The 115,343-nt window shown below is 33.9% G+C and carries 93 protein-coding genes (2 of these 93 cut by a window edge); 54 read left to right on the top strand and 39 right to left on the bottom strand.

Annotated features, from left to right (window positions below; all coding sequences use genetic code 11):
* A protein-coding gene (locus AC1RRN_RS17320) for a SusC/RagA family TonB-linked outer membrane protein (RefSeq protein WP_492968497.1) crosses the window boundary here: on the bottom strand, positions 1–1,295 show its 5' end (the start). Its footprint begins 1,849 nt before the window's first position; 1,295 of the gene's 3,144 nt are visible here — the first part of the coding sequence; the start codon lies at positions 1,293–1,295; the stop codon falls past the left edge of the window.
* Between the two features lie 559 nt (positions 1,296–1,854).
* Here AC1RRN_RS17320 and AC1RRN_RS17325 point away from each other — a divergent pair.
* The 5 genes from AC1RRN_RS17325 to AC1RRN_RS17345 all read left to right on the top strand — a co-directional run bounded on the left by AC1RRN_RS17325 (position 1,855) and on the right by AC1RRN_RS17345 (position 11,903).
* Positions 1,855–2,910 (top strand): GntR family transcriptional regulator, encoded by a 1,056-nt coding sequence (locus AC1RRN_RS17325; protein WP_492968498.1) that lies wholly within the window; start codon positions 1,855–1,857, stop codon positions 2,908–2,910.
* A gap of 292 nt (positions 2,911–3,202) precedes the next feature.
* Positions 3,203–6,004, top strand: coding sequence for a glycosyl hydrolase (locus AC1RRN_RS17330; protein ID WP_492968499.1), 2,802 nt, complete (start codon positions 3,203–3,205; stop codon positions 6,002–6,004).
* A gap of 22 nt (positions 6,005–6,026) precedes the next feature.
* A complete protein-coding gene (locus tag AC1RRN_RS17335; RefSeq protein ID WP_492968500.1) occupies positions 6,027–7,145 on the top strand; it encodes a glycoside hydrolase family 88/105 protein in 1,119 nt (372 codons plus the stop codon).
* Positions 7,145–10,111, top strand: coding sequence for a glycosyl hydrolase 2 galactose-binding domain-containing protein (locus AC1RRN_RS17340; RefSeq protein WP_492968501.1), 2,967 nt, complete (start codon positions 7,145–7,147; stop codon positions 10,109–10,111). The genes AC1RRN_RS17335 and AC1RRN_RS17340 overlap by 1 nt, the downstream gene beginning before the upstream one ends.
* A complete protein-coding gene (locus AC1RRN_RS17345; protein WP_492968502.1) occupies positions 10,095–11,903 on the top strand; it encodes a prolyl oligopeptidase family serine peptidase in 1,809 nt (602 codons plus the stop codon). The genes AC1RRN_RS17340 and AC1RRN_RS17345 overlap by 17 nt, the downstream gene beginning before the upstream one ends.
* Positions 11,904–12,012: 109 nt before the next feature.
* On the opposite strand, the gene AC1RRN_RS17350 is transcribed toward AC1RRN_RS17345, so the two are convergent.
* From AC1RRN_RS17350 to AC1RRN_RS17395, 10 genes are all read right to left on the bottom strand, one after another.
* A complete protein-coding gene (locus AC1RRN_RS17350; protein ID WP_492968503.1) occupies positions 12,013–12,411 on the bottom strand; it encodes a hypothetical protein in 399 nt (132 codons plus the stop codon).
* 655 nt (positions 12,412–13,066) lie between these two features.
* Complete coding sequence (locus AC1RRN_RS17355) at positions 13,067–13,810, bottom strand: rhamnogalacturonan acetylesterase (protein WP_492968504.1); 744 nt, start codon at positions 13,808–13,810, stop codon at positions 13,067–13,069.
* A 168-nt stretch (positions 13,811–13,978) separates the two neighbouring features.
* The gene (locus tag AC1RRN_RS17360) at positions 13,979–15,328 is read right to left on the bottom strand and encodes a glycoside hydrolase family 28 protein (protein ID WP_492968505.1); all 1,350 of its coding nucleotides are present in this window, start codon (positions 15,326–15,328) and stop codon (positions 13,979–13,981) included.
* 24 nt (positions 15,329–15,352) lie between these two features.
* Positions 15,353–17,365, bottom strand: a complete 2,013-nt coding sequence (pelA, locus tag AC1RRN_RS17365; RefSeq protein ID WP_492968506.1) for a pectate lyase — start codon at positions 17,363–17,365, stop codon at positions 15,353–15,355.
* Between the two features lie 7 nt (positions 17,366–17,372).
* Positions 17,373–18,971, bottom strand: a complete 1,599-nt coding sequence (locus tag AC1RRN_RS17370) for a glycoside hydrolase family 43 protein (RefSeq protein WP_492968507.1) — start codon at positions 18,969–18,971, stop codon at positions 17,373–17,375.
* A 96-nt stretch (positions 18,972–19,067) separates the two neighbouring features.
* Complete coding sequence (locus AC1RRN_RS17375; RefSeq protein WP_492968508.1) at positions 19,068–20,291, bottom strand: glycoside hydrolase family 88/105 protein; 1,224 nt, start codon at positions 20,289–20,291, stop codon at positions 19,068–19,070.
* A 102-nt stretch (positions 20,292–20,393) separates the two neighbouring features.
* A complete protein-coding gene (locus tag AC1RRN_RS17380; RefSeq protein ID WP_492968509.1) occupies positions 20,394–21,605 on the bottom strand; it encodes a glycoside hydrolase family 88/105 protein in 1,212 nt (403 codons plus the stop codon).
* 4 nt (positions 21,606–21,609) lie between these two features.
* On the bottom strand, positions 21,610–22,575 hold the full coding sequence (locus AC1RRN_RS17385) for a DUF4861 family protein (RefSeq protein WP_492968510.1): 966 nt from the start codon (positions 22,573–22,575) through the stop codon (positions 21,610–21,612).
* 12 nt (positions 22,576–22,587) lie between these two features.
* On the bottom strand, positions 22,588–23,523 hold the full coding sequence (locus tag AC1RRN_RS17390; protein ID WP_492968511.1) for an alpha/beta hydrolase fold domain-containing protein: 936 nt from the start codon (positions 23,521–23,523) through the stop codon (positions 22,588–22,590).
* A 200-nt stretch (positions 23,524–23,723) separates the two neighbouring features.
* Positions 23,724–25,163, bottom strand: a complete 1,440-nt coding sequence (locus AC1RRN_RS17395) for a glycoside hydrolase family 28 protein (protein WP_492968512.1) — start codon at positions 25,161–25,163, stop codon at positions 23,724–23,726.
* Between the two features lie 285 nt (positions 25,164–25,448).
* On the opposite strand from AC1RRN_RS17395, the gene AC1RRN_RS17400 reads away from it, so the two are divergent.
* Positions 25,449–26,477, top strand: a complete 1,029-nt coding sequence (locus tag AC1RRN_RS17400) for a LacI family DNA-binding transcriptional regulator (RefSeq protein WP_492968513.1) — start codon at positions 25,449–25,451, stop codon at positions 26,475–26,477.
* A 127-nt stretch (positions 26,478–26,604) separates the two neighbouring features.
* On the opposite strand, the gene AC1RRN_RS17405 is transcribed toward AC1RRN_RS17400, so the two are convergent.
* The 9 genes from AC1RRN_RS17405 to AC1RRN_RS17445 form a co-directional block, all read right to left on the bottom strand.
* Positions 26,605–28,221: a UxaA family hydrolase gene (locus AC1RRN_RS17405; RefSeq protein ID WP_492968514.1), complete on the bottom strand. Its 1,617-nt coding sequence runs from the start codon at positions 28,219–28,221 to the stop codon at positions 26,605–26,607.
* A 31-nt stretch (positions 28,222–28,252) separates the two neighbouring features.
* Positions 28,253–29,695 carry a tagaturonate reductase gene (locus tag AC1RRN_RS17410; protein ID WP_492968515.1) on the bottom strand — a complete coding sequence of 481 codons (1,443 nt, stop codon included), beginning with the start codon at positions 29,693–29,695 and terminating at the stop codon, positions 28,253–28,255.
* A 223-nt stretch (positions 29,696–29,918) separates the two neighbouring features.
* Entirely contained in the window at positions 29,919–30,587 is a 669-nt protein-coding gene (locus tag AC1RRN_RS17415) for a bifunctional 4-hydroxy-2-oxoglutarate aldolase/2-dehydro-3-deoxy-phosphogluconate aldolase (RefSeq protein WP_492968516.1), read from the bottom strand.
* Between the two features lie 11 nt (positions 30,588–30,598).
* Complete coding sequence (locus AC1RRN_RS17420; RefSeq protein WP_492968517.1) at positions 30,599–31,621, bottom strand: PfkB family carbohydrate kinase; 1,023 nt, start codon at positions 31,619–31,621, stop codon at positions 30,599–30,601.
* A gap of 153 nt (positions 31,622–31,774) precedes the next feature.
* Positions 31,775–33,181 (bottom strand): glucuronate isomerase, encoded by a 1,407-nt coding sequence (gene uxaC, locus AC1RRN_RS17425; protein ID WP_492968518.1) that lies wholly within the window; start codon positions 33,179–33,181, stop codon positions 31,775–31,777.
* An 18-nt stretch (positions 33,182–33,199) separates the two neighbouring features.
* Positions 33,200–33,991: a gluconate 5-dehydrogenase gene (locus tag AC1RRN_RS17430; protein WP_492968519.1), complete on the bottom strand. Its 792-nt coding sequence runs from the start codon at positions 33,989–33,991 to the stop codon at positions 33,200–33,202.
* Between the two features lie 4 nt (positions 33,992–33,995).
* The gene (gene kduI, locus AC1RRN_RS17435) at positions 33,996–34,832 is read right to left on the bottom strand and encodes a 5-dehydro-4-deoxy-D-glucuronate isomerase (protein ID WP_492968520.1); all 837 of its coding nucleotides are present in this window, start codon (positions 34,830–34,832) and stop codon (positions 33,996–33,998) included.
* 88 nt (positions 34,833–34,920) lie between these two features.
* Positions 34,921–36,237 carry an MFS transporter gene (locus AC1RRN_RS17440; RefSeq protein ID WP_492968521.1) on the bottom strand — a complete coding sequence of 439 codons (1,317 nt, stop codon included), beginning with the start codon at positions 36,235–36,237 and terminating at the stop codon, positions 34,921–34,923.
* Positions 36,238–36,283: 46 nt separating this feature from the next.
* On the bottom strand, positions 36,284–37,753 hold the full coding sequence (locus AC1RRN_RS17445; RefSeq protein WP_492968522.1) for an MFS transporter: 1,470 nt from the start codon (positions 37,751–37,753) through the stop codon (positions 36,284–36,286).
* Between the two features lie 438 nt (positions 37,754–38,191).
* On the opposite strand from AC1RRN_RS17445, the gene AC1RRN_RS17450 reads away from it, so the two are divergent.
* From AC1RRN_RS17450 to AC1RRN_RS17490, 9 genes are all read left to right on the top strand, one after another.
* Complete coding sequence (locus tag AC1RRN_RS17450; protein ID WP_492968523.1) at positions 38,192–39,136, top strand: alpha/beta hydrolase; 945 nt, start codon at positions 38,192–38,194, stop codon at positions 39,134–39,136.
* Positions 39,137–40,309: 1,173 nt separating this feature from the next.
* Positions 40,310–40,624, top strand: coding sequence for a hypothetical protein (locus tag AC1RRN_RS17455; protein ID WP_492968524.1), 315 nt, complete (start codon positions 40,310–40,312; stop codon positions 40,622–40,624).
* Between the two features lie 220 nt (positions 40,625–40,844).
* Positions 40,845–41,534: an isochorismatase family protein gene (locus AC1RRN_RS17460; protein ID WP_492968525.1), complete on the top strand. Its 690-nt coding sequence runs from the start codon at positions 40,845–40,847 to the stop codon at positions 41,532–41,534.
* Positions 41,535–41,627: 93 nt separating this feature from the next.
* On the top strand, positions 41,628–43,412 hold the full coding sequence (locus AC1RRN_RS17465) for an amidohydrolase (protein ID WP_492968526.1): 1,785 nt from the start codon (positions 41,628–41,630) through the stop codon (positions 43,410–43,412).
* A gap of 3 nt (positions 43,413–43,415) precedes the next feature.
* Positions 43,416–44,783 (top strand): alginate export family protein, encoded by a 1,368-nt coding sequence (locus AC1RRN_RS17470; protein WP_492968527.1) that lies wholly within the window; start codon positions 43,416–43,418, stop codon positions 44,781–44,783.
* Between the two features lie 24 nt (positions 44,784–44,807).
* Entirely contained in the window at positions 44,808–45,371 is a 564-nt protein-coding gene (locus AC1RRN_RS17475; RefSeq protein ID WP_492968528.1) for a 2'-5' RNA ligase family protein, read from the top strand.
* A gap of 229 nt (positions 45,372–45,600) precedes the next feature.
* The gene (locus AC1RRN_RS17480; protein ID WP_492968529.1) at positions 45,601–46,524 is read left to right on the top strand and encodes a helix-turn-helix domain-containing protein; all 924 of its coding nucleotides are present in this window, start codon (positions 45,601–45,603) and stop codon (positions 46,522–46,524) included.
* 170 nt (positions 46,525–46,694) lie between these two features.
* A complete protein-coding gene (locus AC1RRN_RS17485) occupies positions 46,695–47,420 on the top strand; it encodes an SDR family oxidoreductase (RefSeq protein ID WP_492968530.1) in 726 nt (241 codons plus the stop codon).
* 222 nt (positions 47,421–47,642) lie between these two features.
* Positions 47,643–48,407, top strand: a complete 765-nt coding sequence (locus tag AC1RRN_RS17490) for an SDR family oxidoreductase (protein WP_492968531.1) — start codon at positions 47,643–47,645, stop codon at positions 48,405–48,407.
* Between the two features lie 150 nt (positions 48,408–48,557).
* Here the strand turns inward: AC1RRN_RS17490 and AC1RRN_RS17495 are convergent, their stop codons facing one another.
* Positions 48,558–49,031: a PepSY-like domain-containing protein gene (locus tag AC1RRN_RS17495; RefSeq protein ID WP_492968532.1), complete on the bottom strand. Its 474-nt coding sequence runs from the start codon at positions 49,029–49,031 to the stop codon at positions 48,558–48,560.
* A gap of 197 nt (positions 49,032–49,228) precedes the next feature.
* Here AC1RRN_RS17495 and AC1RRN_RS17500 point away from each other — a divergent pair, with 197 nt between their 5' ends.
* Positions 49,229–49,957 (top strand): DUF4386 domain-containing protein, encoded by a 729-nt coding sequence (locus tag AC1RRN_RS17500; RefSeq protein ID WP_492968533.1) that lies wholly within the window; start codon positions 49,229–49,231, stop codon positions 49,955–49,957.
* Positions 49,958–50,165: 208 nt separating this feature from the next.
* Here AC1RRN_RS17500 and AC1RRN_RS17505 read toward each other — a convergent pair whose 3' ends face one another.
* Positions 50,166–50,864, bottom strand: coding sequence for a LytR/AlgR family response regulator transcription factor (locus AC1RRN_RS17505; RefSeq protein WP_492968534.1), 699 nt, complete (start codon positions 50,862–50,864; stop codon positions 50,166–50,168).
* Positions 50,864–51,901 (bottom strand): sensor histidine kinase, encoded by a 1,038-nt coding sequence (locus AC1RRN_RS17510; protein ID WP_492968535.1) that lies wholly within the window; start codon positions 51,899–51,901, stop codon positions 50,864–50,866. The genes AC1RRN_RS17505 and AC1RRN_RS17510 overlap by 1 nt, the downstream gene beginning before the upstream one ends.
* 163 nt (positions 51,902–52,064) lie before the next feature.
* Between AC1RRN_RS17510 and AC1RRN_RS17515 the strand changes: the two genes are divergently transcribed.
* From AC1RRN_RS17515 to AC1RRN_RS17540, 6 genes are all read left to right on the top strand, one after another.
* On the top strand, positions 52,065–53,450 hold the full coding sequence (locus AC1RRN_RS17515; RefSeq protein ID WP_492968536.1) for a TolC family protein: 1,386 nt from the start codon (positions 52,065–52,067) through the stop codon (positions 53,448–53,450).
* Between the two features lie 10 nt (positions 53,451–53,460).
* Positions 53,461–56,742 carry an efflux RND transporter permease subunit gene (locus AC1RRN_RS17520; protein WP_492968537.1) on the top strand — a complete coding sequence of 1,094 codons (3,282 nt, stop codon included), beginning with the start codon at positions 53,461–53,463 and terminating at the stop codon, positions 56,740–56,742.
* A gap of 230 nt (positions 56,743–56,972) precedes the next feature.
* Positions 56,973–58,061, top strand: coding sequence for an efflux RND transporter periplasmic adaptor subunit (locus AC1RRN_RS17525; RefSeq protein ID WP_492968538.1), 1,089 nt, complete (start codon positions 56,973–56,975; stop codon positions 58,059–58,061).
* A gap of 803 nt (positions 58,062–58,864) precedes the next feature.
* On the top strand, positions 58,865–59,386 hold the full coding sequence (locus tag AC1RRN_RS17530) for a KwaA family protein (protein WP_492968539.1): 522 nt from the start codon (positions 58,865–58,867) through the stop codon (positions 59,384–59,386).
* Positions 59,387–59,398: 12 nt separating this feature from the next.
* Positions 59,399–60,211, top strand: coding sequence for a hypothetical protein (locus tag AC1RRN_RS17535; protein ID WP_492968540.1), 813 nt, complete (start codon positions 59,399–59,401; stop codon positions 60,209–60,211).
* 90 nt (positions 60,212–60,301) lie between these two features.
* Positions 60,302–61,279: a hypothetical protein gene (locus AC1RRN_RS17540; protein WP_492968541.1), complete on the top strand. Its 978-nt coding sequence runs from the start codon at positions 60,302–60,304 to the stop codon at positions 61,277–61,279.
* A 695-nt stretch (positions 61,280–61,974) separates the two neighbouring features.
* On the opposite strand, the gene AC1RRN_RS17545 is transcribed toward AC1RRN_RS17540, so the two are convergent.
* Positions 61,975–62,523 carry a type 1 glutamine amidotransferase domain-containing protein gene (locus AC1RRN_RS17545; RefSeq protein WP_492968542.1) on the bottom strand — a complete coding sequence of 183 codons (549 nt, stop codon included), beginning with the start codon at positions 62,521–62,523 and terminating at the stop codon, positions 61,975–61,977.
* 413 nt (positions 62,524–62,936) lie between these two features.
* Here AC1RRN_RS17545 and AC1RRN_RS17550 point away from each other — a divergent pair, with 413 nt between their 5' ends.
* Positions 62,937–63,299 (top strand): hypothetical protein, encoded by a 363-nt coding sequence (locus AC1RRN_RS17550; RefSeq protein WP_492968543.1) that lies wholly within the window; start codon positions 62,937–62,939, stop codon positions 63,297–63,299.
* 239 nt (positions 63,300–63,538) lie between these two features.
* Positions 63,539–64,036, top strand: coding sequence for a hypothetical protein (locus tag AC1RRN_RS17555; RefSeq protein WP_492968544.1), 498 nt, complete (start codon positions 63,539–63,541; stop codon positions 64,034–64,036).
* A gap of 147 nt (positions 64,037–64,183) precedes the next feature.
* On the opposite strand, the gene AC1RRN_RS17560 is transcribed toward AC1RRN_RS17555, so the two are convergent.
* Positions 64,184–64,393, bottom strand: a complete 210-nt coding sequence (locus tag AC1RRN_RS17560; protein WP_492968545.1) for a hypothetical protein — start codon at positions 64,391–64,393, stop codon at positions 64,184–64,186.
* Positions 64,394–64,758: 365 nt separating this feature from the next.
* Between AC1RRN_RS17560 and AC1RRN_RS17565 the strand changes: the two genes are divergently transcribed.
* Positions 64,759–65,184, top strand: a complete 426-nt coding sequence (locus AC1RRN_RS17565) for a response regulator (protein ID WP_492968546.1) — start codon at positions 64,759–64,761, stop codon at positions 65,182–65,184.
* A 98-nt stretch (positions 65,185–65,282) separates the two neighbouring features.
* Here AC1RRN_RS17565 and AC1RRN_RS17570 read toward each other — a convergent pair whose 3' ends face one another.
* A complete protein-coding gene (locus tag AC1RRN_RS17570; protein WP_492968547.1) occupies positions 65,283–66,257 on the bottom strand; it encodes a 3-keto-disaccharide hydrolase in 975 nt (324 codons plus the stop codon).
* A 400-nt stretch (positions 66,258–66,657) separates the two neighbouring features.
* On the opposite strand from AC1RRN_RS17570, the gene AC1RRN_RS17575 reads away from it, so the two are divergent.
* From AC1RRN_RS17575 to AC1RRN_RS17590, 4 genes are all read left to right on the top strand, one after another.
* Entirely contained in the window at positions 66,658–66,978 is a 321-nt protein-coding gene (locus tag AC1RRN_RS17575; protein ID WP_492968548.1) for an ArsR/SmtB family transcription factor, read from the top strand.
* A complete protein-coding gene (locus tag AC1RRN_RS17580; RefSeq protein WP_492968549.1) occupies positions 66,975–67,475 on the top strand; it encodes an SRPBCC family protein in 501 nt (166 codons plus the stop codon). The genes AC1RRN_RS17575 and AC1RRN_RS17580 overlap by 4 nt, the downstream gene beginning before the upstream one ends.
* A 5-nt stretch (positions 67,476–67,480) precedes the next feature.
* Positions 67,481–67,921, top strand: coding sequence for a VOC family protein (locus AC1RRN_RS17585; protein WP_492968551.1), 441 nt, complete (start codon positions 67,481–67,483; stop codon positions 67,919–67,921).
* 108 nt (positions 67,922–68,029) lie between these two features.
* Positions 68,030–68,887 (top strand): hypothetical protein, encoded by an 858-nt coding sequence (locus AC1RRN_RS17590; RefSeq protein WP_492968552.1) that lies wholly within the window; start codon positions 68,030–68,032, stop codon positions 68,885–68,887.
* Between the two features lie 70 nt (positions 68,888–68,957).
* Here AC1RRN_RS17590 and AC1RRN_RS17595 read toward each other — a convergent pair whose 3' ends face one another.
* The 3 genes from AC1RRN_RS17595 to AC1RRN_RS17605 form a co-directional block, all read right to left on the bottom strand.
* Positions 68,958–70,376 carry a gluconokinase gene (locus AC1RRN_RS17595; protein ID WP_492968553.1) on the bottom strand — a complete coding sequence of 473 codons (1,419 nt, stop codon included), beginning with the start codon at positions 70,374–70,376 and terminating at the stop codon, positions 68,958–68,960.
* 105 nt (positions 70,377–70,481) lie between these two features.
* Positions 70,482–70,925, bottom strand: coding sequence for a cupin domain-containing protein (locus AC1RRN_RS17600; protein WP_492968554.1), 444 nt, complete (start codon positions 70,923–70,925; stop codon positions 70,482–70,484).
* Between the two features lie 96 nt (positions 70,926–71,021).
* Positions 71,022–72,035: a zinc-binding alcohol dehydrogenase family protein gene (locus AC1RRN_RS17605; protein WP_492968556.1), complete on the bottom strand. Its 1,014-nt coding sequence runs from the start codon at positions 72,033–72,035 to the stop codon at positions 71,022–71,024.
* A gap of 224 nt (positions 72,036–72,259) precedes the next feature.
* Between AC1RRN_RS17605 and AC1RRN_RS17610 the strand changes: the two genes are divergently transcribed.
* The 21 genes from AC1RRN_RS17610 (at position 72,260) to AC1RRN_RS17710 (ending at position 95,759) form a co-directional block, all read left to right on the top strand.
* Complete coding sequence (locus tag AC1RRN_RS17610) at positions 72,260–72,487, top strand: DUF2683 family protein (protein ID WP_492968557.1); 228 nt, start codon at positions 72,260–72,262, stop codon at positions 72,485–72,487.
* The gene (locus tag AC1RRN_RS17615) at positions 72,477–72,776 is read left to right on the top strand and encodes a type II toxin-antitoxin system RelE/ParE family toxin (protein ID WP_492968558.1); all 300 of its coding nucleotides are present in this window, start codon (positions 72,477–72,479) and stop codon (positions 72,774–72,776) included. Before AC1RRN_RS17610 ends, AC1RRN_RS17615 begins: the two co-directional genes overlap by 11 nt.
* A 232-nt stretch (positions 72,777–73,008) precedes the next feature.
* Complete coding sequence (locus tag AC1RRN_RS17620) at positions 73,009–73,929, top strand: SMP-30/gluconolactonase/LRE family protein (RefSeq protein WP_492968559.1); 921 nt, start codon at positions 73,009–73,011, stop codon at positions 73,927–73,929.
* A 90-nt stretch (positions 73,930–74,019) separates the two neighbouring features.
* Positions 74,020–74,940, top strand: coding sequence for a GNAT family N-acetyltransferase (locus AC1RRN_RS17625; RefSeq protein WP_492968560.1), 921 nt, complete (start codon positions 74,020–74,022; stop codon positions 74,938–74,940).
* A gap of 155 nt (positions 74,941–75,095) precedes the next feature.
* Positions 75,096–75,689, top strand: a complete 594-nt coding sequence (locus AC1RRN_RS17630; protein ID WP_192188072.1) for a TetR/AcrR family transcriptional regulator — start codon at positions 75,096–75,098, stop codon at positions 75,687–75,689.
* A 188-nt stretch (positions 75,690–75,877) separates the two neighbouring features.
* Positions 75,878–77,095, top strand: a complete 1,218-nt coding sequence (locus AC1RRN_RS17635; RefSeq protein ID WP_492968561.1) for an efflux RND transporter periplasmic adaptor subunit — start codon at positions 75,878–75,880, stop codon at positions 77,093–77,095.
* Positions 77,096–77,106: 11 nt separating this feature from the next.
* Positions 77,107–80,274 (top strand): efflux RND transporter permease subunit, encoded by a 3,168-nt coding sequence (locus tag AC1RRN_RS17640; protein ID WP_492968562.1) that lies wholly within the window; start codon positions 77,107–77,109, stop codon positions 80,272–80,274.
* A 130-nt stretch (positions 80,275–80,404) separates the two neighbouring features.
* Positions 80,405–81,823 (top strand): TolC family protein, encoded by a 1,419-nt coding sequence (locus tag AC1RRN_RS17645; protein WP_492968563.1) that lies wholly within the window; start codon positions 80,405–80,407, stop codon positions 81,821–81,823.
* A gap of 620 nt (positions 81,824–82,443) precedes the next feature.
* Positions 82,444–82,824 carry a DoxX family protein gene (locus AC1RRN_RS17650; protein WP_492968564.1) on the top strand — a complete coding sequence of 127 codons (381 nt, stop codon included), beginning with the start codon at positions 82,444–82,446 and terminating at the stop codon, positions 82,822–82,824.
* A 12-nt stretch (positions 82,825–82,836) separates the two neighbouring features.
* The gene (locus AC1RRN_RS17655; protein WP_192188068.1) at positions 82,837–83,046 is read left to right on the top strand and encodes a hypothetical protein; all 210 of its coding nucleotides are present in this window, start codon (positions 82,837–82,839) and stop codon (positions 83,044–83,046) included.
* A gap of 276 nt (positions 83,047–83,322) precedes the next feature.
* Positions 83,323–83,709, top strand: coding sequence for a VOC family protein (locus AC1RRN_RS17660; RefSeq protein ID WP_492968565.1), 387 nt, complete (start codon positions 83,323–83,325; stop codon positions 83,707–83,709).
* A 9-nt stretch (positions 83,710–83,718) separates the two neighbouring features.
* On the top strand, positions 83,719–84,228 hold the full coding sequence (locus AC1RRN_RS17665; RefSeq protein ID WP_492968566.1) for a DinB family protein: 510 nt from the start codon (positions 83,719–83,721) through the stop codon (positions 84,226–84,228).
* Between the two features lie 41 nt (positions 84,229–84,269).
* Positions 84,270–84,737 carry a DUF1440 domain-containing protein gene (locus AC1RRN_RS17670; RefSeq protein WP_492968567.1) on the top strand — a complete coding sequence of 156 codons (468 nt, stop codon included), beginning with the start codon at positions 84,270–84,272 and terminating at the stop codon, positions 84,735–84,737.
* 315 nt (positions 84,738–85,052) lie between these two features.
* Positions 85,053–86,132, top strand: a complete 1,080-nt coding sequence (locus tag AC1RRN_RS17675) for a glycoside hydrolase family 130 protein (RefSeq protein ID WP_492968568.1) — start codon at positions 85,053–85,055, stop codon at positions 86,130–86,132.
* Positions 86,113–88,383, top strand: coding sequence for a glycosyltransferase (locus AC1RRN_RS17680; RefSeq protein ID WP_492968569.1), 2,271 nt, complete (start codon positions 86,113–86,115; stop codon positions 88,381–88,383). Before AC1RRN_RS17675 ends, AC1RRN_RS17680 begins: the two co-directional genes overlap by 20 nt.
* Before the next feature lie 271 nt (positions 88,384–88,654).
* Positions 88,655–89,419 (top strand): MlaE family ABC transporter permease, encoded by a 765-nt coding sequence (locus tag AC1RRN_RS17685; RefSeq protein ID WP_492968570.1) that lies wholly within the window; start codon positions 88,655–88,657, stop codon positions 89,417–89,419.
* On the top strand, positions 89,416–90,195 hold the full coding sequence (locus tag AC1RRN_RS17690; RefSeq protein WP_492968571.1) for an ABC transporter ATP-binding protein: 780 nt from the start codon (positions 89,416–89,418) through the stop codon (positions 90,193–90,195). The genes AC1RRN_RS17685 and AC1RRN_RS17690 overlap by 4 nt, the downstream gene beginning before the upstream one ends.
* 25 nt (positions 90,196–90,220) lie before the next feature.
* Positions 90,221–91,078 (top strand): MlaD family protein, encoded by an 858-nt coding sequence (locus tag AC1RRN_RS17695; protein ID WP_492968572.1) that lies wholly within the window; start codon positions 90,221–90,223, stop codon positions 91,076–91,078.
* Positions 91,079–91,197: 119 nt separating this feature from the next.
* Positions 91,198–94,014, top strand: a complete 2,817-nt coding sequence (locus AC1RRN_RS17700; RefSeq protein ID WP_492968573.1) for an AsmA family protein — start codon at positions 91,198–91,200, stop codon at positions 94,012–94,014.
* An 18-nt stretch (positions 94,015–94,032) separates the two neighbouring features.
* A complete protein-coding gene (locus AC1RRN_RS17705) occupies positions 94,033–94,563 on the top strand; it encodes a low affinity iron permease family protein (protein WP_492968574.1) in 531 nt (176 codons plus the stop codon).
* Positions 94,560–95,759 (top strand): NAD(P)/FAD-dependent oxidoreductase, encoded by a 1,200-nt coding sequence (locus AC1RRN_RS17710; protein ID WP_492968575.1) that lies wholly within the window; start codon positions 94,560–94,562, stop codon positions 95,757–95,759. The genes AC1RRN_RS17705 and AC1RRN_RS17710 overlap by 4 nt, the downstream gene beginning before the upstream one ends.
* Before the next feature lie 212 nt (positions 95,760–95,971).
* Here the strand turns inward: AC1RRN_RS17710 and AC1RRN_RS17715 are convergent, their stop codons facing one another.
* Positions 95,972–97,006: a helix-turn-helix domain-containing protein gene (locus AC1RRN_RS17715; RefSeq protein ID WP_492968576.1), complete on the bottom strand. Its 1,035-nt coding sequence runs from the start codon at positions 97,004–97,006 to the stop codon at positions 95,972–95,974.
* 209 nt (positions 97,007–97,215) lie between these two features.
* Between AC1RRN_RS17715 and AC1RRN_RS17720 the strand changes: the two genes are divergently transcribed.
* Positions 97,216–97,704 carry a DNA-deoxyinosine glycosylase gene (locus AC1RRN_RS17720; RefSeq protein ID WP_492968577.1) on the top strand — a complete coding sequence of 163 codons (489 nt, stop codon included), beginning with the start codon at positions 97,216–97,218 and terminating at the stop codon, positions 97,702–97,704.
* 382 nt (positions 97,705–98,086) lie between these two features.
* Positions 98,087–98,521 (top strand): DUF6526 family protein, encoded by a 435-nt coding sequence (locus AC1RRN_RS17725; RefSeq protein ID WP_492968578.1) that lies wholly within the window; start codon positions 98,087–98,089, stop codon positions 98,519–98,521.
* A gap of 463 nt (positions 98,522–98,984) precedes the next feature.
* Here AC1RRN_RS17725 and AC1RRN_RS17730 read toward each other — a convergent pair whose 3' ends face one another.
* Both AC1RRN_RS17730 and AC1RRN_RS17735 read right to left on the bottom strand, forming a co-directional pair.
* Positions 98,985–100,406 (bottom strand): MATE family efflux transporter, encoded by a 1,422-nt coding sequence (locus tag AC1RRN_RS17730; RefSeq protein WP_492968579.1) that lies wholly within the window; start codon positions 100,404–100,406, stop codon positions 98,985–98,987.
* A gap of 152 nt (positions 100,407–100,558) precedes the next feature.
* A complete protein-coding gene (locus AC1RRN_RS17735) occupies positions 100,559–101,035 on the bottom strand; it encodes a MarR family winged helix-turn-helix transcriptional regulator (RefSeq protein WP_492968580.1) in 477 nt (158 codons plus the stop codon).
* Between the two features lie 172 nt (positions 101,036–101,207).
* Here AC1RRN_RS17735 and AC1RRN_RS17740 point away from each other — a divergent pair, with 172 nt between their 5' ends.
* A complete protein-coding gene (locus tag AC1RRN_RS17740) occupies positions 101,208–102,119 on the top strand; it encodes a hypothetical protein (RefSeq protein WP_492968581.1) in 912 nt (303 codons plus the stop codon).
* 309 nt (positions 102,120–102,428) lie between these two features.
* Here AC1RRN_RS17740 and AC1RRN_RS17745 read toward each other — a convergent pair whose 3' ends face one another.
* The 6 genes from AC1RRN_RS17745 to AC1RRN_RS17770 all read right to left on the bottom strand — a co-directional run bounded on the left by AC1RRN_RS17745 (position 102,429) and on the right by AC1RRN_RS17770 (position 112,276).
* Complete coding sequence (locus AC1RRN_RS17745) at positions 102,429–104,453, bottom strand: glycoside hydrolase family 97 protein (protein ID WP_492968582.1); 2,025 nt, start codon at positions 104,451–104,453, stop codon at positions 102,429–102,431.
* Positions 104,454–104,478: 25 nt separating this feature from the next.
* On the bottom strand, positions 104,479–105,723 hold the full coding sequence (locus AC1RRN_RS17750) for a glycoside hydrolase family 99 protein (RefSeq protein ID WP_492968583.1): 1,245 nt from the start codon (positions 105,721–105,723) through the stop codon (positions 104,479–104,481).
* 280 nt (positions 105,724–106,003) lie between these two features.
* Complete coding sequence (locus AC1RRN_RS17755) at positions 106,004–107,506, bottom strand: RagB/SusD family nutrient uptake outer membrane protein (protein WP_492968584.1); 1,503 nt, start codon at positions 107,504–107,506, stop codon at positions 106,004–106,006.
* Positions 107,507–107,530: 24 nt separating this feature from the next.
* Positions 107,531–110,551 (bottom strand): SusC/RagA family TonB-linked outer membrane protein, encoded by a 3,021-nt coding sequence (locus tag AC1RRN_RS17760; RefSeq protein ID WP_492968585.1) that lies wholly within the window; start codon positions 110,549–110,551, stop codon positions 107,531–107,533.
* Between the two features lie 29 nt (positions 110,552–110,580).
* Positions 110,581–111,663 (bottom strand): hypothetical protein, encoded by a 1,083-nt coding sequence (locus tag AC1RRN_RS17765; RefSeq protein ID WP_492968586.1) that lies wholly within the window; start codon positions 111,661–111,663, stop codon positions 110,581–110,583.
* 91 nt (positions 111,664–111,754) lie between these two features.
* Positions 111,755–112,276, bottom strand: a complete 522-nt coding sequence (locus AC1RRN_RS17770) for a DUF5004 domain-containing protein (RefSeq protein WP_492968587.1) — start codon at positions 112,274–112,276, stop codon at positions 111,755–111,757.
* A gap of 483 nt (positions 112,277–112,759) precedes the next feature.
* Here AC1RRN_RS17770 and susR point away from each other — a divergent pair, with 483 nt between their 5' ends.
* Positions 112,760–114,358, top strand: a complete 1,599-nt coding sequence (gene susR / locus AC1RRN_RS17775; protein ID WP_492968588.1) for a SusR family glycan utilization regulator — start codon at positions 112,760–112,762, stop codon at positions 114,356–114,358.
* A gap of 142 nt (positions 114,359–114,500) precedes the next feature.
* Here the strand turns inward: susR and AC1RRN_RS17780 are convergent, their stop codons facing one another.
* Positions 114,501–115,343, bottom strand: the 3' portion of a protein-coding gene (locus AC1RRN_RS17780) for a sterol desaturase family protein (RefSeq protein WP_492968589.1). Its footprint extends 381 nt past the window's final position; only the last 843 of its 1,224 coding nucleotides appear in the window; its start codon lies off the right edge, out of view; the stop codon is at positions 114,501–114,503.

The raw sequence follows: 115,343 nt of genomic DNA on the forward strand, positions 1-115,343 counted from the left end.
AAGAGTGTATTGTCTTTTCCTTCAACTCCCGGATCGTTTTTAATAGAATAAGATGGCGCTAAATTGATTCCCATCTTAAAGCTGTCTGAGAGTTTAACATCAATATTTGCTCTTCCCGAAAAAAGAGTATAATCAGTACCTACAATATATCCGGTATTTTTTTGATAGTTTGCCGAAACATAATAATTCACAGCATCAGTAGCCCCAGAAGCAGTTAACTGATAATTACTAAACTCTCCGGTTCTGAAAACTTTATCCTGCCAATCAATATAATCCAGTCCTGGGTGTCCCGGAATATCCCATCTGTCATCATACAAATACGTATAATATCTGCTATTGCTAGGAATAAGAGGTGCTGTTGGATTTTTTAAATTATAAGCCGCAATTCTTTCCGCATTAGTCTGACTAGCAGACGCTCCCGCAATTCCAGATCCAAGCCATTGCCCGTCAATCATTGTTTTGGCGCGGTCTATCCATCCCTGAGCAGAAAGCATATCAACTCTGTTAGCTTCTTTATTAACTCCTCCATAGGTATTAAAAGTAAATTGTGTTTTTCCTTTTTTACCTTTTTTTGTTGTAATTATAACCACACCATTAGAGGCGCGCGAACCATAAATTGCAGCAGCGGCAGCATCCTTTAAAACTTCAATAGAAGCCACATCATTGGGATTCATATTGTCCAGTGGACTTCCGTTTGAAAATCCTCCATTAGAATTTGATCCTTCTGTATAAATAGGAAATCCATCTACTACATATAATGGCTCATTTCCGGCAGTAATAGATCCCGACCCTCTGATTTCGATACTAAAAGGCTGTCCTGGTAAGCCTGTTGTTTGTTTAACACGAACCCCGGCTACTTGTCCAATCAGACCCTGATCTATTCTTGAAATCGGTCTTTCTGTAAAATTCTCTGTTTTAATTCCTGATATGGCACCACTTGTTAATTTTTTCTTTTGGGTTCCATAACCAATAATAACAACTTCATTCAAATTTGAACTTTCAGCATCTAAAGAAATATTATAACTGTTTGAAGCTCCAATTACTTGTTCTTTTTTAATAAATCCCACAAACGAAAAAACTAAAGTTTCTCCCGGAGCTACAGAAATACTGTATTTTCCATCAATATTGGTACTCGCTCCCCGACCTGTTCCTTTAACAATTACGTTAACTCCCGGAATAGAGAGTTTGGACGGATCCGTAACTGTTCCTGTAACTGTTTTATTTTGCGCATAACCTGATGTATGCAGCAACGCAAACAAGGCTATAATCAGCAAAAGATTAAATTTGTTTTTCATAAAGGTTAAATTTGGTTAATTAATTAGTTTAACCAAATCTATTTAGAAGAGTCTTTCGCTGCATCCTGTAGTATCCTGTTAACTTTCAATGTTTTATGTATACTTTTTAAGTTTTTTTTATAAAAAAAAACATAGAACTATTTGATTTTCAATATAAACAAACAAAAAAAGCAACAGATATTAATATCAAAACAAAAGCGTATTTTTTTTTCACATATCGCATTTATGTTCAAAAAAAATTATGAAATATAAAAATATCAAAAAAATATTTTTATATTATTTCATTGATTTTCAGTGCATTTACACATTATGGCTATGCTTGGTTAAACATTTCTTAATTTTAGTCAAAATTTTAGCATACAGTACGGGATAGTATATAAAAAATTATACAATAAATTGCCGCAAAATAATGAGATTGTTTTAAGATTTTTAATACCACTATGTTATAAAATTAACTAGTTCACAATATTAAACGCAATCATAATTGCAAATGTATTGTAGTATTATAATCCGTTTTAAGTCTTATTGTTATTGTCCAATTTTATATTTATTATTCGGTATGATCCCAGAGACAGAACATATTATAGTCAATGTCAAAGAACATTCAAGCGTTCCTAAATTTATTCAGGTAGCAAACAGCATAGCCGCTGATATCGAATCCGGAATAATAAAAAAAGGACAAAGGCTCCCGTCAATTAATGAACTAAGTGAGAAGAACTCCATGGCAAGGGATACCGCCGAGAAAGCATATAAGGTTTTACGTGATCGTTATCTGGTTTTCTCTGTAAAGGGAGTTGGCAATTTTGTGAGTGATATAAATTCAGATATTAAAACAGATGTTTTCTTTCTCATCAACAAACCCAGCTCTTATAAAATGGAAGTTTACAATGCTTTTGTTGACACGATAGGCCTAAAAGGACGTGTAAATATGTATATTTATTATTGTGATGAACATCTTTTTATTAATTCCCTGAAAAAAAACATTAATAATTACAATTACTTTGTGATTATGCCTCACTTTATAGGCAAAGGAAAAAGTCATGTCAATTACACACCAAAAGTGATTAAAGCTATTGAAGCAATTCCAAAAGAAAAATTAGTCATACTCGATAATTCTTATTCTGAAATATCGGGAAATTTTACCGCGATCTATCAGGATTATAAAAAAGATATTGCTCAGGCTCTTGAAGAAGGTTTGGAAAAAGTTAAAAAGTATAAAAAATTCATATTAGTATATCCCAGCAAATCTCTTTTTCCATACCCTAAGGCAGTTTTACAAGGATTTGTACAATTTTGCAAAAAGCATCAAATGGATTTTGAAGTACTTGACGAAATCTATCCAGATCAGGAATTTGATTCCAAAGAAGCCTATATCACACTTGAAGATAGTGATCTTGTAAATTTGATACAGGAGATCAGGGCAAAAAAATTGATTATTGGTGTTGATGTAGGTGTCATTTCCTATAATGAAACTCCCCTTAAAGCTCTTTTAGGAATAACAGTTATTAGCACTGATTTTCAAGCAATGGGAGAACAAGCTGCGAAACTACTACTCAGTGGTAAAAAAGAATTCATCAAAAACCCCTTTCAATATATTGAGCGAAATTCTCTATAGAGACTAAAACGATTGGTCATTGCTATATTTTTTATAGCTATAAGTGAGTTCAAGTCATTAGCCTGAGAGTATCAAATTCATAAATACGTTATAAGAAATTTTATTAAAATATTTTTCAGCATTTCGCATCTATTTTATCCAAAAAGTAAGAATTAACGATAAAAATTCGAAATTTACCATACATTTTACTTTTTGAAAAATCATTTTTAACAGGATGCTACAGGATAGCATTTTTAGGAACTACTGCTACTTTTACTTTTAACTAACCGACAACCCTTTGAACAACATAATGATGAGATTAAATAAACCAAATCGTTACTTTATTCTTCTGTTTTTTTATTGTTTTCTAAATTCATTTGCTCAGGAAACAATTTCTCCATGGCCAAAATCAACTAATATCAATCAGCCTTGGGCGCGCTGGTGGTGGATGGGAAGTGCAGTAGACAAACCAAATTTAAAGAAGAATCTTGTTGATTTTCACAACGCCGGAATTGGTGGTGTAGAAATTACTCCGATCTATGGTGTAAAAGGGGAAGAAAGCAATTTTATTGATTATCTCTCTCCAAAATGGTTGGAAATGTTAGACTATACAATTCAGGTTTCAGACAGTCTTCATATGCAGGTGGATATGGTTTTAGGAACAGGATGGCCATATGGAGGTTCACATGTCACCTTGCCTCATGCCGCTACAAAATTGGTTGTCGAGAAATACCAATTGAAAAAGAATGAAACATTTGATCGAAATATTAAGGTTGAAAACACTAAAGAAAAACAACCAACTGAACTTTTATATGTTGTGGCTTACGGAATTGATGGATCTGTTATCGATCTGACAAATCAATTAAATAAAAACGGGTCAAAACCAAAGGATAAAGGTATCGACGGAAAATCTGTTTCTATTCCTAATCCATTAGAACCAAATAAATTAAAATGGAAGGCTAAAAAAACGGATTATACATTATATGCCGTTTTTAGTGGTAAAACCGGACAACAAGTAAAAAGATCTGCTCCGGGAGGAAGCGGTTTTACATTAGACCATTATTCAGAAGAAGCCTTAAATGCTTATGTTGTTCCGTTTAATAATGCTTTTATAGGTCGTGAAGGAAAAATCAGAGCGATTTTTAATGATAGTTATGAAGTTTACGGAACTGATTTTACGCCTAATTTCTTTGAAGAATTTCAAAAACGAAGAGGTTATGATTTAAAAAAGCAATTGCCTTTATTGTTGAGTGAAACGGATAATGAAATTGGCAACCGAATAAAAAGTGATTATCGCCAGACTATTGGCGATTTATTATTAAACAAATTTGATAAACCCTGGACACAATGGGCACATTCTAAAAATTTTAAAACCAAACTTCAGGCGCACGGATCTCCTGGTAATTTAATTGATTTATATGCTTCCGCAGATATTCCTGAATGTGAAACTTTTGGTTCAATGCCTTTTGATATTCCAGGTTTCAGACGTGAAAAAGAAGATATTCGTGAAGGAGACGCAGATCCGGTAATGTTGAAATTTTCATCATCTGCAGCACATATATCAGGAAAAAATCTTGTTTCTTCTGAAACATTTACCTGGTTGAGAGAACATTTCAAAACAGCTTTATCACAATGTAAACCTGAAGCAGAGGATTTAATGCTTAATGGAGTTAATCATATTTTTCTTCACGGTTCAACTTATTCTCCGGAAAGAGCAGCCTGGCCGGGATGGAAATTTTATGCATCTGTAAATTTTAATTCTAATAACAGTATCTGGGAAGATGCTCCTGCTCTATTCTCTTATATTGCAAATTGTCAATCGATGCTGCAACAGGGAAAATCAGACAATGAAATATTGCTTTACTGGCCTATTTTTGATAATTGGGATAAATACAAAAAAGGAAGTTTATTTGTTGAATACAAAATACATTCTTTATCTGATTGGTTGTACGAAACTTCATTTTATGATACAACCAAAAGTCTTATGAAAAAAGGATATGGAGTTGACTTTATCTCAGATAATTTTATAGCTGAAGCGAAAGTAGTGAACGGAAAAGTAAGTTTACCTGGTGGAACTTTTAAATCACTGATAATTCCTGCTTGTAAAAAAATGCCTCTTGCAACTTTACAGAAGCTTATTGAGTTGAAAAAATCGGGAGCAAATATTATTTTTGAAGGACTTCCGGAATCTGTTCCGGGTTTTAATGACTACCAAAAACAGGAACAAGAACTTAAAACGCTTTTAACTTCAAATAGTGAATTGGTTAAACCAACAACTGACATTTTTAAAACATTAGAAAATAATCAAATATATCCTGAAACCCTTGTAAATACAGGTTTAAAATTCATTCGAAGAAATATTGATGGAGAGAAAATATATTATGTTGTAAATCATACTCCAAAAACAATAGACGAATTTATTCCGCTTCAAATTGGCAATAAAGAAGTTGTAATTTTTGACCCTCTAAATAGAAATTATGGAAACGCTATTGTAAAGAAAGAGGCAAATACAACATTAATAAAAATAAAAATAGAACCTGGACAATCTTATTTTCTAAAAACAGAAAATACAGCTTCGCAAAAGAAATGGAATTACTACGAACCAACAGCAGAAGCGGTTCTGTTAAAAGGAAATTGGAAAATTACTTTTGATAAAGGCGGTCCGAAATTACCTCCAGGTGCAACAATTTCAAACTTAGAATCGTGGACAAAATTGGGTCCTGAAGCAGAAGCTTTTTCAGGTTCTGCAACATACACACTTCAATTTGATAATCCGAATATCAAAACAGAATCATGGAGTTTAAATCTGGGAGATGTCCGCGAAAGCGCAAAAGTTTGGCTAAACGATGAATTTATTGGAACCGCCTGGTCAGTTCCTTTTAAATTAAATATCGGAAAATTAAAAGCTGGAAAAAATACTTTAAAAATTCAGGTTACAAATCTTTCTGCCAACCGAATTAGAGACAAAGAATTAAAAGGTGAAGAATGGAAAATTTTCTATGAAATCAATATGGTTGATAAAGATTATAAAAAATTCGATGCCACAAAATGGAATCCGATGCCTTCCGGATTATTAGGTCTTGTTACATTAACTCCATTAAAACAACAAAACTAATTACTAAATAACGAATACTAAAATGAGAAAATTACTTTTAATCTTCGCTATATGCTTTCTATATACGGCAAGCGCACAACAGCCTTTTGACAAGAAACTGGTGCTAAAGCAAATGATTTTAGCCAATGATTATTTTATGCAAAAATGGCCTGAAACAGGCAAAACTATTATTACTAATAAAGAACGCCCAAGTAACATTTGGACACGTGGCGTTTATTATGAAGGATTAATGGCCTTACACGAAATTTTTCCAAAAGAAGCTTATTACGATTATGCTTATTCATGGTCAGAATTCCATAAATGGGGATTCAACGGTGGAAATGTAACCCGCAATGCCGATAATTATTGTGCAGCCCAAACCTATATTGATTTATACAATTTAGAACCAGATGCTAAAAAACTAAAAAATACGAGAGCAAATATCAATATGCTGTTAAATACGGCCCAACTAGATGATTGGTCGTGGATTGATGCGATTCAAATGGGAATGCCGGTTTTTGCAAAAATGGGCGTTTTAGAAAAAGACAATCGTTATTTCGAAAAAATGTACCAAATGTATATGTATTCCAGAAACAAACATGGCGACAACGGACTTTTTAATCCAAAAGATGGTTTATGGTGGCGTGATGCCGATTTTGATCCTCCTTACAAAGAACCAAATGGACAAGATTGTTATTGGAGTCGTGGTAATGGCTGGGTAATTGGTGCTTTGGCAAAAGTATTGACCATTATTCCTGAAAATGCACCTCACAGAGAACAATATGTAAAAGACTTAAAAGCGATGGCTGCTGCCCTGGTTCCTATTCAAAGACCTGATGGATTCTGGAATGTAAGTTTACATGATCCAACAAATTTTGGTGAAAAGGAAACTTCAGGAACTGCTTTATTTGTTTACGGTATAACCTATGGAATAAATAGTGGAATTTTGAAAAAAGAAACTTATTTACCAGTTGTTCAAAAAGCATGGAATGCCATAACTACCGAAAGTTTACATACTAATGGTTTTTTGGGTTTTTTACAATCAACAGGAAAGGAACCTAAAGACGGTCAACCTTTATCGTACGATAAAATTCCAGATTTTGAAGATTACGGATTAGGCTGTTTTTTACTGGCTGGTTCAGAAATTTATAAAATGAAATAATGAAAAAAGCACTATTGTATTTTGTTGTAATTCTTTTTAATTCAACTTTATTTTCTCAGGAATTTAAGAGAGAAAAATACAATTTTAACGCTGATTGGAAACTAAAAGAAGGAGACTCTAAAAATGCAGAGTCTCCTTCTTTTAATGATAATTCCTGGAAAAAAGTAACACTTCCGCATGCTTATAATCAGGAAGAAGCTTTTGAAAAAGACATAGAACACCTTACTACCGGAATTGTTTGGTACCGAAAGAAATTTAAACTTCCAAAAGGAATCAAAGACAATAAAATTTTCTTAGAATTTGAAGGAATTCGTCAGGCTGGAATAATTTATTTAAATGGACAAAAAGTTGGTCTTCATGAAAATGGTGTAATGGCTTTTGGGTTTGATATTTCAAATTTAGTAAAACCTTTTCCACAAGAAAATACAATTGCACTTCGAATTGATAACGATTGGAAATACAAGGAACAAGCCACAGGAGCACCTTATCAATGGAATAATACTAATTTTAATGCAAATTATGGCGGAATTCCAAAAAACGTTTTTCTGCATATTACCAGCAAATTATATCAGACACTTCCACTCTACTCCAATCTTAAAACGACGGGAGTATATGTTTATCCTTCAAAAATTGATATTCAGACTGAAACTGCCGTTATCAATGCTGAAACAGAAGTTCATAATGAATTTGAAACCTCAAAAACAATTCAGTATGATGTTATTATTGAAGATTTAGACGGAAAAAAAATTGCTTCTTTTTCAGGTGAAAAAACAACTTTGGCTCCAAATGAAACAAAAATTTTAAAAGCTAATAATGTAATTAACCGTCTACATTTTTGGAGTTGGGGTTACGGTTATTTATATACTGTAAAAACAATTTTAAAAATTGACGGAAAAGTTATTGATGAAGTTTCAACCAAAACCGGTTTTAGAAAAACAGATTTTAAGGAAGGTCAATTTTGGCTGAATGACAGGGTTCTTCAGGTTAAAGGATATGCACAAAGAACCAGCAATGAATGGCCTGCAATTGGAATGTCAGTTCCTGCCTGGTTAAGCGATTTTAGTAATAAATTAATTGTTGAAGGTAATGGCAATTTAGTCCGCTGGATGCACGTCACGCCCTGGAAACAAGATATAGAATCCTGCGACAGAGTTGGATTATTACAAGCAATGCCAGCTGGTGATGCTGAAAAAGATGCACAGGGTGATACCTGGAAGCAACGTGTAAATTTAATGCGAGATGCTATTATTTACAACCGAAATAATCCAAGTATTATTTTTTATGAAAGTGGCAATGAGTCGATCAGCGAAGCTCATATGCACGAAATGAAAAGTATAAGAGATACTTACGATCCTTTTGGAGGGCGTGCGATAGGTTCACGCGAAATGCTGGACAGCCAGGAAGCCGAATATGGTGGAGAAATGCTTTATATAAATAAAAGCGCCAAAAAAACATTGTGGGCAACCGAATATTCCAGAGATGAAGGTTTGCGTAAGTATTGGGATGAATTTTCACCTCCATATCATAAAGAAGGAGATGGTCCCCTATATCGTGGAAATCCCGCAAATGATTACAATCATAATCAGGATCATCATGCTATTGAAGATGTTGTTCGCTGGTACGATTATTACAGGGAAAGACCCGGAACTGGAAAAAGAGTAAATTCTGGAGGGGTAAATATTATTTTCTCAGACTCGAATACACATCATCGTGGCGAAGAAAATTACAGAACCAGCGGTGAGGTTGATGCAATGCGTATTCCAAAAGATGGCTATTGGGCACATCAGGTCATGTGGGATGGCTGGGTTGATATTGAAAAACATCGAACGCATATTTTAGGACACTGGAATTATAATGAAAGGGTGACAAAAAATATTTATGCGGTTTCAACAGCTTCTAAAGTGGCATTATTTGTCAATGGCGTTTCTAAAGGATTTGGGAAAAGAAGTAATGAATTCCTTTTTACGTTCGAAAATATCAACTGGAAATCAGGAATAATAAAAGCTATTGGTTACGATGAAAACGGAACTATTTTAAGCCAAGATGAAAAGGCAACAGCAGAAAAATCATCAGAAATTAGATTAAATTTAAAAACACAACCAAATGGAATGTTGGCTGATGGTGCCGATGTAGCTTTAATTGATGTTGAAGTAGTTGATAAAAATGGAAATCGTTGTCCGATCAGTAATAACCTTATTTCGTTTTCGATTGAAGGACCGGCAACATGGTTAGGTGGAATTGCTCAAGGACCAAAAAATTATGTTCTTTCAAAGAATATTCCCGTAGAAAATGGGATCAATCGTGTCATGATTCAATCTTTGGCAAAAGCCGGAAAAATAAAAATTACAGCAAAGTCAGACGGATTGAAATCAACAGAATTATCTTTTGAAACAAAGCCTGTAATAATTACGAATGGTCTTTCAAAAGAACTTCCCGGAATAAATCTTCTTTCTAATTTAGAACGCGGACCAACCCCTAAAACACCGTCTTACACACAAAAAAGAATTCCGATAAATATTTTAAACGCGGTTGCTCCGGCAAATAATAATGATACCTACAAAAGTTACGACGACAACGAACTAACAGAATGGAAAAATGACGGAAATATTAATACCGGAACTATAACCTACACACTTTCAAAACCTTCAATTGTAAATGAAATTGTCGCAAAATTTACAGGATGGAGAACTAAGATTTATCCAATTAGAATTTTAGCAGATGGGAAAGAAGTTTTTAAAGGGAATACTGCACAAAGTTTAGGGTATATTACAATCCCCTTACAGCCTGTTTCTGCTGAAAAAATTACCATTGAGCTAATTGGTGCAAACACAGAAAAAGACGGCTTTTCTAAAATTGTTGAAGTAGATCCAACAAAAGAATTAGATTTATATAAAGATAAAACATCAGTAGAGGCTACTGGGCAATTACGCATTGTTGAAATAGAATTTTATGAAAAAATCAAATAATTTAAACGCAGTTAAAGTAATATTAATTTTTATCTCTTTAGGCATGAGTCTTTCTGTTTTCTCACAAAAAAAGGAAATTCCATTATGGGATAAAATTCCTGATGAGATTACATCTAAAGATTATTCAGAAAAAATAGTAAAGGATAAAAATGATATTGCAGAAGATGTTCGAAAAGTTACCATACCTACCCTTACTGTTTATTTTGCCGATCCCAAAAAATCAAATGGAACATCTGTCATAATCTGTCCTGGAGGTGGTTACGGAATGTTGGCCGTCAATAAAGAAGGCTATAAAGTAGCAGAATGGCTTAACAGTTTAGGTATAACTGCTTTTGTTCTCAAATACAGATTGCCAAGTGATGTAATTATGAAAAATAAAACTGTTGGGCCATTGCAGGATGCGCAGGAAGCCGTGAGACTGGTTCGTCGCAATGCCGGCAAATGGAAATTGGATTCAAACAAAATAGGTATTATGGGTTTCTCCGCGGGTGGTCATTTGGCTTCGACTTTATCTACTCATTATAATGATAAAATTTATCTTCCTGCAGATACTACAAGTGCTAAACCAAACTTTTCAATTTTAATTTATCCTGTCGTTTCAATGCAGGAAGGTATTACACATCAGGGTTCAAAAGAAAATTTACTAGGAAAAAATACAGCTATTGAAGTAGTAGAAAAATATTCGAATGAAAAACAAATAACTGCCAACACATCAAAAACCTTTTTGGTTCATGCCACAGATGACAAAGCAGTGCCAGTTGAAAATAGTATCAATTATTATCTGGCTTTAAAAAAAGAAAAAGTTTCTGCTGAAATGCATTTGTATGAAAACGGAGGCCATGGTTTTGGGTTAGGTACAAAAGGAACTAATGCTTCCTGGCCGAAAACTTGTGAAAAATGGTTGATGGCCAATAACCTCATATTTAAACCTGATGGTTATGTATTTACTTATTTTAAAGGAAATGGTGAAGATGGCCTGCATTTAGCTTACAGTGAAGATGGATACCTATGGTCAGCTTTAAAAAACGACACTTCTTTTTTAACTCCAGAAGTAGGAAAAGATAAACTAATGAGAGATCCTTGTGTTATAAAAGGTGGAGATGGATTGTATCATATGGTTTGGACTGTCAGCTGGACAGATAAAGGGATTGGATACGCTTCATCAAAAGATTTAATTCATTGGTCAAAACAGGAATTTATTCCCGTTATGGAAAATGAGGAAAAAGCAAGAAATACATGGGCTCCTGAAATTACATATGACGAAAATTCAAAAAATTATATGATTTATTGGGCGTCTACAATTGAGGGAAAATTTTTGGAAACAAAATCAGAAGAAGAAAAAGGTTATAATCATAGAATTTACTATACCACAACCAAAGATTTTAAAAAATTCAAAAAAACCAAATTACTTTATGAACCTGGATTTAATGTTATAGACGCTTCAATCGTAAAACAAGATCAAAAATTTGTAATGTATTTAAAAGATGAAACCAGAAATCCGGTTCAAAAAAATATTAAAATGGCAGTTAGTGAAAAGCTAAAAGGTCCATATAGTAAAGCAAGCGATGCTATTACTGGAAAATATTGGGCAGAAGGCCCAACAGCAATTAAAATAAATAATAATTGGACTGTTTATTTTGATAAATACACCGAAAAAAAATATGGCGCAGTAAAAGAAACACCTCAAGGCTGGATAGATATTTCAGAACAAATTAGTTTCCCTAAAGGGACACGTCATGGTACAATTATAAAAGTTTCTGAAGAGGAAATTGCTGCACTAAAAAAAGAATAAAAATATTAAAATTCTCTGAAATAAAAATGCAGGATATTGAGCAATCTCTATCCCACATTTAAGTGAATTAATATAAAATATTTAATTTATAAAGACCTTTTAACGCAAGCTATAACAGAAAAAACAGTGCATTATATAAATTATGAAATTGCGTTTGAAAAATAGCTGAACTTCCAAATAAAGATTTAGATGATTGTTCTGCAGGTTCTGGAGTCTTTTTAAAATGTTCTTTTAAATCCTTCATAATCTCCGGTTTTGTTTTCGATTCATCCAATAATATTAGATTATTAATTTCTTGCAAAAAAGTTAAACTACTATATAATTGCTTGTTGAATAAACAAACTAAAACATTTGATCCTTTTTTTTCTAATTTAAGATATTCAATCATTTCAGATCTATCATAAACTACAAATATAGAACGATCAAAATCTTTATAATCATTTTCATTTTCGATCAAAAATGAATTTCCAGAAAAATCAAATTCATCTTTAAACTTTCTTTTAAACATTTTCAAGAAAATTCCTTTATTATCATGCTTCATGCGGATTTAATGTTCCCACACCGACTTGTGAATAAGCCGAATAACATCCTAAAATCAAAACCAAAGGGAGTAATCTATTTTTCATAAAATCTTAATTATTATGTATTTAATTATTCTTAAGTGTTTATAATTCAAATATCAAAATTTGAAAGTGCAAAGTTCCTCCTAAATATCTTTTTGCTTTGCCACCATAAGTTTTTAAAATTATAGATTAGGGTATTTGAAGAACAACCCTATAATTCATAATAAATGTGAAAATTCGTTGTCAGATAAACAACAATTAATTTTATGACATTAAATACAACTGTTCTTTAAATAATTAACAAGTACGTTGTATTAAACAAAAAGGGAGAACCTAGTTCTCCCTTTCTTGCAAAAAAAAATCAAAATATTTAAAACAGTTAAAATATTAAGAATAAAAACAATAAACTTTCTATCAAGGTAAATTTTCTTAATAAGATTGCAAAATTGAGGTTAAGTGAAAATTAAATTTACCCCTTTAAGTTATAATACTTATAAATTAAGGTAATATTCATTTTAGTTGTTTGGACATAAAAAAAACTATAACATAGAAGTAATTCCTATTTGTTATAGTTTTAAAATTTTAGTAGCTAAATAAACCCTATTTAATACACTCTTTTAGTTTTTTTACAGCAGGGTCTTCTAAAGTCTTAAGTTGATTAATAACGATTGTAGCGATTTTTGTTGCACCTAACAAAGACAAGTGTGTATCGTCAGCCTTATCTTTATCATAAAAAGGATTTTCACCTGCTTTGAAATGCAAATGCAATTGTTTTGATTTTTCTGGTCCATAAGATTGTTCCAGCAATTCAGTAAAATATTCCAAATCAATAAATGGCACTTTAGATTCCTGAGCGACTAATCTGGTTTCTAAAGGATATTCACCATGTGTTGGCACTAACACACCTTTTTCATTAAAATTTCGTCTTGCAATTGATGTCAGCAATATTGGAGTTGCTCCCTTTGCCCTAGTCTCTTTTACAAACCGAATTAAATTATATCTGTAACTCGTGTGTGGATTTGTATATCTCGTAGAATCTTCAATTTTTTCATCATTATGGCCAAATTCTATAAAAACATAATCTCCTTTTTTAAGTTTTTTATATATCGAATCCCATCTTTTTTCATTGATAAAACTTTTTGTGCTTCTTCCGTTTACAGCTTTATTCTCTACAACTATATTATCAGTAAAGAATGGTTGAAGTACTTGAGCCCATCCGTGTTCGGGATTTCGGTCCGGATCTTTTTTATTTGCCATTGTTGAATCACCGATACAATATACTGTTGTTTTTTGCGCAAAACAGATTGTTGTTATCAGGAAGAAGATTAGTATGTAGTGTTTCATTTTTTAGACTTCTTAAATTATTAGATTTGTTATTTCTATTGACTCTTTTGATTTTATTTGTTGAGTTTCTTGTCTGATCCTTCTCCCGAAACCTTGAGATAAAAATGATAAGATTGCGAAAAAATCTTTGCCACTTTGAGCCTTTGTGCCTTTGAACCTTAAAAAAACTTATTTTGCTGCCGTAGGTACAGTGGCTTTTTTCCCTATAAAAACATCTGTCATCAGAACATTTTCTGCATTTTCATTTGAAATGGCATTTTTAGCAGACTTTATCTCAATATTATTTAAAGAAATATTTTTGATTTTTTTGTCTGGAAATCCCTGAATTACAATTCCTGATTCTGATGCTTTATTGCAGGTAATATTTGAAAAATGCACATTTGATACATCAGATTGAAATCCATTCCCTTCTCCATGATAATTTGATGTAATATATAAACAATCCTCAACTTCATCTAGTTGAAGGTTTCTAACAAAGATATTTTTTATAAAACCACCTCGATCAGCATTGGTTTTTAAATAAATTCCTCTTTTTAAATAACCAACTGTTTTACAATTTTCTACATACACATTTTGAACTCCGGCAGACATCTCACTACCTATAACTACACCGTGTAAACCTTTAAAATTACAGTTTCTGATCACAATATTTTCACTTGGAGTTGCCGTGTTTGCTCTTCCTTCATGATCTCTTCCCGCTTTAACTGCCACATTATCATCACCATTATCAAAAGTCACATTTTCTATTAAAACATCTTTTGCATATTCGGGATCAATACCGTCATTATTGTAATTTAACGACTTATAACTAACACCTCTAACTGTGATACTTTTTGATTTTAATAAATGTAGACACCAAAAAGGTGAGTTTTCGATTCGGATATCTTCGACTAAAATGTTTTTGCAATTAAAAAACTGAATCATTTGCGGACGTAAAAAATAGCCTTCACCAAATTTTCTGTCTTTTAAAGCAACACTATTGTGATTCATTTCACGACTTCTGTTTTTTCCGGCTTCTTCTTTAGACTTAAAACTTTTCCAGGTCTTGCCTCCTTCTCCATCTATTGTTCCTTCACCAGTTATGGCAATATTAGTACAATCATAGGCATAAATTAACGGGCTATAATTGTACAACATTGTGCCTTCCCAACTTGTTAAAACCATTGGTAAATAATCTTGTGGATTATCGCTAAACTTGATTTTTGCGTCTTTTTCAATTTTAAGATTTACATTGCTTACAAAATGAATTGGTCCGTTAACCTTATAAATTCCCTTAGATACAACAATGGTTCCGCCGTTGTTCTTTTTGCACAATGCCATTGCCTTGTCAAAAGCAGCTTTATTATTGGTTACAGAATCTCCTTTGGCCCCTAATTTTTCTATATTTATTTGATAAGAAGGAAAAACAGGCAACTGAATTCTATTAACGATTGAATCAACCTTTCCTGTTGGAAATTCGTTATTTTGACCAAATGAAAACCATGAAATCAATAAAACGATAAGATGTCTTAAATTCATATTTTTAGCTTTTATAGATTAGCTTTATTTTGAATACCAATTTGGTGTTGAATCTTTCAATATATTTTCTGTCGTATATTTTTGTGCTTCTTTTTTTGTTAGCTGATGTGACCATGAAACTCTTTTAGTCGGCTGAAAACCTTCGCCTTTGCAATCATATTCTGCATAAAAAGTATTTTTCTCAGCATCTGGTTTTGACCAATTTTCCCAACCTTCAGGTCTAATTTGTTTTCCCATATCACAATTTATAAAAACTGTTTTGGCATAAATTCTCCAGGGTCTTCCCAAATAAACTGCTATAGCTTCAGTATTTGCAGTCAGTTTACAATTTTTAAAAACAAAACCAAAAGGAGTTCCTTCTGGTGTCGAAGCAGCTGTGATATACGAACTTTTAACGCTGTTGATTGTGCAGTTTTCGAATAATGCTGTTGCTTCACCAAAAATAAAATCGGTTGTTCCTTCAATATAACAATCTTTAAAATATTGTTTTGCTTCTTTTCCTGAAAGGTATAAAGTATCCTGATTTCCTAAAATAGTACAATTTGAAATCTTTGCGCGATTGGCTACTACTGACAATGCAATTCCCTGACCATGATCTCCTGAAGTATTTTTAATAGTTAAGTTTGAGGCCGAGAAATCATCTCCTTCTACTAAAACTGTATAGGTATAAAAAGTACTATTTCGACCTAGATTGATTTTCTTAAAATTATCATCAAAAGCTATAATCGTATTTTCTTTGCTTTCGCCAATTAATGCTAAATGCGTGTTCCATTCTGGAATTCTGACTTTCTCATTATAAATTCCGTTTTTTATATTAATGGTCACTTTCTCATATGGAAAAGCCGGAGATGCATATATTGCATCCTGAATTTTAGTAAAATCACCAGAACCATCTTGCGCAACTGTTAAAATGACATTATCATTTTTTTTTGCCGGAGTTTCTTTAGAACTAATTTTCACACCATTTTTGATTGCCCAATCTGGATATTTCTTTAGCACTTCTCTTGGTGCATCAGAATACCAGGAATACCCATTTCTTCTTTCAGAGCCAATTTGATCCAAAGATTTCTTTTTAATTCCGTCGCGGTCACAAAAGAAAGGTTCATTAGTTTCAAGATCCATAAATCTGGCCCAAATAGGATCAGCATTTTCTTTGGGAATCATTTTTTTATCAATGATTTTTCCGGCGTTATTCAGTACTCTTTTTTCTTCTAAATTCGTGATTTTTGTTTTTTCAAACCATGTCTCCGCGCTTTTTACAGATGCTATTATTTCAGGAGAAGGTTTCTCAATAGACATTAAGAGTAAAACAATCTTTGCTGATTCAAATCCGCTTAAAGAAGCTAATTCAAAAGCTCTTGCATTCGCGGGTGCCAATGTAACTTCATCATGTTGTGCACACCAGGCAGTTAAAACTCCGTTTTGTTTGTATTGTGTTTTTAAAATACAATCAATTCCTTTATCAAAAGCTTTTTTCGTTTTTTCAACTATTTCTTTGGAAGGTTTTATACTGTAATAATTCGTTTCCTCACTAATTTCTTTCAATATAATTAAGATGTTAACCATCGAATTATCATTGTATGTAATATGTGTATAATAGCCTTTCTTTAAAGGGTAAAACTGAGGCCATCCACCGTTAGCATATTGTGCTTCTAATAAATAATTTAAACCTTTTAAAAAAGATTCCTTATAGCGATCGTCTTTAACCTGAGCATACATTTTAGACATAAAAAGCATTTCCTGACTTGTTGCTCCGTTATCAGTTGTAACCTCATGTACATCGCTTTTTAATTCAATCAATTTTTGCTTTTCAGTCTCGCTGAGCGGATTTTGCATTTGGATATTCTTAGGCCATCCGCCAATATTTCTCTGGTATAACAATACATTTTCTGCAATTGTTTTTGCCTCTGCAGTACCAAACCATGCCGCATCATTTTTACGAATAATATCCGGCCAGTTTTTAAATGTATTTTGAGCATTTGCAGTAATACCTGCAACAAACAAAAGAAACAATATTATTTTTCTAAATTGAATCATTTTTATCTTATTTAGTTATTCTAAACCAATCTACAGCAACATTTCCTGAATCATTTGTCACTTTCTCGCTCAAGGCAAAAAGGCCTACTTTTGCACCAATCCATTTTCCTTCTTTTGAAGTAAAATCAGTTCCAATTGACTGGTATTTTTTATCATCTAAACTATAATAAAAACTACAGACCCCTCCTTTTTTCACTTGAACTCTAAGATAAATTGTATTATTTGAAATCAAAATTGGAGTTGTTTCGTTTTCAGAAATTTTCTTATCAAAAGTTCCTGTTTTCTGGCTTAAATACAGTTTTCCGTTATTATTTTTAAGACACAAATAACTATAATCTAATCCCATGATTAAAAGACCTGTCGACTCTCCGTTTAATCTTGTATTAAAAGTTAATTTGGTAGTAGTTGTAAATTCTTCAGCAGGGAATTTTTGCAATAACAAATTAGGTGCTTCAAATATTTTATTGCTTTCTTTGATTGTTGGTAAACAAAATAAATTCAGATATCCCAAACTTGTTGGAAATCCCCATTGCACCTGAGAATTTGCCTGCCATTGCCATTGCAATCCTAGTTTTAGTGCATTAAACTCATCTGATTCTGCAGGAGTTTCAATTGGATATTTCTTGCCAACATTTGGTTTTTTGAAAGTCGTTACCGGTTCCCCAATTCCGTTTTTATCAAAATCCTGCCCCATAACTGGCCAGTCATTTTCCCATTTCATTGGCTGAAGATGAACAATTCTTCCATATGCTCCTTTATCCTGAAAATGTAAAAACCAATCTTCACCTGTTTGGGTTTGCACCCAGGCTCCCTGATGTGGTCCGTTTATCTTAGTTTTTCCCTGCTCTAAGACTTTCTTTTTCTCATAAGGACCAAAAACATTTTTAGATCGTAAAACTGTTTGCCAGCCTGTAGAAACTCCACCAGCCGGAGCAAAAATGTAATAATAATTATTTCGTTTATAAAACTTTGGCCCTTCAATTGTACCTTCACTTTCATGTCCGTCAATCACCATTACTTCATCATTATTAGCAATTGTTCCGTCTTCATTCATGGTACAAACCGTGATTAAACTTTTAATTTTTGCACGACTTCCCGCGTAAGCGTGAACCAAATAAACTTTTCCATCATCATCCCATAGCGGGCTTGGATCAATCAATCCTGACCCTGCTTTTACTAAAACAGGTTCTGACCAGGGTCCATCAGCCCTTTTAGCTTTTATCATATAAATTCCAAAATCGGGATCTGGATAATAAATATAAAATTCATTATTATGAAACGTTATACTTGGCGCCCAAACACCATTACCATGCTGTACTTTATCAAAAGTTTCTGTTGGTATTTGTTTATTTAATGCGTATCCGATAATTCTCCAATTCACCAAATCTTTAGAATGCAAAATTGGTAAACCCGGAATACAGTTAAAAGAGGATGCGGTCATATAAAAATCATCGCCTACCCTAACGGCATCAGGATCTGAATAATCCGCATGAATTATTGGATTAGTATATGTTCCATCTCCATTATCAGGTACCCAAACCTGGGCTAAATTCTTTTGTGTTACAAATACTGATAATAAAAGAATAATGGCTTTTATATTTTTCATTTGGTAATAATTAAAAAACTTTCTAATTAGACCTGACAGTCCCGAGGCCTCGGGACTGCCAGGTCTATGTATTAAAATCAAGAAATTTGATTCAAATTATCTGTTCAATTCTAAAGCAGCCAAAATAAATGGACCTGTTGCTTTAGGATCGTTATCTTTTTTCCTTTCGTTGATATAATACTCATATGAACCATCTCTGTAAGGAGTTCCTCCCAGACCTGCAACCTGACAGCAATTTGTCAATGTGATACCTCCATCTTCGTCTACTTTTTTGATTAGGACTTTCGTTAAACCATCAAAAGCTTTATTGGCCAGCTTTTTATATTTTGCTGGTAAATATCCTTTGTTTACTCCTTTTGCAAAAGCATAAGCAAACATTGAAGATCCTGAAGCTTCTAAATAATTTCCTTTTTCTCCACCTTTATCTGTAACCTGATGCCATAAACCTGACTTATCCTGATATTTTGCTAAAGCTGCACAAGCATTGTTTAAATACTTTACTAATTCTTTTTGTTTGGGATGTTCTTTTGGCATATAATCCAATACATCAACCAAGGCCATAACATACCATCCTAAAGCTCTTGACCAAAAGTTAGGTGAGTTACCCGTTTGCTTATTTGCCCAAGGCATTTGTTTGCTTTCGTCCCAAGCGTGGTATAATAATCCTGTTTTTGGATCTGTTGCGTGTAATTGAATTAACTCAAATTGTTTTGCGATATCGTCAAAACTTTTTCCTCCTTCAAAAGTAGCCGTGTATTGTGCATAAAATGGTTCTCCCATATACAAACCATCCAACCACATTTGGTTAGGATAGATTTGTTTGTGCCAAAATCCTCCACTAGCTGTTCTTGGTTGCTCTGCTAATTGTTTACGTACCAATTGCATTGCTTTTAAATATTTTTCTTCTTTAGTAGTTTCATAAATATTAAAAAGCAAACGTCCTGGCACAACCAAATCAATATTGTATTTATCGAATTCATATGTTTTGATAGAACCATCAGCTTCTATAAATTGGTCCACATAACTTCTTACATAAGTATTGTATCTAGGGTCTGGATTTTTTTTGTACAATTCTTCAAATGAATGTAAAACTAAAGCATGTACATAATCCCATTTTGGTTTTTTAGAATCATCTATCATGTAACTTTCAGCATGGCGTTTCATCAAAGTTAAAGCCATTTTATCAGACCATTTTAGATCTTTAGAAATTACGATGTCCTTAGTTGCCGGCTCTTGCGAAACTACTTTACAGCTCGTAAAAGCCATAACACAAACTAATAAAGCCGATACAAAATAACCTTGTTTTTTCTTATTCTTCATTTTTAATATATTTAAATTCTACTACTTTTCTAATTCTAATGCAACTAAAATAAAGGCTCTGATATTGAGAGTTTCTTGTTTTTTTGAAACTTATAATTACAGTTATTTGTTCAATTGAATTGCGCTTAACAAAAAGGCTCCCATACCTATTGCACCATTATCTTTTGTCTTTGCTGTCAGGTAATAATCATTTGTGCCATCTCGAAAAGGTCTTCCTCCCAAACCAACATTTGAAGACACATTTAGAACATTTACTTCTCCTTTTTTATCCACTTTTACAAATTCTTTTACAAAGCTGTCAAAGGATTTCTGAGCGTCTCTTTTATAAGATGAAGATAAATATCCTTTCTCTGCACCTTTTGCAAAAGCATAAATAATCATTCCTGAAGCAGATGGTTCTACATAATTCCCAAACAATTCAGGCTTATCTGCAACCTGATACCATAATCCTTCCGCGCTTTTATACTGATTTACATTTTTTGCTACCTGATTCAGATACCCAACTAAAACTTTATATTTTGAATGTGACTTTGGAAAATAATCCAACGTTTCTACCAAAGCCATCATGTACCATCCAATACCGCGTCCCCAAATAGTTGGTGAGGTTCCGGTTTGTTTATTTGCCCAACCAATTACTTTGCTTTCATCCCAAGCCTGATAGGGCAAACCAGTATTTTTATCTATAATATTATTATATGTCAATTCAAATTGTTTGGCAATATCGTCTAAGCTTTTTCCTTTTTCGTACTTCATCGTAAATTGTGCGTAAAAAGGCTCACCCATGTACAAACCATCGATCCACATTTGATCCGGATAAATCTGTTTGTGCCAAAATCCTCCACTTAATGTTCTGGGCTGACTCTCGAGTTGATTTCTCAATTGACCGATAATTTCCAGATACCGCGGATCTTTTTTTACGTCATATAAATTAAATAACAGTTTTCCTGGATTTAAATAATCGATATTGTATTCTTTAATATTATATTTTTTAATATTTCCTGAGCTGTCAATCATTATATTGACATAGTCTTTTATATAATTGAGATACTTTTCATTTTTTGTTTTCTGATATAATTTTTCAAAGCCAGACAATACAAACCCCATTTTATAATCCCATTTTGGCTTGTCATTTCCATCTAACTGCCAGGCATTAGGATATTTGTTTAAAATAGAAAGTGCTGTTCTTTCTGACCATTTTAAATCATCTGAAATTTTATCAGCATTATTTTGAGCAATTGTTTTGTTGTTTAATAACATCAGCAAAACAAATGCCCAAATAGCGTAATTCTTTTTTATGAAAAGAGGTTTAAACATGTAATTACATTTTTGCTTTCTTATTCAATATCTCCAATTTTTCATCTAAATATTTAACAAATTCTTCTTTTGATTTTATTCCGTTTTTCTCTTGTTCCCAAGCGCCTAAAAGATAAAATGAATTTGCTTTTGTAGATGGTTTAAAAACCAAAAGATAATCTAAATCTGTCTCAACACTACTTTCGATTGTACTCGTTTGATAAAAAATAGCCATTCCTAACTTATCCGGAACTAACGATTGTTCACCGTAAGTAGCGATATAAGCCCATTTTTTATTTTTGCTCTCTTTTTTAAGCAATTCGGTATTTTTTTGTTTTGCAATTCCGGTACAAATTCCTTTAATTTCTTTTGAAGCTATGATCGTATGTTGTGTATACAACTGATCTGGTTTAATAGTTAATTCTGAAATGAAGTCGATTTTATCCGAAGCTGTTTTCCATCCGTAATAATTAACTTTTACACCTGATTCTGTTGTTTTGTTTGTAACTGTCGCAATGGTAGAGTCTACTTCACGAAAATGTAATTTTTCATTATTTAAGTAACGATCAATTGATCCAATTCCGATTGCTTTACCTGCCTTTAGAATATCAGCTCCCCAATCACTCATTTCATGATATGAATCAAAATTGTCTTGTCCTACTTTTGGCAAAATCATTTCTGATGTCTTTTTTCCAAAAATATCAATCGCATTTCTCCAATCAAGATATAAACGATACCCAATTCTGTTACTCTCCCAGCCTGGTCCTTCATAACGAATATCAAAAGAATGGTCTGTATGTTCAGGAGCTAATTTTAATCTGTCAACGTTTTTAAAAACGGTTCCGCCTTTATATTTACGTCCTTCCCATTTTCCATCTGTTTTAGAAGATATCTCAGCATATGTTTTTGCTGTTTTTATATCATATTTTTGAGCACTTACTGCCATTGAACCTAATAAAAGCAAGCTTGTTATTGCGATTTTTGTTTTCATCTTGTATGCGAATTATTTAAATATTTTATCTAAGAATTGTGTGGTGTAAACAACTGTCTCTGTAAACCATGGTTCGAAAAACCAAAAGGAATGAGGTGAATCTGGAATTGTTTTTACTTCGTTATAAATTTTGTATTGATTTAAAATGGCAATCATATCATCTCTTCCGGCATGAAACCTGGCAACGCTACTGTTTATAAAAAGTATTGGAGGCGAGCCTCTATTTGTATGGCTTAAAGCCGAAGCATTTTTCCAGTTTTCTGGCTTTTCATCATAATTTCCCCCAAGCCAAAAAGAAGCCATTTCTCCTTCTGAAGATTCCGGATGCTTAAATGCTAAAACTCCATCAATGTCAATAATAGCCTGTACTTTTGAAGAAGATTTACTTTTAAATGTTTTATCTTCAAAATCTAAAATATCATTTGTTGTACCAATCAAAGCTGCCATTTGTCCTCCTGAAGAGCAACCTAAAATGGCAATTTTATTTGGATCTACATTGAATTTTTTGGCATTATCTTTTATAAATTTTATTGCATTTTTTATATCGTAAATTCCTTCGGGATATTTTGCTTCTAAAGATAATCTGTATTCAATTGCAAAACAAGAATAGCCTTTTGTAGCAATTTCTTTGGCCAAGTCCTGCATTTGATTTTTATTTCCTGACCTCCAGCCGCCGCCATGAATCATGATTACTGCCGGGTTTAATTTTTGTTTATTATTGAAAAAAGCATCAAAATGCAATGCTCTGTCTTTATCCTCTTGATAAATTACCTCTTTGATTTCAGTAACTGCAGTATTGATTGGCTTTTGCGGAATCGTTATAAAAGGGTATTTTTTGATTAATTTATTATAAGTACTTTTTATCGTATACGAAGTATCAACGCCATAATTGCTTTGGGCAAGAATAGTATTTGAAATCATCAACAGTATAAAAAATATCTTTTTCATCTTTAAAAAAAAATTTAGTTAAGAGAGGAGTTTAATTACTTTGTCAAACTCCTTCTTAACTTCTTCAAAAAACAATTTCTCAAAAAGCTAACAAATTACTAATAACCAGAATTTTGAGTAAAATATATTATTCAAATTTAAGCTTATTTTTCGTGTCGATCGAGGTAGTTTTTTTAATCAATCTCTACAAAATCATCAGCTTAATTTTTGACAGGTTCTACTTTTTTATCATTGATATAAGTATCGATGAACTTTATATTTTTTACATTTTTTAATTTATAAATAGAATCTGCTTTATGAATTACTACATTTTTTAGTGTAATATTTTCTACAGGGGATTCTTTGTAACCTTCTGCCAAAACACCATATTTTCCAGCATTTTTCACATTGATGTTTTCCAGATTTATATTTCTTATTACCGGAATGAAATTCCCTGTTTGAGATCCGTATACATTGTAATACATCGTTGCCAGCAAAACGCATTCTTTAACAGTACCCACTTCAAGATTTCTAACATACACATCTTCGATAACACCTCCTCTTTTTGAATTCGTTTTAATGCGAATTGCCCTGTCCAGATTCGGACTATCCATCACACACTTTTCTACAAAAACATTATTTACACCAGCAGAAATTTCGCTACCAATAACAACACCTCCGTGTCCATCAATCATTTTGCAATTCTGAACAATGATATTTTTACTTGGTATTGCTACTCTTCTTCCATCAGCATCTCTTCCTGATTTAATTGCAATACAGTCATCACCGGTATTAAAAGTGCAATTTTTAATAATAATGTTTTGAGAGTATTCAGGATCACAGCCATCATTGTTAGGACCATGACTGTTTACGGTAACTCCGTCAATAATTATATTATTTGTTTTTAAAGGATGTAGAATCCAAAACGGAGCATTTATTATGGTTACGTCTTTGATTAAAACCGTATTACATTCAAAGAATTCAACAAAACTTGGTCGTAAATAGCGTCCTTCGCCAAAAACTCTTTCTGAAACCGGGACATTTTTTTCGGCCATATCAACTAAAACCTCTCTGTTCGTCGGATCATTTTGTGATGGAATTCCTTTTTGCCATCCATAATTTTTACCACCAGACCAAACCCACCAATTCGTGCTGTTCGCCTGACCATTAAGAGTTCCTTTTCCGGTTATGGCAACATTAGTTTTATTTTTAGCGTATATAAGAGGAGAATAATTCATTACTTCTGTTCCTTCCCAGGAAGTATGAACAATTGGATAATCTTTTGGATTTATACTAAAAAGGATCTCAGCTTTGTCTTCTAAATGCAAATTCACATTGCTTTCTAAATGAATTGCACCAGTAAGATATTTTCCATTTGGAACAATTATTTTCCCTCCACCATTTTCAGCGCACGTTTTGATTGCTTTTTGAAAAGCCGTAGTATTCATTGTTTTTCCATCGGCTACAGCACCAAAATCATTTATGTTATAATCCTTATTCAAAAAGTGAGTTTGCGGAATACTTTTTATGATTAAATTCATTTTATTCCACGGATTAATTTCGGTTACAGCAGAAACTTGTTTACCACAAGATAAAATCAGCGTAGTTATAACACTAAAAAACACAATTGATTTTAACATTAAAGCTTTACTTGTAATCATTTACGTTGGTATTTAGAATTTTAGAAATAAAAATCAATTCTATGTAATCGATTACACGAAAATAGAAAAATACATTGGATGCACCAAATTAATTTAGAAATAATTTATATATTTAATTTTTATTAGTAATTTTATTTACACTTTGTGTAAAAAAACATATAATTTATTATCATTGTAGAACCGAAAACGATTTAATTATAAATTATGGTAATCGATAACATTATGTGTTAGATTATATAAAAAAAATGTATTTTTGTCTGTAAATTAATCAAAAACTATTTTTGAATGAGCGAAAAAATAACCATCTATGATATTGCCAAAAAATTAAATATCACCGCAGCTACTGTTTCTAGGGCATTGAATAACAATCCTAAGATAAAAGAGAGCACACGTGAATTGGTAATTAAAACCGCTGCTTCGATGAACTACAAGCAAAACAAACTTGCTTTAGCTTTAAAAAGTGGTAGAAGTAATAATATAGGTGTTATTGTTCCTCGTATTGACAGTAACTTTTTCGCTTCGGTAATCCGTGGTATTGAAGAAGAACTGCAGCCTCATGGTTATCAGGTTATTATTTGTCAGACTCATGAAGACCTTAAACGAGAAAGTGAAAATCTATATACTTTAATAGACGCTCAGGTAGACGGAATCCTAATGTCTGTTACTGCTGTAAGTACTGAAAATGATACTGCTTTTCGTAATGTATTAGAAAAAAATGTTCCGCTAATCTTTTTTGACCGTAGTAAACATATTGATGGCGTTAGCTCTGTAACAATCAATGACTTTAAAGGAGGATACATTGCTACAAAACACTTAATAAGTGAAGGTTGCAAATGCATTGCGCATTTATCAGGAGATCAGTCTCTTGAAATTTTTAAAAACAGGTTTTTAGGTTATAAACAAGCGTTATTAGATAGCGGAATGACATTTAAAGAAGAATATGTTGTTTCTGTTAAAAGTAGTGTTGAAGCCGGAAAAGATGCAGTTGATATTTTATTACAGCTGGAAACTCCGCCAGATGCGATATTCTCTTCGAGTGATTTTGCTGCTTTAGGAGCCATTCAGGAATTAAAAGAAAGAAACATTAGTATTCCTAAAGAATTTTGTGTGGCAGGCTTTAGTAACGAACCTTTTACCAAATTCATGGAATTATCAATTACTTCTGTAGATCAGTCTCCACTCGAAATGGGAAAAATGTCAGCACGCGTTTTTCTAGAACAGGTAGACAAAACAGATACTATTAAAATCGAAAAAAAGGTAGTTCTTGCGCCAGAATTACACATTCGTAAATCTTCGTCAAGAACTAGTTTCTAATATGTTTTTTACCATTAAGATATTAAGAAAATAAAGCTTTTGGGCTTAATGAAACTTAATATCTTAATGGTGAAAAACAAAATAAGCTCACTACATAGTGAGCTTATTTTATAATTATCTTTTTTTATTAAAGCGAAACCCCTCTTTTCCAAGGAATAAAGTCGTTTTGATTTAAAATTGCAGCTTTAGTTTTGATTGTTCCACTTGCAACATCAATAATAAATTCCAGCATTTCATCAGCCATATCATTGATTGATTTTTCTCCTGTGATAATTCCGCCGGTATCAATATCAATGATATCAGACATCTTTCTAGCCAATTCCGTATTAGATGAAATTTTCACTACTGGTGCAATTGGGTTTCCTGTTGGAGTTCCTAAACCTGTTGTAAATAAAACCATATTGGCTCCTGAACCTACCATTGCGGTTGTACATTCCACATCATTTCCTGGTGTACATAACAATGTAAAGCCTGGTTCATTAATATATTCTCCATAATCGTAAACACCTACAATTGGTGAAGTCCCTCCTTTTTTAGCAGCACCAGCCGATTTCATTGCATCTGTAATCAAACCGTCCTTAATGTTACCCGGAGATGGATTCATGTCAAAGCCTGAACCTGCATCTACAACTGTTTTTTCATACCATTGCATTAATTCCAAGAAACGTTTTCCGTCTTTATCATCTACACAACGGTTTACCAATTCCTGCTCTACTCCACATAATTCAGGGAATTCAGAAAGAATTGTAGTTCCTCCTAATGCTACTAAATTATCAGATAACACTCCCAATGTTGGATTAGCTGAAATTCCGGAGAATCCATCAGAACCACCACACTCTAAACCAATTCTTAATTTAGATAAAGGAGCAGGCTCTCTTTTTATATCATTTGCTTTTTTAATCGCCTCAAAAGTATCTTTTACAACACTGCTCAACATCGTTTCAATAGTTCCGATTTGTTGTTGATCGTAGATTAAAACAGGTTTTTTACTGTTTGGATTAATTGCATCTAAAGCATCTTTGAAAATCTGAATTTGAAGATTTTGACATCCTAAACTCAAAACGGTAGCTCCTGCAACGTTTGGATTATTTACATAACCAGCCAATAACTTAGCTAAACTGTGCGAATCCTGACGAATTCCCCCACATCCACCTTGGTGCGTAATGAATTTTACTTCAATATTATTGAATAAATTAGCATCGTTAGAAGCTGCTTCATTACCAGCTCCGCCTGTTTCGGTTTTTACCAAGGAACGAAGTAACAATTGATAATCGTTCTCTTTTGGTTTCATCAATTCTTTCTCAAAAATATCTTTTAAGATTTCAATGTTTCTGTTTTCACAAAAAACCAAAGGAAAAAACAACCAAACATTTTCAGTTCCAACTTGCCCGTCTTCTCTATGATAGCCCTGCCACGTTCTATCTTTCCATTTATCAATATTTGGAGAATTCCAGCCAATAGTTTCAGTTTTACCCGTTACTTTGTCACTTTCGTGTTTTACGTTTGCAGTAGAAAGCAATCCTCCTTTTTCAATTCTGGCACTTGCTTTACCAACCAAAACACCATACATAATAATACGATCTCCTACATTAAAAGGAACCATCGCAATTTTATGTTTCATTTTCACATCAGATTCGATCGTAATATCTTGTCCTTCAAAGTTGATTACCTCGCCAGCAACCAGATTAACTAATGCTACAGCAACGTTATCTGAAGGGTTTACTTTTATTAATTTTTTTTGCATGATCGTAATTTTTAAAAAGTATGTAATCTAATTAATATTGTTTGCTGAAATTAGCAAATCCTTTTTCTATTCCGTTTTCTTCAATTTCATTTAAGGCCAATACTAAAGCTTCTGATAAGCCATTTACTTTAGTTAAATCTTCACCCCAGAAGTCAGTGTTAGCTAATACTTTAGCTACAACTAAATCTGCAGATCCTAATTCCCAGGCGTTTTTAAATGCTTCAACTATCTCTGGAGAATCCTTTACAGGTAATGCTTCGTTGTTCCAGGTTCCTTTGTAGAACTGAATTAAACTCGCTAATGAAAAAGTCAAATTAACAGGCAATTTTTTGTTAGCATTATAGTATCCTAATAAACTAGGTAAAACCCTTACTTTGAATTTTGAGATAGAATTTAATGCAATATCAGCCAATGCATGTTTGATAAATGGATTTTTAAATCGGTCCATTACCTCTTCAGAATAAGCCGTAATTTCATTTTTGTCCATATCAAGCGTTTCACTAATTTCACCAATAACGCCATTTACAAATTTTCCGGTAAAGTCTCCATCAACAGTTTCCATTACTAATTTGTTACCGTACAAAAGTGAAAAAGGAACCATTGCCGTGTGTGCACCGTTTAGAATACGAACTTTAATCATTTTAAAAGGGCGTATATCATCAACGATTTTTACATTCAAATCTGTTTTATGAAAAGGTAATTTTGCTTTTAAAGCATCGCCACCTTCAATAGCCCAAAGAAAGAAAGGTTCAGCAGCAACAATTAAATTGTCCTGGTAATCTAATTTATTATTGTATTCTTCAATTTCAGCTCTTGGATATCCAGGAACAATTCTGTCAACCAAAGTACTGTGATATGTACAAGCATCTGATACCCAAGTTTTAAAAGCATCTTCTAACTTCCATGTATCGCAATATTGTAAAATATATTTTTTCAACGTCTCTGAATTGTAATCAATCAATTCACAAGGAATAATCGTTACTGCTTTAGAAGCATCTCCATTGAAATGTTTAAATCTTTCATATAATAAAACAGTCAACTTTGCAGGAAATGAAACTGGAGGTTGCATATCCGGAGTATCACTTTCAATGAATTCAATTCCTGCTTCAGTAGTATTTGAAACAATAAATTGAAGTTCTTCTTCTTTGGCTAAAGCTAAATAATCTGCAAATTCAGTATAGGGATTTATAGCTTTTACAATGTTAGTAATTAACTCAATATCTTGTATTTTTTCGCCTTTTTTAATACCGTTCATAAACAAAGTATAAAGACCTTCCTGATCATTAATCAGGTGCACCATACCGTCTTTCAAAGGCTGAACCATTGCAATACCAGCATTAAAATCAACTTCTTTATTTAGTTTATGAAAAGCGTAATCAACAAAAGCTCTTAAGAAATTTCCTTCTCCAAACTGAACTACTTTAATTGGCTGTAACTTTTCTAATCCTGTATTTTTTCTGTTTAACTGTTTCATTTTAATTCATTAAAGTGTTATAAATAACCACGATAAATACCTTATTACTTTATAAGAAGTTCTTTTTTTAATTGTAAAAGAAACATTACACTTGTAAGAGTAAAATACAATTTGCTGTGAGGAGTGACAAATTATATTTAGCAAGCGTAATGCTCTATTACAAAACGTTAAAATCTAAAAAAAACTGCAATCTAAATAAGGAATCGGTATGATTACTCCTTATTTATTTTCTAATATTTTTAATGATATCCAAAACCTGACTTACTTTATTTTTTAAGCCGTCAAAATCATTTTTATCTAATATATCTTTTGAAATTAATTGTGATCCAAGACCCACACAAGTTGCACCTGCATTTAACCATGAAGACAAGCTTTCTACTGTTGGGTAAACACCTCCGGTTGGCATAATATTCGTCCAAGGGCAAGGTCCTTTTATTGCTTTAATAAACTCTGGTCCGTAAATATCGGCAGGAAATAATTTTACAATTTCGCAACCTAATTCTTCAGCTCTCGCAATCTCAGAAAGTGTTCCGCAGCCTGGTGACCACAATACTTTACGACGATTACAGGCAATTGCAATATCTTCTCTAAAAACCGGTGTAACAATAAAATTAGCACCCAAACTCATATATAAAGATGCTGAAGCGGCATCTGTTATAGAACCAACACCTAACATCATCCCTGGCAATTCAGCCAAAGCATATTTGTTCAAAGCTCCAAAAACTTCATGAGCAAAATCGCCTCTGCTGGTAAACTCCATTAGTCGTGAACCACCATCATAACAAGCTTTTAAAACTTTTTTACTTATTTCTATATCTGAATGAAAAAACAACGGTACCATTCCGTTTTCTTTCATTTGCTGCGCTACTTCAATTCTTGAATATTTTGCCATTTTTTTATTTTTTATCTTGATACTAATCCGGCTGAATTACCACCAAGCATATTTTCAACTTCTTTTAAGGTCACTAAATTATAATCTCCTGCAATGGTATGTTTTAAGCAACAAGCAGCCACGGCAAAATCTAATGCTTTTTGATTATCATTTTGATATTGCGACAATCCGTAAATCAAGCCTCCCATGAAGGCATCTCCGCTTCCTACTCTGTCAACAACAGGTGTTACTTCTTTTACTGCTGCCTGATAAATTGCTTTTCCGTCAAATAAAACACCTCCAATTCGTTGGTGTGAAGCACTTACAGAATAACGTAAAGTTGTCGCTACAGTTTTTAAATTCGGAATCAAATCAAATAACTTCGTGTATAAAACCGGAAGTGATTTTTCATCCTGATAATTTGGATTTACTTTAGGTATTCCCAACATAAAATAAGCTGTATCAATATCTCCTAAAATAACGTTGCTGTATTGCAACATTTCTGGCATAACCTCACTTGGCGTCTTACCATATTGCCATAATTTCGATCTGTAATTTAAATCGCAAGAAATAGTAATTCCCATTTTGTGCGCTACTTTAATAGCTTCTAAACAAGCTTCTGCAGCGCTTTGAGAAATTGCAGGTGTAATTCCACTCCAGTGAAACCAGGTAGCACCTTCTAATACTTTTTCCCAGTTAATAAGTCCTTTTTCAATAGTTGCCATCGAGCTGTGCGCACGATCATAGACCACATTACTTCCTCTGGTTCCCGCACCTGTTTCAAGAAAATAGATTCCTAAACGCTCTCCTCCAAAAATGATATTTTTAGATTCCACGTTCATTTTTCGTATTTCTTTCAACGCAGATCCACCAATTTCATTCTCAGGCAATCTTGTTACAAACTCTGCATTTAAACCATAATTTGCCAAAGACACACAAACATTGAATTCACCACCTCCATAAGTAGCACCAAATGCTGTAGATTGTGAAAAACGCAGATGTCTCTCTGTAGAAAGACGCAACATAATTTCGCCGAATGCAACTATTTTACTCATATTGTTTTATTGTTTACCAGTAAAAGGCTTTTATTTTTTACCATTAAGAGATTAAGAAAAATTAAGTTATCTCTTAATGAACTTAATTTCTTATGGTTATTTTTTATTTACTTTTTTCTTAATGAACCTTAATATCTTAATGGTTCAAAAAAATTAAAATTTGAAATATTCTTTTGCATTATTGTATGAAATATCAGAAACCAGTTTTCCAATCCATTCCATATCAGCAGGAAGTTCTCCTCTTTGAATTTCATCTCCTAAAAGATTACAAAGAATACGTCTGAAATATTCATGTCTTGGGAAAGATAAAAAGCTTCTTGAATCTGTCAACATTCCCACGAAACAACTAATTAATCCCATGTTTGAAAGGGCATTCAATTGTTTTGTCATTCCGTCTTTCTGATCTAAAAACCACCATCCTGAACCAAATTGTACTTTCCCTCTAACGCTTCCGTCATTAAAGTTTCCAATCATCGTAGCCACAACTTCATTATCAGCCGGATTCAGGTTGTAAATAATTGTTTTTGTCAATTTATCTTTGCTATCTAATGCATTTAAGAAAGAAGATAGTTTTTGTGCCTGTGAATAATCTCCAATAGAATCCCAACCTGTATCAGGTCCTAAAATTCTGTGCATACGGGCATTATTATTTCTTAATGCACCTAAGTGAAATTGCTGTACCCAACCAAATTCATGGTATGTTTCTGTTAAGAATAACAAGATTGCACTTTGGAATTTCAATGCTTCTTCTGGAGTTACGATTCTGTTCTCTCTTTTCTTTTTGAAAATAGAAGCTACTTCAGCCTCTGTAAATTCTTCAAAATAAATTTGATCTAAACCGTGATCACTTAATTTACAGCCGTTTTGATTAAAGAATTCAATTCTTTTTCTCAAAGCATCTCGTAAATCAGCGTAAGTGTTAATCGCAACACCGGATACATCCCCCAATGTATCCAGGTATGCGTTATAGCCATCATTAGAAATTAAGATTGCTTTGTCAGGTCTAAAAGCAGTACTCATTTTTGTTCCAATTGGATTTTTTGTTAGTTTTTGATGAAACTCTAAACTATCAATCGGATCCTCAGTAGTACAAACTAATTCTGCATTTACTTTTTTAAGTAAGTTTTGTGTGCTGTAAGCTTCTGATTTTATTTTTTCAGAAGTTTCGATATATATTTTCTCAGCTGATTTTTCATTCAATAAATCATAGATATCAAAATAACGAGCCAATTCTAAATGTGTCCAGTGGTATAATGGGTTACGCATAGTATATGGAACCGTTTTTCCCCAGTTTAAGAACTTATCTTTATCAGAACCATTTCCGGTTACAAATTGTTCGTTTATTCCCAATGTACGCATTGCACGCCATTTGTAGTGATCGCCATTAATCCAAACCTGTGTGATATTATCAAAAATTTTATCTTCAGCAATAAACTGTGGATTCAGGTGATTGTGATAATCTATGATAGGCTGATTTTTTGAGTAATTATGATATAACTCTTCAGCGTATTTATTTTCAAGTAAAAAATTGTCGTTTATGAATGTTTTATTTGAGCTCATTTTTTTTATAATTGAGAATTATTCTTCGTTTGATGGTTTACCGATAGTTGCTAAAATTCCGCCATCAACATATAAAATATGACCATTGACAAAATCACTTGCTTTAGAAGATAAGAATATTGCAGCTCCGGCTAAATCGCCCGGATCTCCCCATTTTGCAGCCGGAGTACGGCTAATAATAAAATCATTAAACGGATGCCCGTCAACTCTGATTGGTTTTGTTTGTTCAGTAGCAAAATAACCAGGCCCAATTCCGTTGATTTGAACATTGTATTTTGCCCATTCTGTCGCCATGTTCTTAGTCAGCATTTTAAGTCCGCCTTTTGCAGCAGCATAAGCCCCAACAGTATTACGGCCTAATTCGCTCATCATGGAACAAATGTTTATTATTTTTCCTTGCCTTCTTTCAATCATTCCTTTCGCAACGTGTTTTGAAACGATAAAAGGAGAAACTAAATCAATATCAATAACTTCTTTAAAATCGGCAACTTCCATATCGATCAACGGAATTCTTTTAATGATTCCCGCATTATTAATCAGAATAGCAATTGGCCCAACTTCACTTTCTATTTTTGCAACAGCAGTTTTAACTTCCTGCTCATCGGTTACATTAAATTTATAACCCACAGCATTTATGCCTTCACTTTTAAGCACTGCAACAGCATCATTAATTTTTTGTTGAGAAGAATTTCCGTTTACTACAATTGTAGCTCCTGCCTCACCCAATCCTTTTGCCATCGCCATTCCAAGTCCGTGCGTACTTCCTGTAATCAGGGCAACTTTTCCTTTTATATCAAATAAGTTTGTCATGTTCTTATCTTAAGTCAGTTATTTTACAAACATCCATATCTCCATAATCTAAATTTTCACCGGCCATTCCCCAGATAAAAGTATAATTACTAGTTCCTGAACCTGAATGTATAGACCATGGTGGGGAAATAACTGCCTGATGATTGTTCATCCAGATATGTCTTGTTTCTTGTGGTTGTCCCATAAAATGGCAAACAGCCTGATTTTCTGGTATATCTAAGTAAAAATAAACTTCCATTCTACGATCATGTACGTGTGCTGGCATAGTATTCCAAACACTTCCTGGTCGTAACTCCGTCATTCCCATTTGTAACTGACAAGTTGTAACCACACTACCAATAATCATTTGGTTTACTGTACGGTGATTTGCCGTTTCCATTGTGCCTAACTGCAATTTATTAGCTTGTTCTAAACTAACTTTTACAGTTGGATAATGAGTATGGGCTGGTGCAGAGTTTATGTAAAATTTAGCCGGATTTTTGCTGTCAGCGCTTTTAAAAATGACTTCTTTATTTCCGCTTCCGATATATAAAGCATCTTTAAATCCTAATTCATAAGATGTTCCTTCAACAACAACAGAACCGTTACCGCCAACATTAATGATCCCCATCTCTCTTCTTTCTAAAAAATAACCCGCTTTTAGAGGATCAATAGTTTCCAGAGTAAGATCTTTTACAGGAACAGCAGAACCAGCAATATATCGATCATAATGAGAATATGTCAATACGATTTCATTCTCCTGCATTAAATCATCAATTAAGAATTCATTTCTTAACTGTTGTGTGTCATATTGTTTTACTGCTTCAGGGCTTGACGCGTATCTTGAACTATATTTTGTCATAATTTTTATTTTAATGTAATCGATTGCACAAAATTATATTTTTATCTTCAAATATCATAATACAAATGAAAATTTATTTGTGTAAATTTTACACTTCTACTTTTTTCATTCGGGGAACTAAAATATGCATAATCAGCCAAGCCACTAAATATGAGGCTCCACAGATACAAAACATGATAAAATACCCTGTTTCGATTTTTCCTATTTTAGTATAATAAACAAACATGTTTTTTTGAACCACTAAAGTTAGTAAAATTCCACCAAGTGCTCCGAACATACCACCAATTCCTGTTACTGAAGCAGTTGTCTTTTTTGGAAACATATCTGAAACTGTTGTAAAGATATTAGCGCTCCACGCCTGATGTGCAGAAACAGCTAAACCAATTACTAAAATTGCCCACCACATGTTTATAGCTCCCAAATACTGAGAAAACAATACTGGTAAAACAGCAAAGGCATAAATCAACATACTTGTTTTACGTGCTTTATATGCTGGCCAGTTTTTATTAATTAATTTCAATGGTAACCATCCGCCTCCAATACTTCCAACACTTCCAATAACATAAACTAAAGCACAAGGCCAAATAATTCCCGTAGCCGAAAGTTTGTATTGTTTCATTAAGAAGTCAGGCAACCAGAATAGATAAAACCACCAAACCGGATCTGTAAGTAATTTTCCGATAGCGAAAGCCCAGGTCTGACGAAAACTAAGTAATTTAAACCATGATACTTTTTCTGTATCTTCAACTTCAGTTGTTACTATTTTATCTGAATTGATATATTCTAATTCAGCCTGAGATAACCTTTTTTGTTTCTCTGGTACTTCATACAAAACAAACCATAATGCAAGCCAGACAAAACCAACAATTCCGGTTAAGATAAAAGCCCATTGCCAGCCATAATTTTCTGCAATAAAAGGCACAGATAATGGCACAATAATAGCCCCGATATTACTTCCTGAATTAAAAATACCGGTTGCTAAAGCTCTTTCTTTTTGCGGAAACCATTCAGCCGTAGCTTTTATCGCCGCAGGAAAATTTCCAGCTTCTGTAATTCCCAAAAATACACGTGCAATTAAAAAACCTGGTGTTCCTGTTGCTAATGCGTGACCAATTGCCGCCAAACTCCACAAACCAGTTGCAATGGCATAACCAATTTTAGTCCCTAATTTATCTATAATTCCTCCCGCAACCAGCATTCCAAGTGCATATGCAATTTTAAAAGCCAGTTCTATATTCGAATAATCTATTACTTCTTGTTCCGGTGTCCAATGAAAAGCTTCTGCTAAAAAGGGTCGGAGGTAACTAATTACATTTCTATCTAAATAATTTACTGTCGTAGCAAAAAAGACTAAACTACATATTGTCCAACGATACTTTCCTATCGCTGCATTGGCTTCATTCATAGTTTTATGGTTTGGTTGGTTAGTTAGTTTGGTTGATCAGAATCTATTAAAGATCTGTAATCGGGCTATACTTTGGAACTAAACTTTTCATTACAATCCAACCTGTCAAATAACAAACTGCACAAATCGAAAAGATGATAAAGTAGCCGGCTTCAATTCCTTTAAAGCCCATAAAAGCCATATTAGTTTCTTTTGCATGATCGAATAACATTCCTGATCCTTTATTAATTAAAGTCGAACCAACACCTCCTGCCAAGCCACCAATACCTGTAATGGTTGCAATTGCTTTTTTAGGAAACATATCTCCAACTGTTGTAAAAATATTTGCTGACCATGATTGATGTGCAGCACCTGCAATACCAATGATGATAACTGGCAACCAATAACTAATATAACCTAAGGGTTGCGCGATTAAAGCCAATAATGGGAAAAATGCAAAAATTAACATCGCTCTCATTCTACCTTCATACGGGTTCATTCCTTTCTTTTCTACAAAGTAAGTTGGCAACCAACCCCCAATGATAGAAAGTAAAGTAATCATGTATAAAACAAATAACGGCAAAGCTGCTTCGGTAGAATCCATTCCGTAAACTGAACTTAAATATGCTGGTGTCCAGAATAAAAAGAACCACCAAACACCATCAGTCATAAATTTTCCGAAAGCAAAAGCCCATGTTTGTTTGTATTTAAAACAATCTATAAATGAAACCTTTGTTCTGGTATCAAGAACATATCCAACTAATTTACTGTCTGCAATATCATCTTGTTGAATGTATGCTAATTCTTCAGCACTAACTTTTGGGTGTCTCTCTGGTTTATCATACATAAAAACCCAAAATCCCATCCATACAAAACCTAAAGCACCAATAATGATAAATGACATTTCCCAACCGAAAGATTTTGCAATAAACGGAATAGAAATTGGTGCTGCTAATGCACCAACAGTTGCACCCGCATTAAAAATACTGGTAGAAAATGCTCTGTCTTTTTTAGGAAAATATTCAGCAGTAGTTTTAATCGCTGCAGGAAAGTTTCCTGCCTCACCTATTGCCAAAACAAAACGGGCAAAAATAAACAAACTCACACTCACATTAATTACCATTCCGGTATCGTTAACCGCGCGAATGGCATCTTTTGCTCCTTCAAAACCTACGAACCAGTTTCCTGTAATTATTCCTGAAGTTGCTATCCCACAAAAGGCATGTAAACAAGCCCCGATAGACCATATTCCGATTGCCCATAAAAACCCTTTTTTGGTATCCAGCCAATCCACAAATCTTCCTGCAAAAAGTAATGATACTGCATAAAAAATGGAAAATAAAGCAGTAATATTTCCATAATCATTATTAGTCCAATGAAATTCCGGAGCTATAAAATCGCTCCATGTCAAAGAAAGAACCTGTCTGTCTAAGTAGTTGATAGTAGTTGCAAAAAACAACAATGCACATATACTCCAACGATATCTTCCTGTTGATTTATTAGTTTTACTAATAGAAATTTCATTTGTTTGATTCATGGTAACGGTTTTATTCTAAATTTATAATTTTTGGTGTTTTGGACAATCCATTTATTTTTAAGTCAGAACTTCAAAATCAAGGGATTAGTGTAACAAAAAACAATTAATGTAATCGATTGCACAAATATACTTTTAAATCTTAATAATACAAATAAATTGTATAAAAAATTATTTTACTACTTTAAATTAACATTTCACATAAAAAAAAGAACACAAAATTACACATTAAACAATATATATGTTAAATGTGAACATGTGAAATTTGTCCGTTTTGTATGTCACAATTGTACTGAGATCAATCTTTTTAAATCTATTTATAAAGAGTATTCTTATCCTAAATTTAAAGTTCTTATATTACGGTAAAGTTGAGAAATCAATAAAAAAATATAAATTTGAATATCCTCCTGTCAAATTAATTAAAAACTAAAGCTTATAAAATTGGAAAACTCAAAACACTTCATTACTGGAAAATCTCTTTTAAACCTGATTTTATTCTTCGGAATCACAAGTCAGCTACAAGCTCAAAATCAGGTAATTCCATTGTGGAAAACCATTCCACAAGAAATTAAAGCTTCTGATTATCAAGAAAAAGAAATCATAAAAGATGGAAAAGTACAAAGTACAAGTCAGGTTTCAATACCAACGTTAAGTATTTTTTTCACAAAAGAAGTAAAGCAAAATCAAACGGCTGTAATTATTCTTCCGGGTGGTGGATATTCGCATTTGGCTATTGATAAAGAAGGAACTAAAGTTGCAGAATGGCTTAATAGTTTAGGAATTGTAGCTTTTGTTTTAAAATACAGACTGCCGAGCGATTTAATCATGACAAACAAAACCGTAGGTCCGCTGCAGGATGCGCAGGAAGCTATGCGTATTGTACGTTTAAATGCTGCAAAATGGAATATTGATCCGAATAAGATTGGTATTATGGGATTTTCTGCAGGCGGACATTTAGCATCGACGTTATCAACTCATTATGATGAAAGAGTATATGAAACTTCTTCAAAAATAAGCGCACGTCCTGATTTCTCGCTTCTAATTTACCCTGTTGTGTCTATGGAAAACGACATAACACATAAAGGATCACAAACTAGTTTATTAGGCAATACTCCATCAAAAGACTTAATCGATTCTTTTTCGAATGAGAAAAAAGTAACAGCGCAAACGCCAACTACTTTTATCGTACATGCCACAGATGATACGGCAGTTTTACCAGAAAATAGTGTAAATTATTATTTAGCACTCAAAAAAAACGGAGTTACATCTGAGTTACATTTATATGAAAGTGGTGGTCATGGTTTTGGTCTTGGCGTAAAAGACACCAGTAAATTCTGGACCAGAGATTGTGAAGAATGGCTTAAAGCTCATGGATTTTCGAATTAATACTTTTCAACTAATCTGTTTCAAACACCCACGGTTTTAATCTTTTGAACACATCGTGATGAATGTTTTCGGATAATATAGAATCAAAACCAGATGTTCTGGAGAAATATTAAAATTTCATACTCCCTGGATCATGTCTTAACGCAGAGAACACAAAGGTTTTTCGCAGAGTCCACTAAGATTTAAGTTGTATTTTCACAATGTGAGTCCGCAAAGCTTTGTGAATTTTGTATTTTCACTAGACTTAGCATAATTAAAAACTTTGCGTTCTCTGTGGTATTTTTTTCTCTACATAAGTTAGGATTGATCCATAATATATTGTTCCACGGTTTAAACCGTAGGCCATATTCTATAATATTACTAAATATCAGATTTCATAAAAAAGGGTTTTTAAATTTAGTTAACGTGTAACCAAATCTAAAAACCCTATAAAAATTAGACTCTCTTGTATGTCTTGCAAACTTATACAATGATCACGATCAAATGAATTCGTCAAATTTTCATTAAAAAAACGTTTCTCCAAAAACTGTTTTAAGAAGAACATTATACTGTTAAAAAAGGCAAAACAGTATAACTTTTGATCTTCTACAACACAAAACTACAAGCAACTTTTAAGAAAAACTTACGGTTTTCCTCATTTTTGCGCATTTTTTTCACTTTTAACATTTCATTTTTTTCAATTTATTGTATTCGTTTTAGTTAACTCTTTTCAATAAAAACAACATTGCTGAGAAAAATACTATGCAAACATATATCTCCTTGTAAATTACTAAGAAATTTCATTTTGAAAAGTTGTTATCTCCCGAGGTTTCGGGCTAAGTCATTAAAATTTCTTTCTTATTCTAGATTAAGTTGAACTGAGCATTTATGAAATACATTTGTAAAGTAAATTAGTTCTTTACGGTTGCTCAGAAGCTAAGTTTCTAAAATTTGTTTCTTGTTCTAGATTAAGTTGAACTCAGAATTTAAGAAATACATTTGTAAAGTAAATTATTTCTTTAAAGTTTCTGAAAGGCTAAATTGCTAAGATTTCTTTCTTGTTCTAGATTAAGTTCAAAAAAGAATTTATGAAATACATTTGTAAAGTAAATTAGAAGCTTTATCAACAGCTAAAAAGAAAAAAACTTAGAATCTTAGCGTATTAAAAATACCAGAATCTTAAAACACTGAATCATGAAAATATTTGAATTCTTAATACTCGGAAAAAACGAACCAATATTGGAGATTTTACTTCGATTGGTGAATGCTTACGAAAACTGGAATGCGGTAGGCTTCAGCGATGAAAAGTCGGCTCAGGAATATTTTCTAAATCACAAAATAGACATCGTTCTGCTGAGTTCCGGAATCGAAGATCATGTCGAAAAAGAATTTACTTCTTTTTGTTTAAAACAACAACCCGATGTCGAAGTAATTGAACATTTTGGCGGAGGAAGTGGCTTGTTAAAATCAGAAATACAACACAGATTACATCTTAAAGGAAAAATTTAGGTACCAGAATTTTTCACATCAATGCCTTTTTATTAAAACTTTTACGAAGATCGCCTAACCATTGACGATATATCGTTAAAATCATTATTGCCTTTTTTCAAAAATTCGTTATAAATCAACGCCTTACAAACAAGGCACTGCTTTTGAACGCAATAAACTGAAAATCAAACTGAATATAAATTTTAAAAACTTTTTTATTAACACACAAAATAACATTACCATGAAAAAATTAATCTCAACAACAGTTTTATTATTCGTAACATTCATTGGATTTGCACAAAAACCAAGTCCTGCATTATTAAATCCAACAAATCACACTTTGGTGCTTGTTGATTATGAAAGCCAAATGGCCTTTGCTGTAGGAAACATTCCTATTGATCAATTACGCAACAATACTGCTCTGGTTGCCGGAGCTTCAAAAATATTCAATGTTCCAACTGTTGTAACAACGGTAGCAGAAAAATCATTCAGTGGACCTGTTTTCCGTGAAATCGAAGAATTCTATCCACAAAAAACCTCAAATTATATCGATCGTACTTCAATGAATACCTGGGAAGATGGTCCAGCTTATAAAGCTATCATCGGAAAAGGCAAAAAGAAAATTGTTTTTGGTGGTTTATGGACAAGTGTTTGTATCGTAGGACCAACATTATCAGCAATTAACGATGGTTACGATGTTTACGTAATAACAGATGCAAGTGGAGATGTTTCTAAAGAAGCACACGAAATGGCTGTAACCCGCATGGTTCAGGCTGGCGCTCACCCAATTACTTCATTACAATATTTACTAGAGTTACAACGCGACTGGGCTCGTCAGGAAACTTATGTAGCTGTTACTGATTTGGTTAAAAAATATGGCGGTGCTTACGGTGTTGGTGTTCAATATGCACATGAAATGCTAAAACACTAATTCATAAATTGTTCTTGATTGGTTATCTAAAAAAAGGCTGTTTTAAGTTACAGCCTTTTTTTCCTCCAAAGCTTCAAATAAAAAACTACTATTATGAAACCAAAAACCTTACTGTCAGCCTTACTTTTAATTCTTTCCCTACCAATTTTCGCTCAGGGCAAAAGTGCCACACTTATTGTTCATCATGCAGTAATTCATACTTTAGACAATAAAAACAAGATTGTTGAAGCTATGGCTGTCGCCGATGGAAAAATCCTGAAAACAGGAAAAAATAATGAAATCTTAAAATTAAAGAACAAAAATACCACGATAATTGATGCTAAGGGAAAAGTAATTATTCCCGGAATATTTGATTCTCATATGCACATTATTCGCGGAGGAAGATTCTTTAATACCGAATTACGCTGGGACGGCGTTCGTTCCCTAAAAAGAGCTTTGACTATGCTAAAAGAGCAGGCACAAAGAACACCAAAAGGTCAATGGGTTCGTGTTGTTGGTGGTTGGAATGCTTATCAGTTTGAAGAAAAAAGATTACCTACTTTAGAAGAAATAAACGAAGCAACCGGCGATGTCCCTACTTTCGTTTTGCATTTATACGGACATGCTTATTTGAATAAAGCAGGCTTAGAAGCTTTAAAAATTGATGCCAATACACCAAATCCAAATGGCGGACTGGTTGAAAAAGATGCCTCAGGAAATCCAACCGGATTATTAGTGGCAGAACCAAATGCATTCATCTTATACTCTACCCTTTCTAAACTTCCTGAATTAACTCCTGAAGAAAAAATAAATTCGACCAAACAATTTATGTCTGAAATGAATCGTCTTGGTGTAACGGCTATTATTGATGCCGGAGGCGGATTCCAAAACTTTCCTGATGATTACGGCGTAACAAATGGTTTATGTAAAGACAGCGACTTAACTGTCAGAATGCCTTATTACTTATTTGCCCAAAAAGCAGGAAGTGAACTTAACGATTACACAAAATGGGTCAGCACCGTTGAAATTGGCGAAGGATGTGATGATCATGATGAAGATAAAGTAGAATATCACGCGCAAGGTGCAGGAGAAAATTTAGTAATGAGTGCCGGAGATTTTGAAAATTTCGATAAACCAAGACCTGAATTAAGTCCGGCAATGGAGGGACAATTAAAATCGGTTTTGTCATTATTGATTAAAAACAGATGGCCGTTTAGAATTCACGCGACTTATAACGAAAGTATTACCCGTTTTTTAAATGTCATTGAAGAGATTGACAAAGAAACACCTTTAAATGGCTTATTGTGGTTTTTCGATCACGGAGAAACCGTTTCCGTTGAAAATCTAAAAAGAATCAAAGCGTTAAACGGAGGTTTGTCTATTCAGCACAGAATGGCGTATCAAGGTGAAAGTTTTATAAAAAGATATGGAAAAACGGCTACTGCAAACACGGTTCCGCTCAAAAAGATCCTTGAAATGGGAATCAAAGTCGGAATGGGGACCGATGGAACCCGTGTTGCCAGCTACAATCCGTGGGTTGGATTATATTGGCTAACAACAGGAAAAACCTTGGGAGGCACAAAATACATGCTGGATGAAAATATTCAGGACAGAACAACTGCTTTAAAATTATTCACTTACGGAAGTGCACAATTGATTAATTTAGAAAAAGATCGCGGAATATTAAAAGCAAATAATTTGGCCGATTTCGTGATGCTGTCTGATGATTATTTTACTACTTCAGAAGAGAAAATTCTAAACATAGAATCAAAACTGACTGTCGTAAACGGCAAAGTTGTCTATGCCGATAACGAATTTAGAACGTATGCGAATCCAATTCCGAAAGCGATTCCGGAATGGAGCCCGGTAAATTATTTTGGAGGATATCAAAAAAACTAAGTTATGAAGACTATATTCCGATTATTGTTGCTTTTGGGTTTCTTTTACACCTCAAATGCACAACAAAAAATGACATTCCAAAAGCTGCGATATGACGATGATTTGACTTATTTAAAAGATTCAACCAGAAACTGGTATGAAAAAATCAAATACATTCCACTTGGCCAAAACAGCAAATATTATGCAACCATTGGTGGCGAAGCGAGATTGCAATACACCTATACTGTAAACGACAAATGGGGCGATGAATCTGATGAAGGCGACGGTTATTTACTCTCTCGTTATTTGCTTCATGCCGATGTTCATTTGGGAGCTTTCAGAACTTTTGTGGAGCTACAAAGCAGTTTAGCCAACAGCAAAATCGATCCCAGTCCGGTTGATGAAAATGAATTAGATTTTCATCAGGCTTTTCTGGATATTGATTTTATAAGAAGTGAAAACGAACGATTGACATTGCGTTCCGGAAGACAGGAAATGTCGTATGGTTCACAGCGTTTAATTGCCGTTCGTGAAGGCCCAAACAGCCGACTTGCTTTTGATGCAGTCAAATTATTTTATAAAAAAGACAATTGGCAAACTGATGCTTTTTACACACATCCTGTAGCTAATAAACCTGGGACTTTTAATGATGATTTCAACGAAAATGCGCAATTTTGGGGAAGTTACACCGTGATTCATAAAGTGCCTTTTATTCAGAACATTGATTTCTATTATTTAGGATTGTGGAAAAAGAGAGCTGTTTTTGACGATGCCATCGGAGAAGAAAATCGTCAGTCAATTGGAACCCGAATCTGGAAAAATAAAGGAAACTGGAAATATGATTTTGAAGGATTATATCAATTCGGAACAATAAATCAGCAATCCATCTCGGCCTGGACGATTTCCTCTTTTGCCTGTTATACTTTTTCAGAAGTAAAATTCAAGCCCGAAATTGGTTTAAAAACAGAGATTATTTCAGGAGATAAACATTCAGACGACAATCATTTGCAAACTTTTAATCCATTGTATCCAAGAGGCGCTTATTTTGGGTTAGTAGCTTTAATTGGTCCATCGAATTTAATTGATATTCATCCTTCCATTAATTTGGAATTAAGTCAAAAATTTAACCTCGGATTTGATTATGATATTTTCTGGAGACAAACGTTAAGTGATGGTTTATACGCACCCAATATGCAGCTTTTGTATTCAGGAAAAGATACAACCGAACGTTTTATAGGTTCTCAATTGATCTCTAATTTAGATTATACTGCAAATGATTTTCTGGCCTTTACACTAGAAACCGGCTGGTTTAATGCGGGCTCTTTTTTAAAAGAAGTCGGAACAGGAAAAGATTATTTTTATGCGGCTTTGACGGCACAATTTAAATTTTAAATTTGCATAAAACCAGATCTTAAAATGGAAAAGAAATATTCGGTTGCCATTTATCCTTCTCAAGATGTTATTGCTTCGGCAAAAACAATGAAGGATTATTTAAAAAGCAAAATCGATTGGTATAACAGTTGTAATTCTGTCGCCCATATTACAATCTGTGAATTTACAATTGCAGAATCGGAAATCGAAAAAATCAAACAAAAGCTTTTTAAAATCTGTGATACATTTATTCCTTTTCCCGTTTATTTAGATCATTTTGGATCTTATGAAAATAGCGGTGCCTTTTTTATTGCCCCAAATGAAGATTCGAAAGTAAAACTAAAACCAATTCTGAAAAAAACTCAGGAAGTTTTGAAAGCTTTAAATCTCAAAAAAAGCGACGATCCGCATATGTCCATTGCAAGACGATTAACTCCGGAAAATCTTAAAATTGCTTCACAACTTTTTACTACAATTGATATTGATTTTTTATGCTGCGAAATTGTCTTACGAGAATTGGATCCAATTAAAAAACAATTTTTTGTAATTGAAACTATTCCATTTGGCAGTAATCCTCAACCGGAATTAATTCAGGGTAGCCTTTTTTAACCGCAAGGTTCGCAAGGATTTTACGCAAGGTTCGCAAAGCTGACTTATTTAATCTCGCAAAGACGCAAAGTCGCAAAGTTTATTTTCTTTGCGACTTTGCGTCTTTGCGTGAAATTACTAGCGCCCTTTGCGTAAAATCCTTGCGAACCTTGCGGTTAAATTCACACAAAGCAAAGAATCTGAAACTAAAACCAATTTTTCGTATATTTGAATTTTACAATTCACTCTTATGAAATCCCTAGATTCATTTTACCAGGATATTACCGAAGGTTCTTCTGTAGAACCAAATTCCTTATTACCCAACGACATTAAAAAAGAAATTGGTCATTTTAATGTTTTTGACATCAAAGAACTTTATGAAAGACTGAAAGACAAGCCTTCTATGCCTTATGACAGAAGGGCTTACTATAAAATCAGTTTGATTCGGGGTAAAAACAGAGCCGAATATGCCGATAAAATAATCGAAATCGAGAAACAAGGACTTTTATTTGCCACGCCAAAAATTCCTTATAATTATTTACCTCAAGACACGAATCAATCCGGGCAATTTTGCGTTTTTACAAGTGAATTTTTATCCAAAAACAAAAGCGGAATTGATTTGGATGACCTTCCTATTTTTGCTTCTGACGGTTATCCAATTTTTCAGCTTACTGATGAAGAAGTAACTGAAGTAGAATTGATTTTCAACAAAATACAAAAAGAAATTAACTCTGATTATATCTATAAATACGATTTAATCCGAAATTATGTTGCGGAATTAATTCACTTTGGACAAAAATTACAGCCTATTACGGCACTTTATTCTAAACATAATTCGGCTGCAAGGGTTTCCTCTTTATTTGCTGAATTATTGGAAAGACAATTCCCAATTGAATCACCACATCAGCGATTAGAACTGCGAACTGCGAAGGATTTCGCTGAAAGATTATCGGTTCACGTAAATCATTTAAATAAGGTTTTAAAAGAAAATACCGGAAAAACCACAACCGAATTAATCAGCACACGTCTCATAAACGAAGCCAAAATCCTTTTGAAACAAACGGATTGGAACATTTCTGAAATAGCTTTTTCTTTAGGTTTTGAAGAATTGGCGCATTTTTCTAATTTTTTTAAAAAACAAACATCTTTTACACCTTTGGCTTTCCGAAATTAATTTTAGATTTTAGAATGTAGATTTTAGATTCTAAAATTGGAATTTTGAATTTATTATTTGGAATTTATTATTGCCCTGATTTGAATTTCGCAAACTTCGGTTTGAAATTTACAATTCCCCAGCTCTGCTTTGCTCCTACCTTTGTCTTATCAATTTAAAAGATCAAAAAGATGAACTTAGCAAACAACAAAATTTTAATAACAGGCGGTGCAAGCGGTATTGGACTTGGCCTGACCGAACGTTTTATTCAGGAAAATAATGCTGTTATTATCTGTGGAAGAAGAGAAACTGTTTTAAACGAAGTAAAAGCAAAATTCCCAACCGTAATTACAAAAGTATGCGACTTATCAGATGAAAAAGAGCGCATATCACTTTACAAATGGATTGCAGAAAATCACCCTGATTTAAATGTATTAATCAACAACGCCGGAATTCAAAAATGGATTTCTGTAACCGATGCTGATTTTTACGAAAGCATGAAAACAGAACTTAGCACCAATATCGAAGCGCCTTTACACCTAACTTCTTTATTTATTCAATTAGAATCACTTACAACGGTAATGAATGTAACTTCCGGATTGGCCTTTTCACCTTTCGCAAAAGTTCCGGTTTATTCGGCTACAAAAGCTTTCTTTCGTTCGTTTACAATTTCACTTCGTCATATTTTGAAAACAAAAAATATTGAAGTGATTGAAATTATTCCACCAGCATTGAATACTGATTTGGGCGGAGTTGGACTTCACGACGCGCATCCAAGCGTGAGCAGTTTTATTGAATCAATTTTTGAACAACTAAAACAAGGAAAAAACGAATTAACTTTTGGAACCAGCGAAACAAGATTAAACGCAAGTGTTCCTGAATTAAAAGCGTCGTTTGAGGCGTTACACGGGAACTAATAATTTAAACAGATAGAAACATAGATATTGTAAACGTATAGAAGGCATTTCATTTATTTAAACAAACATAGAAATGCAGATAAAACAAACAGTATGTTGCCTCTATATAGGCTATGTGTGAGAAACTAGTTTCTTTTTATACCCTTTTCAAAGGAAAAATCTATGTTTCTATGTGTTTAAAACAATTCACAATTAACCATTCACAATTAACAATTATAAAATATGGCAGTAAATACAAAAATAGCTCTGGTTACAGGAGGAAGCAGAGGTTTAGGGAAAAATATGGCAATCGCAATTGCAAAAAAAGGAATTGACGTAATCATTACTTACAACAGTAAAAAAGAAGAAGCTGATTTGGTTGTAAAAGAAATCGAAAACTTAGGTCAAAAAGCAGCTTCACTTCAATTAAATGTTGCTGATTCAGGTACTTTTGATTCTTTTTTCGGAAGTGTTTCAGAAATTCTAAAAGCTACTTTTAAAACAGATAAATTCGATTTTCTGGTAAACAATGCCGGAATCGGAATTCATAATTCATTCATCGGAACAACTGAAGCCGAATTTGATCAATTGACTAATATTCAGTTTAAAGGTCCGTTTTTCTTAACTCAAAAAGCATTAAACGTAATGAATGACGGTGGCGGAATCGTAAATATTTCAACAGGATTAGCCCGATTTTCTTTTCCGGGTTACGCGGCTTACGCTTCAATGAAAGGCGCAATCGAAACTTTGACAAAATATCAGGCAAAAGAATTAGGTGGAAGAAAAATCAGAGCCAATGTTGTAGCTCCGGGTGCCATCGAAACAGATTTTGGCGGAGGTGTTGTTCGCGACAACGAACAAATGAACCAACAAATTGCGTCAGTAACTGCTTTAGGAAGAGTTGGTTTACCTGATGATATTGGCGGAGTTGTTGCCTTTTTATGTACCGAAGAGGCACGTTGGGTAAACGCACAACGTATTGAAGTTTCTGGTGGAATGAACCTTTAATAATTGTGAATTGTTAATTGCGAATTGTCATTTCATTTTTCACAATTCACAATTCACAATTTATTTTATCGCTTTAAAAACAAAACCCGATAGATTTAAGTCTATCGGGTTTGTCGTTTCATTATATTTGAATTAGTAAGCAAGCGTATTTTAATTTTTCTCGATGATAACATCAAATCCTCCATTCTGATCAAAAACAACATCATAAAATCTGGAATTTTTTTGTACCCCAACTTCGTACGTTGTTTTACTTTTATAATCTACCACAACGGCAACTTCACGAATGGCATTTGGTGCATAATTTTTCTTTAGGTAAGCCTGTGCTCTCGGTGGCAATTGACTTAACGGAATCTGTAATTCATAGGCTTTTAAAACGCCCAAATTATCATAAACTGCAAGTGCTTCAGCATTTGTATCGGTTTTGAATTTGGCTTCATAGCGAATTTCATCATTGTCATCACCAACATATTCCACAGCCCAAACAGGTATTTTATTTGGATACTCCTTCTGAAAAGTAAACAAAACTTTCTCAGGTGGTGTAATTTTCTCCTTCATATTAACGCCTTCCTGTGCGATCAAAAAACCACTACATAAAAAGAAAACAGCTACAAACACGTTTTTCATGATTTCAATTTTTAAAATTTATCACTCAAATCAGCGTATTAAAATTACTACTTTTTTTGTAAGAAAAAATAGATTGTAAAGATATTTTTCGCACAGGAGCTTATTTTTAAAAAGTATAAATACACTTTTAAAAAAATGTTAAAAAATAAGTAACAAACTGAGATCTAATACGTCTTACTGTAAAACTACCAACCACTATGAAATTTAATCTTAAAAAATTTGAAGATTCGCCCCAGCTTTATATCCGGATAGGTGGAATACTCTACCTCAGTATCATAATTGCCGGCATATTCGGGCAACTTTTAGTTCGAAATAAATTATTGATTTATGGAGACCCAACGACAACTGCCAATAATATCATACATTCTGAATTGCTGTGGCGAATGGGCATTGCCGGCGATCTCATCATGCACATTTTCGATTTGCCTATTATGGTACTTTTATACTATCTCTTGAGACCCGTAAATAAAAAATTGGCGTTGCTTAATTTATCTTTCAATTTAATTCAAACTGCGGTACTGGCACTCAATAAACTAAATCTTCTGGCTGCTTTATTTTTTCTGGGCGATTCTGAATATTTAAAATCTTTTAGCCACGATCAACTGAATACTTTAGCTTATCTGTCTATTAAATTACACGATTTTGGATTTGCCATCGGATTGATCTTTTTTGCATTTGTTTGCCTTATCGAAGGTTATTTGATTTTCAAATCGGGTTATTTACCAAAAGCTTTGGGAGTTATGATGGCTATTGCAGGCTTGTGTTATGTAACAAACAGTTTTGCCTTAATTCTTGCACCAGAATTTTCTAATCTTGCCTTGTTATTACCTTGTTTTATTGCAGAATTATCGCTGAGTCTTTGGTTTATTTTTAAGGGAGTAAACCTGACTTTTTGGAAACAAAAAATGCTAAAATATTCGGTGTAAAAAATATACAAATCAAAAAAGCCTGCGAAGAATTAATCTTCTACAGGCTTTTTCTTAAATAACTGAATTAGTAAGCAGTATTTTTGAATTGTGAATTATGAATTGTGAGTTGTGAATTGTGCAAGTCTAATTTAATTTCTTTTTAAATCTTAAATTTTACACCATCAATCTTGCATCTGAAATCTTGCTTCTTACATCTAACATTTCACTACTTTTTAAGTCGGTCAGAGAGTTCTCTTTTATAAGTAATTCCAATTGGGAGTTTTTCATTTTTTATAATCACGAAATCTTTTTCGGTAATATCAATTTTATCCAAAGCCACGATATACGATTTGTGAATGCGCATAAAACTCTTTTCAGGAAGGCATTTTTCTAATTCACTTGTGGTTATTGAGGCCAGATACGTTCTTTTTATCGTGTGCAGTTTCACATAATTTCCAAAACTCTGTGCAAACAAAAGCTGGTCCAGTTCAATATCCATAAAATAACCATCTACTTTTACGCTGATCGAATTTACGGTTGCTTCCTCTTCTTTGGCTTTTGCATTTTCTGTCGAAAAAAAACGGTCAACTGCTTTCAAAAATCTCGGAAAATAAATGGGTTTCAGCAAATAATCAATTACACCGTAATCGTAACTTTCCAAGGCAAATTCAGAATAAGCTGTCGTCAGGATTGTTTTGGGATGTGTTGGAATAATCTTTAGCAATTCCATTCCTGAAATCTCCGGCATATTGATATCCAAAAACATCAAATCGACGTGATTTTCGCGTAAATAATCCATCGCTTCAATGCCATTATATCCTTGGAAAACCAATTCTAATTGCGGGTTTTGTTTGATGTAATTCGCCAGCACATAATGCGCTGCCGGCTCATCATCCACAATTATACATTTTTTTGGTTCTTTCATTACAGAAACTTTTTGAGTTGCAATTTCAAATCAACGATATAGGTATTTTTATCATCCTGAATATCTAATTTATAATCTTTCCCATAAATTAAATTCAAACGTTCAATGGTGTTTTTTAAGCCGATTTTAGTCGAAACAACATCCGCTTTTTTATTCGGAATTGAATTCACAACATGCAAATGCAGCAATCCGTTTTCGACCGTAACAATGATTCTCACAAAACATTTTTCAATCGCGCAGGTTCCGTGTTTAAAAGCATTTTCTATAAAAGCAATCAACAACATTGGTGATACTTTATAGGCATTTTCATTGTCAATTTTACAATCGTAGGTTATGTCACAACGATATCCTACTCTTTCTTTTTCAAGTTGTACATAACTGTTTATAAATTCCAGTTCGTCTTCTAAAGATACGCATTGTTTGTTGTTACTTTCCAGCTGATAACGCATTAATTGCGAAACTTTCATAATCAAATCCGGCGTTCTTTCCGGAAATTCTAAACTGATTCCGTAAAGCGTATTGAAAGTATTGAATAAAAAATGTGGATTCAATTGTCCTTTTAAGGAATTCAATTGCATTTGGTTAAACAACAAAGTTTCATCCGTTTGTTTTCTGTGAATTCTGTAAAATTTAAAAACAATAATCGGACTCAAAATACAAACCAAAGTTCCTAAAACACTCGCCAATTGATAGATATAGCTTCTTTGATGCGAGTTTTGATACAGACGAAAATTGCTGAACATATCGAGCGTTGTAATCTCGTACAAAATGACCGAAAAAACGAACACTCCAAAAAGTGTTAGAAAAATATAAGTTAAAGGGCGTTGCGTTTTGAATAATATAGGAAGAAGGAAAAAGCGATTGAACTGGGCGTGCATGTATAATATGAAGTAGAAAAATATGCCCATTAAGATAGAAGCTACAGAACTAAAGAGCATCCAGTCATTTTTCAGTGTATATATGGTAAAGGAAAATCCGACGACGGCAATCTCCTGCCACCATTTGTTATCCAATATGTTATCAAACTTTTTATTCATTTTAATATTTAAATAGTTTACAAATTAAGCACAAATATTTAATTATTATTCCCAATAAATGACAAATTCAATTGGTCATTTTTAATCGCATTACATCATTTAAGAAGGCTTATATCGGCATAAGAGGAATAATTTTGGGAGATAATTTCACACTTTGAGTTTTATGTATTTCAAAAAAATTACTTTATTATTTTTCTTGATTTTTGCCTCAATTGGTTATTCACAAACCTTGTCTTTAAAAGAAGCGATAAAAACAGGTCTTGAAAACTACGGTTCTATCCGGGCAAAAAGCAATTACACCAATGCCTCGCGTGAGACGCTAAAACAATCCAAACGCGATTACTTACCGAATCTGAACTTATCAGCTCAACAAGATTACGGAACCATCAACGGGCAAAATGGTGCTCTTTACGGATTAAATGGTTTGGCCGCCGCTTCTTCAGGTCCCGCTTTACCAAACCAAAACTGGAACTCCGCTTTTGGTGCCCTTTATTTAGTCAATATGAACTGGGATTTTTTCACTTTCGGAAAAGCAAAGGAAAAAATCAATTTGGCTAAAGTTGATGTTCAGGCCAAAGAACGCGATTTGCAACAGGAAATGTTTCAACAGCAAATCAAGATTTCTGCTGCTTATTTGAATTTACTGGCAAGCCAAAGATTACTGATTTCTCAACAAAAGAATTTAAGCCGCGCAGAAGTTTTCAAAAAGACCGCTGTTGCCCGTGTTAAAAACGGATTATTAGCAGGAGTCGATTCTACATTGGCTACAGCCGAAGTTTCAAAAGCTAAAATTGCTTTGAATCTGGCTCGTAATTTCGTTAAGGAACAAAATAATAAATTAGTTGATTTGATGGGCGTTGCGCCTCAGGATTTCAAAACAGATACTTTGTTTGTGAATCAGATTCCGAAAGCCATTTTAGTTGCCGAAAAAACAACTGATAGTTTACACCCGTTACTTCAATATTATAAAACAAGAATTGATTACAGCGATCAGCAAACAAAATTATACAAGCGTTTTTATTACCCAACCATGAGTGCATTTGGTGTTGTCCAAACCCGTGCCTCTGGTTTTGACACTAATTATGTTCAGGATCAGACGGCTTTTACCAGAAATTATTGGGATGGCGTAAATCCGGATCGTTCTAATTATTTAGTCGGAATTGGAATTAGCTGGAATTTGACCACTCCATTCAGAATGAGCAGACAAGTAAGCGCTCAGAAATTTGTTTCTCAGGCTTTGAAAGAAGAATACAATCAGGCGGACAGAGAATTAAAATCACAAATGAGTTTTGCCGAAGATAAAATAAAAATTACGCTGGAGAATTTTGCAGAAGCACCAATTCAGGTGAACGCAGCTCAAAAAGCCTATTTGCAAAAATCGACTTTATACAAAAACGGATTAACCGATTTAACCGATTTAACACAAACCATGTTTACGTTAAACCGCGCCGAAATTGACCGTGATATCGTCAATAACAATGTATGGCAATCGTATTTGCTAAAAGTAGCCGCAAGTGGCAATTTCGACTTATTTATAAATGAATTTTAATTAAAGCCTAATGAATTTAATACGTTTTGCACTCCGCAAACCCATCTCCATATTAGTAATGGTAGCTGGTTTATTTTTCTTCGGAATTGGTGCCATCAAGGACATTAAGGTAGATATTTTACCAAAAATGAATTTGCCGGTAATTTATATCGCGCACCCATTTGGAGGTTATACGCCAGACCAGATGGAGGCTTATTTTGCTAAGACTTATGTCAACATTTTACCCTTTGCCAATGGTGTAAAATCGGTTGAAACCAAAAATATTCAGGGGTTAATGATCATGAAATTAACCTATTATGAAAACACAAATATGGCGCAGGCTGCTGCCGAGTTAAGTTCACTTTCGAACAGAATTCAGGCGGCTTTTCCTCCGGGAACACAGCCTCCGTTTATCATTCGTTTTGATGCTTCTTCTTTGCCAATCGGGCAATTGGTTTTGAGTAGTAAAATAAGATCCAATAATGAATTACAGGATTTAGCCAACGTTTATGTTCGTGCTTCCTTTACTTCGATTCCGGGATTACTTTCTCCGGCACCTTTCGGCGGAAGCCCAAGAACAATCGAGGTTAACGTAGATCCTGATTTATTGCGTTCACATAATATGACACCAGATCAAATTGTTGAAGCGATTCGTATCAACAATCAGACGGCTCCTTCCGGAAACGTGAGAATGGGTAATACCAATTATATTACGCCAACAAATAATACGATTAAAGAAGTTAAAGATTTTGAAAACATTCCGTTGTTTAAAGGAAGTGTTCAAAACTTAAAATTAGGCGATGTAGCGACTGTAAAAGACGGTGCCGATATTACGCAGGGTTATGCTTTGGTAAACGGAAAACGTTCGGTTTACATTAGTATTGCAAAAGCCGGAGATGCTTCGACCTGGGATGTGGTTCAGAAATTGAAAGCAGAATTGCCTAAAATTCAGAGTACACTTCCGGAAGATGTAAAATTATCATACGAATTTGACCAGTCGGTTTATGTAATCAATTCGGTTAAAAGTTTAATTACAGAGGGAATTATTGGTGCGGTTTTAACCGGATTAATGGTTTTACTTTTCCTTGGAGACAGACGTGCGGCTTTGATCGTAATCTTAACGATTCCAATTTCGATTATTTCCGGAGTTTTATTCCTGAAATTATTCGGACAAACCATCAACTTAATGTCTTTAAGCGGACTGGCGTTGGCAATTGGAATTTTGGTAGATGAAAGTACCGTAACGATTGAAAATATTCACCAGCATCTCGACATGGGAAAACCCAAGGCGCTCGCCATTTGGGATGCCTGTCAGGAAATTGCGTTGCCTAAATTATTGATCTTACTTTGTATCCTGGCTGTATTTGCTCCGGCATTTACGATGGTCGGAATTCCGGGAGCGTTATTCTTGCCTTTGGCTTTAGCAATTGGATTCTCGATGGTAATTTCATTTTTGCTTTCGCAGACATTTGTTCCTGTAATGGCAAACTGGTTAATGAAAGGACATGCAAAAATAGAACATGAACCAACAATCACAGACGACGAAGCAGAATTTAACGCCTGCGGATTAACACCAGAATCGGAGAAACAATTAATCACACAGAAAAAAGGTTACGTTGAAAGACATGACACTGATGGAAACGGAAAAATTGGAGCTTTTGAGCGCTTCAGGATCCGTTTTATGCGAACATTAGATCGATTGTTTCCATTCAAAAAAACCGCTGCTTTGGTGTATCTTGTTTGCGCTACCCTTCTTGCTGTTACGTTTATTACATTTATTGGAAAAGATGTTTTCCCGAAAGTAAATTCAAGTCAGTTTCAGCTGAGAATGCGTGCTCCCGACGGAACCCGTTTAGAACGTACCGAAGAAAAAGCCGTTATTGTATTGAAAGAATTGCAAAAAATGGTAGGAAAAGAACATATCGGAATATCTTCTGTTTATGTTGGACAACACCCTTCGTTATTCTCTATCAACCCGATTTATTTGTTCATGGCAGGTTCGCATGAAGCCGTATTTCAGGTGAGTTTGAAAGAATATCACACCGATATGGACGACTTTAAAGACGATTTCAGAGCCCGAATTAAAAAAGTATTACCCGATGTAAAACTTTCTTTTGAGCCAATCGAATTGACCGATAAAGTATTGAGCCAGGGTTCTCCTACTCCAATTGAAGTTCGTATTGCAGGAAAAGACAAAAAACGAAATGAGTTATACGCCAATAAAATTGTAGAAAAACTACAAAAAATAGCGTATTTCAGAGACGTACAAATTGGTCAGCCCATTCATTATCCAGCTATGAATATTGACATTGACAGAACACGTGCTGCCGAATTAGGCGTTGATATGAATGATATTTCGAGATCGCTTGTAGCATCAACCTCATCATCAAGATACACGGAGAAAAATACATGGATTGACGAAAGAGCCGGATTGTCGTACAACGTTCAGGTTCAGGTTCCGTTAAACCAAATGAAAAGCAAAACCGATATTGGAGAAATTCCGGTATTGAAAAACTCGCTTCGTCCGGTTTTAAGTGACGTGGCTAAAATTACACCCGGCTTTGTAAGCGGTGAAAATGACAATTTAGGGGCTATGCCATACATTACCGTTACAGCAAACATCAACCAGACCGATTTGGGGACGGCCACTAAAGATGTAGCTGCAACAATAAATTCATTGGGCGAATTACCACGCGGTTTATTCATCAACCCAATCGGTTTAAGTAAAGTATTGGAGGAAACATTAAGTAGTTTACAAGTAGGATTATTGGTTGCCATTTTTGTAATCTTCTTAATGTTAGCCGCTAATTTCCAGTCATTCAAAGTTTCGCTGGTAATTTTAACAACCGTTCCGGCGGTGGTTTTAGGAGCGTTATTAATGCTGACGATTACCGGTTCAACCTTAAATTTACAATCGTATATGGGAATCATCATGTCGGTTGGAGTTTCGATCGCGAATGCCGTTTTATTGGTTACCAATGCCGAGCAATTGCGTAAAATAAACGGAAACGCCTTAGAGTCGGCTCGTGAAGCTGCAGCGCTGCGTCTTCGTCCGATTATCATGACTTCGGTAGCGATGATTGCCGGAATGTTGCCAATGGCAATTGGTCATGGCGAAGGTGGCGATCAGGTTTCTCCGTTAGGAAGAGCGGTTATTGGCGGATTATTATTCTCGACCTTTGCCGTATTGCTAATCCTGCCGCTTATCTTTGCGTGGGCGCAAGAACATACAACGACACAATCGGTTTCTTTAGATCCTGAAGACGAAGAAAGCATCCATTATATCTCATCATTAAATAAGTCGAAAGTTTAAAAGTCATAAAGTTGAAAGTCCAATCGTAGTGTAACTAAAAAATAAACACATAGAAACATAGAATTGTATGTCAAAAAAGAGAGAAGAAGAAACAAGTTTCCACACATAGCTAAACTATGTGCATTTAAATTAGTGAAACGCCTTTTTTAAAGCTTAAACAACTATGTATCTATGTGTTAAAAAAATTACACTCAACGGTTTAAAACATATTTATCATATAAAACCAAAAAATGAACACTAAAATTATAAAATATAGCGCGCTGTTTTTTACAGCACTATTTTTCCTGAACAGCTGTAATTCCAAAAAAGAAGAAGCTCCTGTTGCAGAATTAGAACCTAAAACAGAAACGTTTCTGTTAGAGAAAGAAAAACTAACAACCGAATTGCGTTTGCCTGCCGAATTAACCGGTTTTCAACAAGTCGATTTGTATGCTAAAGTGAGCAGTTTCGTAAAAGTCTTAAAAGTTGATATTGGTTCAAAAGTAAAAAAAGGACAACTTTTGATTGTTTTAGAAGCACCTGAAATCAGCTCGCAACTGGCTGCAGCCGAATCAAGATTAAAATCGATGGAAGCCATTTACGCGACCAGTAAAAGTACTTACAACCGTTTGTATGAAACGAGCAAGGTTGAAGGAACGATTTCTAAAAATGATTTAGAAATGGCCAGCGGAAAGAAAAACTCTGATTACGCACAATATCAGGCTGCCGTTGCAGGACACAAAGAAGTTTCGATTATGAGAGGTTATCTTGAAATTCGTGCTCCGTTTGATGGTGTTGTGGCAGCAAGAAACGTGAATTTAGGAACATTTGTTGGTCCGGCAGGAAAAGGTTCAGATTTGCCTTTATTGACGATTCAGCAACAAGATAAATTGCGTTTGGCGGTTTCTGTTCCGGAATTGTACACCGGATATTTACACACCGGCGACGAAATGAGTTTTAATGTAAAATCATTACCGGAAACTTTTAAAGCAACCATCACGAGAATGTCTGGTGCTTTAGATTTAAAACTACGTTCGGAACGTGTAGAAATGGATGTTCACAATACTAAAAAAGATTTATTACCCGGAATGGTAGCCGAAGTTTTGTTACCGCTTAACGCAAAAGACAGCACTTTTGTAATCCCGAAATCGGCTTTGGTGAATGCGGCTGAAGGTACTTTTGTCATTAAAGTAATCGATCATAAAGCCACAAGAGTCAATGTAAAAAGAGGAAGAGAAATCGACGATAAAATTGAAATATTTGGCGACTTAAATCGCAAAGACAAACTGGTAAAAATTGCCAGCGAAGAAACTAAGGAAGGCGATATCATAAACGAATAACCTGCGTTTTGCTTTCTGTTTAGTGATTACCAAAAACTGTACGCATCTTGAATGCGGCATTCTAAAATTTGATTTGGTTTTAGAATGTAAATTAAAATTTGCCTAAGAGGGCGGTGCTATCGGTACCGCCCTTTTTTTGTTTTTGGGAGGCTTGGGAGGTTTCGCAGAGATTCGCTAAGATTGCACGGAGATTCGCGAAGTTTTTTGTTTTAGGCTTGTGAATTAATCTCGCAAAGACGCAGAGTCGCAAAGTTTTTTTCTCTCAGGCTTGTGAATTAAGTGTACAAAGTATTCTCATTTTTGTCATTTCGACGAAGGAGAAATCACACTAGAAGCTCGACAAAGATTGGCAAATTACTATACGTAGAATGGATTAAATCCATCCTACAATATCTTTCGTTCCTTCGAAACTGATCGCAAAAAATTCAACAAGCATTATCTAACCGTACAGTTTGTCATTTCGACGAAGGAGAAATCCCCGCAAGTAACTCGACAAAGATTGGAATTTAGATTTTGAGTTTTGAATTTTAATTAGAAGCTATTTCCCGCTGTTCCTTCCAATCTTTTGTGTCTCGTTAAAGAAACGAGACACAAAAGGATTTTCCCTCCCATCGGGGCTAGGGGTTTAGTTTTCATAAAGAAGAATCAGGTATAAGTACTTGCTCTTTTTGTATTATTTATTGCTAAACTTGTTTCGGATAAATTTAATGCAATATGGTTTTCCGTAAAAAACATAATATCAAAGTATTGATATTTGTTTAGTATTTAAAAAATTCAGCATATAATAGTAAACTAGAAAAATTATGAAATTTTTATATCAATTATTTTTAGCATTCAATTCAACTTGGTTAATAGTTGTTGTTTTTTTAGTTAAAGAAAAATATAATTTCATTTTTTTACATGAATACTCACCCTACTACTCTTGGTTACTTTTCTTACTTATTCCAATTGTTTTAAGTGCTTTAAGTTTTCTAATTGCAATGAATTTACCAAAGGATACATTACATCAAGACTCAGTTATAGAAATTGAATTAGCTAATAATAATTTTCTACCAACATATTTAGGATATTTTTTTGTATCACTTGGAATAGCAGATATTCCTACCTTAATCGTAGTCTTTACTATTATATACGTTTTCACATTTCTATCACAAACTCTTTATTTCAACCCCATTTTTTTGCTTTTTGGTTATCACTTCTACTTTATTAAAACATCTAGAAACATAAAAATATTTTTAATAACTAGAAAACAATTGAAAACACCAGGTGAAAATGGTTTTGAAAAATTAAGAAGAATCAACAATTATACTTTTATAGAACTCTAATTAACTTTTAATATGGCAAATTATATTTTCGGTAAGGTCAAAAGAAAACAAAATATGTTTAGAGTAATCGAAACAGAAAATAAGGTTTACAATACAGACCTACTCGTTTTAAATGGTGTAGAATATAGTCCATCGACTCTTATTGGAAATGAAGAATTATATCAACTTACAAATTTCTCAACTACAGAATTTATTTTAGATTTTCTAACAAATGAAATAGATACAGTCAATCATAATCAAATAACGAAAGCTGATTTAAAGAAATTATCTTTCATTTGTACGGTACAAGATGATTTATTTTTTTTTCAAATTATAAATTCCAGCTTTTTTATTAGTAAAAAATGGTTTTCAATTGATGAATTATCATTAGAAACTGATAAACCAATCATAACAATTAATCCTTTTGCGGATGCAATTTATAATAAAGAGAATGATACACTGTATTTTAAAAAATTAACAGCTGCACAAAAAATTTTTAAGGGAATGGATCAACTTTATAAAGAAGCTACAGAAGGTGAGACACAAGCATTTTTGGATAGTGATTTTCTTAATGTGAATGCTGATTTTGTAGCTAGAAATGTTACCGTTCCAAACAGAAAACGCATAGCCCTTGTTTCTGAAACATTAAACAACCTATCAGATGAAGAAAAACAAACTATTTATGATTATACAAATCAATATGGGCAAGTTAATTATCAAGATGGAAAATTTCAAATAGACAATGATGATAATTTGAAATTTGTTCTTTGGGGGATTGAGCAGAGATTTTACACGACGCCTATAGGAGGAGAGAAAAGGATAGCTAATTCAATTATAAGTATTTAAAATGATGAGTAATATTAATTTCCAATACATACAAACTACCACCATCAAGTTTACATATTAGATTTAATTAAAACAATTAAATTTTGAATTATGAATAGAGCAAGAATTGTTAGTACTGATGAAATTGTAAAGGCTGATGCTTTACTTAAACTTTATCCAAACTATAAAGAGCTTGAATTTGTTTGTATTGACGAAAAATGTTCTGTACGAATGGCACCAAGTTGTATAAAAAAAAGAAATCATAGAAAGCCTCATTTTAAAAAATATAGAACTCAAGAACACATCGAAACATGTGAATACGCAACCTTAAATGAATTGTACCAAAAAGGAAAAGGTGGAAAATTAAATAAAACACAAATTACTAAAATTGGTTATCCTTCAGTTTTTAATTTTAATGAAGATGATGGCGAAACAATGGGAAAAAAAATATCTCAAGCAAGAAATAATGACGATGAAGGAGTAACTGGTATTGGAGGGATAACTAAAGTCTATGAATTTGATGGTGAGAACCTTACATTTGATAAAAAAAACAGAGTTCAAAGCATCGATCGAATAGTAGATTGGTATTTAGGATTCCCATACAATAGGGATGTTGAAATAGAAATAAATGGTAATAAAATCCAATACAGATATTTTTTCAAACGTATAGAAAATCATACTGACCCATCAAGTTTGCAAAATAATCGAATATTTTATGGCAGAATAAGATTATCAGAAGTAAATCAAGATGTTTTTGATAAATATTCCGAAAGCGTTTTTTTTACTCTACTTGGATTTAAAGATAATGATGAATCTAAAAACGCAATGCAGAGTTACTCAAATTATTCAATAAAAATTGATAAAAAATCAATATTCAAAAGGGCTTTATCGAGATTAAAAAACAACTACAATACACTATTTAACAAAGCATTTACAGATTTTAAAAATCAATTAAATGACACTAATGTAGGATTGTACGTTTTTGTATATGGATCAATTGATGAAAATAATGATACAATATTGAATGTAAAAAAACATCATATAACATTTAGATATGATGAAGTTAGAAAAACAGTCAATGAAATCTAATAATTATTTCACTATATCAAATCTCCCGCTAGCGCGAGCATCTCGCTCGTGAACGTAAAGAATAGTAATTGTCTAAACAAATAAAAAACAAAATTATTCTGAAAAGAAATGACGTTGCGAACCTCAAACTTGAGGTTCTATCATCAAGTTTTGACCTTATGATTCCCAAATTTGAGGTTGAGAACGTCAAATTTGAAGTTCCAGATCGCAAATTTGGGGTTCCTGAGGTCAAATTTGCCCAAACCTACGGCAATTTTGAGCCAGACAACCTCATCTACGCAGGATAAAACCTCAACGATGACATAAAATACCTCATATTACCTGCTTTAAGCCCTTTATTTAGGTTCTTTCATGAAGTGTTTAGCCGCTGTCGTGAAGTTTTTAGGTCGTGAACCTAAAACTTTAGCTCTGTTGGGGTAAAACTTTAGCATGGAGAGCTAAAAATTTAACTTGATAGCCTAAATTCTCTCCCTTCGAACCTAAACGTTTTACCTAACTACCGAAACACTTCATGCCAGAGCCTAAAAATTTGTTTATTAAACCCCTGCTATCGCGAGCGTCCCGCTAGTGCACGCAAGCAAAAAAGTAATGATTCTATGGATATTTAATTATGAGTAATTAAACTGAAAATAAAAAAAATGCAAGACCAAAATTGATCTTGCATTTTTTGCAACTTGATAAATAAAAATATCTTTTTACACTGTCTGACGCTCGTGTTTTCCTTCTTTAATTTCTTCTACCATTTTTTTATTAAAAGCGGGCAAATCATTCGGGTTTCGGCTGGTCACTAAACCATTGTCTACGACTACTTCTGAGTCTTCCCATTGTGCTCCGGCATTTTTTAGATCGTTTTTAATAGAGAAGAACGAAGTTACTTTTCGACCTTCTAAAACATCGGCATCTACGAGAATTTGAGGACCATGACAAATAGCCGCTACTGGTTTTTTACTTTCAAAAAAGGAACGCACAAAATTTACTGCAGCCTCTTCTCTTCTCAATAAATCAGGGTTTATAACTCCTCCAGGCAGAACCAAAGCATCGTAATCTGCTTCGCTTGCCTGATCTAATACTACATCAACATTATATTCCTTGCTCCAATTACCGTCTTTCCAGGCTTTGATAGTTCCAGATTTCAAACTGATAATATCTGCATTCCAACCTTGCTCTTCCAGATAGGCTTTAGGTGATGATAATTCTGATTCTTCAAAACCGTTTGTTGCTAATATGGCTATATTCTTTTTCATAATTTTAAATATTTAAAACGTTATTAATTTGATTTAGCTAAAATTAGTTATTTCAGACAGCCAGCGAAAACAGAGCATGTTAAACCTTTCTTTAATAAAAGTTAATTAATTGACATTCAAATTATTATTAAAAATTAAATTGAAATTATATAAAATTGATGTGAATTTAGTTTACTATTTTATAGGATGAAAGCTAAGAAAATAATTGTATAAATGAGTACGAAATAAAATGATATTTTACGAAAACGACAAATACCACTATGAAAATTAGTTTTAAATTCAGAGACTTTATGAGGTTTCGATTTTTCAATTATATTTGTTTGGATATGACGCAAATCAGTCCCGAAAGCTTTCGGGATTGCGGAGCGTAAATAAGAACACTTTAGAGGATGACAACAATCTAATTAAAAAACATGAAGAAAATAAATCAAATCACTCTAATTGCAATTGTAATAATCATTTGTGGTTTTGGACTAAGCGGAAAAATATCTGGCGAAAAGTTCGATTCTGAAAAATGGAAAACTGCTGATTTAGATTTAGAAGACAATTGGTCATTACGCTGGGATATGATGAATAGTTTACGAAACAATAATAACTTAATTGGAATGTCTAAAAGTGAAATCATTACTTTGTTAGGAGAACCAGACGGAAGTTTAACAACACAAAGTACTTTTAAATATTATCTGGGTTATACTCATACGGGAATAAATACTGGCTCACTAGTTTTAACGTTCGATAATGGAATTGTCTCTGAAATAAGCGTGTGGCAAGGATAAAAAATTAAACCTTCTTATGAAACCAAGTCCCTAGCCCTGATGGGAGGGAAAATCCTTTTGTGGTGGGGTTCACCACAAAAGATTGGAAGGAACAGCAGGAAATAGCTCCTAATTAAAATTCTAAAAATATAATCTAACCAAAGTTTACTAAAAAAATGCTTTCTTTGAATGTATGAGCGAAACGCTTATACCAATAGAAGTGAAATTTTAGACCAAAAATAAAAACCAAAAAAAATCAAATGAAAAAATCACTATTAGTATTAACTTCAATCTTTATCCTATCCTGCGCAGACAACAAAAAAGAACCTGCAAACTCCAATAACCAAGAAACAGAAGTAAGCAAAGTGAATAAAGAAAAAAAAGTAAATGAATTAGAGAAATTCAGAACAATTTTTGAAAATAAGATTGTTGTGTTATTAAACGAAAAAGGAACTAATCTCAAAAGTAATGATGTCAGTTTTCAAACCTATATTGATGATAAAAATGTTGAGTTTATACCCATATTTACTTCAAATGATAAAATTTTAGAATCGACTGGTGGTGTTGTACTTGGAAACCAAATGGAATTGGATGGCTTTTTGTTTCTTTCGCAAAGTAGTAGTGCAAAAGAGGTGAACGTTCTTAGAATTAATCCCGCTCTTAGTGATGATACCTATGTGGATTTGAATGACTTGAAAAAATACTTTGCTAAAGAAATTAAAAAGAAAACGGAGGAACTAAAAATTAGTATAGAATAAATAAAGTTTATAGTAGATAAATTCAAAATTCACTATTGACGCGAGCGTTTCGTTCATTAAGAAAAGTATTATATAGCTATACAAATAAAAAAATCCATTTTTATAAAAAATGGATTTTTAAATGGATTATATTTTTAAGTTTATTATTTAATTTTTGAAATTTTCAACTCGTTTTGAATATAAATTATTACCAAATATAATTGCTCCCATTACAAACGGAACAAAATTAGAAATCTGCCAAAAAAGATCTATACCCGTTTTCAATCCTTCGTTCAGAGTCTCAAATATACCAAGACCAATAAAGAATAAGCAAATAACAAATAAACCAAATTGAATTTTATAATTAATCTTGATCATAGTTTTTTGAATTTATCTGACAATTGTTTAGATACTTCTTTTTCATAAATCTAATTATATATAAGAGGATTTCTTTTTATAAATATAAGAAAAACACATTAAAATAATTAAAACAAACGATATGTTTTTAAATAAATTCCTGTTTTTAGGATTTTAAAATATTGGGAAATAATTTTCAGTGATGAGATTATTTCAACCCGCTCCGCAAAGTCTCCCAACTTTGCGTTTTTTTTAGATGTTCTTAAAAAACCTCAACGCAATAAAAATCTCACGACTTTTTCCTAAATCCTACAATAGAAAACACAAATAAAAATCATAAAAATTGAATACCAGCACAAATAAACTACCTTCACAAAAAACACAAAATGAACAAAGGCGGACCCATCATTATTATTGAAGATGATTTAGACGATCAGGATATTTTAACTGATATTTTTAAAGAACTGGATTATAAAAATGAAATCATATTTTTTGCAGAAGGCGAAAAAGCTTTAGAATATTTAACGTCAACAGAAGTGGAACCTTTTATCATTTTTTCTGATATCAATATGCCCAAATTAAGCGGCATCGAACTGCGCGAAAAAATCCATCAAAACGAAGATTTACGATTGAAGTCGATTCCGTATTTGTTCTTTTCTACCAGTGCAGAACAAAGACATGTTGTAGATGCTTATTCAAAATCGATTCAGGGATTTTTTGTGAAACCTACAGGTTATAATGAAATCAAACAAACAATTAAAACTATTGTAAGTTATTGGGAGGCTTGTGTTTCTCCAAACTATGTTAAGTAGATAAACGCTGAGGAAATAAAATCTTAGAAAACAATAATAAAACTTTGTGCATTAATGTCTTTGCGAGATTATTTCCCCTTGCTGTTAAACAATAAAACTTATTTGGCTGGTGTTATAATAATATTGCGATACTCCACAGGTCCGTGATCACCCTGAAGGAATATAGGTCCGGGTTCGCTTTCATTGCTGTCTACAGCTCCACCAGTAATTCCCGGAATATTCTGATTGCTGATTACTGTTTTACCATTAGCAACAACAGTTACCATTCTTCCGATCAGGGTAATATCGTACGTATTCCATTCACCGGCTTCTTTGGCAACCATTTCATTTGGAACCAGTAGTCCATAAATCGCTCCCATTTGATCTAAAGCAGGTTCCATTCCTTTACCGTCGGTTACCTGTACTTCATAGCGACCGCGAAGGTAGACTCCGCTATTACTGCCTTTTGGAATACGAAATTCTATATGAAGTTTAAAATCATTAAATTTCTCGTTGGTCACCAGATTGACACCTGATTTTGGACTACGTAAAATACCCTTTTCTACAATCCATTGACTAGTGCCTTCTGTATGCCAGTCTTTGATAGAATTGTCCTTGAGAAGATGAATTGGTTTGCCCCAAACGGGCGCAGCAGTACGACGAAGGATTGGCGCACGAACACCTGTCCAGGTTTGAGTTTTACCGTCAACAGTCTGGAGAGTTCCGAATATTTTTTCACCTTCAATTTTACCTTCCACACGAAGATCATTGCTTCCCTGCTCCCATTGATGCGGTATTGCAAAACTAAATTTTCCATCTTTCAAATGGATTTCGGATATTGGGCGGGCACTGCCTACTACGCACATAAATTGTCCTACAAGCGTTGTTCGACCTGAACGTCTGATTTCCAGCCAGGCTGGCGCAGGTTTTCCGTCGACATCAATTGTTATGTCCCAGCAGCCTTTTAGTGTATCTTTTTCGACTGCATAAAGATTATTGCTGATTATCGTTATAAAAACAATAAATAATAAGCTCATTACCTTATTCTTGCTAAAGAAATTGGCGAATGATTTGGTTGTGGTTTTCTGGTTCATAAAGTTTTTTTTTTGATTTTTAAAGATAACTAATTTAGGATAAATCATTGATTATCGGGATAAAACGATTGACAAAATAATCATTGTTCGATTTCAAAAGCCTTCGACTTCGCTCAGATTGAGAATAACCAATCTTTGTCGAGTTTGGAGTGTGATCCTTCGTTCCTCAGGATGACAAAAATGAGTAAAAAACTTTGCGACTTTGCGAGATTATTTCACCTGTTTTAAACAAAAAACTTAGCGAATCTCTGTGTTACCTTAGTGTAACTTTTTGAAACAAAACTACTTATATCATCACAAAATATTCTCTTTAAAAAAAAATAATCAAAAAAAACTTGTGAAACCGAATAGTTGCACCTATATTTGCAACCGATTGGCTTCTTAATTAAATTGGAATACTATGAGACGAGACATTTTTCAGGCAATAGCCGATCCGACAAGAAGGTCTATTCTAACCTTAATCGCACTACAGGCAATGACGCCAAATGCCATTGCGGAGAACTTCAATACTACACGCCAATCTGTTTCTAAACACCTTCGCATACTTACCGAATGCGAACTGGTAAAACAGGAACAGCGAGGCAGGGAAATTTACTATTCACTTGAAATCGAAAAAATGAAAGAGGTTGATAAATGGATAAAACAATTCAGAGAAATTTGGGAAACCAAGTTTAATCAGCTTGATGAACTATTAATAACATTAAAAAACCAGAAAAAATGAAAAACGATTTGCTATTTGATTTTACCGTTGATAAACCATCCAAAACGGTATATATAACAAGAGAATTTGCAGCAGAACTGCCTTTGGTTTGGGATGCTTTTACCAAGGCAGAACTTTTAGACCAATGGGTTGCACCAAAACCCTGGTCAGCCAGAACAAAACATATGAATTTTGAAGTTGGCGGACGAAGATTTTATGCTATGGTAAGTCCGGAAGGCATGGAACGCTGGGCAGTTCAGGAATTTACTTCGATTAGTCCGAAAACCAATTTCAAAATGTACAACACTTTTTCAGACGAGAATGAAAACCGCGAATTACCTGGTTCTGATTGGGATTATACTTTCAGCGAACACGATGGCATCACAAAAGTGAATATTAGCATTTTTAATGAATCTCTTGAGCGTTTAGAAAAAATGATTGAAATGGGCTTTTCAGAAGGCTTTAAAATGTCTATTGATAACTTAGAAAAGTTATTGGAAACATTATCTCAAAAATAAAAATTATGGCAGCGATCAATCCTTACATACATTTCAACGGAAATGCCGAAGAAGCTTTTACGTTTTACAAATCTGTTTTTGGCGGCGAGTTTGTCAATATCAGTCGGTATCGGGACATCTCGAATGATCAATATCAAATACCGGAGAATGATCAAAACAGCATTATGCACATTGCTTTGCGTATTGGTAAAACCGGTGTATTAATGGCAAGCGACGTCATGCAGGCTATGGGAAAAGTCAACGAAACCGATAACAGATACACTGTTTCCATTATTGCGGAAAGCAAGGAAGAAGCCAATAAGCTTTTCAACGGACTTTCAGCAGGCGGTAAAATTGAAATGCCGTTAATTGATGGTCCTTCAGGAAATTACTTTGGAATGTTTGCAGATAAATTTGCCGTTCAGTGGATGGTAAATTATAATCCAAAATTCAGCGGAAAGCTATAAGATTGCATTGTGATATTCAATATAAATTTTCACAAAAAGCATATATATTTATTAAACAAACGCAACCATTTAATTAAAAATGCATCTTTATAGTAAAATCAATGCAAAATGAAAAAAATTTTAACTATAAGTATTATAGCAGTTTTATTTTTTAGCTGTTCTTCGGAGAATTCAAATTTAGATGCTCAACCTCCTACTGGCGAAAATTCATCGAAAGTAAATTTTGCTATCGGAATCAATAAAGACTCCGATTTAAGTTTAGTTTTTAAAACATTGAATGAATTAAAATTTAATATCAGGCAAATGGATGGCTTTGTTTATACTTCCGATACTCCTGAAAATGGCCTTACTAATTTAAGGGATGAATTAAATAAAAAACCCTATATAAAAACTGGTGCCTGGAGTGCCACAACTTCCAGCGTTTTTTTCCATCAGACAGAAAAGAAGACTTTTATTATAAATAGTTTTTTCGAAATGAATGTTGCCAACCAAATTGATCTTCTCAATTTGATTTCTTCAAAACAATGGCAAGACAGATTAAATGACTATAAAAGTATCAGCTTAAGCATTCCTGAAGGATCAGAAACATATTGGAAAACTGAAATTAAGAAATATTCATTTGTAAAATGGACCGAAACATTTGATCAGGTTTGTGTATCTTATCAACATACTAATGTAATTTCGGCCAATGTCCCTACTAGCGGAAATGTAAATACTAAAATCCCAATTATCATATCTTTTGGAATACTTAACGGATGTGGTGATTTTGGATCTATTACCGAAACAAATTCAGGAAATACAAAAACAATAACAGTAAAAGCGAAGTATGAAGGCTGTTTCTGCACTAGCGTTCTTGGAAAGGTTCAAACAACTTATAATTTTACTCCCACAACAACTGGAACCCACACTATAAAATTTTTACAGCCAAATGGAGAATTTTTAACGTACGCTATTACTGTTCAATAAAAATAGTACTCCGTAAAACATTTATTCTAAAGCCTGAATGATTTCGATAACTTCAAAATTGTTCAGGCTTCTAAAAATCTTTCAATATCGGATACACTTTTTTAAACTTAGTAAAAGCAGTTTCATAAACACTTTTATAGGCTTCATTAGGATAAAAAGTCTTTCCGGTTTTGTTTTCATACGTGATATCCTTCCCTGTAGATTTTATTCCTATCAGGACAGCGCCCCAGGCAGATCCTTCAATAGTTTTTGAAGTTTCTACTTGCATCTGAAAAATATTGGCAACCATTTGAAGCCAAAGTTCACTTTTACCAAATCCGCCGCTGGCCATTACTTTGGTTTGTTTTCTTTTTTCAGAATCCGGAAGCAAAATTTCTGCGATCTGAAAAAGTCCAAATAAAATGCCTTCTAAAGTTGCTCTTACCAAATGTGCCTGAGTGTGCGTAATCTGCATTCCCAAAAGCGATCCTTGTGCTGCTGCATCCCAAATTGGCGCTCTTTCGCCTAGTAAATACGGCACAAAAAGCAAACCTTCAGAACCAGCCGGTATTTTTTCTGCTTCTTCAAAAAGAACTTCAAAAGATTTATCGGTTTTCAATAAAGTTTCCCTAAGCCATTGTAAAACAATAGCGCCATTATTAACAGCTCCTAAAACAAGATATTGATCTTCCATCAAGTGGTAACACTGGGTTCGCATTTGTTCGTCGAGATACGGTTTATCAATTGGTAGACGTACGGCTCCACTGGTACCAATGGTCAAGGCAATACAGTCTTTATTCATAGCCCCTGTTCCCAGATTGGCCAAAGCGCCATCGCCGCCGCCTATTACATACAGATAATCATCTGAAACTCCTTTGCATTGATGCGTCACTTCACAAACTGTAGATAATTGCTCCGGTTTCAGGTTTAAAAAATCTAAAATTTCGGGATCCCATTGTAAAGTATGAATATTTAATAATCCGGTTCCGGATGCCATTGAAGTGTCTGTACAATATTCATTCGTAAGATGATTCCATACGTATTCTTTAATACTAATAAATTTATAGGTTTTGGAAAAAATATCGGAATCAAATTCTTTAAACCATGCAATTTTGGTCATAGGTGAAAAGGGATGAATTGGGATTCCGGTTTTTTGATAAAAATGTTTTCCTTTTTCAGAATTCTTAAGTTTTTCGGCAATGGTATTGGCTCTGTTATCAGCCCATAAAATAGCATCCGTTAAGGGTTTGCCTGTTTCATCAATAGCCATAATACTTTGCATGGCTGAGCTGAAGCTAATAAACTGTGGCTGAATTCCGTTTGAAATTTCTGCAATGCAATTTAAAACCGTTTGTAAAATTTCCTGTGGATTTTGAACACTCCAGTCCGGTTTTGGATGGAACATCGGATAGGTATTGGAAACTTGTCTGATTACATTTCCGTGTATATCAAAACAAATCGCTTTTGTCGCCGTGGTTCCAATGTCGATTCCGATATAAAATGATTCCATATTTTTTATTTGATTCCGATATTTCGTATCAATACGTTTATTGTTTCCATAACCGTTAGGTAAAGGTATCTGAAATAATACTTGAATAAAATTTACTGCGGAGTATTACTTCAAATCCTTCTTTATTACTAAATATTTCAAATCCGTTTTTCCAACGTTGCTAATGCCGTGTTCCATATTGGATGGGCAATAAAAACTGGTATTCGGACCAGCAGTTACCGTTTTTCCGTCAAGGTAGAATTGAGCCGTACCTTCCAGAATGAAAAAGAATTCTTCTTCTATGTGATGATGTGGTGCGTGCGTTGATTTTCCAGGTTCAACGATACTCATTTTGAGCGTGTTTTCCTGAGTGAAGTTTTTATCAGCAAACCAATATTGATACCCCACTTTTGTTTTAGTGGCTTTGTCTAACTCAAAATGGTTGACACAATTTTCTATCGTATATTTTGGTTCTGTTGAAGCGGTTTCTTTTTTTGCTTCTTGTGCTTGTGCAGATTGTTGCGCGAATAACGCAAGAATTGCAATGGTTATGGTTGAAGCTAGTTTCATGATTTTTTTTGTAATAATACGAAAAAATGCTTTTACATATGGCGATTAAAAGCAAAAAGCAAGCGTTATTAGCTTGCCTTCTGTTTTATAATTTTTTTAAAATTTAATCGCAATTTTTCCGATAGTACTTCCTGATTCCAGTAACTGATGGGCTTCTTTAAAATTGGAAGCAGTCAGGCCGTTCAGCGTAGTTTTTAAGGTCGACTGAATTGTACCTTTATCCAATAAATCGGCCAATTGGTTTAAAATATGATGTTGTTCTATCATATCTTCTGTTTGAAACATAGAACGTGTAAACATTAACTCCCAGTGAAAACTGGCGCTTTTACCTTTCAACTGGCGAAGATTCACATTATCAACCGGATCACTAATAGAACCAATATGTCCCTGAGGTTTTATCAGTTCTACGAATGCATTCCAATATTGGTTAACATCAACAAAATCTAAAATAAAATCGACTTGCTGAAAACCTGCGTTACGCACTTCTTCAATCAAATTTTTATGATTTACTACAAAGTCGGCGCCTTGTTTTTTGCACCATTCTATCGATTCAGGACGCGATGCTGTAGCAATTATAGTTAATCCTGCCACTTTTTTGGCCAATTGAATAGCAACTGAACCTACTCCACCAGCTCCTCCAATAATTAAAATGCTTTTGCCTTTATCTTTTTCAGGATGGATCCGAATTCGGTCAAATAATATTTCCCAGGCTGTTAAACCTGTCAACGGCATTGCGGCAGCCTGTTCTGCTGAAAGTGATTTCGGTTTTCTACCCACAATACGTTCATCAATAATTTGATATTCTGCATTGCTGCCTTGTTTCGTAAGATCGCCTGCATAGAAAACTTCGTCTCCCACTTTAAACAAATTCACCTGATCTCCAATAGCTTCAACAATTCCGACAGCGTCCCAGCCAATGATTTTTGGGGTTTCTAAAACCGTTTCTTTGGCACTATTCTGGCGAATCTTAAAATCGACCGGATTAACCGAAACGGCATCAATTTTAACTAATAAATCATGCGCTCCCGGAATTGGTTTTGGTGTTTCAAACTCAACAAAACTATCTTCATTTTCTATTGGTAATGAGGTTTTAAATCCTATTGCTTTCATCTTTATATCTTTTGATTTAAACTAATAACACAAAGATACTCACAAAGAAGGATTTGGGAATTGTACAAATACACTATGAATTTGTACATGTTTGTCTTTTTGATTAATTGTTTCTTTAGAATTACAAAAGTTGAAAATTCTATTGCTAAAAAAACTATGAGGATTAACATAAAAATTACACTTTTGTCTTAACTTTGTTTATCAACTTTAGTAAACTTTAAATCATGCAGGCAATTAACATCACAGCGTATACAGAAGATGCTTCTCAAATTGAAGCTGTAAAAGCTTTTATGAAAGCACTAAAGATAAAATTTGAGATAGCAAATATAAAATCTTATGAGCTAACTGCTGAGCAACAACAAGTTTTAGATAGTCAGATTAATTTGGACAAAAATCTATACAAAGATGCTGAAACAATTTATACTGATATGAAAAACAAGTATGATTTATAAGATTATTGTTTCTCCTATTGCATTAAAAAATATTGAAGAAGCCGTTGAATATTATATTTTTAAAGCCAGTAAAAAAGTAGCTTTGGACTTTCTTAATGATTATAAAAAGATCTATAAAACTTTACAGATAAATCCGTTTTATCAATTTCACGACACGAATTATCGTTTTCTGCCTTTTGAAAAATTCCCATACATTGCTTTTTTCATTGTTGACGAACTATCAAAAACTGTTTTTCTAAATGCAGTTTTTCATACTTCTCAAGATCCTGAAAAATATCCCGTAAAATAGTGTTTGATCTTAAACCTATTGCAGAGAATTATAAAAACTAAACCTCTAGCCTAGCCCCGATAGAAGAGGTATACTTTTATGGCGGGGTTCGCCATAAAAGATACAAGTGGATAGCGGGACAAGTCGTCTTAAAAAACATAATTCTTCTGCTCCTAAAAAAGAATATGCAGAATATCAGAAATAAAAACTACTTTTAAAAACGCTTCAAAAGCAACCTTTAAACCTTTTTATTATGAATCAATTCCTACTTAAAATCAAATCAAATCTCCTATTTGTTATTACTCTAACTTTTACAAATTTTATATACTCTCAGCTATCAGAAGAAAACCATAATTTAATTGCAAAAGGTGCAGTTCTCACAAAATTATCAGATCAATTCAGTTTTACAGAAGGACCTGCGGCAGATAAAAAAGGAAATATTTATTTTACGGATCAGCCTAATAATAGAATCATGAAATGGTCGGTTAATGGTGAACTTTCTGTTTTTATGGAAAATGCAGGAAGAGCTAACGGTTTGTATTTTGATCACGCAGGCAACCTTTTGGCTTGTGCCGATGAAAAAAATGAAATTTGGAAAATAGATAAGAACAAAAATTATACTGTAATACTAAACAACTTTGAAGGAAAAAGGCTGAATGGTCCTAATGATCTCTGGGTTGATCCAAAAGGCGGTATCTATTTTACAGATCCTTTTTACAAAAGAGAGTACTGGAAACATACCTCCAAGGAAATAGAGAAAGAATGTGTTTATTATTTATCTCCGGATAAATCCAAAATTATCAACGTTGACGATGAAGTTGTAAAACCAAATGGCATTGTTGGAACTTTGGACGGAAAAACGTTATTCGTAGCGGATATAGCAGCCAATAAAACGTACTCTTATACAATTGAAAATAATGGTTCTTTAGGAAAAAAAACACTGTTTACTGAATCAGGTTCAGATGGAATGACAATAGACGAGTTCGGAAACATTTACTTAACCGGAAAAGGAGTTACCATATTCAATCCAAAGGGAGAAAAAATAGCTCATATTGATGTTCCTGAACCTTGGACAGCCAATGTTTGTTTTGGAGGGAAAAAATTTAAAACATTATTTATTACTGCCAGCAAAAGTGTTTATACGATAGAAATGAACATTCGGGGAATGAAATAAACAATGAATATTATAGATAAAACCTAAATTTGAATTTTGATTTTGAATATATGTAGCTAACTACGTAAATTTGCATATAAATTATTTGTTATGGTATTAGAAAAATCAAAATCATTAGTATTAGGGAATCTTTTACAGCGTTTGACGGAGAACCTTCGAAAAGAAGCGCAACTTTTCTACAAGAGTCAGAATATTGATTTTGAACCGAAATGGTTCCCGGTGATTTATGTGCTTTCGCAAAGAAAAGCTATTAGTGTGGTGGAACTTTCTCAGGAAATTGGTTACTCTCACCCTACTACGATTTCTCTTTTGAAAGAATTAGAAAAGAAAGAACTGATTGGTTCTGCCAAAGATGCGAAAGACGAAAGAAAGCGTCTGATCACACTTACAGAAAAAGCAAATGAACTCATACAACAACTGCAACCGCTGTGGGCAATTATGACGCAGGCTTTAGTGGAATTGACTGATACTGAAAATAATTTGTACAAAGCCATAGGCGAAGTAAATCAAAATCTGAAAACGAAAAATCTTTTTGACCGAATGACAACAATTAAAGAAATGAACCTTAATACTCCTGAAAAAACAGTAGAAAACAATATTAAAGTAGAAAAAATTGAAGATTCAAAATTAGAATCAATCGCATTTGCTATTAGAAGACAAGTTTTTGTTGAAGAGCAAAATGTATCGCAGGAGCGCGAATCTATGGATGATGCGGAGGCAATTCATTATCTGGCAACTGTAAACGATTTGCCTGCCGGAGCGGCTCGATACAGAATTATGGTAAAAGGAGCTAAAATTGAACGCATTGCGGTTTTGAATTCTTATCGAGGAAAGAAAATTGGAGAAGCAATTCTGAAAAAAATATTAGAGGATTTGAATAGCGAAAAGAACATATATTTGTACGCACAGGTAAATGCCAGCGCTTTTTACACCAAAAACGGTTTCAAACCAACTGAAAATTATTTCCTGGATGCGGGTATTGAACACGTCGAAATGGTTTTCGTTAAATAAGGAAATGTTCTAAAAAGCCTTTGGAACGCTTATTTTTAAAGGCATTTTTGATTTTCTCTATATTACTATAAAAAAAAATGATAAAGGTGTTGCACTATATTTAAATTTTGCTCTACATTTGCTTAACAGTGTTAGATTATTTAATACTCATCAAAATGGCAAGTAAAGATCGTATTTTAAGACAAAAAGAAGAGACAAGAAATAATATTCTTGGCGCTGCTTATGATATCGTAAAAGAAGAAGGCTGGAATGGTTTGAGTATGCGTAAGATTGCAGATAAGATTGAATATACTGCTCCGATTATCTATGAGTATTTTTCTAATAAAGATGCCATATTAACAGAATTGACAGGCAAAGGTTTCATTAAGTTATCGAAAGAACTTCAGGAAGCAAGAGCAAAATTTGATAAACCGGAAGATCAATTAGAAGCCATGTGGATGGCCTATTGGGATTTTGCTTTCACCGATACTGAAATGTATCAGGTAATGTTTGGTGTACAAATGAATTGTTGTTCACAGCAATGTTCGGCTGCAGAAGCGCCTTATAAATTATTTACCGCGGTTATTGCGGAAATTATGAAAAACAGCAATCCGAGTGAGGATATTATTAAACAGAAGTATTTTACTTTCTTTTCTGTTATTCACGGTTTAATTGCCATCAATATCATTAATAAAAGTGACGTCATGGCAACCATAAATGCTCAAATTTTAAAAGATGCCATTAGTGGTATCATCAAATCAATACAGTAAAAAAATTTTCCATTCTACTTAACAGTGTTAGAAAATTTAATTAGAGTAATTTAGTAACCTTTTTTTACTATTTACTTAACAGTGATAAATAATTTAATACCGATTTTTTATAGAATCGGAATGGGCTCACTATACGGAATTTTGCGCCTTTTAACTTAACAACGTTAGATAATTTAATTCAATTAATTATGAATACCGGGAATGCCAGAATACAAAAGATTTTAACTCAAATGAATGTCCAACAAATTAAAACCAATACGAAAATGAAAAATGTAATTATAACCAGTTTTATTCTGGCACTTGTACTAAGTAGTTGTGCAGATAAAGCGCAGGCACCTGCTCCGGCAGCCCCACTCCTGCCTGTTTTAGCGATTCAAAATTCTGATGCTGTTACGGATGCTGAATATCCGGCTTCGATACAAGGAACTGTAGACGTAGAGATTCGCCCACAAGTAAGCGGAAACCTTGATCGCGTTTTAGTAGACGAAGGAGCTTATGTAAGTAAAGGTCAAACTTTATTCAAAATAAACGAACGCCCTTTCCGTGAGCAATTAAACAATGCTTTGGCTAGTCTTCATGCTTCTGAAGCGGCTTTAATTAACGCTCAGTTAGAAGTTGATAAATTAACTCCTTTAGTACAAAATAAAGTAGTTTCTGATTATCAATTGAAAACAGCTAAAGCTTCTCAAAAAATTGCTTCCGCCAATATCGAGCAAGCAAGAGCTATGGTAGAATCGGCTAAAATTAATTTAGGATATACTAATGTAACAGCCCCTGTTAGTGGTTACATTGGAAGATTGCCTAAAAAACAAGGAAGTTTAGTTTCGGCTACTGATATTGAACCGTTAACCAAACTTTCAGATGTACACGAAGTTTTTGTTTACTTCTCTCTTGGTGAAACTGATTTCATTAAATTCAAAACACAATATGCGGGAAATACGCTTGGTGATAAGATCAAAAAATTACCTCCTGTAACTTTAATTTTGGCTGATAATAATGCGTACGCGCAATCAGGAAAAATTGATATGGTAGATGGTCAATTTGATAAAAATACAGGTGCGATTACTTTAAGAGCGACTTTCCCAAATGCAAACGGAACGCTACGTTCTGGAAATACAGGAAAAATTCGTTTAGGAATCAATCATGATGATGCGATTCTGGTACCACAATCGGCTACAATAGAAATGCAGGATAAAGTATTTGTTTATACCCTAAACAAAGGAAATAAAGTAAACAAAATGCCTATCACCATTATTGGTAAAAGCGGAACTAACTATCTTATTGGAGAAGGTGTAAAATCTGGCGACCAAATTGTTTTAAGCGGAATCGACAAACTTCAGGAAGGACAAGTGATCCAGCCTCAAAAATCGACTGCTGAAGTTGCCCAAATAATTAACAAAAAATAATTTTTACGACAATGTTCAAAATATTTATACAAAGACCTGTACTGGCAACCGTAATCTCCATTTTATTGGTGATCCTGGGTGTACTTGGACTTACAAAATTGCCTTTACAACAGTTTCCTGATATTGCGCCTCCCTCGGTTTTGGTAACGGCGGTTTATCCGGGAGCGAATGCCGAAACAGTTTTACGTTCGGTTGCACCATCTCTGGAAGAATCTATAAATGGGGTTGAAAACATGACGTACATGAGTTCAACAGCGAGTAACGATGGTACATTAGCGATTACTGTTTTCTTTAAATTAGGAACAGATGCCGATCAGGCCGCAGTTAACGTTCAGAACAGAGTTGCTCAGGCGACAAGTCAGTTGCCTGCCGAAGTTGTTCAGCAAGGTGTAATTACCGCGAAACAACAAAATAGTTTCATCATGGCGATTGGTATGTATACAGAAGACGAATCGAAATACGATCAGACTTTTGTGGCCAATTATGCTCAAATTAATATTATTCCGGAAATTAAACGTATTCCGGGTGTAGGTGCTGCCAGTATTTTTGGTGGAGTTAAAGATTACTCAATGCGAGTTTGGTTAAATCCAACTCAAATGTCAACTTACAATGTTACACCAAATGAAGTTATGGCAGCTATTCAGGACAAAAGTTTAGAAGCTGCTCCGGGTAAATTTGGAGAAAGAAGTAAAGAAGTTTTTGAATACGTAATTAAATACAAAGGGAAACTTACTAAACCGGAGGATTATCAAAACATTGCCATTCGTTCGAATGCAGATGGTTCTATTCTTCGTTTAAAAGATGTTGCCAGAGTTGAGCTTGGTGCTTATTCTTATAACAGTTTAACTCGTTTGAATGGTAAAAAAGGAGTTGTAATTGGTGTTATTCAATTAGCAGGTTCTAACTCAAATGACATTCAGATTGCGATTAACAAATTGATGGTGAAAGCCTCTAAAGATTTCCCAGCGGGAATAAAACACAATATTTTCTACAGTACAAAAGTATCTCTTGATCAATCGATCGAACAGGTTGAACATACTTTGATTGAAGCTTTTATTCTGGTATTTATTGTGGTTTTCATCTTCTTGCAGGATTTCAGATCAACATTAATTCCGGCCATTGCTGTACCTGTAGCAATTTTAGGAACGTTCTTCTTCATGCAGTTATTCGGATTTTCGATCAACCTTTTAACGCTTTTCGCTTTAATTCTGGCGATTGGTATTGTGGTGGATGATGCGATTGTCGTCGTCGAAGCCGTGCATGCGAAAATGGAGCACAAACATTTGTCTCCAAAAGTAGCCACACATGAAGCAATGCACGAAATTACGGGTGCTATTATCTCGATTACGCTGGTAATGGCTGCTGTATTCCTGCCGGTCGGTTTTATGGAAGGTTCAACCGGGGTTTTCTATCGTCAGTTTGCCTTTACGATGGCGATTGCAATTGTAATTTCAGCAGTAAACGCTTTAACATTGTCCCCTGCCCTTGCTGCTTTATTTTTAAAAGATAATCATGCTGTACACGAAGGAGATGCTCCATACAAAAAACAAGGATTTAAAGAAAAATTCTTTAACGGATTCAACAATAGTTTTGAATCCTTGACCAACCGTTATGTTGGGGGATTAAAATTCTTAATTCGTAACAAATGGGTTAGTTTAGGTGGATTGGCTTTAATTACTTTCGCTACAATTGTGATGGTAAAAACAACTCCTGCCGGATTTATCCCGACAGAAGATCAAGGTTTTATCGCGATTGCTGTTAATACGCCTTCTGGAACCTCTTTAGACGGAACTCAGAAAGTAATGACCGAAGCAGAAAACACTTTAAAAAAATTGGATGCATCACGATTTGTAACCGCTATTTCAGGTTTCAACTTATTGACGAATTCTACAAGCCCATCATCAGCAGTAGTATTTGTATTGCTTAAACCAAATGAAGAACGTGGAGAGGTTAAAAATATTGAGGAAATAATGAATCAGGTTCGTGGCCAATTGGGTGCGATTTCAGGAGGAAGTTTCTTCGTGTTTAGTTTCCCAACCGTTCCCGGATTTAGTAACGTTGAGGCATTGGATTTAGTGCTTCAGGATAAAACCGGTGGTAAACTGGATAAGTTTAGTGGAATATCTCAAAACTTTATTGGTGAAGTAATGAAACGCCCAGAAATTGCAGTAGCGTTCACGAGTTTCAAAGCCGATTATCCTCAATTACAATTGGATATTAATGATGAAAAAGCAGATCAGTTAGGTGTTAAAGTAAAAGATATTCTGCAAACGATGCAGGCTTATTTTGGTAGTGCACAAGCATCCGACTTTAACCGATTTGGTAAATATTACCGAGTGGTTGTTCAGGCTGATATTGCCGACAGAGCAGATCCGTCAGCAATTGACAGAGTTTTTGTAAAAAACAAAAATGGCGAAATGGTTCCGATAAATACTTTAGTGAAACTAACCCGTATTTATGGTTCTGAAACCGCTTCGAGATACAACTTGTTTAATTCTATTTCGATTAATGCGATTCCGAAACCAGGATTTAGTTCCGGAGATGCTATTAAAGCTATAGAGGAAGTAGCAGCTCAACAATTACCTGCAGGATATAGTTATGAATGGTCAGGACAAACCCGTGAAGAAATATCTTCCGGAGGTCAATCGGCAACAATTTTCTTACTGTGTTTGATATTCGTCTATTTCTTACTTGCCGCACAGTATGAAAGTTACATTTTGCCTTTAGCAGTAATCTTATCTATACCAGCAGGAATTTTTGGAGTATTCGTTGCCATTGGTTTAACAGGAATTGAAAACAACATTTATGTACAAGTTGCATTGGTAATGTTAATTGGATTGCTCGCCAAGAACGCCATTTTGATTGTCGAGTTCGCCGTTCAAAAACGAAAATCCGGACAGGCATTGGTTAAAGCATCAATTGATGCAGCCAAATTACGTTTGCGTCCAATTATCATGACATCGCTGGCTTTCGTAGTAGGATTAATTCCGATGATGAGTGCAAAAGGACCATCGGCACAAGGTAACCACTCTATTAGTATTGGTGCTGCCGGAGGTATGGTTTCGGGAGTAATTCTTGGATTGTTAATCATTCCGGTTTTATTCATCGTATTCCAACATTTACAAGAAAAAGTTACCGGAAAACCCGTAGCTGTAGTTCATAACGAAGAAGAAAAATAAATATGGAAAATTATATAACGACAATTCTGGTGGCCATTATATTCGGCATCGGCTATATATCGTACAGAATCTCAAAAGATCTTGAAACTAAAAAAGATACTTGTACAGAAATTTAATGACAACTTATAAAATGAAAAAGTATATAACCAAAATCGTGATGGTCGCTATTTTGATCACCACATTGATATCCTGTTCTGTTTCGAAGGATATTGAAACTCCAAAAGATGCACTTCCTGAGAATTTCAGGAATGCATCGGTTTCAAAAGATACGACGAGTATTGCCGATTTGGAGTGGAAAAACTTCTTTACAGAAAAAGATATTATCAAGCTTATCGATAGCGCAGTAGTTCGAAATAACGATTTACAAATCGCCACTAAAAACATCGAAATTGCGCAATACCGATTTACACAATCAAAATGGAATAATGTTCCTCAGGTGAATTTGGGTGTTAATGCCAGCACAAGCAATCCGTCAGACAATAGTTTTACAGGAAAAAACCTTGGTCAGGCTTTGGGTCAAAATCATATTAATGATTTCACAGCCGGAGCAACACTTTCATGGGAAGCTGATATTTGGGGGAAAATCAAAAATCAGAAAAAAGGAGCTTATGCTGGTTATCTTCAATCTGAAGAGGTAAAAAAAGCATTGCAAACCACTATTGTTGCCAATGTTTCTAAAGGATATTACAATCTTTTGATGTTGGATGCACAATTGGAAATTGCCAGACAAACCCTGAAACTGAATGATAGTACAACAAGTATCATCAAACTAAAATATGATGCCGGACAAGTTACTTCATTGGCGATTCAGCAATCTGAAGCGCAAAAATTAAACTCAGCACAATTGATTCCGTTATTGGAACAAAACATTGCCATTCAGGAAAATGCTTTGAGTGTATTGACAGGATCTTTTCCGGATTCAAAAGAAAGAACCATTCGTTTGAGCTCAATTGCAGTTAAAAACAATGCCGCAATCGGAATTCCGTCTTCATTAGTAAGTAGAAGACCTGATGTAAAAAGTGCTGAATTGGCTTTAAAAATAGCTAACGCAAATGTCGGAATCACAAAAGCAGATTTCTATCCTGCACTTAGAATTACAGCGCAAGGTGGTGTGAATTCATTCGAAACCAGCAATTGGTTTAATATTCCGGCTTCTTTATTCGGAACAGTTGCAGGAGGTTTAACACAACCTTTATTGAATAATAAAAAAATAAGAACACAATATAATATCGCTGTCGCGGAAAGAGAAAAGGCCGTTATCATTTTCAGACAATCTGTTTTATTAGCCGTTAGTGAAGTTGCTGATGCCCTGGTTGCAGTTGAAAAATTACAACAACAGGAAGCTTTTCTTCAAGAACGTGTAAAGACATTACAACAAGCCATAAAAAATGCCAATTTGTTATTCAAAAACGGAATGGCGGAATATCTGGAAGTACTTTCTGCGCAAGCCAGTTTATTGCAAAGCGAATTAGAATTAGCAGACATAAAAAGAGCACAACTTTCTGCCAATACCGAGTTGTATCGTGCATTGGGCGGCGGTTGGAGATAATACCCGTTTTAATTATTTATTTGAGATGACGCTGTGAGACTTCGGTTTTGCAGCGTTTTTTTTGTTGTTTTGCCACGAAGGCGCTAAGGCACGAAGTTTTTGAACGCGGATGACCCGATTCGCAAGCGAAAACACGGATTACCGTGGATTTTTGTATTTTCTTATGGATTTTTCTATCCGCATTTTTGTCACCCTGAGGAACGAAGGGTCACACAAGAAACTCCGCATAGAAATTCGTCAATGTTTTGTCAATCCAGAAATTAGCCAATCTTTGTCGAGTTATTAGTGTAGCCCTTCGGTCCTCAGAATGACAAAACTTTGTGGCTACTTATTAAAAAAGCCTCCCGCAGATTCTGCAGATCCCGCAGATTTCTTTCTTCTTGCCTCTACATTCTATCTTCTATACTCTATTTTCTATTTTCTTGCATCTTCCCTCTTCCCTCTTCAATCTTCAATCTTCAATCTAAAATCAAAACTCTAAAATCTAAACTCTAAAATCTAAAATAACAAAATGTCCCAAATGACCCCAAAATAGTCGTAAATAACTGTTCCGTAAGAAAAATAACATTAGTAGATTTGTATTAAATAATTAACCGATAACTATTTAAAACAAAAACCACATGAAAAAAGCAAAGATTATTTTTTGGATTACTACAATTATTATTTTTTTGTTTGAAGGCGTTATGCCAGCGTTGACTTCACAATCTGAAATGGCTAAAGAAGGAATTAGACATTTGGGTTATCCTGAATATTTTGGAAATGCTTTAGTCGTATTTAAAATCTTAGGTGTTTTGGTATTGGTAATTCCACAAATTCCGAAGAATGTAAAAGAATGGGCTTATGCCGGATTTGGTTTCGATTTTATATTTGCATCCATAAGTCATTTTGCAGTTGACGGAGTTAATTTCCAATCCTTTTTCCCACTAATTTTTTTAGTGATTATGGCTATATCCTATCATTATTATCATAAAATCGAACGCTATAAAAATATCGCGTTATAAACTTTTAAAACGATGATAGAAGTTTTCAAAACAAATGTTCAGGAAGTCGAGCAATCTATTTTGATTGTGGGGAAACTTCTTGAGCATTTTCCCAATAGTGCTATCAATTTTGATTTGGAAGATTGTGATAAAATTCTGCGAATTCATGGTGCTTCCATTTCACATAAAAAAATTATCGAACTTCTTGATTCGTACGGATTTCATTGCGAAGTACTTTTGTGACAAAAACATAATCATTTGATTATTTTTTTTTAACACATAGATACATGGCTTTTAGGAATCTTAAAAAGTCGTTTCACTAGTATATAGACACATTAGCTATGTGTTAAAAACTAGTTTTTTTTTTGTTGCCTTTTTTTTATAAAATTTATGTTTCTATATGTTTAAATATTTTTTCTACGTTTTAAATCCAATAGATAAAAACATAATCATTTGATTTTTAAATATTTAATTTAAAATTGTAAATTTGGATAATCGTTAATCATCAAATCATACAAAATGAATATTCCCAAAAATCATCAAATCGTAATGCCGTATTTAATTTTAAACGGTGCATTAAAGTTTATCGACTTCACAAAAAACGTTTTCAACGCCACTGTTTTACACGCCCCTCACTTGCGGGACGACGGAACGGCACAGCATGCCGAAATTACCATTCATACCAGTACTATTATGGTAACAGACGCAACGAAAGACTGGAAACCACAAACGGCAAACTTATTTGTTTATGTTCCCAATGCCGACGAAAGTTTCAAAAAGGCACTGGAAGAAGGTGCAACAGAATTGATGGGATTAAGCGATCAGGAATATGGCCGAACTTGTGGCGTAACGGATCCTTTTGGAAATGTCTGGTGGATCACATCAGTAAATGAATTCACAATTTAAATCAAAAAGATGAAAACAACTCTTCAAACGAACATTGTCGAAACATTCAAAAAATTAAACGAAATCCACTCTAAGTTTTCTGAAACAGAATTAAATACGGTTCCTTATCAAGGAAGCTGGACGGCGGGACAAACAACGCAACATATTCTTAAGGCATGTTCCGGTTATGCTGCATTATTTTTGGGCAAAACAGAAAAAACAGATAGAAAATCAGATCTTTACATTAAAGATATTGAAGCTCTTTTTTTAAATTTCAATATAAAAATGAATTCTCCGGATTATCTGAGACCCGAAATCATTGACTACAATAAAAATGAGCAAACTTTAGAACTGCTCAACAAGGAATCTGATTTATTGACTTTATCAGAAATTCATGATTTAACATTGACTTGTCTTGATTTTCAAGTTCCCGGATTTGAAAAATTCACCATTTTAGAATGGATTTCTTTCGCCCTTATTCATACACAACGACATACAAAACAGCTAAATGACATCTTTAAAATGTTAACCAAAGTGTAATTTAGTACCCTGAATTTTCCTAAACCAAACCTCAAAACCATATGAAATCAAAAAGCGGAACCATATTTCTATCCGGTTTAATTGCCGGCACACTCGATATACTTGCAGCTCTTATTATTTATGATGCTATTTTGCAAAAAACAACTTCAATCAAAATCCTGCAATCCATTGCTTCAGGAATATTTAAAAAAGACGCTTATTCCGGTGGCTCACAAATGGCATTATATGGTTTATTGCTACATTATTTTATTGCCCTTATCTTTGCCTGGTTTTACTTCACCATTTATCCGTACTTCACTTTTCTAAAAAAGAATACATTACTATCTGGTGTTTTGTACGGAATTTTTGTCTGGATCATAATGAATCTCGTGGTTTTGCCAACAGTATTTCCAGTGCTTCCGCAAAAACATCTCGATTTTCCTTTGATTTTATCCATCTTGATTTTAATATTCTGCATTGGAATTCCGATTGCCTTTATTACTAAGAAACATTATTCCTTGCGTTCATAGCTTATTAAAACGGTTTACGGTTTAATTAGTTAACAATCATAAATCGGAAATTTGCGCAAATAAAATTTTTAATACCTAAAAAAAGCGAAACTAATAATCTGGTTTCGCTTTTTTTATGAATAGCTTAAAACGGTTTAATCTTAACATTAATTTCTCATTACAATACCTTATTAATCAGTTTTTTACATTAATTTTATAATCCCCCTCTTCTTATTACATAATTCCCACACCAATCCTTTTGAGTCAATTTTTTGATCGATTGGATCAATTGAGCCTGTATTCGCAAACTAATTTTATCTAATAATAAGGAAACATATGGAATTAGCAGCAACGGAAACTTTAATCGCTACAAAACATGGCGTAATTTTAGAAAAGACAGATCGTGCTTTTGAAGAATTAGGGGTTTTAAATCCAGCAATTTATCAGGATGGGAATACAGTACACATGTTTTACAGAGCTGCTAAAAGAGGAAATTTTTCGACCATCGGGTATTGTCGATTTGAAGGTCCGACAACTTTAGTTGAAAGACATAAAGAGCCCTTTTTTGTACCTGAATATATTTATGAAATTCACGGAGTTGAAGATCCTCGTATCACAAAAATTGATGATACTTTTTATATGACTTATGTTACTTATGATGGTATAAATGCTAGTGGAGCTTTGGCCACATCAAAAGACCTTATTAAGTTTAAAAAGAAAGGAATTATAACGCCAAAGTTCATATTACATGAATTTACAAACTTTATTAGAAATCATTTATTGAATCCCAGTGTTGCAAAAATACTGGCTTTTAATACCGCTAGAAATTATCCCTTAACGGAAACGATGAAAGAACATTTATTGGTTTGGGATAAAAATGTAGTACTGTTTCCAAAGAAAATAAACGGAAAATTTGTGGGGTTACACCGATTATTTCCCTCCATTCAAATTTTCTCTTATGAGAAAAAAAGTGAATTGACGCCGGAATATTGGAAAGCGTATTTAAAAAACTTACCAGATCATATTGTGATGGAGCCAAAATACGATCATGAAACAAGCCATATTGGTCCGGGCGCACCTCCTATCGAAACAAAAGATGGCTGGTTATTAATTTACCATTCAGCAGAAAAAAGAGAAAAAGGATTGGTTTATCATGCTTCGGCAGCATTATTAGACCTCGAAAATCCACAAAAAGTTTTGGCCCGATTGCCAAAACCAATTATTACGCCGGCAGAACATTATGAACGACACGGTTATGTAAATTATGTGGTTTTTCCAACCGGAACAGCCATTTTTGATGACCAATTATATATTTATTACGGTGCCGCCGATGACAAAATTGCGGTGGCTTCTTTGAACCTAAACGACTTATTAACGGAATTAAAACAGAATCCCAATGAAAACGATATCAAATAAATCGAAAATAGTTTTTCTATCAACGTTTCCACCAACGCAATGTGGAATCGCTACTTACACGCAGGATACCATTAAAGGAATTACAGATGTTTTTGGTAAATCAGTAACTTGTGAAATTTGTGAATTGGTGAATGAACCAAAAGCAAAACCAACGCAGGCGTTTACCTTAAACACAAAAGATAAAGCCGAATATGCTAAAGTTGCCGAACAAATCAATAATGACAAATCGGTAAAATTGGTTCATATTCAACATGAATTTGGTTTATTTGGAGGAAACTATGGCGATTATTTGCTAGACTTTTTAAACGTAAACAAAAAACCCCTTACTTATACTTTTCATTCTGTTATTCAAAACCCGAATAACGAATTGAAAACCTTTGTAAAATTGTTGTTGAGTTACAGCAATTCAGTTTTTGTTATGACCAATCAGTCAAAAGAAATTTTGATGAAAGATTATGACATCAGTGAAGAAATAATTACTTGTGTACCGCACGGAACTCATATTGTAATTTATGAAACTCCTGATCAGGCAAAAGAGAAATTCGACATTCAGGACAGAAAAGTACTTTCTACTTTTGGCCTTTTGGGTGAAGGAAAAAATATTGAAACAGGACTTCAGGCTTTACCAAAAATTATCGAAAAAGAACCAAATGTCTTATATCTAATTATTGGAAAAACACATCCAAATTTAATTAAAGACGGCGTTGATGAATACCGCGATAAATTAGAAGGTATTGTTGAAGATTTAAATTTAAAAGACAACGTACGCTTTATCAATCAATATCTGGATACAAACGAATTATTAGATTATTTGAAAGCGACTGATGTTTATTTGTTTACTTCAAAAGATCCAAATCAGGCAGTAAGCGGCACATTTTCTTATGCAATGAGTTGTGCTTGTCCAATGGTGGCTTCAAAAATCCCGCATACTTTAGAAGTTTTAACTTCTGATTGTGGAATTCTGGTTGATATCGGAAACGTAGATCAATTTTCAGAAGCAACTATCAAATTGCTTTCAGATGATAATTTGAGAACAGAAATGGGTATTAACGCTTTCACAAAAACAAGAGCTTCTTCTTGGGAAAATGTAGCGATTACGCACATGAATACGTATAAAACTCTAATGGAGGATTCTTCTGAAATTAAATTTAGTTATCCTTCAATCCAGTTGAGACATATTAAAAAATTAACTACAGATTTGGGAATTATACAATTCAGTAAAATCTCGATTCCTGATCTTGAATCAGGATATACTTTAGATGATAATGCACGTGCTCTTATTGCTTTTTGTATGCATTACAAACTAACAAAAGACAAAGATGATTTACCTTATATTTTAATTTATTTGGATTTTATTGAGCGTTGTCAAAAACCGAAAGGGAATTTTATCAATTATGTCGATAAAGAAAACAGAGAACATATTGAACAAAATGCCGAAGTTAATTTAGAAGATTCAAATGCAAGGGGTCTATGGGCATTAGGAACTGTGGTTTCAATGTCTGACATTTTACCGGAATCTATTTCTAAAAAAGCGTCAAAAGTGTTATTGAATTCTTTAAAATGGGCAGAAACGATTCAGTCGCCACGTTCAATTGGTTTTGCAACAAAAGGACTTTATTTATACCATACTGCTGTTCCCAATTTATACGTTGCAGCAATTATCAATAAACTGAATGCAAAACTACTTTCTAACTACGAAATTCACGCTTCAAGCGATTGGAAATGGTTTGAAAATTATATGACTTACGGAAATGGAATTTTACCAGAATCAATGTTATATGCACATTTGGTAACCAATAAACCAATCTACAAAAAAGTAGCAATGGATTCATTAGATTTCTTAATGTCGAAAATGTTTATCAATAAAAATTTCAAAGTTATTTCGAACAACGGATGGCTGCACAAAGGTGAAGAGCCAAAAGAATACGGCGAACAACCAATTGATGTTGCTTACACCATTCATACATTAAATTCATTTTACGATGCTTTTGGAACACCGGAATATAAACATAAAATGAAAATGGCCTTCAACTGGTTTTTAGGAAAAAATCATTTGAATCAAATTATGTATAATCCTGTAAGCGGTGGTGGTTATGACGGACTAGAAAAAGAAAACGTTAACCTAAACCAGGGGGCAGAATCAACAGTATGTTATTTAACATCCCGATTAATAATGGAAAACCTTAAATTATCTGATACTAAAGTTATTCCGTTAATGAAATCAAATTCAGGTGTAGCGATTAACTCTTAATACTATAGCGATAATAAGACTGGCCAAAACGCTATAAACCCAGGAAATCCCTTTTTTTCGAAGAAGGGATTTTTTGTTTTTGTAAAGGTCTCTTAACGTCGTTTCTTTACTATTATTGTTTTCCTCAATGTTAATTATATAAAGTTCCTACAAAGTTCTGTAATGTATTTTCTTTAGTTATAAGATAACTTTAATCCTTGATAATCAAGGCATAGTCAATTCTATAAGCAGTTGATATATAAAGGTTTTCAAACAAAAACTAAAACATAATATGATTCTCACTTTAAAAAATACATTCACCGAAATTGGAAATGCAACTTTGTTTGCAAAACAGTTTTTTAAGGAGGTTTTTGTTCCTCCTTATGAAGCCAAAGAGTTCTTGAAACAATGTTATGTTATTGGCTATAAATCATTGCCTTTAGTTGCGATAACCGGTTTTATTATGGGTTTAGTACTTACGCTGCAATCCAGACCAACATTAGTCAAATTTGGAGCAGAATCCTGGTTACCCGGAATGGTCGCGCTTTCGCTGATAAGAGAAATCGCTCCGGTAATTACCGCTTTGATTTGTGCAGGAAAAATCTCCTCCGGAATTGGTGCCGAGCTAGGTTCTATGAAAGTAACAGAACAAATTGACGCAATGGAAGTTGCAGCAATTAATCCTTATAATTATTTAGTAGTAACGAGAATTTTAGCGTGTACCTTAATGGTTCCTTTGCTAGTATTTTTTGCAGATGCTATTGGGATTTTGGGAGGTTATATTGGGGTTAATATTCATGGTGATGTGAATCTATACCGTTATATGACTCAAATTTTTCAATCACTAGAATTTTTAGATCTTTTTCCAGCTACAATCAAAACATTTTTCTTCGGATTTTTTATCGGAATGATTGGATGTTATAAAGGCTTTAATGCAGCAAACGGAACCGAAAGTGTTGGTAGAGCAGCAAATTCTGCAGTGGTAACGGCATCTTTAGCCATTTTTATTCTTGATATGGTCGCAGTTCAAATAACCGATTTATTCTTTGTACAATGATTAAAGAGAAAGAAAATATAGAAACAAAGACAAAAGAAAAGGAAAAAACTCCTATGATTGAGATCAAGGACTTGCATAAAACTTTTGGTAAAGACAACAAGGTCTTACAAGGCGTAAATCTAACCGTAAATAAAGGTGAAGATTTAGTGATTTTGGGACGCTCCGGTTCTGGAAAATCAGTTACGATCAAATGTATCGTAGGATTGATTGAACCTGATAAAGGAGAGATAAAAGTATTTGATGAAAATGTACTAAATCTAAGTAAACGAGAGCTAAACGAAATCAGAGTCCGCATTGGTTTTTTGTTTCAAAGCGGCGCTTTATACGATTCGATGTCGGTTAGAGAAAATTTGGCTTTTACTTTAAGAAAACACAAAAAAGAATTGACAGCTGAACAAATCGAAAGTGAAGTAATGGAAGCGTTAGACAGTGTTGGTTTAGGCGATGCCATTGACAAAATGCCCTCTGAATTATCCGGAGGAATGCAAAAAAGAATTGGCCTGGCCAGAACTTTAATCTTAAAACCGGAAATTATTTTATACGATGAACCTACAACAGGTTTAGACACGATAACATCGAGAGAAATCAGCGAATTAATATTAGATATCAAACACAAGCAAAAAACGACTTCTATCATCATTACACACGATATGGCTTGCGCAAAGCTTACAGCCGACCGAATTATGGTTTTGAAAGATGGCGCAATACACGCTGAAGGAACATACGAAGAACTAGAAAAAGACGAAGACGAATGGGTTCGTTCTTTTTTCGAATAAACCAAAAAATAAATTATTAGAAATCATGGAGAAGCAATCTGGATATACTTGGAAATTAGGAATGTTTGTAACAATAGGTTTATTGCTATTTATACTGGCAGTTTACTTCATTGGAAAACAAAAAAACCTTTTTGGCTCGACATTCAATATTACATCACAATTTAAAACCGTAAGTGGTTTAGAAGTCGGAAACAATGTTCGTTTTTCGGGAATTAATATCGGAACGGTCGAAGAAATTAGGTTAATAAACGATTCTTCGGTTGTGGTTTCAATGGTCATAAAAGATGAAGTGCGAGAATTTATTAAAACAGATGCGCGTACCAGCATTGGTTCTGACGGATTAATGGGCGATAAAGTTTTAACCATTTCTCCGGGAGTAAAATCAACGAAAATAATTGAAAATGGCGGACAATTAGCCTCCCTTAAAGGAATCGAAATGAACGATATTATGAAAAGCGTTAAAAAAAGCATGGATAACGTTGGAGTCATTTCTGAAGAATTAGCCATTTTCAGCCATAGTATGAATAACGGAAACGGTGCATTAGCAAGATTGGTTCGTGATGATAAAATGGCCAACAGCGTTTCGAATACACTCTCTAATTTAGAATCCGGTACAAAAGGATTTAGTGAAAATATGGAAGCCGCAAAAAGCAATTTCTTATTTAGAGGCTACTTCAAGAAAAAAGAGAAACAAAAAGAAAAACAAGCTGAAGAAGCCAAAGAGAAAAAAGAAGATCAGGCTGAAAAAGACGCGAAAGAAAAAGAACAAAAGGCTAAAGAAGAGAAAGAAAAAGACGAGAAGGCCAAAGAAGAAAAAGCTAAAGAAGAAAAACAGAAAGAACAAGATGCCAAAAAAGCGCAGGCTGAAAAAGCAAAATCTTAATTTGAAAATCCTTTTCTACCTATAGAAATAAAACGATTGCTTTCTGTTCCAAAAACTATGTTTCTGTGTATTAATACAATACACAGAAACATAACTATTAGAAATTTAAAAAGACATTTATGAAAGCCTCCTATAAAAATATAAGCCTAAAAATCCTGAAAGTGACAGGAATTGTAATAGCAAGTATCTTGCTATTATTGTTTTTAATTCCGTTGCTATTCCCAGGAACAGTCGCATCCGAAGTAAAGAAAATTGCAAACGAACGTTTAGATACTAAAATGGATTTTTCGAAATCCAGATTGTCCTTTTTTACTCATTTTCCATCACTAACGGTTTCGCTGGATAATTTGTCTATGACAGGTTCAGCGCCTTTTAGAAACGATACTTTAATAAAAGCAGAACAAGTCGCTTTTGGAATTAATTTGAAAAGATTGATTTTTGACAATGAAGTAAAAATCAACAAACTATACGTTTCTAAAGCAATGATCAATATAATGGTCAATCAAAAAGGAGAAGCCAATTATAACATTTATATTTCTGACCCAAAAGATAAAAATATTAAAAACGAAGACAAACCAGATGAAGGAACGGCTATTCGATTAGAACGCATCGATCTTGAAGATTGTCACGTTAAATACAATGATCGTTCAGCAAAAATTTTGGTTGATGCCAATGGTTTCAATTATGTTGGAAAAGGAAATCTAAGTGAAGACATATTCGATTTAAGCACCGATGCCGATATTGATAAACTCGATTTTTATTATGACCGAACCGGTTATGTCAGACGAAAAAAAGTTCATGCCGATTTAATTACCCGAATCAATACGCATGCACTTTCGTTTATTCTTCAAAAAAATGAATTGCAAATCAATAAATTACCTTTAAAATTTACAGGTTTGTTTACCATTTTGAGAGATGGTTATAAAATTAATATCAAAGCCGCTTCAGAAAATACAACTGTAAAAGATTTATTATCGGTTATGCCTCCGGAATATTTGACCTGGCTGGAAGAAACAGAAATTTCAGGCCGAAGTGATTTGCTTTTTACCCTTAAAGGAAATTATAATGTCGCTAAAAAACAAAAACCAAATTTAGCTTTCAATCTTAAAATTGATAACGGTGCCATTAATTATCAAAATGCGCCCGTTCCGTTGACGGATTTCAACATGGATTTGAATGCTTTGTTACCAGAACTGGACCCTGAAAAATTAATTATAAATTTAAGAACCTTAAAATTTAAAGTAGGCGAAAAAGATTATTTCAATGCTTATTTAAGAAGTAAAGGGCTTAGTGAAATGACTGTCGACGCCAGTGTTAAAGGTGCTTTAGATCTCGCTGTAGTTGATGCCGCTATCGGTTTAAACACAATAGATTTAAGAGGAATTTTAAAAACGGATATCAAAGCCAAAGGTCTTTTTAGTACGTCAAAAAAACTATTTCCTAAAACCATTGGCGGAATTTCTTTGCGTCAGGGCTGGCTTAAAACAGAATCCTATCCTAACCCCATTACTGATATTACTTTTGTAGCCAATGTGTTGAATAAAGCCGGAACCTTTCAGGATTTAATTATTGCCGTGGCGCCTGCTTCTTTTGTTTTTGAGGGAAATCCGATGTATGTAAATGCAACACTTTCTGATTTTAGCGATTTAGCTTATAATGCCAAAATAAAAGGTGAATTGAATGTGGGCCGAATTTATCAGGTCTTTTCTCAAAAAGGCCTTGACGTGACCGGATATGCAAAAGCTGATCTTTCACTTAAAGGAAAACAAAGTTATGCTACTACCGGACAATATGATAAACTCGATAATCGGGGAACTCTTTTGTTGAGAAATATTAAAGCAACATCAGAATTATTTCCGAAAGCTTTCTTTATCAAACAAGGAAATTTTCGTTTTCAGAATGAGAAGATGTGGTTTGAAAAATTCTACGCTTCTTATGGAAAATCTGATTTTGATATTAACGGATATCTTCTGAATACAATAAATTATTTCCTCGAATCGCACGGTACTTTAAACGGAAGTTTCAACATGAAATCTAAATTGATTAATGTGGATGAATTTATGGCACTTGAAAAAGGAGAAAATAAAGACCGAAACCTTGAAGTGGAATATGCCAAAGAAGATCATCCAAAAATGAGCGGCGTTGTCATTATTCCAAAAAACTTAAATGTCTCACTTAGCACAAATGCAGATAAAATAGAATATAACGGACTCGTTTTAAACAAACTTTCCGGTAAAGTCGGAATTGCTAAAGGCGGTTTCTTTCTAGAAAACACGACTTTTAATATCATCGATTGTATTTTAGGAGTTAATGCTTCTTATAAAGATGAAACACCAACTTCTGCCCATTTTGCTGCGCATTTTACAGCCAAAGATTTTAGTGTTCAAAGAGCTTACAAAGAAATTCCCATGTTTCATGATATGGTGACCGCAGCCGAAAAAGCACAGGGAATTATTTCTGTTGATTATACTGTTAAAGGAGATTTAAACGGAAATATGGGGCCAATTTACGAATCTCTTGAAGGTGGAGGAACAATTAATTTACGCGATGTACAAGTTAAGGGTCTTAAATTATTTGACGGAATTAGTTCGCAAACAGGGCAAAAAGGTTTAAATAATCCTGATATGAAAGGAATTGAAATCATATCAACAATTGATAATAATTTAATTCATATTGAGCCCTTTACGTTTAGTGTAGCGAGTTTTAGACCAACTATAAAAGGTACAACGAGCTTTGACGGATTATTAGATTTAAGAATGCGATTAGGATTACCTCCGGGCGGACTTGTGGGTTTTCCGATTGTGATAACGGGAACACATGATGATCCAAAAATTAAAATTTTCAGTAAAACCGGACAAAAAATATATGATGCCGTTTATGACGAAAAAAACAATAAAGTTATTCGGGAAGAAAAAGTAAGCAAACGAAAAAGTTAAAATAAAATGGAAAAGAGAATGGAAAAGAAAAAACCAAAAGGCAATAGTGCCTTCGAAGAATTTGCAACCAAAGTTTCAAAAGCTGCAGGTAGTACAACTGCCTTTATTGGCGCTTTTTTAATTGTTGTTGCCTGGGCAGTTTCAGGCCCTATTTTCAATTATTCTGAAACCTGGCAATTGGTAATTAATACCGGAACAACTATTATTACCTTTTTGATGGTTTTTTTAATTCAGAAAGCACAAAATAAAGACTCGCTTGCCATTCAATTAAAATTAAATGAACTAGTCGCATCAAGCGAATATTCCAGCAACAGTTTGGTTGACATTGAAAGCATGACAGAAGAGGAAATGATTATCGTTCAAAAATATTATCAAAGACTTAGTGAATTGGCTAAGAAAGACGAAAGCATTAGAACTTCGCATTCTATTGGTGAAGCTCATGATCAACACGAAAGAAAAGATAAAAGCAGAAACCAACTAAAATCTGCCAAAAAAACTGCCGAACCTACAAAACCTGCTAAAGTTGCAAAAAAACCAACTAAGAAATGAAACTTCGGTCAACAGAAACTTTCTGGCCTTTAAAAAGTGCCATGAGATACAGTTATCCGTCGATTGATCAGGATTTAAACACTGAAGTTTTAATTATTGGCGGCGGAATAACAGGTGCTCTTATTGCTTATAAATTAATCAACGAAGGAAAAAAAGTAGTACTTGTAGATCGGCGTGACATTTGCAACGGTAGTACGGCTGCGAGTACAGCTTTACTTCAATACGAAATTGATGTTTCATTGCATGATCTCATAAAATTAAGAGGTTTGGAATGTGCTGTTGACAGTTATAAAAATGGCAAACAAGCCATTTTTGATTTGCGAACCATCATCGAAACTATAAAAAGCGATTGTCAGTTCGAATTCAAAAAGAGTATTTATTATTGTTCTTTTAAAAAGGATATTCCGTATTTAAAACACGAATTCAAAACCCGAAAACAATACGGATTTAATGTCAACTGGCTCGAAAAATCTGACTTAAAACAAATGGGATTAAATGCTATGGCGGCCATAGAATCGAATACCGCTGCCGTTATGGATCCGTATCGTCTGGCGCATGACTTATTGCATTATTGCCAGCAAAAAGGAATGCAGGTTTTTGATCGAACCAATATTACCTCCATCCAAAATCAAAAAAGAAAATTAATTGCCCATACCGAAAACAGGCATCTTATTACCGCAAATCATATTATACATTGCAGCGGTTATGAAAGTACTGAAACACTTACAGAAAAAGTAGTAGATCTTAAAAGTACGTATGTCATCGCTTCTGAAGCTTTACCGGAAATTCCAAATTCTTTTAAAAATGCTATTTTTTGGGATACAGGCTCACCTTACTTTTATTTTAGAGCAACCTCAGATAACCGAATTATTATGGGAGGTGGCGACGAGGAATTTAAAGATCCTAAAAGAAGAGATAAATTATTGCCTAAAAAAGAACAAATGCTTTTAAGGCAATTCCAGAAAAAATTTCCTGATATCAATTTTAAAATTGACTATTCCTGGGCAGGAACTTTCGGAGAAACACAAGACGGACTTCCCTATTTCGGAAAACCAAATCCGGACAAAAATGAACATTACGTTTTAGGTTTTGGAGGAAACGGAATCACCTTTAGTGTTTTGGGAATGAATTCAATTTTAGATTCAATTAATAATAAGAAAAATAAGGATTTGGAGTATTATAAGTTTGGGAGGTAAATTAGATGCAAAGCTTCAAAGGGACAAAGGTTTTTTTTCGCTTTGCTCATTCTTATGAAAACGAATGCCCTAGCCCTGATGGGAGGGAAAATCCTTTTGTGCCGGGGTTCGACACAAAAGATTTGGAAGGACAGCAGGAAATAGCTCCTAAAAATTAAAACCGAATAAATAAACCTCTGTCCCTTTGAACCTTTGCCGCTTTGAGCCTGCAATTACGCAGTAATCGCCAAAGGATTCAAATTAAATTTATATTCTTTTGGACTACAATTGAATTTTTGTTTGAAGATTTTTGAAAAGTAACTTCTGCTTGTAAAACCAATGCAGTATACTATTTCTGAGATATTTAAGTCTGAAGTTCTAATTAACAATTCTGCTTTTAAAACTCTCATATGGGTGATATAATCGTTTACGGTGCGATTGTGAATCATTTTGAAACCTTCTTGTAATTTATTTGGAGACAAACCTGATTTTTTGCTCAATGATTTAATGGTAAAAGGTTCTTCTGGAGAATTTTTGATGAATTCTGAAAGTTCTTTTATTTCTTCCATTTCTCTTAAAGTCAAACAATTTGCATCTTTTGAAAAAGCATTTAAATCGTCAGAATGTTGTTGAATTTCCATTGCCAAAATAATTCTCAAGATACCTTCTTTAAGCAGTTTTCTAACAATTCCGGTTTGAGATACCGCATTTAATTGTTCTATTTTTTCAGCAATTTGAAGATTGTAAGAACCTAGATAAAAGAAATCTTCGGCATTGTTATTTTCAAAAAAGGTTTCTTTTACTTTATCGCTCAAAGAATTATCCAAAGCATAAAGTTGGTTATCAGCAACCTGAGTTCCAACAATGATTAAGGTAAATTTTGTATTCTTGTCTTTCTCAAAAAACAAAATAGTATCCTGACTTACTTTTGAAGTCGCAATGGCAGTCTGAAAAGTTTTAAACTTTCTTTCTTCACCCAAAACACCAAAACTGTGTGACAGGCTTCCCTGAGAACAATACGCAAAATAAATAGGCGACGATTGTACATTGGTAATATCAATTCGAACATCAACAGCAAAATTCATGTCGAATTGCACGTACGAAATATTGTCATTAAAAGAGGCGCCAATAATTGATCCTCTTACCGTACTATTATTAACTTCTAAAGTAAATTCATCTAAATCAGAAGTCACTTTTCCTCCAAAATTAGAGTGTAACTGTTCAAAAATAGTGCTAATTTTTTCTGTATTAATAGTAACTGTTTTCATTTTGCCTGTAATTAAAATTGAGATTCTATATTTATAGATTTCGATTAAAAGAGATTCATAAAAGTGGCTGAATACTACAAAATCTAGAACTTCAAAGTTCGTTTAGTGACGCTTTAAAAATGTTATATAATTTTTCTAATTTGTTTTATAATTACTTATAAATGATTATTTTAACACTTATTAATTCTGAGAATATCTAAGTAAAAAATATGAAAAGCTTTTCATTCGCTCCAATCGCTTCACAAAACGCTAACATTTTGATTTTAGGCACAATGCCCGGAACAAAATCATTAGAACTGAATCAATATTACGGACACAATCAGAATAATTTCTGGAAGTTTATGTTCCTTATTCTCAAAGAAAATTTCTCGAATGATTACCAAACCAGAAAAGCACTTTTGAAAAAAAATAACATTGCATTATGGGATGTACTACAATTCTGCGATCGCATAGGAAGTCTGGACAGCGCCATAAAAAATGAAATAGCCAATGATTTTGAAACATTCTTAGAAGAACATCCAAACATAAAAACCATTCTTTTCAACGGTCAAAAAGCAGCTGCATTTTTCAAAAAATATGTGCATCTAAAAAAAGAATATCACCTGATAACATTACCATCAACAAGCCCCGCAAACGCAGGAAAACCTTTCCAATCAAAACTTGAAGAATGGGAAAAAGCTGTAAGCAATAAGCTGTAAGCTGTAAGCAATAAGCTTTAGGCAATAAGCCCTACTCTTGCATCTTGCATCTTGCATCTTGGTTCTAAAATCTATTTTCTATACTCTATATTCCATTCTCAAAAAAAAAATATTGAAATCATATAACATTATCAAATTAAAATATAACAAGAAACAGCACCAATAAATCTAATTTTACTTTAAAGAAATAAAGCCATTTGAAACTGATTTACATGCAATTGAGGCTTTTTTTAAAATATAGATATCACTAAGAAAACCCAAAGACAATCTTTCGGGTTTATATATAAGAAACATTGGTTATGTTAGTTTATTTTGAAAAAAAAGCTATTCTATTCATAGGGTAGCTTTTCTTTTTTTAACTTTAAGCCTAAATACAAAAACTATGAAAATTCAAACCTATTACAACCACATACGTTTTTACACTCCTCATCATTTTGTTTATTATCCAGTTCTAACAATCTTTCTTCTTGCCAGTATTTACTTTGCATTTACGACAGATCAGCCGTTAATTTGGGCCTTTATAAGTGTCGGTTTTATATTCCTGTTTTGTCTCGCTTTTATGTTGCGCCAGCATTACGCGTTAATTTTGCAAAACCGAATCGTAAGATTAGAACTTCGCTATCGATATTTCACCCTAACCGGAAAAAGACTGGAAGAGTTCGAATACAAATTAACCGACGATCAAATATTTGCCCTAAGATTCGCACCAGATAACGAATTACTCCCTCTTATAGAAGACACCCTAAAAAATAGCCTAACCGGCGACGCCATAAAAAAAGCCATAGTCCACTGGAAAGCAGATTATAATAGAGTTTAAAAAGTTATGAGTTATGAATTATGAGTTTTTAGTTTTATTGTTAACTTATAATTCATAACTCATAATTTTAATAAGGGCGTGCCACCTTTTAAAAAAAGGCCCAATCAACTTTGCGTTCATTGGGCCTTTTCTTAAAAGCTGTCGGGCTATCCGCTCCGCTGCGGCGGACTGCTTCTATCCCTCACGCAGTCCGGTTTTCATAAGAAGAATTATGGATTTATAAAATTTCAAGGCATTTTAAATAACAAAAAAGAGACGCACTGCTGTGCGCCTCTACGATAAATATTGTGGATAATTCGGCTAAAGCCTTTGGCATACTTTCTTTCAAACTCCAGCTAAAGCTGGAGACAATTCAAAAAGCCTCTGAGCCTTTGCCCCTTTGTAACTTTGAACCTTTAAAAAACCTCTGAACCTTTGTCCCCTTGCACCTTTGAGCCTTCACGAAAAAAACCTTAAACCCTTCCTACTTAACACTCTCAAACCCCTCCTTAACAATCTCCTTCTCCACCTTATCAATAAGTTTATTCGTTTTTCCGGTTAAGCGCTCTTTTTTCCAATCGCCTTTAGCATAAATAATTAAAGTGATCAATCCCGTAACAACAGATGAAATAGGAAAAGCCCACCAAATACCAATTTTCCCCAGCGAAGTATTGTGCGATAAAATATAAGCCAACGGAAACTGAATTACCCATTGCGAAACCAAAGTCAAAATCATCGGAAGCGTAGTATTTCCAACCGCTCTGAAAACTCCGGTTAAACAAAGCTGTAAACCAAGAAATCCCCAGGAAAGACAAGTAATTCTTAATAGCTGAGTTCCTCCTTCGATAACCGCAGGATCATTCGGAACAAAAAATGCGATTAAATACGGTGCAAAAGTGTAAGCGATAATCCCAAGTCCGCTTAACAAACCAAAACCTAAATAACCACCTAATTTTCCAATTTGCGCCGCACGGGCAATATTTCCGGCTCCAATATTCTGCCCCACTAAAGTTGCAATGGCCATAGAAAGTCCTAAAGCCGGAATCAGAATCAGCTGAATTAAATTAGAACCCGCTCCATACGAAGCAACGGTTGTGGTTCCAAAATGCACAATCAAAAAAGTAATTGCCATCATACCAATCGCGCGCATAGATTGCTCGATTGACGACGGAAAACCAATTTTAAAAGCTCTTTTAATATGTTTAAAATCTGGTTTAAAATCTTTCAACTGTAAATGAATTCCGTGTTTCCCTCTGAACAAAATGAAAAAGCCAATTACAATGGCCAAACTCTGAGTCGATAAAGTTGCCAGAGCGGCACCTTTTACACCCATTGCCGGAATAAAATTCCATCCAAAAATAAACAACGGATCAAGTGCAAAATTTAGAATCACCGTTCCCAAAACAATATAAACCGGCAAAGTCACACGACCCACACCACGCATCACCGATTGGAAAATCATAAAACTAAAACTAAATACCAGACCAATAAAAGCGACGCGCATAAAACCTAATGCATCCTTATAAACTTGAGGCGTTACATTTAGTACATGCAAAAAATACGGACTCAGCCAATATCCAATAATAGATAAAACAATCGAGACACTAATAACCATAAGTAAGGTTTGTGCTGCCACATGATTGACCATTTCCTGTTGGCCGGCACCAAAATATTGTGCAATTAAAATTGATCCGGCAATGGCAAGACCCGTTCCTAAAGCAATCGTTAAAAATATAACCGGCGTACTAACAGAGACTGCTGCAACAGCATCTCCTCCCAAACGTCCTACCCAAAAAGCATCTACTAATTGATATGCAGCCTGCAAAAGATTGGCGATCATAATAGGCACCGCCAATTTTAACAATGAAGAAAGTATTGGTCCTTCTAATAATTCTTTTTTATTCATTTTTTATATTTTCAAATTTTTGTTTTTGCCACTCCCGATAGCTATCGGGATACTCAGATTTAAATGATTTTTAGATTTAGTAATCTGTGGCATTATTTTTTTTACTCACTTACTTTAAACGTTGATATGTCAACTTTTAATTGTCAAAAAAATTAAGATTGATCTAGTTTATCGGCATAACTTTTTATAGTTTCCAAAGCTTCGATTCTTTCTTTTGGTGTAAAAACAGAAAGTACCTCGTCTTCAGATTTTTTCATTAAAGACCGAATATTTTTTGCCAATGCAATTCCTTCTTCAGTAAGACTTACTACATTTTTTCGCTTGTCTGTTTTATCTTTTCTAACCACAAGCAAACTCTTTTTTTCTAACGCATTTATACTTCTCAAAATAGAAGATTTGTCACGCATCGTTTTATCTGAAAGTTCTCTTTGAGACAAGTCTTTGTGCTGCAAAATCATGATTAGGGGCAATTGCTCTAACTGCAAAGTAATTCCGGCTTCGCTCATTAAAGCATTGGTACGACGAAAAAGAGCCTTTTTAATTCGGTGTATCTGAAATAAGAAACTGTCTGCAATTTCAGCACTAAAAGCTTTACTAAATGGTTCTGAATTTGTATTTGTATCTGTCATGATGCAAAATTACAAAAAAGAGTGACATGTCAACTAATTTTAACAAAAAACACATACTTACCTGATAACCAGAATATTTATTAATAATAAAAGGAGAAAAAAAAGAAATGAATGATTTTTTTTGTTAACTTTAATTGTCAAAATTATCCACCAAAATTTAAAAATAAATCTCATGAAAAAATTATTTTCTTTTTTGATTATTTCCCTTTTTTGGTTTTCAGCAAATGCACAAAATACTGCTGAAATCTCTACGGAGACTTTACCTACCTTGCAAAATGATCTTGATACACCTCAGAATTATGATCCTGAAGATTTGCCGTGGCACGGAAGACGTTTTAAATTTACAGCTGGTGTTTTTTTTCCTGTAAACAACACCGAAGTGAAAGTAGGAAGTAATAACGGTAATTTTGGAGATATAATTGACTTTGAAAAAGATCTCGGATTTAATAAAAGTAGCGAATCGTTTGCCGGCGCATTTGAATGGCGAATTTCAAGAAGATCAAGACTTGGTTCCGAATATTTTTACTTAAACAGAACCTCAACCAAAACTTTGCAAAGAGATATCGAATTTGGCGATCATACTTATCCTGTAAACGCAACCGTTTCTGCTTTTATGGATAATCACATTGTCAGAATATATTATGGTTACTCTTTTATATCGAAACCAACATACGAAATTGGAGCGCTTATTGGAGCACACGTTTTATTGGGAGATGTTGGTTTGCGTTTAGAAGGTACCACTCAGCAAGTCGAATTTAAAGATAATTTTGATTTTACAGCACCGCTGCCTGATCTTGGTGTTTATGGCGAATTTGTATTAGGAAAAAAAGTGGGACTATTTGCTAATTTCAACTATTTTGCTATCAAAGTTGATAATGTTGATGGTCGAATATTGAGTTATAACTTAAATGTATTATACAACCTTTATAAAAATTTCAGTATTACAGGTGGATATACAGGCTTAAACATGAGAGTAGATGTTGAGAAAGAACGTCTAAATGGCTACTTAAAATGGGGTTATAATGGACCAACAATTACACTTAACTATTCTTTTGGAAACCATGTTAAGTTTTATAAACATTAATTTTTTGTTTCAGGTTTCAGGTTACAATTTTCAAGTTGCTTGACTTTGAACATAAATTTTAACCGCAAAGTTCACAAAGGGTTTACGCAAAGTTCGCAAGGCTAGATCAACTCAAAGCTTTGCGAACTTTGTGTTTTCTAAACATACTGTTAGGTAAAAAAACTTAGCGAACTTTGCGGTTAAATTACCCATGGAGATTGCAACCTGAAACTTTAAACCTGAAACAATAAATAAAACAAGCCCGATAACTTTTACGGCTATCGGGCTCATCAGTCCAAACTTAACTAAAATAAACTTCAACTAATTCCATTATTTCTGTATTGGAGAAAATTTTATAGCTGTTCCTCCGCCAGCTGCTAGTTTAATATCTAAAACTGTTTTACTGTTTACTTTTTGCTTAGAAATGGTTACCGGATACGGATTTGTTTTGTAATTCGCCCCTGCTCCATCAGCATAAATTTCGGCTTCGTATTCTTTTCCTGCATCTAAAAATGACAATTGAACTTTAAGATCTCTGGCATCTTTATTTGTAATAGAGCCTAAATACCAGTTTTTTTCGTCCCAGTCTTTACGGACAATTGTGGTGTATTCTCCAATTTTAGAATCCAAAACTTTGGTAGACGACCAAGTACACGGAACATCTTTTATGAATTGAAATTCTGGTTTTCCAATATAATTTTCAGGTAAATCTGAAGCCATTTGCAACGGACTGAAAATAACAACATACAATGCCAATTGATTCGCTAAAGTAGTTTGTACTCTTGCTCCTGAAGGCGTTTTATAATCAAAATTGAAATTCCCCGGTGTATAATCAAAAGGACCTGAAAGCATTCTGGTAAAAGGTAAAGTCGTTAAATGTTCAGGAGTATTTCCGCCATCAACAGACCATGCATTATATTCTTGGCCGCGACCGCCTTCCTGAGACATAAAATTTGGATACGTACGCTGAATCCCGGTTCCTTTCATTGGTTCGTGATTGTCAATCATAATATGATATTTGGCTGCCGTTTCGATTACTTTTCTATAATGACGTGCTCCGTACTGGCTGTCGTGCCATTCTTTTTTGTCTAAATATTTATTTACATAACCTGTTTTAACCGAATTCACACCCATTTTCTGATACAATTTAAAAGCATCTTCCAATTGGCTTTCGTAGTTTTTTGTGGCACCGGCCGTTTCATGATGTCCAATAAGTCGAACATTTTTAATAGCCGCATATTTGGTAATTTCTTCCAAATTAAAATCGGGATATGCTTTTACAAAGCTAAACGCAGATCCATCAGCGGTCCAGTCGCCATCCCAGCCCTCGTTCCAACCTTCTACCAGAACGCCGTCAAAATTGTTTTTCGCAGCAAAATCAATGTATTCTTTTGTATTCTTAGTTGTAGCTCCGTGTTTTGGTCCTTGTCCCCAGGTGAATTTCTCTAAATGCATTCCCCACCAAATTCCGATGTATTTAGAAGGCGTAATCCAGGAAAGATCTTCAATTTTTGACGGATCGTTCAGATTCAGCATAATAGTCGAAGTAGCAACATCGCCTGGCGTTTTTCCAACCACAATCGTTCTCCAAGGTGTTTGAAAAGGTGTTTCAGCATATACCTTTACGCCATCTGCCCACGGCACCAAATCACTTTTGTATTGTTTGTCACTTGTTTTTAATAGTGTCATTGACGCAAAATCAGTCAAATTGGCTTCATGAATGGCTACAAACAATTTTTCTTTGGTTTCGAAAGTTGCCGGAGTATTAATCGTATCCGTTTTGCTGATTGGCGTTTTGCGATAGGTACTTTCGTAATAACTATTTTCACGATGCACCGGAATCCACCAAACATCATTATCAGACTTAAAAGTGAATTCTGTAACTTCATTTGAAATTTTCACTTTGCCTAAATGAGGCTGTTTTGGGAAAGAATACCTAAAACCTACTCCATCATCAAAAACCTTGAAAATAATATCAAGCAAACGTTCTTCTCCTTTTGACTCTTTCAAATGAACAATCAATTCGTTGTGATGATCACGAACTTTTTTGAATTCTCCCCAAGGCTGTTCCCAGGTTTCATCTGAAGTTTTTTCTTCGGTGGAAACCACTTCAAAACCTTCTGTCATTTTTTGGATTCCCTGAAATTCAAATCCCATTAAAGAAGTTTCAATAACCGATTTTCCATTTGATGTAAAACTGTATTGCGGCTGACCTGAAGCTGTTAATTCAAAAACTAATTCGGTGTTTTTTCCCGGAGAGCTGATTTTGTATGTTTTTTTAGTACTGGCACTGCAGGCGTAAATTAAAATCGACGCAAAAAGAATCAGACAGTATCTATATTTTATGTTTTTCATTATTTAATTGTATTAATTACAACTCTTATTTTATTTCGCTTATTACTTGTTTTGCTTTTGCAGGCTGCATAGAAACAAAATAATTAAAAGCCTGATCTAATTTTTGCTGGGCATCGGTATTGCCTTTCTTTTCTACTCGCAGATTGTACATTTTGCTAATCTCCGGAAAAACAGATTCGGTATTTTTTACACCGGCAAAGGTTTTCACTTTTTCGATGTAAGTATATCCAAATTCTACTGTTGGTTCGAACATTGTTCCTTCACCAAAGTCATTCCATGTGATCAGTTGCAGGTAATTTAAATTGGCATTTTTGGCCAATGCAAGTGTTTCATCCAATGTTGCTCCATTATTATGTTCAATTGTCCAACCGATGGCAGAACCGCCACCTCCTTCGGCATAAAAATCTTTAAAACCTGGATAAGCACTTCCTATTGCAACTGACAGTTTAGGTTTTGTATTGGTGTAAAAATTAGTCAAATAGGTACTGTTTTTATATACCCACGCATATTCACCTGAAGCATTTGTACCCGCTTCAACCGATTGATCCCAAAGGGTCAAAAAAGTAGGTTTTGTAGTCAAGCTACCAAAAACGTTGCTCCATTCAGCTGGTGTTTGCAATACAATTGGTCCGAAGTTAAGCAACAAAGGTTTTCCGTTTATTTTGATATAATTGGCATCATCAAAATAATTTTTCTCCATATAAGCTAAATCGGTTTTAGCTGCGCTCGTAATCGAAATGGCTTTTCCGGCATTGACAACATTTGTTGTTACTCTGTCTTCGTAAACAATCGCATATTCAAGTCCCACTTTGTCTAACATGGCAATTAATTGCTCTGTATTTTCTTTGACCATTCTGTAATCGTTAACATCATAAGTGCCGTACCAATCAATCAAAACACCATCAATTCCTGAATATTTCATCAATAACAAATGATTTTCAATCACATTTTTATCGCCTGAATGATAGGGACCAATTAGCGGATAATAATAGGATGCAATTTCTCTACGATTGTTTGCTCCTATTGTGTTCGGATTTTTGTTTGCCATTGTCCAGTGATATCCCCATTTTTTATCGGCACTACTTTCATTGGTTTCAAACCAAGGCATGTAATGCACATAAATTTTGGTGCTATTTGTTTTTTCAATCGCAACAGGCTGAATTGTTTCCGGTTCTGTGGGTTTATCTGAACCTTTGTCATCACTGCTACATCCAGCGGCGACTAAAATGTTCATGACACCAAAAAACAATAATGTGATAGATCTCTTCATATTAAGTGATTATTTGCTTTTATAATAAAATTGCTTTTAAACATTTTAACACATAGATACATAGCTTTTCAAACTCAGAAAAAAGGCGTTTCACTTGCATTAACAAACATAGCTATGTGTGAGAAACGAGTTTCTTTTTTTATTCTATTTTGCACATAAAAATTCTATGTTTCTATGTGTTAAATATTTTTTACAAATGCAGTTCTATTAAATTAAATATGTTTAAAAAATATGTCAGCCTTCCACGACTAACCAACATGGAAGACTGACATTCAATAACCTAATACCCAGGATTCTGTACCAGGTTTTTATTTGTAGTTAACACACTGCTTGGAATAGGAAAAATTGCTCTGTATTTTTCTGTTGCGCCTTTTTCCCACCATGGCAGGAAGAATGTTCCAAAACGAATATTATCCGTTCTTCTTCTTCCTTCAAAAGTAAATTCCTTTAGCAATTCTTTATCAATAAAATTAAGATCGATAGTTGCTGGCATTTCTTCTCCGGCGCGAGCTGTAATCTGTTGTACAAATGGTTTTGCTAAATCTACAGATCCTAAACGAACGTAACATTCTGCCTGCATCATTAAAATTTCGGCATAACGAATTACAACTAAGTCATGATCGCGTTCCCATTGTTCTCCTGCTTTCATTTCATATTTACCCAAACGAACTCCCTGATTTTCTTTAGCATCAGCAACACTGGTTACTTCTTCTGTATATGTCAAAGGTTCTCCGTTATCCATAATAATTACTGTACCGGTTGCTAAATTGATCTGATCTCCTGCAACCATACATTTCCTTCTTTTGTCTGTATCTGCAAAAGCAGAATAAACGCCTGGCTGAGCACACATTCCGTTGGCGCTCCAAGGATAATCTCCAACTGGCGAAAGCGTTAATTTATGCAAGTAATGACAAGACATCGATGACATATAGTTTCCTACCGTTCCTGCTTTTGAATCGTATGGAATTGCAAAAATGATTTCAGGTGACTTTTGGTTTTCTGTTGCAAAATTGGCAAAGAAATCAGGTGCTAAAGTATATCCTGTTACTTTCTGACACATATTGATACAATCCTGCCAACGAGCCGTTCCTATGAAAGCCTGAGAATTTAGATACAATCTCGCCAAAAGAGAATAGGCAACATTTTTTGTGAATTTAGAATACACCACATTTGCAGTTAAATGCGGAATAGCATCTAATAATTCTTTCTCCACAAAATCATAAACTTGTTTACGAGTAGAATTTGATGGCAATGCAGTATCCTCAAAATTGGTTACAATTGGCACATTTCCGAATAAATCTAAAAGATTATAATAGTAATACGCTCTTAAAGCTTTTAATTCGGCATAAATTGGCGCTTTTGCTGCATCAGTCAAAGACGATTTATCGATTTGATAAATGATCGAATTGATCTTCGCAATTCCTGTGTAATTGTAACGCCAAGCCGAAAGAATCATACGATTGTCTGCTTTCCAGGTATGTTTTTGTGCATCCTGATATTGCCCGCCATCGTACCAGTTTGTTCCTCTGGTCGGAATTGTAGCTTCATCAGAAACCGTTTCATTTAAAAAGAATACATACTCGCACGTTGGATAATTATTGGATATCGCATCTGCAAACCCTCTTAATGATGAATACGCGCCTCCAACTAATGCATCAATTTCTTTGGGAGTATTTCCAAAATTCCCATCTTCTACTCTATCATATAATTGTTCATCCAAATTGGTACATGATATCGTAAAAAGCATGCTAATTAATAGTGCTGCTGTTATTTTGATTTTCATTTGTTCTATTTTTGAGTTAATCGCTTAATTATTAAACGTAAAATTTAATCCAACAGAAATCGTTGTTGGTCGCGGATAATTATTGTATCTGTCGATTCCAGGGGCTACTAACCCGGTCTTATCCATTACTCCTGTCTGATTTATTCCATCCTGTGCATTTAAACCAATTTCAGGGTCAACACCTTTATAACCTGTAATTACAAACAGATTCTCTCCCATAGCATAAACTCTGAATTTTGAAGATTTAGATTTCAAAGGCAAAGTATAGCCAACTGAAAGAGTCTGAAGTCTGAAGAAAGAAGCATCCTCTATCCAATAATCTGAATATTTTGGAGCTGAAGTAATACCGCTGTTTAAAAAATCATCCGGAACATTGTACGCTGGTAATCTGTTAGGATCGTTCAACATCATATTCGTCGCGTTTAACGCTTTTTGACCAAACATTCCGTAACCTGAAATACCTAAATCAAAATTTCCGTAAGTAAAATTCATTCCGATTCCTAAAGTCAAATCTGGCTGAATATTTCCTAAATCACCTTTATCAGCATCTACTAAAGCGCTTTCTGCCACAACAGCTCCAGCTGCATTGTAGTATTGAATTTTACCATTTTCGTCAAGTCCTGCATTTTTGAATCCCCAGAAAGTTCCAACAGGATATCCTTCGGCAATAATTTGAGAATATTGTCCTGACATTCCAGATAATCCGTGTAAAGATCCACTATAAATTACATCCGTTTCATACGTTGTATTAGACAGTTTTTCAATTTTCTGAACGTTGTGTCCTAAAGTTAAATTAGCATTCCATGAAAATTTATCTCCTTTGATAATGTCAGCATTTAGCGTAAGCTCAACTCCTTTATTTGACATTTCACCAACGTTAGCCAACATATTCCCTACCAAATATGGAGGCTGAGGCACTTCATAAGTGTATAATAAATCTTCTGTATTTTTTGAATAATATTCGAATGATCCTGTGATTCTGTCAAATAACGTAAAGTCAACACCAATATTCAATTGTTTTGTAGATTCCCATTTTAAGTCAGGATTTGGGTTTTGTTTTGGAGAATAAGCCAAACTCCAGGTTTGCGTAACCGGATCATAATAACTATCATTTCCAACACCTAAGATTGAAAGCGATTTATATTCGCCAATTCCGTCCTGATTACCTGTAACTCCATAACCAACTCTTAGTTTTAAATTGCCTAACCAGCCTTTTGTACTACTCATAAAATCTTCGTTAGAAATTCTCCATGCTGCAGAAGCTGATGGAAAAGTTCCCCATTTATTGTTTTCTCCAAAACGGCTTGAACCATCTCTTCTTACTGTTGCAGTAAACAAATATTTACTATCAAAACTATAATTGGCACGAGCATAAAAAGACACCAAATTTGATTTTCCTTTATAAGAATAAACATCGCCCAAACGATAATTATATCCGGCTCCTAAATTGTTATAACTAAAAGCATCGGTTACAAAACCACTTCTTTGAGCGCCAAAACCTTCATAAATATTTTCTAAATAAGAATATCCACCTAAAGCACTAACAGTATGTTTTCCAAAAGTTTTATTGTAATTTACATAAAGTTCGCCTTGCGCATTTGTATATTCATCATATGTTTTTTGAGCATAACCCCCTTCTGTTCTTCCCTCCATAACCGCGTAACTTGGTTTGTAAGTATTTCCCTGAACAGCATTATGTTCTAATGAAATATTAGCAACAGCAGTAAAATCATTTAAAAACTTAACTTCAGTTTTAAAATAACCTAAAAGTCTGTGTCTTTCATTATCTGTTGTTCTGTTGGTTAAAATTTCAACAGGGTTTTCATAAATTGTTCCTCCAACCGATGTAAATTCGCCGTTAGCATCGTATACCGGAATTGTTGGATTTAAGTTATAAGAACGCTCAAAAATTCTGTAATCTAACGGATGCCATTTGTCGATATTGGCAAATAAACCCATATCAAATTTTACATCTTTATTATCTCCAAGATATTGATATCCACTAACGTTTCCGCTCAATCTTTCCAAACCCGTCGATTTGATAACGCCTTCATTATTCAAGTAAGAAAGTGAAGCTCTGAAACCGCTATCTGCTTTACCAGAATTGATACTTAAAGTATGCGATTGCGAAATAGCCGTTTGCTCGATTGCTTTTTGCCAATCTGTATTTCCACCATAATCGATAGCATCTTTATTTCCACTTGAACGAACATATCCTCTCCATTGATTTGCTGATAAAAGATCTAAATTATCATTTACATAACCAATGCTTGATAATCCGCTGTACGTAACCGAAACACCTTTTGTACCCGATTTTGTTGTAATAATAATAACTCCATTTGCTCCTCTCGAACCATATATGGCTGTCGCCGAAGCATCTTTCAAAACGTCTACTGATTTAATATCAGAAGGCTGAACAACATTGATATCAACACCCGCAATTCCATCAACCACAATAAGCGGGCTGTTACTTGCTGTTAACGAAGTACCTCCACGCAAACGTAAAGTAGAACCCGCTGCAGGATCTCCTGAAGGGCGAATAACATTTAATCCGGCCACTTTTCCTTGTAAAACCTGTTCTGTCGAAGAGATTGTTCCTTTTACTAAATCGTCTGCTTTAACTGTTGAAATAGCTCCGGTTAAATCTGATTTTCTTTGAGTTCCGTAACCAACAGCAACAACCTGAACTTCTGCCAACTGATAACCATCGTTTTGTAAACGGACATCAATATTGGCTTTGGTTGCCGATGTAATCTGTACTTTTTGAGTTGTTGATCCTATAAACGAAACTTCAATCGAACCTCCTACGGCTACAGACAAAGTAAATTTTCCGTCAAAATCTGTTGTAGTGGCATTTTTAGTACCAACCTCAATTACCGATGCACCCGGTAATACAGTTCCTGTATTGTCATAAACGGTACCTGATACCTGCTTTTTTTCCTGAGCAAACATTCCTGCCGAAAGAAAAAGCATGAAAATCATGAATACCACAGTTTTAGTAGTCCACATATGATGCAGGACTATTTTTTTATTTTTACTATTCATTAGAATTGATGTTTTAATTTGATAGTGAATTATTTGTCTAAAGTTTTAAGAGGAATTGTGGTATCCGAAATTGTTTTGTCTTTATTATCTTTTACCAAAACATGAATTTCAGTTAAGCCAGGAATTCCGTTAAGTTCAGAAACCAAATTGACAAAACCTTTTATCTCGGCCGTTCCTCCGGCAAATTCACCTGAAATTACTTTACTACCCGCGTTAATCTTGTAAATTAATTTGTTTACGCCGGGTTCATTATTTTTACGAGACATTCCAAGAAAATCTTTTTGACTGATTTGTAAAGGAAAGAACCCGAATACTGGTGGCGGTGGCGGAATATATTCTCCAGCGTACAAAACCTGATCCGGAATAGTTCCAGCCCAATCATCTTTTACCATCAAAAAAACTAAATTTTCCATTACATAACCGTCGGGAGCATTATAATAGTCTTTAGGAACCAAATCCATTTTATAAAAACCATTTCCTAAATCTTTCAATTTTGTTTTTTCAACGATATCCGGAAGCCATGACTGGTATTCTTGTTTAATATCCCAGTTGTTCAAACCACTGTGTATGTGTACACTTGTTGCCCCTGCAAATCCCGGAGCTAAGTTGGCATTAAACAAAATACTAACTCCTTTGTCGATTGTTGGTTTTGTCGGATAGGCTCTGATTAACTCATTAGCGGTATAAAATGAAGAGAAATCTGTATACGGCACATTAGCTACTCCACTTTGCTTCGATCCGGTTTTGTTTTTTAAACGAAACCAAAATCCTGCACTTGCTGCAATTTCAGCTGGAGTTTTAGAAAAATAAACTGTTGGAGTTAAAGTAAAACTCCAGATTTTATCTTTTACATGCGTAAGTTTCGCAAAATCTGAGGAGTTTTCCCAATGCCCGGCATCCGGTTCTGATGGTGACCAAATCCAGATATAAAGATCTTCATTTTCAGCAAATGTGGTTTCTGAAAGATCAAAATACCAGGTTACTTTTTCATCATATTTGTATACTACCGGAAATGATGTTATACTGCCTACAGCTCCGGCTTCTTCCTGAGCCTGCATAAAATTAGGAGCCATCAAAAGGGCAAGTAAAATTGTATATATAAACTTTTTCATATGTATTTAATATTTGATTTTTATCGGAATATGGTATCGCCATTCTTTGTTCCAATTTGTATTTGGAATCATGGCGATTTCATATTACTTTTTAATTAATAGCATTTAATTTGAATACATAAGACACAAAAGGAGTTCCGTTAGAAGAATGCACCAACTGAAATTCCATTTCGTCATTACTTCCCGGAACTGATGTTAACCGAAGTTCATCTGTTTTTTGTGTTTTTTGAGCATCGCTGTACAGATAAATCCTTACTGCACTGGCATTAGTCTGTTGAAAATCGGAGCTTAATTTCCAATATCCCTTTGGAGCAAATAAAGGAGGAACATTGCCCGTAACTTCGTAACTTGTTGGATTGTTCTTTTCGTCTACGCTAAAATTGATTTTAAAATCTTCGTAGTTGAAATAGGTACTCAAGTTTTCTTCACTTGGTTCGATCTTATTTGCTTTCGCAGATTCATCTACCATTTTCAAATTTGTTAATCCCCAATCTCCATTTACTTTCTCATAAATGGTAATCGGATCAACATAGCTTCCGTCATCAATATTGTCACAGCCAATGGCAAATAGACACATAATAACAGCTAACCAATAAATACTTTTACATCTCATAAATTTGTGGTTTGTTTGTTAGTTTTTTTATCCCTTAAAAGGACAGAGCGAAGCTAGATGTTAAAAAAACCTAAAAAAAAATATCTGATAAAAATCAAGATGGAATTCAAATAAATTTTAACTTAAACAATTAAAAATCAATATTTTACAATATTTTTGTGTTTACAAAAATCAAGACGTTGTTTAGATGAAAAATAGCATATAAATAATAGCATTTATGACAATATGTAAATTAAAGTCGATATTTTTTTCACTATACATATATATTATTGCTTTTTATTGTATAATTGCAAATTATTAGACTACTTTTAACATTTAGATCTTATTTTTGTTTGATGATCCAATTTTTATAGCTTTGTTATTAAGAGAATTACTAAGTTCCAAAAGCTATTAAATCATCACTCTGAAGATTTTGTCCTGAATTAAAAAACGAATTAACTCAAACAAACCAAAAAGAATTTTACCCTTAACCAAACCAAAACCATGCAAAGAATATACATTCTGTTTTTTTTTATTGCAGGTTTGACTCTAACTGCGAAAGAGACAAATCCTGTTCTGGAAGAATTAGATAAAACACTTCTTAAAAAAGATGTTTACTTAAAAAAGAAATATCATAAAATTGAAGCTTTAAAAAAAGACGTATCAAAATTTACTGTAAGTCAAAACAATGAACAACTTTATAATACTTATATGTCGTTGTTTGATGAATACAAATCCTTCAAATACGACTCCGCTTATTATTATTTAGAAGAAGCAAAAGTTAAGGCCATTGTTTTAAAAGATCCTAAATATTTAGCTAAAAGCCGAATTAAAGAAGGTTTCGTGTTACTCTCTTCCGGACTTTTTAAAGAAGCGATCGATACTTTAAATGTTATTGATGCCCAAAAACTTGATCAAAAAAATAAATTCGAATATTATTCCATAAAAGCCCGTGCATATTATGATTTAGCCGATTATAATAAAGATCAGCGTTTTAATATTCATTATGTACAGCAAGGGAATCATTTCCTGAAAAAAGCTTTAGAGTTGATTGGAACCAACACCAATGAATATTGGGCCGCCGAAAGTCTAAAAAGATTAAAACAGCAAGATTGGCGCGGTGCCGAATTTGCGTTTAGTTACTGGATCAACAATTATAAATTGCCTCCGGATTATTACGGAATAGCAACGTCGAGCCTTGGTTATATTTATTCGGAAAGAGGTTATACTAAAAAAGCCATTTATTATCTGGCACTTGCCGCTATTGCCGATGTTAAAAATGCGACTAAAGAAACCGTTGCCCTTCGAAATTTAGCCAATGAACTATTTAAAATGGGTTATTTGGATAAAGCCAACGAATACATCAATATTGCGATGGATGACGCTACTTTTTATAATGCCAGACATCGAAAAATTGAGATTTCGTCCATCTTGCCTATTATCGAAAAAGCGCAATTAAATAACGTAAAAGACAAAAATGATAAACTCGAAAGAATCATTATTCTATTGACAATTCTTACCGTGATTATTGTTTTGTTTCTGATTATCATCTTCAAACAATTAAAAGAAAGAAACAAAGCCCGAAAAATAATGGCTTCTTCGTATGCGCAACTTCAGGAAATGAATATTAGTTTGAGTGAAGCCAATGCAATCAAAGAAGAATATATTACCTATTTTATTAAAGCAACCTCAGCGTTCATTAATAAAATTGATCATATTCAGAAAAGTACGCTTCATAAAATTATTACTAAAAAAACGGATGAAGTTATTGCGAGTTTGAAACGCTATAATGTGAAGGAAGAACGTGAAAATCTTTTCCATCAATTTGATGAAATCTTCCTGAAATTGTTCCCCACTTTTGTGACTGATTTTAATCATTTATTTCCGAATGATCATAAATGCATCGTTAAAAAAGGAGAACTTCTAAATACAGAATTAAGGATTTTTGCTTTGTACCGATTAGGAATTCAGGACAGCAATCAAATGGCAGAATTCCTGGAACTTTCTGTAGCTACCATTTATACGTACAAAACAAGAATTAAAAGTAAATCTGATTTTAAAGATACTTTTGAGGAGAAGATTATGGCGATTAAGACGATATGATTTTTTACCCACGGATGAAGTCAGATTAAACGGATTGACACAGATTTTCTTTTAATCTGTGGCAAAAAAATAGCCACGAATTCACGAATGATTGCGCACAGATTGGCAAAAAATTCGTGAATTCGTGGCTATTTTTTCTTATTTATTCTGATACTTCTAATTGCAAAACCACATTTTGATATCTTCGGCTCAACGAAAACAACTGCTCGGCAAAAATCATAATTGCTAACGGAATAAAAAATAATGAAGTTAAATCTTCCTCATACAAAAAGTATGTTGTTATGATAAAAATCCTTCCGTATTCCAGATAATAAATCCATTTTCGCTGTTCTAATAAAGCCCCGCAATTGATTAGCGTAATAAGTATAAAACACAAAACAAAAACTTTATCAAAAGCATCTAAATACTCGAAGTAATACGTAAAAACGGTTAAAAACAAAGTACAAACTCCCAATTGAATATAAAGATAGTTTCTGAATCGCAACCGCTGATGTGGATTCTCTTTATCTTGCAGAAAACGCTTTTCTAATATTGGCCGAATATCCTGATCCATATGCGCTGGACTTCCAAAAACGGCTTTCCATCTGGCTTTAAAACCTTTTGAACGTTTCCATAGTTCATAAATTTCAAAATAATAATGAAAATGCTGCCACAAGAAACTGTAGCTTTTTAAGGGATGTGTTAATCCATATTTTGGTTTTTCCTGCTCTTCCTGAAAAGTTCCAAAAAGACGATCCCAAAAAGTAAACATATCTCCGTAATTTTTATCCAGATATTTTTCATCAGAAGCATGATGAATACCATGAACAGAAGGCGTTACAAAAACATATTCCAGCCATTTTATTCTGCCAATAAGTTGCGTGTGCGTAAAAAAGGAATACGCACCGTGAACAATCAACATGGTAATTACCATTGTTGGATGAAAACCTACAAAAGGCAACACACACCAAAATCCAGTTCTAATCACAGCCTGAAAAGTGGTAAT

The organism is Flavobacterium sp. GW821-FHT11G01, assembly GCF_058808175.1.

Coding starts and splice junctions, on each gene's coding strand:
- AC1RRN_RS17510 (WP_492968535.1), bottom strand. CDS start 51,901: ATGAATAAAAAGTTTGATAACATATTGGATAACAAATGGTGGCAGGAG.
- AC1RRN_RS17375 (WP_492968508.1), bottom strand. CDS start 20,291: ATGAAGAATAAGAAAAAACAAGGTTATTTTGTATCGGCTTTATTAGTT.
- AC1RRN_RS17660 (WP_492968565.1), top strand. CDS start 83,323: ATGAATATTCCCAAAAATCATCAAATCGTAATGCCGTATTTAATTTTA.
- AC1RRN_RS17705 (WP_492968574.1), top strand. CDS start 94,033: ATGGAAAAGAAAAAACCAAAAGGCAATAGTGCCTTCGAAGAATTTGCA.
- AC1RRN_RS17580 (WP_492968549.1), top strand. CDS start 66,975: ATGAAAAACGATTTGCTATTTGATTTTACCGTTGATAAACCATCCAAA.
- AC1RRN_RS17765 (WP_492968586.1), bottom strand. CDS start 111,663: ATGAAAAAGTTTATATATACAATTTTACTTGCCCTTTTGATGGCTCCT.
- AC1RRN_RS17640 (WP_492968562.1), top strand. CDS start 77,107: ATGTTCAAAATATTTATACAAAGACCTGTACTGGCAACCGTAATCTCC.
- AC1RRN_RS17630 (WP_192188072.1), top strand. CDS start 75,096: ATGGCAAGTAAAGATCGTATTTTAAGACAAAAAGAAGAGACAAGAAAT.
- AC1RRN_RS17650 (WP_492968564.1), top strand. CDS start 82,444: ATGAAAAAAGCAAAGATTATTTTTTGGATTACTACAATTATTATTTTT.
- AC1RRN_RS17465 (WP_492968526.1), top strand. CDS start 41,628: ATGAAACCAAAAACCTTACTGTCAGCCTTACTTTTAATTCTTTCCCTA.
- AC1RRN_RS17735 (WP_492968580.1), bottom strand. CDS start 101,035: ATGACAGATACAAATACAAATTCAGAACCATTTAGTAAAGCTTTTAGT.
- AC1RRN_RS17340 (WP_492968501.1), top strand. CDS start 7,145: ATGAAAAAAGCACTATTGTATTTTGTTGTAATTCTTTTTAATTCAACT.
- AC1RRN_RS17760 (WP_492968585.1), bottom strand. CDS start 110,551: ATGAATAGTAAAAATAAAAAAATAGTCCTGCATCATATGTGGACTACT.
- AC1RRN_RS17570 (WP_492968547.1), bottom strand. CDS start 66,257: ATGAACCAGAAAACCACAACCAAATCATTCGCCAATTTCTTTAGCAAG.
- AC1RRN_RS17330 (WP_492968499.1), top strand. CDS start 3,203: ATGAGATTAAATAAACCAAATCGTTACTTTATTCTTCTGTTTTTTTAT.
- AC1RRN_RS17440 (WP_492968521.1), bottom strand. CDS start 36,237: ATGAATGAAGCCAATGCAGCGATAGGAAAGTATCGTTGGACAATATGT.
- AC1RRN_RS17635 (WP_492968561.1), top strand. CDS start 75,878: ATGAATACCGGGAATGCCAGAATACAAAAGATTTTAACTCAAATGAAT.
- AC1RRN_RS17665 (WP_492968566.1), top strand. CDS start 83,719: ATGAAAACAACTCTTCAAACGAACATTGTCGAAACATTCAAAAAATTA.
- AC1RRN_RS17530 (WP_492968539.1), top strand. CDS start 58,865: ATGAAATTTTTATATCAATTATTTTTAGCATTCAATTCAACTTGGTTA.
- AC1RRN_RS17710 (WP_492968575.1), top strand. CDS start 94,560: ATGAAACTTCGGTCAACAGAAACTTTCTGGCCTTTAAAAAGTGCCATG.
- AC1RRN_RS17325 (WP_492968498.1), top strand. CDS start 1,855: ATGATCCCAGAGACAGAACATATTATAGTCAATGTCAAAGAACATTCA.
- AC1RRN_RS17690 (WP_492968571.1), top strand. CDS start 89,416: ATGATTAAAGAGAAAGAAAATATAGAAACAAAGACAAAAGAAAAGGAA.
- AC1RRN_RS17490 (WP_492968531.1), top strand. CDS start 47,643: ATGGCAGTAAATACAAAAATAGCTCTGGTTACAGGAGGAAGCAGAGGT.
- AC1RRN_RS17355 (WP_492968504.1), bottom strand. CDS start 13,810: ATGAAACACTACATACTAATCTTCTTCCTGATAACAACAATCTGTTTT.
- AC1RRN_RS17350 (WP_492968503.1), bottom strand. CDS start 12,411: ATGTTTAAAAGAAAGTTTAAAGATGAATTTGATTTTTCTGGAAATTCA.
- AC1RRN_RS17360 (WP_492968505.1), bottom strand. CDS start 15,328: ATGAATTTAAGACATCTTATCGTTTTATTGATTTCATGGTTTTCATTT.
- AC1RRN_RS17485 (WP_492968530.1), top strand. CDS start 46,695: ATGAACTTAGCAAACAACAAAATTTTAATAACAGGCGGTGCAAGCGGT.
- AC1RRN_RS17655 (WP_192188068.1), top strand. CDS start 82,837: ATGATAGAAGTTTTCAAAACAAATGTTCAGGAAGTCGAGCAATCTATT.
- AC1RRN_RS17680 (WP_492968569.1), top strand. CDS start 86,113: ATGAAAACGATATCAAATAAATCGAAAATAGTTTTTCTATCAACGTTT.
- AC1RRN_RS17625 (WP_492968560.1), top strand. CDS start 74,020: ATGGTATTAGAAAAATCAAAATCATTAGTATTAGGGAATCTTTTACAG.
- AC1RRN_RS17460 (WP_492968525.1), top strand. CDS start 40,845: ATGAAAAAATTAATCTCAACAACAGTTTTATTATTCGTAACATTCATT.
- AC1RRN_RS17600 (WP_492968554.1), bottom strand. CDS start 70,925: ATGAAACTAGCTTCAACCATAACCATTGCAATTCTTGCGTTATTCGCG.
- AC1RRN_RS17670 (WP_492968567.1), top strand. CDS start 84,270: ATGAAATCAAAAAGCGGAACCATATTTCTATCCGGTTTAATTGCCGGC.
- AC1RRN_RS17770 (WP_492968587.1), bottom strand. CDS start 112,276: ATGAGATGTAAAAGTATTTATTGGTTAGCTGTTATTATGTGTCTATTT.
- AC1RRN_RS17420 (WP_492968517.1), bottom strand. CDS start 31,621: ATGAGTAAAATAGTTGCATTCGGCGAAATTATGTTGCGTCTTTCTACA.
- AC1RRN_RS17700 (WP_492968573.1), top strand. CDS start 91,198: ATGAAAGCCTCCTATAAAAATATAAGCCTAAAAATCCTGAAAGTGACA.
- AC1RRN_RS17410 (WP_492968515.1), bottom strand. CDS start 29,695: ATGAAACAGTTAAACAGAAAAAATACAGGATTAGAAAAGTTACAGCCA.
- AC1RRN_RS17675 (WP_492968568.1), top strand. CDS start 85,053: ATGGAATTAGCAGCAACGGAAACTTTAATCGCTACAAAACATGGCGTA.
- AC1RRN_RS17380 (WP_492968509.1), bottom strand. CDS start 21,605: ATGTTTAAACCTCTTTTCATAAAAAAGAATTACGCTATTTGGGCATTT.
- AC1RRN_RS17470 (WP_492968527.1), top strand. CDS start 43,416: ATGAAGACTATATTCCGATTATTGTTGCTTTTGGGTTTCTTTTACACC.
- AC1RRN_RS17565 (WP_492968546.1), top strand. CDS start 64,759: ATGAACAAAGGCGGACCCATCATTATTATTGAAGATGATTTAGACGAT.
- AC1RRN_RS17525 (WP_492968538.1), top strand. CDS start 56,973: ATGAACACTAAAATTATAAAATATAGCGCGCTGTTTTTTACAGCACTA.
- AC1RRN_RS17545 (WP_492968542.1), bottom strand. CDS start 62,523: ATGAAAAAGAATATAGCCATATTAGCAACAAACGGTTTTGAAGAATCA.
- AC1RRN_RS17430 (WP_492968519.1), bottom strand. CDS start 33,991: ATGACAAACTTATTTGATATAAAAGGAAAAGTTGCCCTGATTACAGGA.
- AC1RRN_RS17515 (WP_492968536.1), top strand. CDS start 52,065: ATGTATTTCAAAAAAATTACTTTATTATTTTTCTTGATTTTTGCCTCA.
- AC1RRN_RS17750 (WP_492968583.1), bottom strand. CDS start 105,723: ATGAAGAGATCTATCACATTATTGTTTTTTGGTGTCATGAACATTTTA.
- kduI (WP_492968520.1), bottom strand. CDS start 34,832: ATGACAAAATATAGTTCAAGATACGCGTCAAGCCCTGAAGCAGTAAAA.
- AC1RRN_RS17455 (WP_492968524.1), top strand. CDS start 40,310: ATGAAAATATTTGAATTCTTAATACTCGGAAAAAACGAACCAATATTG.
- AC1RRN_RS17605 (WP_492968556.1), bottom strand. CDS start 72,035: ATGAAAGCAATAGGATTTAAAACCTCATTACCAATAGAAAATGAAGAT.
- AC1RRN_RS17610 (WP_492968557.1), top strand. CDS start 72,260: ATGCAGGCAATTAACATCACAGCGTATACAGAAGATGCTTCTCAAATT.
- AC1RRN_RS17645 (WP_492968563.1), top strand. CDS start 80,405: ATGAAAAAGTATATAACCAAAATCGTGATGGTCGCTATTTTGATCACC.
- AC1RRN_RS17370 (WP_492968507.1), bottom strand. CDS start 18,971: ATGAAAAATATAAAAGCCATTATTCTTTTATTATCAGTATTTGTAACA.
- AC1RRN_RS17495 (WP_492968532.1), bottom strand. CDS start 49,031: ATGAAAAACGTGTTTGTAGCTGTTTTCTTTTTATGTAGTGGTTTTTTG.
- AC1RRN_RS17560 (WP_492968545.1), bottom strand. CDS start 64,393: ATGATCAAGATTAATTATAAAATTCAATTTGGTTTATTTGTTATTTGC.
- susR (WP_492968588.1), top strand. CDS start 112,760: ATGCAAAGAATATACATTCTGTTTTTTTTTATTGCAGGTTTGACTCTA.
- AC1RRN_RS17505 (WP_492968534.1), bottom strand. CDS start 50,864: ATGAAAGAACCAAAAAAATGTATAATTGTGGATGATGAGCCGGCAGCG.
- AC1RRN_RS17730 (WP_492968579.1), bottom strand. CDS start 100,406: ATGAATAAAAAAGAATTATTAGAAGGACCAATACTTTCTTCATTGTTA.
- AC1RRN_RS17745 (WP_492968582.1), bottom strand. CDS start 104,453: ATGAAAAACATAAAATATAGATACTGTCTGATTCTTTTTGCGTCGATT.
- AC1RRN_RS17480 (WP_492968529.1), top strand. CDS start 45,601: ATGAAATCCCTAGATTCATTTTACCAGGATATTACCGAAGGTTCTTCT.
- AC1RRN_RS17345 (WP_492968502.1), top strand. CDS start 10,095: ATGAAAAAATCAAATAATTTAAACGCAGTTAAAGTAATATTAATTTTT.
- AC1RRN_RS17720 (WP_492968577.1), top strand. CDS start 97,216: ATGAAAAGCTTTTCATTCGCTCCAATCGCTTCACAAAACGCTAACATT.
- AC1RRN_RS17725 (WP_492968578.1), top strand. CDS start 98,087: ATGAAAATTCAAACCTATTACAACCACATACGTTTTTACACTCCTCAT.
- AC1RRN_RS17685 (WP_492968570.1), top strand. CDS start 88,655: ATGATTCTCACTTTAAAAAATACATTCACCGAAATTGGAAATGCAACT.
- AC1RRN_RS17405 (WP_492968514.1), bottom strand. CDS start 28,221: ATGCAAAAAAAATTAATAAAAGTAAACCCTTCAGATAACGTTGCTGTA.
- AC1RRN_RS17535 (WP_492968540.1), top strand. CDS start 59,399: ATGGCAAATTATATTTTCGGTAAGGTCAAAAGAAAACAAAATATGTTT.
- AC1RRN_RS17415 (WP_492968516.1), bottom strand. CDS start 30,587: ATGGCAAAATATTCAAGAATTGAAGTAGCGCAGCAAATGAAAGAAAAC.
- AC1RRN_RS17755 (WP_492968584.1), bottom strand. CDS start 107,506: ATGAAAATCAAAATAACAGCAGCACTATTAATTAGCATGCTTTTTACG.
- AC1RRN_RS17390 (WP_492968511.1), bottom strand. CDS start 23,523: ATGAAAAAGATATTTTTTATACTGTTGATGATTTCAAATACTATTCTT.
- AC1RRN_RS17335 (WP_492968500.1), top strand. CDS start 6,027: ATGAGAAAATTACTTTTAATCTTCGCTATATGCTTTCTATATACGGCA.
- AC1RRN_RS17445 (WP_492968522.1), bottom strand. CDS start 37,753: ATGAATCAAACAAATGAAATTTCTATTAGTAAAACTAATAAATCAACA.
- AC1RRN_RS17400 (WP_492968513.1), top strand. CDS start 25,449: ATGAGCGAAAAAATAACCATCTATGATATTGCCAAAAAATTAAATATC.
- AC1RRN_RS17540 (WP_492968541.1), top strand. CDS start 60,302: ATGAATAGAGCAAGAATTGTTAGTACTGATGAAATTGTAAAGGCTGAT.
- AC1RRN_RS17695 (WP_492968572.1), top strand. CDS start 90,221: ATGGAGAAGCAATCTGGATATACTTGGAAATTAGGAATGTTTGTAACA.
- AC1RRN_RS17585 (WP_492968551.1), top strand. CDS start 67,481: ATGGCAGCGATCAATCCTTACATACATTTCAACGGAAATGCCGAAGAA.
- AC1RRN_RS17385 (WP_492968510.1), bottom strand. CDS start 22,575: ATGAAAACAAAAATCGCAATAACAAGCTTGCTTTTATTAGGTTCAATG.
- AC1RRN_RS17500 (WP_492968533.1), top strand. CDS start 49,229: ATGAAATTTAATCTTAAAAAATTTGAAGATTCGCCCCAGCTTTATATC.
- AC1RRN_RS17620 (WP_492968559.1), top strand. CDS start 73,009: ATGAATCAATTCCTACTTAAAATCAAATCAAATCTCCTATTTGTTATT.
- AC1RRN_RS17520 (WP_492968537.1), top strand. CDS start 53,461: ATGAATTTAATACGTTTTGCACTCCGCAAACCCATCTCCATATTAGTA.
- AC1RRN_RS17740 (WP_492968581.1), top strand. CDS start 101,208: ATGAAAAAATTATTTTCTTTTTTGATTATTTCCCTTTTTTGGTTTTCA.
- AC1RRN_RS17590 (WP_492968552.1), top strand. CDS start 68,030: ATGAAAAAAATTTTAACTATAAGTATTATAGCAGTTTTATTTTTTAGC.
- AC1RRN_RS17615 (WP_492968558.1), top strand. CDS start 72,477: ATGATTTATAAGATTATTGTTTCTCCTATTGCATTAAAAAATATTGAA.
- AC1RRN_RS17715 (WP_492968576.1), bottom strand. CDS start 97,006: ATGAAAACAGTTACTATTAATACAGAAAAAATTAGCACTATTTTTGAA.
- AC1RRN_RS17550 (WP_492968543.1), top strand. CDS start 62,937: ATGAAGAAAATAAATCAAATCACTCTAATTGCAATTGTAATAATCATT.
- AC1RRN_RS17475 (WP_492968528.1), top strand. CDS start 44,808: ATGGAAAAGAAATATTCGGTTGCCATTTATCCTTCTCAAGATGTTATT.
- AC1RRN_RS17555 (WP_492968544.1), top strand. CDS start 63,539: ATGAAAAAATCACTATTAGTATTAACTTCAATCTTTATCCTATCCTGC.
- AC1RRN_RS17595 (WP_492968553.1), bottom strand. CDS start 70,376: ATGGAATCATTTTATATCGGAATCGACATTGGAACCACGGCGACAAAA.
- pelA (WP_492968506.1), bottom strand. CDS start 17,365: ATGATTCAATTTAGAAAAATAATATTGTTTCTTTTGTTTGTTGCAGGT.
- uxaC (WP_492968518.1), bottom strand. CDS start 33,181: ATGAGCTCAAATAAAACATTCATAAACGACAATTTTTTACTTGAAAAT.
- AC1RRN_RS17395 (WP_492968512.1), bottom strand. CDS start 25,163: ATGATTACAAGTAAAGCTTTAATGTTAAAATCAATTGTGTTTTTTAGT.
- AC1RRN_RS17575 (WP_492968548.1), top strand. CDS start 66,658: ATGAGACGAGACATTTTTCAGGCAATAGCCGATCCGACAAGAAGGTCT.